The 113,811-nt window shown below is 61.6% G+C and carries 103 protein-coding genes, 1 other RNA gene and 1 pseudogene (2 of these 105 running past the window's edge); 40 read left to right on the top strand and 65 right to left on the bottom strand.

The genetic code is table 11. The features are described 5' to 3' along the window. The 8 genes from fdx to trmJ all read right to left on the bottom strand — a co-directional run. Positions 1-310, bottom strand: partial view of an ISC system 2Fe-2S type ferredoxin gene (gene fdx / locus AC1IN8_RS14680; RefSeq protein ID WP_005324284.1) — the 5' portion only. 29 nt of this gene lie to the left of the window's left edge; only the first 310 of its 339 coding nucleotides appear in the window; it begins with the start codon at positions 308-310; the stop codon falls past the left edge of the window. A 1-nt stretch (position 311) separates the two neighbouring features. Next, on the bottom strand, positions 312-2,168 hold the full coding sequence (hscA, locus tag AC1IN8_RS14675; RefSeq protein ID WP_139434250.1) for a Fe-S protein assembly chaperone HscA: 1,857 nt from the start codon (positions 2,166-2,168) through the stop codon (positions 312-314). Positions 2,169-2,196: 28 nt separating this feature from the next. Continuing rightward, complete coding sequence (gene hscB / locus AC1IN8_RS14670; RefSeq protein WP_043131709.1) at positions 2,197-2,715, bottom strand: co-chaperone HscB; 519 nt, start codon at positions 2,713-2,715, stop codon at positions 2,197-2,199. Positions 2,716-2,801: 86 nt separating this feature from the next. Then, positions 2,802-3,125 carry an iron-sulfur cluster assembly protein IscA gene (gene iscA, locus AC1IN8_RS14665; protein WP_005324290.1) on the bottom strand — a complete coding sequence of 108 codons (324 nt, stop codon included), beginning with the start codon at positions 3,123-3,125 and terminating at the stop codon, positions 2,802-2,804. Positions 3,126-3,140: 15 nt separating this feature from the next. Beyond that, positions 3,141-3,524, bottom strand: coding sequence for a Fe-S cluster assembly scaffold IscU (gene iscU, locus AC1IN8_RS14660; protein ID WP_005299770.1), 384 nt, complete (start codon positions 3,522-3,524; stop codon positions 3,141-3,143). A gap of 54 nt (positions 3,525-3,578) precedes the next feature. Continuing rightward, positions 3,579-4,793, bottom strand: a complete 1,215-nt coding sequence (locus AC1IN8_RS14655) for an IscS subfamily cysteine desulfurase (protein WP_479759376.1) — start codon at positions 4,791-4,793, stop codon at positions 3,579-3,581. A 52-nt stretch (positions 4,794-4,845) separates the two neighbouring features. Continuing rightward, the gene (gene iscR / locus AC1IN8_RS14650; protein WP_025327241.1) at positions 4,846-5,349 is read right to left on the bottom strand and encodes a Fe-S cluster assembly transcriptional regulator IscR; all 504 of its coding nucleotides are present in this window, start codon (positions 5,347-5,349) and stop codon (positions 4,846-4,848) included. Between the two features lie 93 nt (positions 5,350-5,442). After that, positions 5,443-6,177: a tRNA (cytosine(32)/uridine(32)-2'-O)-methyltransferase TrmJ gene (trmJ, locus tag AC1IN8_RS14645; RefSeq protein WP_479759374.1), complete on the bottom strand. Its 735-nt coding sequence runs from the start codon at positions 6,175-6,177 to the stop codon at positions 5,443-5,445. Positions 6,178-6,361: 184 nt separating this feature from the next. Between trmJ and AC1IN8_RS14640 the strand changes: the two genes are divergently transcribed. Further along, complete coding sequence (locus tag AC1IN8_RS14640; protein ID WP_202045948.1) at positions 6,362-6,778, top strand: hypothetical protein; 417 nt, start codon at positions 6,362-6,364, stop codon at positions 6,776-6,778. Here AC1IN8_RS14640 and ubiT read toward each other — a convergent pair. After that, positions 6,743-7,258 carry a ubiquinone anaerobic biosynthesis accessory factor UbiT gene (gene ubiT / locus AC1IN8_RS14635; RefSeq protein ID WP_479759373.1) on the bottom strand — a complete coding sequence of 172 codons (516 nt, stop codon included), beginning with the start codon at positions 7,256-7,258 and terminating at the stop codon, positions 6,743-6,745. The two genes, AC1IN8_RS14640 and ubiT, sit on opposite strands and share 36 nt — an antisense overlap. A 190-nt stretch (positions 7,259-7,448) precedes the next feature. Between ubiT and ubiU the strand changes: the two genes are divergently transcribed. Together ubiU and AC1IN8_RS14625 are read left to right on the top strand one after the other, a co-directional pair. After that, complete coding sequence (gene ubiU, locus AC1IN8_RS14630; RefSeq protein WP_139434245.1) at positions 7,449-8,444, top strand: ubiquinone anaerobic biosynthesis protein UbiU; 996 nt, start codon at positions 7,449-7,451, stop codon at positions 8,442-8,444. Between the two features lie 12 nt (positions 8,445-8,456). Then, entirely contained in the window at positions 8,457-9,329 is an 873-nt protein-coding gene (locus AC1IN8_RS14625; RefSeq protein ID WP_479759371.1) for a U32 family peptidase, read from the top strand. Between the two features lie 73 nt (positions 9,330-9,402). On the opposite strand, the gene nlpI is transcribed toward AC1IN8_RS14625, so the two are convergent. The 7 genes from nlpI to queA form a co-directional block, all read right to left on the bottom strand. Then, entirely contained in the window at positions 9,403-10,335 is a 933-nt protein-coding gene (nlpI, locus tag AC1IN8_RS14620) for a lipoprotein NlpI (RefSeq protein WP_307764782.1), read from the bottom strand. Positions 10,336-10,425: 90 nt separating this feature from the next. Beyond that, a complete protein-coding gene (locus AC1IN8_RS14615) occupies positions 10,426-10,794 on the bottom strand; it encodes a rhodanese-like domain-containing protein (protein ID WP_479759369.1) in 369 nt (122 codons plus the stop codon). A gap of 92 nt (positions 10,795-10,886) precedes the next feature. Beyond that, positions 10,887-11,834 carry a protein translocase subunit SecF gene (secF, locus tag AC1IN8_RS14610; protein WP_479759367.1) on the bottom strand — a complete coding sequence of 316 codons (948 nt, stop codon included), beginning with the start codon at positions 11,832-11,834 and terminating at the stop codon, positions 10,887-10,889. A gap of 9 nt (positions 11,835-11,843) precedes the next feature. Next, positions 11,844-13,697 carry a protein translocase subunit SecD gene (secD, locus tag AC1IN8_RS14605; protein WP_025327250.1) on the bottom strand — a complete coding sequence of 618 codons (1,854 nt, stop codon included), beginning with the start codon at positions 13,695-13,697 and terminating at the stop codon, positions 11,844-11,846. Positions 13,698-13,715: 18 nt separating this feature from the next. Further along, complete coding sequence (yajC, locus tag AC1IN8_RS14600) at positions 13,716-14,051, bottom strand: preprotein translocase subunit YajC (protein WP_041205953.1); 336 nt, start codon at positions 14,049-14,051, stop codon at positions 13,716-13,718. 50 nt (positions 14,052-14,101) lie between these two features. Then, positions 14,102-15,238 carry a tRNA guanosine(34) transglycosylase Tgt gene (gene tgt / locus AC1IN8_RS14595; protein ID WP_025327252.1) on the bottom strand — a complete coding sequence of 379 codons (1,137 nt, stop codon included), beginning with the start codon at positions 15,236-15,238 and terminating at the stop codon, positions 14,102-14,104. Positions 15,239-15,355: 117 nt separating this feature from the next. Then, positions 15,356-16,423, bottom strand: coding sequence for a tRNA preQ1(34) S-adenosylmethionine ribosyltransferase-isomerase QueA (gene queA / locus AC1IN8_RS14590; RefSeq protein WP_479759365.1), 1,068 nt, complete (start codon positions 16,421-16,423; stop codon positions 15,356-15,358). Positions 16,424-16,697: 274 nt separating this feature from the next. Here queA and AC1IN8_RS14585 point away from each other — a divergent pair, with 274 nt between their 5' ends. From AC1IN8_RS14585 to ahpF, 3 genes are all read left to right on the top strand, one after another. Next, positions 16,698-17,144 (top strand): CBS domain-containing protein, encoded by a 447-nt coding sequence (locus tag AC1IN8_RS14585; RefSeq protein ID WP_025327254.1) that lies wholly within the window; start codon positions 16,698-16,700, stop codon positions 17,142-17,144. 644 nt (positions 17,145-17,788) lie between these two features. Beyond that, positions 17,789-18,355, top strand: coding sequence for an alkyl hydroperoxide reductase subunit C (gene ahpC / locus AC1IN8_RS14580; protein WP_025327255.1), 567 nt, complete (start codon positions 17,789-17,791; stop codon positions 18,353-18,355). 141 nt (positions 18,356-18,496) lie between these two features. Continuing rightward, positions 18,497-20,083, top strand: a complete 1,587-nt coding sequence (gene ahpF, locus AC1IN8_RS14575; protein WP_025327256.1) for an alkyl hydroperoxide reductase subunit F — start codon at positions 18,497-18,499, stop codon at positions 20,081-20,083. Between the two features lie 75 nt (positions 20,084-20,158). Here ahpF and AC1IN8_RS14570 read toward each other — a convergent pair whose 3' ends face one another. Beyond that, entirely contained in the window at positions 20,159-21,460 is a 1,302-nt protein-coding gene (locus AC1IN8_RS14570; RefSeq protein WP_479759363.1) for an MFS transporter, read from the bottom strand. Between the two features lie 116 nt (positions 21,461-21,576). Between AC1IN8_RS14570 and AC1IN8_RS14565 the strand changes: the two genes are divergently transcribed. After that, positions 21,577-21,822, top strand: coding sequence for a hypothetical protein (locus tag AC1IN8_RS14565; RefSeq protein ID WP_025327258.1), 246 nt, complete (start codon positions 21,577-21,579; stop codon positions 21,820-21,822). Between the two features lie 128 nt (positions 21,823-21,950). On the opposite strand, the gene AC1IN8_RS14560 is transcribed toward AC1IN8_RS14565, so the two are convergent. After that, entirely contained in the window at positions 21,951-22,700 is a 750-nt protein-coding gene (locus tag AC1IN8_RS14560; RefSeq protein WP_479759362.1) for a class I SAM-dependent methyltransferase, read from the bottom strand. A gap of 207 nt (positions 22,701-22,907) precedes the next feature. Here AC1IN8_RS14560 and AC1IN8_RS14555 point away from each other — a divergent pair, with 207 nt between their 5' ends. After that, entirely contained in the window at positions 22,908-23,393 is a 486-nt protein-coding gene (locus tag AC1IN8_RS14555; RefSeq protein ID WP_479759360.1) for a VOC family protein, read from the top strand. Between the two features lie 125 nt (positions 23,394-23,518). Here the strand turns inward: AC1IN8_RS14555 and AC1IN8_RS14550 are convergent, their stop codons facing one another. Further along, positions 23,519-23,971 (bottom strand): Lrp/AsnC family transcriptional regulator, encoded by a 453-nt coding sequence (locus AC1IN8_RS14550; protein ID WP_025327261.1) that lies wholly within the window; start codon positions 23,969-23,971, stop codon positions 23,519-23,521. Between the two features lie 318 nt (positions 23,972-24,289). Between AC1IN8_RS14550 and AC1IN8_RS14545 the strand changes: the two genes are divergently transcribed. Together AC1IN8_RS14545 and panB are read left to right on the top strand one after the other, a co-directional pair. Beyond that, complete coding sequence (locus AC1IN8_RS14545; protein ID WP_479759358.1) at positions 24,290-24,907, top strand: LysE family translocator; 618 nt, start codon at positions 24,290-24,292, stop codon at positions 24,905-24,907. Further along, complete coding sequence (gene panB, locus AC1IN8_RS14540; protein ID WP_479759357.1) at positions 24,908-25,774, top strand: 3-methyl-2-oxobutanoate hydroxymethyltransferase; 867 nt, start codon at positions 24,908-24,910, stop codon at positions 25,772-25,774. A 125-nt stretch (positions 25,775-25,899) separates the two neighbouring features. Here the strand turns inward: panB and gcvP are convergent, their stop codons facing one another. The 6 genes from gcvP to AC1IN8_RS14510 all read right to left on the bottom strand — a co-directional run bounded on the left by gcvP (position 25,900) and on the right by AC1IN8_RS14510 (position 34,270). Continuing rightward, positions 25,900-28,776, bottom strand: a complete 2,877-nt coding sequence (gene gcvP, locus AC1IN8_RS14535; protein WP_479759355.1) for an aminomethyl-transferring glycine dehydrogenase — start codon at positions 28,774-28,776, stop codon at positions 25,900-25,902. A gap of 219 nt (positions 28,777-28,995) precedes the next feature. Continuing rightward, positions 28,996-29,385, bottom strand: coding sequence for a glycine cleavage system protein GcvH (gcvH, locus tag AC1IN8_RS14530; protein ID WP_005329287.1), 390 nt, complete (start codon positions 29,383-29,385; stop codon positions 28,996-28,998). A 78-nt stretch (positions 29,386-29,463) separates the two neighbouring features. After that, positions 29,464-30,561: a glycine cleavage system aminomethyltransferase GcvT gene (gene gcvT / locus AC1IN8_RS14525; RefSeq protein WP_479759353.1), complete on the bottom strand. Its 1,098-nt coding sequence runs from the start codon at positions 30,559-30,561 to the stop codon at positions 29,464-29,466. A gap of 387 nt (positions 30,562-30,948) precedes the next feature. Further along, positions 30,949-32,169, bottom strand: a complete 1,221-nt coding sequence (locus tag AC1IN8_RS14520; protein WP_479759351.1) for an FAD-dependent 2-octaprenylphenol hydroxylase — start codon at positions 32,167-32,169, stop codon at positions 30,949-30,951. Between the two features lie 99 nt (positions 32,170-32,268). Then, on the bottom strand, positions 32,269-33,492 hold the full coding sequence (ubiH, locus tag AC1IN8_RS14515; protein ID WP_479759349.1) for a 2-octaprenyl-6-methoxyphenyl hydroxylase: 1,224 nt from the start codon (positions 33,490-33,492) through the stop codon (positions 32,269-32,271). Between the two features lie 208 nt (positions 33,493-33,700). Continuing rightward, on the bottom strand, positions 33,701-34,270 hold the full coding sequence (locus tag AC1IN8_RS14510) for a UPF0149 family protein (RefSeq protein WP_139434232.1): 570 nt from the start codon (positions 34,268-34,270) through the stop codon (positions 33,701-33,703). Between the two features lie 173 nt (positions 34,271-34,443). Here AC1IN8_RS14510 and zapA point away from each other — a divergent pair, with 173 nt between their 5' ends. From zapA to AC1IN8_RS14470, 8 genes are all read left to right on the top strand, one after another. Continuing rightward, entirely contained in the window at positions 34,444-34,776 is a 333-nt protein-coding gene (gene zapA / locus AC1IN8_RS14505; protein WP_139434231.1) for a cell division protein ZapA, read from the top strand. A 16-nt stretch (positions 34,777-34,792) separates the two neighbouring features. Continuing rightward, positions 34,793-34,975: non-coding RNA, 6S RNA (ssrS, locus tag AC1IN8_RS14500), on the top strand. A gap of 203 nt (positions 34,976-35,178) precedes the next feature. Beyond that, positions 35,179-36,195, top strand: a complete 1,017-nt coding sequence (locus AC1IN8_RS14495; protein ID WP_479759347.1) for a LacI family DNA-binding transcriptional regulator — start codon at positions 35,179-35,181, stop codon at positions 36,193-36,195. 48 nt (positions 36,196-36,243) lie between these two features. Next, positions 36,244-37,731, top strand: a complete 1,488-nt coding sequence (locus tag AC1IN8_RS14490; protein WP_319912457.1) for a sugar ABC transporter ATP-binding protein — start codon at positions 36,244-36,246, stop codon at positions 37,729-37,731. Continuing rightward, complete coding sequence (locus AC1IN8_RS14485) at positions 37,712-38,704, top strand: ABC transporter permease (protein ID WP_319912458.1); 993 nt, start codon at positions 37,712-37,714, stop codon at positions 38,702-38,704. Before AC1IN8_RS14490 ends, AC1IN8_RS14485 begins: the two co-directional genes overlap by 20 nt. Positions 38,705-38,819: 115 nt before the next feature. Further along, positions 38,820-39,773: a substrate-binding domain-containing protein gene (locus tag AC1IN8_RS14480; RefSeq protein WP_429159986.1), complete on the top strand. Its 954-nt coding sequence runs from the start codon at positions 38,820-38,822 to the stop codon at positions 39,771-39,773. 81 nt (positions 39,774-39,854) lie between these two features. Beyond that, complete coding sequence (locus AC1IN8_RS14475; protein ID WP_479759344.1) at positions 39,855-40,952, top strand: sugar phosphate isomerase/epimerase family protein; 1,098 nt, start codon at positions 39,855-39,857, stop codon at positions 40,950-40,952. Then, entirely contained in the window at positions 40,949-42,094 is a 1,146-nt protein-coding gene (locus tag AC1IN8_RS14470) for a Gfo/Idh/MocA family protein (protein WP_479759342.1), read from the top strand. Before AC1IN8_RS14475 ends, AC1IN8_RS14470 begins: the two co-directional genes overlap by 4 nt. Positions 42,095-42,206: 112 nt before the next feature. Here AC1IN8_RS14470 and emrD read toward each other — a convergent pair whose 3' ends face one another. From emrD to AC1IN8_RS14435, 7 genes are all read right to left on the bottom strand, one after another. Further along, positions 42,207-43,406, bottom strand: a complete 1,200-nt coding sequence (gene emrD, locus AC1IN8_RS14465) for a multidrug efflux MFS transporter EmrD (protein ID WP_042649958.1) — start codon at positions 43,404-43,406, stop codon at positions 42,207-42,209. A gap of 288 nt (positions 43,407-43,694) precedes the next feature. Continuing rightward, positions 43,695-45,125, bottom strand: a complete 1,431-nt coding sequence (locus AC1IN8_RS14460; protein ID WP_479759340.1) for an ABC transporter ATP-binding protein — start codon at positions 45,123-45,125, stop codon at positions 43,695-43,697. Then, the gene (locus AC1IN8_RS14455; RefSeq protein WP_479759338.1) at positions 45,122-45,928 is read right to left on the bottom strand and encodes an ABC transporter permease; all 807 of its coding nucleotides are present in this window, start codon (positions 45,926-45,928) and stop codon (positions 45,122-45,124) included. The genes AC1IN8_RS14460 and AC1IN8_RS14455 overlap by 4 nt, the downstream gene beginning before the upstream one ends. A gap of 2 nt (positions 45,929-45,930) precedes the next feature. Continuing rightward, positions 45,931-46,893 (bottom strand): ABC transporter permease, encoded by a 963-nt coding sequence (locus AC1IN8_RS14450; RefSeq protein ID WP_479759336.1) that lies wholly within the window; start codon positions 46,891-46,893, stop codon positions 45,931-45,933. Then, complete coding sequence (locus tag AC1IN8_RS14445; RefSeq protein WP_479759334.1) at positions 46,890-48,416, bottom strand: ABC transporter substrate-binding protein; 1,527 nt, start codon at positions 48,414-48,416, stop codon at positions 46,890-46,892. The genes AC1IN8_RS14450 and AC1IN8_RS14445 overlap by 4 nt, the downstream gene beginning before the upstream one ends. A 200-nt stretch (positions 48,417-48,616) precedes the next feature. After that, positions 48,617-49,279: a glutathione S-transferase family protein gene (locus AC1IN8_RS14440; RefSeq protein ID WP_139439479.1), complete on the bottom strand. Its 663-nt coding sequence runs from the start codon at positions 49,277-49,279 to the stop codon at positions 48,617-48,619. 31 nt (positions 49,280-49,310) lie between these two features. Continuing rightward, complete coding sequence (locus AC1IN8_RS14435) at positions 49,311-49,607, bottom strand: glutathione binding-like protein (protein WP_479759332.1); 297 nt, start codon at positions 49,605-49,607, stop codon at positions 49,311-49,313. 94 nt (positions 49,608-49,701) lie between these two features. On the opposite strand from AC1IN8_RS14435, the gene AC1IN8_RS14430 reads away from it, so the two are divergent. Continuing rightward, the gene (locus AC1IN8_RS14430) at positions 49,702-51,510 is read left to right on the top strand and encodes a recombinase family protein (protein ID WP_479759331.1); all 1,809 of its coding nucleotides are present in this window, start codon (positions 49,702-49,704) and stop codon (positions 51,508-51,510) included. Between the two features lie 156 nt (positions 51,511-51,666). Here AC1IN8_RS14430 and AC1IN8_RS14425 read toward each other — a convergent pair whose 3' ends face one another. Next, a complete protein-coding gene (locus tag AC1IN8_RS14425; protein WP_479759329.1) occupies positions 51,667-52,728 on the bottom strand; it encodes a hypothetical protein in 1,062 nt (353 codons plus the stop codon). Positions 52,729-52,784: 56 nt separating this feature from the next. Beyond that, on the bottom strand, positions 52,785-53,030 hold the full coding sequence (locus tag AC1IN8_RS14420) for a hypothetical protein (RefSeq protein WP_479759327.1): 246 nt from the start codon (positions 53,028-53,030) through the stop codon (positions 52,785-52,787). A 277-nt stretch (positions 53,031-53,307) separates the two neighbouring features. Between AC1IN8_RS14420 and AC1IN8_RS14415 the strand changes: the two are divergent. The 3 genes and pseudogenes from AC1IN8_RS14415 to AC1IN8_RS14405 all read left to right on the top strand — a co-directional run. Next, positions 53,308-53,580 (top strand): annotated as a pseudogene (locus AC1IN8_RS14415) (type VI secretion system PAAR protein); the annotation flags it as partial. A 263-nt stretch (positions 53,581-53,843) separates the two neighbouring features. Further along, positions 53,844-54,470: a hypothetical protein gene (locus AC1IN8_RS14410; RefSeq protein WP_202970013.1), complete on the top strand. Its 627-nt coding sequence runs from the start codon at positions 53,844-53,846 to the stop codon at positions 54,468-54,470. Next, positions 54,467-54,835: a hypothetical protein gene (locus AC1IN8_RS14405; protein ID WP_479759325.1), complete on the top strand. Its 369-nt coding sequence runs from the start codon at positions 54,467-54,469 to the stop codon at positions 54,833-54,835. Before AC1IN8_RS14410 ends, AC1IN8_RS14405 begins: the two co-directional genes overlap by 4 nt. A 104-nt stretch (positions 54,836-54,939) precedes the next feature. Here the strand turns inward: AC1IN8_RS14405 and AC1IN8_RS14400 are convergent, their stop codons facing one another. Next, complete coding sequence (locus AC1IN8_RS14400) at positions 54,940-55,569, bottom strand: XRE family transcriptional regulator (RefSeq protein WP_479759323.1); 630 nt, start codon at positions 55,567-55,569, stop codon at positions 54,940-54,942. 107 nt (positions 55,570-55,676) lie between these two features. Here AC1IN8_RS14400 and AC1IN8_RS14395 point away from each other — a divergent pair, with 107 nt between their 5' ends. The 3 genes from AC1IN8_RS14395 to AC1IN8_RS14385 are packed head-to-tail and all read left to right on the top strand — an operon-like array spanning position 55,677 to position 57,119. Continuing rightward, the gene (locus tag AC1IN8_RS14395) at positions 55,677-55,949 is read left to right on the top strand and encodes a helix-turn-helix domain-containing protein (protein ID WP_081304861.1); all 273 of its coding nucleotides are present in this window, start codon (positions 55,677-55,679) and stop codon (positions 55,947-55,949) included. Between the two features lie 41 nt (positions 55,950-55,990). Next, entirely contained in the window at positions 55,991-56,788 is a 798-nt protein-coding gene (locus AC1IN8_RS14390) for a hypothetical protein (RefSeq protein ID WP_202970014.1), read from the top strand. 13 nt (positions 56,789-56,801) lie between these two features. Beyond that, positions 56,802-57,119 (top strand): hypothetical protein, encoded by a 318-nt coding sequence (locus AC1IN8_RS14385; protein ID WP_330543771.1) that lies wholly within the window; start codon positions 56,802-56,804, stop codon positions 57,117-57,119. A gap of 61 nt (positions 57,120-57,180) precedes the next feature. Here the strand turns inward: AC1IN8_RS14385 and AC1IN8_RS14380 are convergent, their stop codons facing one another. Then, on the bottom strand, positions 57,181-57,747 hold the full coding sequence (locus AC1IN8_RS14380) for a recombinase family protein (protein WP_479759321.1): 567 nt from the start codon (positions 57,745-57,747) through the stop codon (positions 57,181-57,183). Positions 57,748-58,056: 309 nt separating this feature from the next. On the opposite strand from AC1IN8_RS14380, the gene AC1IN8_RS14375 reads away from it, so the two are divergent. Then, complete coding sequence (locus AC1IN8_RS14375; protein ID WP_201899462.1) at positions 58,057-58,713, top strand: DUF6988 family protein; 657 nt, start codon at positions 58,057-58,059, stop codon at positions 58,711-58,713. A 494-nt stretch (positions 58,714-59,207) separates the two neighbouring features. Beyond that, positions 59,208-60,752 (top strand): hypothetical protein, encoded by a 1,545-nt coding sequence (locus tag AC1IN8_RS14370; RefSeq protein WP_479759319.1) that lies wholly within the window; start codon positions 59,208-59,210, stop codon positions 60,750-60,752. Positions 60,753-61,447: 695 nt separating this feature from the next. Here AC1IN8_RS14370 and AC1IN8_RS14365 read toward each other — a convergent pair. After that, positions 61,448-61,903: a hypothetical protein gene (locus AC1IN8_RS14365; RefSeq protein WP_139439478.1), complete on the bottom strand. Its 456-nt coding sequence runs from the start codon at positions 61,901-61,903 to the stop codon at positions 61,448-61,450. 200 nt (positions 61,904-62,103) lie between these two features. Between AC1IN8_RS14365 and suhB the strand changes: the two genes are divergently transcribed. Continuing rightward, on the top strand, positions 62,104-62,907 hold the full coding sequence (gene suhB / locus AC1IN8_RS14360; RefSeq protein WP_139439477.1) for an inositol-1-monophosphatase: 804 nt from the start codon (positions 62,104-62,106) through the stop codon (positions 62,905-62,907). 158 nt (positions 62,908-63,065) lie between these two features. Here suhB and AC1IN8_RS14355 read toward each other — a convergent pair whose 3' ends face one another. Next, entirely contained in the window at positions 63,066-63,941 is an 876-nt protein-coding gene (locus AC1IN8_RS14355; RefSeq protein ID WP_193558756.1) for a flagellar protein MotY, read from the bottom strand. A gap of 67 nt (positions 63,942-64,008) precedes the next feature. After that, positions 64,009-65,982, bottom strand: coding sequence for a methyl-accepting chemotaxis protein (locus AC1IN8_RS14350; protein WP_479759317.1), 1,974 nt, complete (start codon positions 65,980-65,982; stop codon positions 64,009-64,011). Between the two features lie 146 nt (positions 65,983-66,128). On the opposite strand from AC1IN8_RS14350, the gene rnt reads away from it, so the two are divergent. After that, entirely contained in the window at positions 66,129-66,806 is a 678-nt protein-coding gene (gene rnt, locus AC1IN8_RS14345; protein ID WP_162519318.1) for a ribonuclease T, read from the top strand. 251 nt (positions 66,807-67,057) lie between these two features. After that, complete coding sequence (locus tag AC1IN8_RS14340) at positions 67,058-68,380, top strand: Na+/H+ antiporter family protein (protein ID WP_139439473.1); 1,323 nt, start codon at positions 67,058-67,060, stop codon at positions 68,378-68,380. Positions 68,381-68,445: 65 nt separating this feature from the next. Here the strand turns inward: AC1IN8_RS14340 and AC1IN8_RS14335 are convergent, their stop codons facing one another. The 6 genes from AC1IN8_RS14335 to ydiJ form a co-directional block, all read right to left on the bottom strand. Beyond that, a complete protein-coding gene (locus AC1IN8_RS14335; protein WP_479759316.1) occupies positions 68,446-69,651 on the bottom strand; it encodes an MFS transporter in 1,206 nt (401 codons plus the stop codon). Positions 69,652-69,755: 104 nt separating this feature from the next. Further along, positions 69,756-70,673, bottom strand: coding sequence for a LysR family transcriptional regulator (locus AC1IN8_RS14330; RefSeq protein ID WP_479759315.1), 918 nt, complete (start codon positions 70,671-70,673; stop codon positions 69,756-69,758). A gap of 239 nt (positions 70,674-70,912) precedes the next feature. Next, positions 70,913-72,793 carry a DEAD/DEAH box helicase gene (locus tag AC1IN8_RS14325; RefSeq protein WP_479759314.1) on the bottom strand — a complete coding sequence of 627 codons (1,881 nt, stop codon included), beginning with the start codon at positions 72,791-72,793 and terminating at the stop codon, positions 70,913-70,915. A gap of 180 nt (positions 72,794-72,973) precedes the next feature. Further along, on the bottom strand, positions 72,974-73,435 hold the full coding sequence (locus AC1IN8_RS14320; RefSeq protein ID WP_202045984.1) for a hotdog fold thioesterase: 462 nt from the start codon (positions 73,433-73,435) through the stop codon (positions 72,974-72,976). A 108-nt stretch (positions 73,436-73,543) separates the two neighbouring features. Next, entirely contained in the window at positions 73,544-74,032 is a 489-nt protein-coding gene (locus AC1IN8_RS14315; protein WP_479759313.1) for a hypothetical protein, read from the bottom strand. Then, positions 74,032-77,094, bottom strand: coding sequence for a D-2-hydroxyglutarate dehydrogenase YdiJ (ydiJ, locus tag AC1IN8_RS14310; RefSeq protein ID WP_479759312.1), 3,063 nt, complete (start codon positions 77,092-77,094; stop codon positions 74,032-74,034). Before ydiJ ends, AC1IN8_RS14315 begins: the two co-directional genes overlap by 1 nt. Before the next feature lie 169 nt (positions 77,095-77,263). Here ydiJ and AC1IN8_RS14305 point away from each other — a divergent pair, with 169 nt between their 5' ends. From AC1IN8_RS14305 to AC1IN8_RS14290, 4 genes are all read left to right on the top strand, one after another. Continuing rightward, positions 77,264-78,190, top strand: coding sequence for a cation diffusion facilitator family transporter (locus AC1IN8_RS14305; RefSeq protein ID WP_202045987.1), 927 nt, complete (start codon positions 77,264-77,266; stop codon positions 78,188-78,190). Positions 78,191-78,582: 392 nt separating this feature from the next. After that, positions 78,583-79,107, top strand: a complete 525-nt coding sequence (locus tag AC1IN8_RS14300) for a hypothetical protein (protein WP_319912472.1) — start codon at positions 78,583-78,585, stop codon at positions 79,105-79,107. A gap of 636 nt (positions 79,108-79,743) precedes the next feature. Beyond that, entirely contained in the window at positions 79,744-81,294 is a 1,551-nt protein-coding gene (locus AC1IN8_RS14295; RefSeq protein ID WP_479759311.1) for a TerC family protein, read from the top strand. A 155-nt stretch (positions 81,295-81,449) separates the two neighbouring features. After that, a complete protein-coding gene (locus AC1IN8_RS14290) occupies positions 81,450-82,571 on the top strand; it encodes an alkene reductase (protein ID WP_479759309.1) in 1,122 nt (373 codons plus the stop codon). Positions 82,572-82,644: 73 nt separating this feature from the next. On the opposite strand, the gene AC1IN8_RS14285 is transcribed toward AC1IN8_RS14290, so the two are convergent. Beyond that, positions 82,645-83,664 (bottom strand): adenosine deaminase, encoded by a 1,020-nt coding sequence (locus tag AC1IN8_RS14285; RefSeq protein WP_479759307.1) that lies wholly within the window; start codon positions 83,662-83,664, stop codon positions 82,645-82,647. A gap of 201 nt (positions 83,665-83,865) precedes the next feature. On the opposite strand from AC1IN8_RS14285, the gene AC1IN8_RS14280 reads away from it, so the two are divergent. The 4 genes from AC1IN8_RS14280 (at position 83,866) to AC1IN8_RS14265 (ending at position 87,638) form a co-directional block, all read left to right on the top strand. Further along, positions 83,866-84,615, top strand: coding sequence for an HAD-IIA family hydrolase (locus AC1IN8_RS14280; RefSeq protein ID WP_005302324.1), 750 nt, complete (start codon positions 83,866-83,868; stop codon positions 84,613-84,615). A gap of 115 nt (positions 84,616-84,730) precedes the next feature. Then, entirely contained in the window at positions 84,731-85,099 is a 369-nt protein-coding gene (locus AC1IN8_RS14275) for a cupin domain-containing protein (protein WP_205641951.1), read from the top strand. A 193-nt stretch (positions 85,100-85,292) separates the two neighbouring features. Further along, entirely contained in the window at positions 85,293-86,957 is a 1,665-nt protein-coding gene (gene asnB, locus AC1IN8_RS14270) for an asparagine synthase B (RefSeq protein ID WP_427232340.1), read from the top strand. A 180-nt stretch (positions 86,958-87,137) separates the two neighbouring features. Next, positions 87,138-87,638, top strand: a complete 501-nt coding sequence (locus AC1IN8_RS14265) for a thioredoxin family protein (RefSeq protein ID WP_479759305.1) — start codon at positions 87,138-87,140, stop codon at positions 87,636-87,638. A 78-nt stretch (positions 87,639-87,716) separates the two neighbouring features. Here AC1IN8_RS14265 and maiA read toward each other — a convergent pair whose 3' ends face one another. The 6 genes from maiA to AC1IN8_RS14235 form a co-directional block, all read right to left on the bottom strand. Then, positions 87,717-88,355, bottom strand: coding sequence for a maleylacetoacetate isomerase (gene maiA, locus AC1IN8_RS14260; protein ID WP_202045994.1), 639 nt, complete (start codon positions 88,353-88,355; stop codon positions 87,717-87,719). 73 nt (positions 88,356-88,428) lie between these two features. Next, positions 88,429-89,427: a fumarylacetoacetate hydrolase family protein gene (locus AC1IN8_RS14255; RefSeq protein WP_479759303.1), complete on the bottom strand. Its 999-nt coding sequence runs from the start codon at positions 89,425-89,427 to the stop codon at positions 88,429-88,431. A 10-nt stretch (positions 89,428-89,437) separates the two neighbouring features. Then, positions 89,438-90,589 carry a homogentisate 1,2-dioxygenase gene (locus AC1IN8_RS14250; RefSeq protein WP_202045996.1) on the bottom strand — a complete coding sequence of 384 codons (1,152 nt, stop codon included), beginning with the start codon at positions 90,587-90,589 and terminating at the stop codon, positions 89,438-89,440. 50 nt (positions 90,590-90,639) lie between these two features. After that, positions 90,640-91,773: a 4-hydroxyphenylpyruvate dioxygenase gene (hppD, locus tag AC1IN8_RS14245; protein WP_406569421.1), complete on the bottom strand. Its 1,134-nt coding sequence runs from the start codon at positions 91,771-91,773 to the stop codon at positions 90,640-90,642. Positions 91,774-92,009: 236 nt separating this feature from the next. Beyond that, positions 92,010-92,660: a haloacid dehalogenase-like hydrolase gene (locus AC1IN8_RS14240; protein WP_479759300.1), complete on the bottom strand. Its 651-nt coding sequence runs from the start codon at positions 92,658-92,660 to the stop codon at positions 92,010-92,012. Then, positions 92,657-93,301 (bottom strand): TIGR01621 family pseudouridine synthase, encoded by a 645-nt coding sequence (locus AC1IN8_RS14235; protein WP_479759299.1) that lies wholly within the window; start codon positions 93,299-93,301, stop codon positions 92,657-92,659. The genes AC1IN8_RS14240 and AC1IN8_RS14235 overlap by 4 nt, the downstream gene beginning before the upstream one ends. An 87-nt stretch (positions 93,302-93,388) precedes the next feature. Here AC1IN8_RS14235 and AC1IN8_RS14230 point away from each other — a divergent pair, with 87 nt between their 5' ends. Continuing rightward, complete coding sequence (locus AC1IN8_RS14230; protein WP_429107620.1) at positions 93,389-94,981, top strand: ABC transporter substrate-binding protein; 1,593 nt, start codon at positions 93,389-93,391, stop codon at positions 94,979-94,981. Positions 94,982-95,071: 90 nt separating this feature from the next. Here the strand turns inward: AC1IN8_RS14230 and AC1IN8_RS14225 are convergent, their stop codons facing one another. The 3 genes from AC1IN8_RS14225 to AC1IN8_RS14215 all read right to left on the bottom strand — a co-directional run bounded on the left by AC1IN8_RS14225 (position 95,072) and on the right by AC1IN8_RS14215 (position 99,050). Continuing rightward, entirely contained in the window at positions 95,072-96,625 is a 1,554-nt protein-coding gene (locus AC1IN8_RS14225; RefSeq protein ID WP_202046001.1) for a methyl-accepting chemotaxis protein, read from the bottom strand. A gap of 121 nt (positions 96,626-96,746) precedes the next feature. Next, positions 96,747-98,405: a fatty acid--CoA ligase gene (locus tag AC1IN8_RS14220; RefSeq protein ID WP_479759296.1), complete on the bottom strand. Its 1,659-nt coding sequence runs from the start codon at positions 98,403-98,405 to the stop codon at positions 96,747-96,749. 60 nt (positions 98,406-98,465) lie between these two features. Continuing rightward, positions 98,466-99,050: an RBBP9/YdeN family alpha/beta hydrolase gene (locus AC1IN8_RS14215; protein WP_479759295.1), complete on the bottom strand. Its 585-nt coding sequence runs from the start codon at positions 99,048-99,050 to the stop codon at positions 98,466-98,468. A 316-nt stretch (positions 99,051-99,366) separates the two neighbouring features. Between AC1IN8_RS14215 and AC1IN8_RS14210 the strand changes: the two genes are divergently transcribed. Continuing rightward, positions 99,367-100,419, top strand: a complete 1,053-nt coding sequence (locus AC1IN8_RS14210; protein ID WP_479759293.1) for an AraC family transcriptional regulator — start codon at positions 99,367-99,369, stop codon at positions 100,417-100,419. Positions 100,420-100,495: 76 nt separating this feature from the next. Here AC1IN8_RS14210 and AC1IN8_RS14205 read toward each other — a convergent pair whose 3' ends face one another. The 10 genes from AC1IN8_RS14205 to AC1IN8_RS14160 form a co-directional block, all read right to left on the bottom strand. Continuing rightward, positions 100,496-103,006, bottom strand: coding sequence for an efflux RND transporter permease subunit (locus tag AC1IN8_RS14205; protein WP_479759291.1), 2,511 nt, complete (start codon positions 103,004-103,006; stop codon positions 100,496-100,498). A gap of 60 nt (positions 103,007-103,066) precedes the next feature. Beyond that, positions 103,067-104,182, bottom strand: a complete 1,116-nt coding sequence (locus AC1IN8_RS14200) for a WD40/YVTN/BNR-like repeat-containing protein (RefSeq protein ID WP_479759290.1) — start codon at positions 104,180-104,182, stop codon at positions 103,067-103,069. Between the two features lie 86 nt (positions 104,183-104,268). Next, on the bottom strand, positions 104,269-105,627 hold the full coding sequence (locus AC1IN8_RS14195; RefSeq protein ID WP_479759289.1) for a DUF1329 domain-containing protein: 1,359 nt from the start codon (positions 105,625-105,627) through the stop codon (positions 104,269-104,271). A 28-nt stretch (positions 105,628-105,655) separates the two neighbouring features. Next, positions 105,656-107,581: a DUF1302 domain-containing protein gene (locus tag AC1IN8_RS14190; RefSeq protein ID WP_479759287.1), complete on the bottom strand. Its 1,926-nt coding sequence runs from the start codon at positions 107,579-107,581 to the stop codon at positions 105,656-105,658. A gap of 452 nt (positions 107,582-108,033) precedes the next feature. Further along, positions 108,034-108,663 carry a CoA transferase subunit B gene (locus AC1IN8_RS14185; RefSeq protein WP_479759285.1) on the bottom strand — a complete coding sequence of 210 codons (630 nt, stop codon included), beginning with the start codon at positions 108,661-108,663 and terminating at the stop codon, positions 108,034-108,036. A 1-nt stretch (position 108,664) separates the two neighbouring features. After that, positions 108,665-109,366, bottom strand: coding sequence for a CoA transferase subunit A (locus tag AC1IN8_RS14180; RefSeq protein WP_479759284.1), 702 nt, complete (start codon positions 109,364-109,366; stop codon positions 108,665-108,667). An 88-nt stretch (positions 109,367-109,454) separates the two neighbouring features. Next, on the bottom strand, positions 109,455-110,486 hold the full coding sequence (locus AC1IN8_RS14175) for a YeiH family protein (protein ID WP_479759282.1): 1,032 nt from the start codon (positions 110,484-110,486) through the stop codon (positions 109,455-109,457). Next, a complete protein-coding gene (locus AC1IN8_RS14170; protein WP_479759280.1) occupies positions 110,474-111,457 on the bottom strand; it encodes a DsbA family protein in 984 nt (327 codons plus the stop codon). Before AC1IN8_RS14170 ends, AC1IN8_RS14175 begins: the two co-directional genes overlap by 13 nt. Further along, positions 111,454-112,779: an MFS transporter gene (locus tag AC1IN8_RS14165; RefSeq protein ID WP_479759278.1), complete on the bottom strand. Its 1,326-nt coding sequence runs from the start codon at positions 112,777-112,779 to the stop codon at positions 111,454-111,456. The genes AC1IN8_RS14170 and AC1IN8_RS14165 overlap by 4 nt, the downstream gene beginning before the upstream one ends. A 190-nt stretch (positions 112,780-112,969) precedes the next feature. Next, positions 112,970-113,811, bottom strand: the 3' portion of a protein-coding gene (locus AC1IN8_RS14160; RefSeq protein ID WP_319916039.1) for a beta-keto acid cleavage family enzyme. 211 nt of this gene lie beyond the right edge of the window; 842 of the gene's 1,053 nt are visible here — the last part of the coding sequence; its start codon lies off the right edge, out of view; the stop codon is at positions 112,970-112,972.

Raw genomic sequence — 113,811 nt, 5'->3', positions numbered from 1 at the left:
TGTACTTGGGCAGCTCCACCACCAGATCCTCGTCCGCCAGACGGGCCTGGCAACTCAGGCGGGATTCCGGCTCCAGTCCCCATGCCTTGTCCAGCATGTCGTCTTCCAGCTCATCGCTCGGCTCGAGGGAGTCAAACCCCTCACGCACCACGCAGTGGCAGGTGGTACAGGCACAGGACTTCTCGCAGGCATGCTCGATCTCGATGCCGTTGCGCAGGGCGATGTCCAGTATGGTCTCACCGGTCGCGCCCTCGAGGGCAGCGCCGTCCGGACAGAGTTCGGGGTGAGGCAGAATGATCAGTTTGGGCATATTACACCTTGTTGACGTTTTGGCCGGTCAGCACCTTGCGAATGGACGCATCCATGCGACGGGCCGCAAACTCGCCACTGACGGCATCCGCCGCCTCGATGGCATCTTTGATTTGATTGGTTGTGCCGGTGGCACGCATGGCCAGCAGATGAGTGATCGCGGTGTCGATCTCGGCACGCTCGGCGGCACTCAGCAGCGCCTCGCCATCGGCGGCCAGCGCCGCATTGAGGCTCTCCACCACCCGATCGGCTTCGACCTGCTGCTCCGCCAGCATGCGGGCATCCATGTCCTGCTGGGCATTGGCGATGGAGGCGCTCAGCATGCTGAGGATGTCCTCTTCCGCCAAGCCATAGGAGGGCTTGACCTGGATCTCCGCCTGCACGCCGGAGGATTTCTCCATGGCGCTGACCGACAGCAGCCCGTCCGCATCCACCTGGAAGGTGACGCGAATGTGGGCGGCGCCGGCCGCCATGGGCGGAATGCCGGTCAGGGTGAAGCGGGCCAGGGAGCGGCAATCCGCCACCAGCTCGCGTTCTCCCTGCACCACGTGGATAGCCATGGCAGTCTGGCCATCCTTGAAGGTGGTGAACTCCTGGGCACGGGCCACCGGTATGGTGGTGTTGCGCGGGATCACCTTCTCGGCAAGCCCCCCCATGGTCTCAAGACCGAGAGAGAGCGGGATCACGTCCAGCAGCAGCATCTCGGCATCGGGCTTGTTGCCCACCAGGATGTCGGCCTGGATGGCGGCGCCGATGGCCACCACCTTGTCCGGATCTATGCTGGTCAAGGGCGTACGCTGGAAGAACTCCCCCACCAGCTCGCGCACCAGCGGCACCCGGGTGGAGCCCCCCACCATCACCACTTCCAGCACCTCCACCTGCTCGAGCCCTGCATCGCGCAAGGCGCGGCGGCAGGCCAGCAGGGTGCGCTTGACCAGCGGCAGGATGAGCTCGTCGAACTGGCTACGGCTCACCTCCCCCTGCCAGCCGGCAAAGGTGCAGGCAACGCGGTCGGCATCCGTCAGGCCGTGCTTGACCGCCGCCGCCACGTCCAGCAGCTCGCGCTGGGTGCGGGCATCGAGCTGGCCGCTCAGGCCGGCTTGCGCCTTGATCCAGTCCGCCAGCAGGTGATCGAAGTCATCGCCTCCCAGGGCCGAGTCGCCGCCGGTGGCCATCACCTCGAACACCCCGCGATGCAGACGCAGGATGGAGATGTCGAAGGTGCCGCCACCGAGGTCATAGACGGCAATCACCCCTTCCTGACCGGAGTCGAGGCCGTAGGCGATGGCGGCGGCGGTGGGCTCGTTGAGCAGGCGCAGCACGTGCAGGCCGGCCAGACGGGCCGCATCCTTGGTGCCCTGGCGCTGGGCGTCGTCGAAATAGGCGGGCACTGTGATGACCACGCCGTCGAGGTCGCCCCCCAGGGAGGCGGCGCCGCGCTCGGCCAGTTTTTTCAGGATCTCCGCCGAGACCTGCACCGGATTGACCAGCCCCTGGCGGGTCTGGATCTGGGGCATGCCGTTGTCGGCGGCCACGAACTCGTAAGGCTGCTGACGGGTATCCATGTCGGCCAGCGCCTTGCCCATCATCCGTTTGACCGAGACGATGGTGTTGTGGGGATCGAGGGCGGCTTCGCGCTTGGCGTCAAAGCCCACCCTGATGGCCGCGTCCTGGCCAGCTTGATAGTGCACCACAGAGGGCAGCAGATCGCGCCCCTGCTCGTCACACAGGGTGTCGGCCTGGCCGCTGCGTACGGCGGCAACCAGGGAGTTGGTGGTGCCGAGATCGATGCCTACGGCACGTTTGTGCTGATGAGGTGCGGCGCTCTGGCCGGGCTCGGCGATTTGCAGTAATGCCATGGGTAATCACAATTCCAGCGTTAGAGGGTCAAGACTCGAACAACGAGTCTTCGAATCGTTCCAGCTCCTCGAGGAGCTTGTCGACAAACTTGAGTTTGCGCACGCAGTCGGCCGCCGCCAGATCTTCACCCGCGGTGAGGGCATCGGTCAGCCGTTGCATCAGAGACTGGTGATCATGCCTGATCTCGCGACGAAAATCTTCGATGGCCCCCTCAGGATCCGCTTCTCCTTTCAACTCGGCCAGGCGCTCGCGCCACTCCAGCTGTTGCATCAGGAAAGAGGTGTCTTGCAGGGTCTGTTGCTCGCCTCGAATGTCGGTGCCGCGCAGGGAGAGCAGGTATTCGGCTCGGCGCAGGGGGGACTTGAGGGTGGTGAAGGCATCGTTGATCTGGGCGGCACGCTGCACCGCGGCCAACTGCTCCCGCTCGGGGGCGGTGGCAAAACGATCGGGGTGAAACCGGGTTTGCAACTGGCGGTAGGTGTCTGCCAGCTGGCGGGTATCGAGCTCGAAGCCCTCTGCCAGCCCGAACAGCTCGAAATGATTCATTCTGTGTCCTCAGACTCGAAGGCTAGTGCCTTGCTCACCATCCATCTTGAACGGCAAAGCCGGCAGCAGGCTGCCGGCTTCATCGATTAGACGCTGAAGCTCTCGCCACAACCGCACTCGCCCTTGGCGTTCGGGTTGTTGAACTGGAAGCCCTCGTTGAGGCCCTCCTTGACGAAGTCCAGCTCGGTGCCATCCAGATGGATCAGGCTCTTGGCATCGACGATGATCTTGACACCGTTCTGCTCGAACACCTGATCCTCAGCGGCCAGCTCATCCACAAACTCGAGCACATAGGCAAGGCCAGAACAGCCGGTGGTCTTAACGCCGAGGCGCAGGCCTATGCCCTTGCCCCGGTTGGTTATGAAAGAGGAAACCCGTGCCGCTGCGGCATCTGTCATGGTAATGGCCATACTGCTCTCCGGACCTTAGAGACCTTTCTTCTGCTTGTAATCGGCGATGGCGGCCTTGATGGCATCCTCCGCCAGAATGGAGCAGTGGATCTTCACCGGTGGCAGGGCCAGCTCTTCGGCGATGTCGGTGTTCTTGATGCCAGCGGCTTCGTCCAGGGTCTTGCCCTTGACCCACTCGGTCACCAGGGAGCTGGAGGCGATGGCGGAGCCACAGCCGTAGGTCTTGAACTTGGCGTCTTCGATGATGCCGTCGTCGCTGATCTTCAGTTGCAGCTTCATCACGTCGCCACAGGCCGGGGCGCCGACCATGCCGGTCGCGATGCTGGGGTCGTTCTTGTCAAAACCACCGACGTTGCGGGGATTCTCGTAGTGGTCGATTACTTTTTCACTGTAAGCCATATCTAACTCCTGCTAATTCCGTTGTTCACCAAACACTTGCCACGCTGGCAAGGATCAGTGATGTGCCCATTCGACCGTGTTCAGATCGACGCCGTCCTTGAACATCTCCCACAGGGGGGACATCTCGCGCAGACGACCGATGGAGTCGCAGATGAGCTTGATTGCGTAGTCGATCTCTTCCTCTGTGGTGAAGCGACCGATGCTGAAGCGGATGGAGCTGTGTGCCAACTCGTCGTTCAGGCCCAGGGCGCGCAGCACGTAGGAAGGCTCCAGGCTGGCCGAGGTACAGGCCGAACCGGAAGAGACAGCCAGATCCTTCAGCGCCATGATGAGGGATTCCCCTTCCACATAGGCGAAGCTGACGTTCAGGTTACCCGGGACACGCTGGTCCAGATCGCCGTTGATATAGACTTCTTCGATGTTCTTGATGCCGTCCCACAGACGCTGACGCAGGGCCATGATGTGCTGGCTCTCGCTCGCCATCTCTTCCTTGGCGATGCGGAAGGCCTCGCCCATGCCGACGATCTGGTGAGTCGCCAGGGTGCCGGAACGCATGCCGCGCTCATGACCACCACCGTGCATCTGGGCTTCCAGGCGCACCCGCGGCTTGCGGCGCACGTAGAGGGCACCTATGCCTTTCGGGCCGTATACCTTGTGGGCAGACATGGAGAGCAGATCCACTTTCAGCGCTTCCACGTCGACCGGGATCTTGCCCACGCTCTGGACCGCGTCCACGTGCAGCAGGACCTTGCGGGAGCGGCACAGCTCGCCGATGGCGTTGATGTCTTGCACCACGCCGATCTCGTTGTTGACGTGCATGATGCTGACCAGGATGGTGTCATCGCGCAGGGCGCCTTCGATCTGCGCCAGGGTGAACAGGCCGCTGGGCATCGGCTCGAGGTAGGTTACCTCGTAGCCTTCACGCTCCAGCTGACGGCAGGTATCGAGCACCGCCTTGTGTTCAGTCTTGGAGGTGATGATGTGCTTGCCCTTGCCAGCATAGAAGTGGGCTATGCCCTTGATGGCCAGGTTGTTGGATTCGGTCGCGCCGGAGGTGAAGACGATCTCGCGAGGATCTGCACCAATCAGCTCTGCCACTTGATTACGGGCCAGGTCCACCGCCTCTTCGGCCTGCCAGCCGAAACGGTGAGAGCGGGAGGCAGGATTGCCAAACAGGCCGTCCATGGTGAGGCACTGCATCATTTTTTCTGCGACACGCGGGTCCACCGGACAGGTTGCCGAATAATCAAGGTAAATAGGCAGTTTCATGTTTTTCTCCGTTACGACGGGGTCACACAGCGACTCGTCGTGGAAAGCACGTTTATAGTTGGACTTTCAAGCTCACATCACCGCGTTCTGCCCGGTCAACCAGGGACAACACGGTCTTCATTTGTTCATCTTGCTTGCCGGCGATGCGGCGCACATCGGCCTGACCGACCAGCTCCGCCAGGGTGATGTCCCCCAGGAAACTGGAAATGCGCTCGCTCAAGTCACGCCACAGGGAGTGGGTCAGACACTGGGTACCGCCGTGGCAGCCACCCTTGCCGAGACACTTGGTCGCATCGACCGACTCATCGACCGCGGTGATCACCTGACCTACCGAGATCTCGCCAGGGGCCAGACCGAGGCGATAACCGCCACCCGGGCCGCGCACGCTGCTCACCAATCCATGCTTGCGCAGACGGGCAAACAGTTGTTCCAGATAGGACAAGGAGATGCCCTGGCGCTCTGAAATATCAGCCAGGGGAACGGGCCCCTGCTCTGCATGCAACGCCACGTCTAGCATGGCTGTCACAGCGTAACGTCCTTTTGAGGTCAGTCTCATATGCCTTACCGTCTTGCGAACAAATCAATATGGGCACATGGTCACATACCCGACTAAAACAGTCAAGTATATGCTTGAGTAAATCAGTCGGGATTAATCCTGTGGCCGGGCTTTCTGCACCGAGGTGAGAATGCCCCGCAGTATATTCAATTCAATCGCTTCTGGCCGGGCACGATTGAACAGACGACGCAGCTTGCTCATCACATGACCGGGGTGATCATCGGCAATGAAACCTGTCTTCTGCAGGGTCTGCTCCAGGTGCAGATAGAAGCCTTCCAGCTGCTGCGCGCTGGGATAATCGGCCCGCTCCGCCTCTGCGCCCGCCGTGTCACACCCCTGTGTCTCCAGCCAGTGCATGCGCACCTCGTAGCAGAGGGTCTGCACCGCCATGGCCAGATTGAGGGAGCTGTAGTCGGGATTGGCCGGGATGGCCACGTGGTAGTGGCACTTCTGCAGCTCGTCGTTGGTGAGGCCGGTGCGTTCACGGCCAAACACCAGGGCGACCGGGTGCGTCACCCCTTCCGTCACCAGCTTCTCGCCCGCTTCACGGGGATCCAGCATGGGCCAGCTCAGGGTGCGGGATCGGGCACTGGTGCCGATGACCAGGCCGCAATCGGCGATGGCGTCGTCCAGCGTCGGGACTATGCGGGCATTGGCCAGCACATCGCCGGCCCCCGCCGCCAGGGCGATGGCATCGTCATCTGGCAAGGCTTGCGGATCGACCAACACCAGCTGCGTCAGCCCCATGGTCTTCATGGCTCTCGCCGCAGACCCCATGTTGCCGGTGTGCGAGGTGTTTACCAACACGATACGAATCTGATCCAACATGCCCAGTCAATCTTCAGTCAAAAATGGCGCGCAATTGTAACATAACCAATCGCTATTTTGGCACCGCTTCTGACCCCGCATTTCAGAACAAAAGTGATGGTTCGTATAACCAACCGGCCTGAAGGCGGGAAAAGGGAGGGCTAACCTTAGAGGGTCGAGCTGCATTATCCGGAGTCACCCTCTCATGCTTCCCCCCTGGATCTATGAACAACTGCCGCTGCTTTACCTGCTGCTCTCCGCCTTGCTGTGGTCCTTTGCCCACTCCCCGCTGCTCTGGCTCGCGGCGACCCTGCTGTTTACCGTGGGTGCTCTCCTCTGGATGATGCGCTCCAACTACAGGCGCACCGATCTGGTCATCTATCCCGCCAAGCGCTGGCTGCAACCGGAGTGGTACTACGAGGCCCTGCCCTTCCTGTGGCTGGCGCTCGGGCTGGTGCTGCTGCGCCTGCCTGACACCACGGCCCTGCTCGCCCTGCTCCCCTGTCTCTGGGCTGGTCGCTGCCTGTGGGCCCGGCGGCGTCACCGCCATCATGCCCGGGGACTGGCCCTGCAGCTGAGACGCGGCTCAGGCCATAGACGCGGGCAGCGGATCCTGCGCTGATCGCACCCGCGCTATCAGGGTAGCCAGATCCATCAGGGGATATTTCATCAGCCCGGGCAGCCCATCGAGATCCAGGCTGTCCATCAGGTTCTTCACCTCGAGGCCCAGCTCGGTATCCCCTTCTATCTTCAGCCTGCGCTGGAAGAAGAGGGAGTCCGGATCCTCCTTGCGACCGGCAATCAGGATGAGATCCTGGCTGCTGCCGCTGAAGCAGACATCGGCTCGCTCGCAGTCACGGGCCACCACCAGTTTTCCCTCTCGCTCGCTGACGAACCAGCAGAGTTCGAGATCCGATACCTCTACTTTGAGCCACTTGCCCGCCAGGAAGGCGAAATCCCCATCCTGGATGGCTTCCTTGAACGCCTGCGCCAGCAAGGCCTCCATCAGGTTTTGCTGCAGGGTGAAGGGCACCAGCTTGAGGGGATGACGCAAGAGACGAGGGGCCTGTTCGATCAGGCGGCGTTGCAGTTGTTGAAACACGATAAACTCCCAGTTTTTTGCCCATTCAAACACAGTGCAATTTTCAGGATCCTGTTGAAAATCAAACTTGTGCCCACTTACCTCAAGAAGGGTAAAGCCACCTAAAGCTGCCTCAGGTCAAAAAGCGGGGGTCCAAGCCTGCATACAATCGGGCCACTTTTTGCATTTTTGCCCTCTCGGAGCGTACCCGATGGAATTACTCTGCCCGGCAGGCAGCCTGCCGGCACTGAAGACAGCCGTGGATAACGGGGCCGATGCCGTCTACATCGGCTTCAAGGATGACACCAATGCCCGCCACTTCGCCGGGCTCAACTTCACGGACAGCAAGCTGGAAAGAGCGGTGGACTATGTGCACCGGCACGGCCGCAAGCTGCACATCGCCATCAACACCTTCGCCCACCCGGGCTCGGATGCCAGATGGAAGCAGGCGGTGGACAGAGGGGTGGCGCTCGGTGCCGATGCCCTCATCATCGCCGATCTCGCCGTGCTGGATTACGCCAGCCGCCACCATCCCGACATGGAGCTCCATGTCTCGGTACAGGCCAGCGCCACCAACGCTGCCGCCATCCGCTTCTACCAGCAGCACTTCAACGTCGGCCGGGTGGTGCTGCCACGGGTGCTCTCCATGCACCAGGTCAGGCAGCTGGCCCGCGAGACCGATGTCGGCCTCGAGGTGTTCGCCTTCGGCAGCCTCTGCATCATGGCGGAGGGGCGCTGCTATCTATCCTCCTACATGACGGGCGAGAGCCCCAATACCGTGGGCGCCTGCTCCCCCGCCAAGTTCGTGCGCTGGGAGGAGACCCCCCGTGGTCTCGAATCCCGTCTCAACGAGGTGCTGATCGATCGCTACGGCCCGGGGGAAAACGCCGGCTACCCGACCCTGTGCAAGGGGCGTTTCGAGGTGGATGGCCAGACCTATCACGCCCTGGAGGAGCCTACCAGCCTCAACACCCTCGGCTTGTTGCCAGAGCTGTTCCAGACCGGGATCCAGTCGGTCAAGATCGAGGGCCGCCAGCGCAGCCCCGCCTATGTCGAGCAGGTGACCCGGGTCTGGCGCGCCGCCATCGACGCCTATCAGGCCAACCCCGACGCCTACAGCGTCAAGAGCGAGTGGGATGCCCAGCTTGCCCGCGTCTCCGAGGGAAGCCAGACCACCCTCGGCGCCTATCATCGCCAGTGGCAATAAAAGGAGCACATCATGCAATTCTCTCTCGGGCCCCTGCTCTTCTACTGGCCCAAGGCCGATACCCAGGCCTTCTATGAGGCGGCGGCGCAGAGCCAGGCCGACATCATCTATCTGGGCGAGACGGTGTGCAGCAAGCGCCGCGAACTGAAAGGGGATGACTGGATAGCCCTGGCCCGCCAGGTGGCGAGCTCGGGCAAGCAGGCCGTGCTCTCCACCCTGGCGCTGATCTCGGCGCCGTCTGAGCTCAAGGAGGTCAAGCGGCTGGTCGACAACGGCGATCTCATGGTCGAGGCCAACGATCTCGGTGCCGTTCAGCTCGCCTGGGAGGCGGGGCTGCCCTTCGTGTGCGGCCCGGCCATCAATGCCTACAATGCCGAGGTGCTGCGCATGCTGCTCAAGCAGGGGATGCGGCGCTGGGTGATGCCGGTGGAACTCTCCCGCGACTGGCTGGTACAGCTCAGCCAGGATCTGGGGCCGGCCCGCCAGCAGTTCGAGGTGGAGGTGTTCGCTTACGGCCACCTGCCGCTCGCCTATTCGGCGCGCTGTTTTACCGCCCGCTCCCTCGACAAGCCCAAGGACAACTGCGAGCTCGCCTGCATCCACTACCCCACAGGGCGCCTGGCCAGCAGCCGCGAGGGGCAGAAGGTGTTCAATCTCAACGGTATCCAGACCCAGTCCGGCTACTGCTACAACCTCGGCAACGAGCTCGAAGGCATGGCGGGACTGGTGGATGTGGTGCGCCTCTCCCCCGAAGGGATGGAGACACTCGACATGCTGGCCCGTTTCAAGGCCAACCAGCAGGGTCAGGCACCCCTCCCCCTGCAGCAGGAGCGGGACTGCAACGGTTACTGGCGGCAGATCCCCGGCATGAGCCTGGTGGAATAGCGGTACAACCTGTGTCACAGACAGCAAAAAGGCCTCATCAAGAGGCCTTTTTCACTGGGGGCGGATGCCCTTCTCACGCTTTGCTGTTTTTGCCCTGGGCACCCGGCGGCAAGGGTTTGCGCGCCATCAGCTCCAGCTCGAGCAGGGCATAGCGATGCTCGATGAAGTCATAGACGTTGTTGGCCAGCGCCAGCTTGAAGTAGCTGATGGCTTCCTTGCGGTTGCCCTTGGCCAGCTCGAACTTGCCAAGGTAGAAGTAGGTTTCGCACAGGCGCTCGGCGAGCTCCCGGTTGTCCTTCACCCCTTTCACCACGTTGCCCATCAGCTGGGTGGCGTTGATCTCGCCGGTATAGAGGCGGACCAGATCCCAGTTCCAGGCGTCGTCGTCATACTTGTTCAGCCGCTCGCGCATCCGGCTCATGGCCGCCGGCCCGTTGAGCTTCTGCTCGGCCAGATAGAGCCAGATCACCCGGTAGGGATCTTCCGGCTGCGCCTCGTAGAAACGCTTCATGTCGGCGGTGGCCAGCTCGGGCCTGTTGCCGTAATAGAGCGCTATGCCACGGTTGAGGTAGGCGTAATCGTAATCCGGGGCGAGTTCGAGTGCCGAATCGAATGCCTCATAGGCCTCGTCATAGTTCTGTTGCTGAACCAGATAGACACCGATGAAGTTGTAAGCCTCGGCAAAGTCGGGCTTCTCCCGCAGGGCGCGGTTGAAGTCGAGCCGAGCGAGGGAACGAAGGCCAACCCGGTCAAACACCACGGCACGCTCATAGAAGAGTTCGGCGCGCTGTTCGGTCGTCAATTCCATTTCACTGAGCATCTGCCCGAGTCGCGCCAAGGCCAACTCGCTCTGGTAGGAGACCTGCAAGGGGGTCGCCAATACCAATGAAGCGGGTTGCGGCTTGGGAACTTGAGGCGCTGTAACCTGACTGCTACTGCTGCATCCCCACATGGGGAGCAACAACAGGATACCGGTGAGGTATCCAATCCCTATCCTGACGTTCAATGAACACTCCGACGCTTACGCTTGACCCCGCATATGGTAAAGGTCAACCGGCCTTTTGTCATGTGGCGCAACCCCTATCCCTCAAATAAATCAGGATTCGACAGGGTATCCGGCATCACGCCAACCACGAAAGCCTCCATCGACGCTGACCACCCGGGAATACCCCATCTTCCGCAGGTTGTCCGCCGCCAGGATGGAGCGAAATCCCCCACCACAATAGAGGTAGAGCTCGGTGTCGGGATCGGGAAAACGGGTCTCGATGTCCCGCTCCATCACACCGCGGCCCAGGTGTTCGGCCCCCGGCAGGTGCCCGGTCGCCCACTCGTTATCTTCCCGCACATCGATCAGGTGAAAAACACGGCCTTCTTCCTGCCAGCGCCTGATCTGGTGCACGTCGGTTTCCCGTATCTGCGGGCGAATGGCCTCTACCAGAGCCAGAAAACGGGGATTGTGTTGCATGGCTTGCTCCTTGCATTTGAGGATGGGGGCTGGGGAGCATAATGACTCAGCCGCGCCCCAAGAGAAAGGGCGCCTTGTGGCGCCCTTGTCTGTTACGGCAGGATCTCTTGCTGATCCGCCCCTTCTTTTTCCACCTGGGTCGGCAGCATGTGCTCCCGCTTGACCCCGAAGAACATGGCAGAGGCACTCGCCACATAGATGGAGGAGTAGGTCCCGAAGGCCACCCCTATCACCATGGCGATGGCAAAACCGTGGATCAGCGGGCCACCCTTGAGCAGCAGCGCCACCACCACCACGAAGGTCAACCCCGAGGTGATGATGGTCCGGCTCAGGGTCTCGGTCATGGAGAGATCCATGATCTCGGCGGTATCCCCCCGACGCACCTTGCGGAAATTCTCCCGCACCCGGTCGAACACCACTATGGTGTCGTTCAGGGAGTAGCCCACCAGGGTCATCAGCGCCGCCAGCACGGTCAGGTCGAACTCGTACTGGAAGTAGGCGAAGATGCCGAGGGTGATGATGACGTCGTGGGCCAGGGAGAGGATGCCCCCCATGGCCAGACGCCACTCGAACCGCACCGCCACGTAGGCCAGGATACAGAGGATGGAGGCCAGCATGGCCAGGGCACCGTCTGTCGCCAGCTCGTCACCCACCGAAGGACCGACGAACTCGACCCGCTTGAGCACGGCGCCCTCGTCGATCAGCTTGGCGGCTGCCAGTACCTCGTTGCCCTGCTGCTCGACCTTGACCCCCTCTTGGGGAGCCATGCGCACCAGCACGTCGCGGCTGGAGCCGAAGAACTGCAGGGTCGCCCCTTCAATCTTCTGCTCGTCCAGCGCTTCGTGCATCTTGTCCAGGCTCACCGATTGCTGGAACCCCACTTCTATGGTGGTGCCCCCGGTAAAGTCCAGCCCCCAGTTCAGGCCACGATCGAACAGGCAGAACAGGGCGAGCATCGTCAGCAAGGCAGAGAACACCATTCCCGACCTGGCGAAACGCATGAAGGGGATGGGCTTTTCAAAATGTAGGATCTGAAACATGTCTCTTCCTTAGATCGGCAGCTTGTCGATGCGCCGTCCGCCCCAGGCCAGGTTGATGATGGCGCGGGATACAGTAATGGCCGTAAACATGGAGGCGGTCAGACCTATGCCCAGGGTCAGGGCGAAGCCCTTGATGGCGCCGGTGCCGATGCCAAACAGGATCACACAGGTGATGAGCGAGGTAACGTTCGAGTCGGCGATGGTCGAGAAGGCGCGGTCAAAGCCCATGTGGATGGCCTGCTGCACCCCGCGGCCGTTGCGGATCTCTTCACGAATACGCTCGTAGATCAGCACGTTCGCATCCACCGCCATGCCCAGCGTCAGCACGATACCGGCGATACCCGGCAGGGTCATGGTGGCCCCCGGTATCATCGACATGATGCCGACGATCAGCACCAGGTTCATGGAGAGGGCCAGATTGGCCACCCAACCGAACGCACGGTAGTAGATCCCCATGAACAGCACTATCACCAGCATGGCCCAGCCGATGGCTTCCATCCCGCTGTCGATGTTCTGCTGACCCAGGCTCGGGCCTATGGTGCGCTCTTCGACGATCTGGATGGGGGCTATCAGGGCACCGGCACGCAGCAGCAGCGCCAGGTTGTGGGCTTCGTTGGCGTTGTCGATGCCGGTGATGCGGAACTGGCTGCCAAGGCGCGACTGGATGGTGGCGACGTTGATCACCTCCTCCTGCTTGCGGAACTTGCGCTTGCCGTCCGGACCGGGTTGACCCACCGGCTTGTACTCGATGAAGACGGTGGCCATGCCCTTACCGACGTTGTCCTTGGTAAAGTTGGCCATCTTGTTGCCACCCTGGCCATCGAGCTTGATGTTGACCTGGGGACGGCTGTATTCATCGAAACCGGACTGGGCACCCACTATGTGGTCACCTGTCAGGATCACGCGCTTTTGCAGCACCACGGGACGACCGTTGCGATCGTTGTAGACCTTGGAGCTCGGCGGCACCCGGCCTGCAGCAGCGGCCTGGATGTCGGCGGCCTCATCGACCATGTGGAACTCCAGGGTCGCGGTGGCCCCCAGGATCTCCTTGGCACGGGCGGTGTCCTGGATACCGGGCAGCTCCACCACGATGCGCTCGGCACCCTGCTGTTGTACCAGCGGCTCGGCCACACCCAGCTCGTTCACCCGGTTGCGGATGATGGTGATGTTCTGCTCGAGGGCGTACTTCTTCACTTCCTTGATCTTGGCTTCACTCAAGCCGGCCAGCAGGATGAAGTCATCCCCTTTCTGCTCGGTGGTGAAGGTGAGATCCGGATTCTGCCGACGCAGGAAAGAGGCCGCCTTGGCCTGATCGGCCTCCTCGCGGAACACCACCTGCACCTGATCACCCACCCGGCGTACGCCGGAGTAACGGATCTTCTGGGTGCGCAGCTCGGAGCGGAAATCCTGCACCATCTGCTCTTGCTGCTTGGTCAGCGCCTCGGCCATGTCCACTTCCATCAGGAAGTGCACACCACCGCGCAGGTCCAGACCCAGCTTGAGGGGAGCAGCGCCGATGGCTTCGAGCCAGGCAGGGGTGGAAGGTGCCAGGTTGAGGGCAGTGATGAAGTTGTCGCCCAGCTTGTTGGCGACGATGTCACGTGCCTTGAGCTGGTCTTCGGTATTGGTAAACCGGATCAGAATGAAACCGTGTTCGAACGCAGCATGTTTGACCGGGATCTGAGCCGCTTCGAGCGTCTCCTTCACCTGATCGAGCGTCTCTAGTTTGACTTCGGCACCACGGCTGGCAGATACCTGCAAGGCCGGGTCTTCGCCGTAAAGATTGGGGGCTGCATATAGAAAACCGATGGCGATCACGACGATCACCATCAGGTATTTCCACAGCGGATAGCGATTTAACACGCTGTGCTCCTCGGGAGATTAAAGGGACTGGATAGAACCCTTGGGCAGAACGGCAGAGACGAAATCACGCTTGATGGTGACCTGGGTCTGATCGTTCAGGGCCAGCACTATGTAGTCGCTATCGGCGGAGACCTTGGCGATCTTGCCGACCAGGCCACCTGAGGTGAGCACTTCGTCACCCTTGGCCAGGGAGCTCATCAGATCGCGATGAGTCTTGGCGCGCTTGGCCTGGGGACGGTAGATCATGAAATAGAAGATGAGGCCAAACACGGCCAGCATGATGATCATTTCCATGCCACCACCCTGTGCACCCGGAGCTGCGCCTTCTGCATACGCCTTGGAGATAATGCTCATTTAACAACCTCTTATTGATGTAGATTTGAAAACTAACTTATATGTCGTTGTTATTTCACGTCATTTTCAGTTAACGGAGGCACGGGCTTCCCTTGCCGACGGTAAAACTCAGTTACAAAGTCGTCTAATTTACCCTGCTCGATCGCGTCCCGCAAACCCTGCATCACACGCTGGTAATAACGCAGGTTATGAATGGTATTCAGACGGGCACCGAGGATCTCGTTGCACTTGTCCAGATGGTACAGATAGCTGCGGGTGTAGTTCTTGCAGGTGTAGCAGTCGCAGTCCGCATCCAGGGTGCTGGTGTCCTCGCGATACTTGGCGTTGCGGATCTTGACCACCCCGTCCGTGGTGAACAGATGACCGTTGCGGGCGTTGCGGGTCGGCATCACGCAATCGAACATGTCGATGCCGCGGCGCACCCCTTCCACCAGATCTTCGGGCTTGCCCACCCCCATCAGGTAGCGCGGCTTGTCGGCCGGGATCTTCGGGCAGACGTGATCCAGGATGCGATGCATGTCTTCCTTGGGCTCACCCACCGCCAGACCGCCGACCGCATAGCCGTCGAAGCCTATTTCCAGCAGACCGTCCAGGGAGACATCCCGCAGCGGCTCGTAGACGGAGCCCTGGATGATGCCGAACAGGGCGTTCTTGTTGCCAAGGGCATCGAACTTGTCGCGGGAGCGCTTGGCCCAGCGCAGGGACATCTCCATGGACTTGCGCGCCTCTTCGTAGGTCGCCGGATAGGGCGTGCACTCGTCGAAGATCATCACGATGTCGGAGCCCAGATCGTACTGGATCTCCATGGATTTCTCGGGGTCGAGGAAGATCTTCTCGCCGTTGATGGGATGACGGAAGTGCACCCCCTCCTCGGTGATCTTGCGAATGTGACCCAGGCTGAACACCTGGAAACCACCGGAGTCGGTGAGGATGGGGCCCTGCCAGTTCATGAAGTCATGCAGATCCCCGTGGGCGCGCATCACCGCCTGACCCGGCCGCAGCCAGAGGTGGAAGGTGTTGCCAAGCAGGATCTGGGCACCGGTCTCGCGCACCTCTTCCGGGGTCATCCCCTTGACGGTGCCGTAGGTGCCGACCGGCATGAAGGCCGGGGTCTGGACCACACCGCGCTCGAATACCAGCTGACCGCGACGGGCGCGACCATCTGTGGTTTTCAGTTCAAATTTCATTGCTACCTCTATTCAGTCAGAGAAACAGTCTGACAGCGGAGGGCCCCATGGGCCCGATACAAGAAACCGGCCAGGATCCTGACAAGGCCTCCCTGAACGGCTTCTGAAGGCTAAGGCTTATGCCTCGACCTGGCGACGGGTGACAAACATGGCGTCCCCGTAGCTGAAGAAACGGTACTGCTCTTCCACTGCCGCCTGATAGGCCGCCATCACGTTGTCGTACCCCGCGAAGGCGCTGACCAGCATGATCAGGGTGGATTCGGGCAGGTGGAAGTTGGTGACCATGGCATCGACCAGCTGGAACTGGTAACCCGGGAAGATGAAGATGTCGGTGTCGCTGAAAAACGGCGCCAACGGCTTGCCCTGGGCCAGGGTCACCTTGGCCGCGCTCTCGAGGGATCGCACCGAGGTGGTCCCCACCGCAATCACCCGTCCACCGCGGGCGCGGGTCGCGGCGATGGCGTCCACCACCTCCTGGGGCACTTCGGCGTATTCGGAGTGCATGTGGTGGTCTTCAATCTTCTCCACCCGCACCGGCTGGAAGGTGCCCGCCCCCACGTGCAGGGTCACGAAAGCCGTTTCCACGCCCTTGGCACGAATTTTCTCGAGCAGCGGCTCGTCGAAGTGCAACCCGGCGGTCGGCGCCGCCACGGCGCCCGGCTTCTGGTTGTAGACGGTCTGGTAACGCTCCTTGTCGGCATCCTCGTCGGGACGGTCGATATAGGGGGGCAGCGGCATGTGGCCGATGGCCTCCAGGATCTCAAGCACGGGGCGGGGGTCCAGGAAGTGGATCTCGAACAGGGCATCGTGGCGGGCGCGCATCTCGGCCTCCACCTTCTCCCCATCGGGGCCGCCATCCAGGATGAGGCGAGTGCCGGGCTTGGGAGACTTGGAGGAGCGGACATGGGCCAGCACGCTGTGCTCGTCCAGAATGCGCTCCACCAGCACTTCCAGCTTGCCGCCGCTGGCCTTCTGGCCAAACATGCGCGCCGGAATGACTCGGGTGTTGTTGAACACCAGCAGGTCGCCCGGGTTGAGCTGGTCCAGCACATCCACAAATTGACCGTGGCGCAGGGCGCCGCTTTGACCATCGAGCTGCAACAGGCGGCTGGCGGTGCGCTCTGCCATCGGATAGCGGGCAATCAGCTCGTCTGGCAGATCAAAATGAAAATCGGATACTTGCATCTTTCACCTCGGGGGAATCGGCGGCTAGTCTAGTTATCCCCCTCTGCCAAGGCAACCCAAAAGACCAAAAACCCAAGGCCGGCAAGGGATAGCGCTCTTTTTGCGAGCCTTGGGGGCCCTTGGCGTGCCGACACGGGCGCTTGGACGCCAATTTGTACCCCGCCGAGCCAACAACCCTGGGTTAATGATTCTTTAATGATCTGTATTGACCCTGATCAGGTTCCACGGCCAGGAGCTGAGCTAGGGTGAGATCAGAGACACAAGGAGGCCCACCATGATGACCCTGACTGAAATCATGACCGAACACCCCTTCACCCTGGGGCCGCAGAACAGCGTCAAGCAGGCGATGGAGCTGATGCAGCAGGAGCAGATCCGCCACATCCCCATCGTCGACGAGCACCTGCATCTGCTGGGGCTGGTCACCCTCTCCGACATCCTGGCAACCCGCGACTCCAAGCTGCTACTGATCAATCCGGAGCGGGAGGCGGAATTCACCGACAGCGTCCAGCTCGACGAGATCATGACCCGCCAGGTGGCGAGCGTGGATCCCCACGCCGGCATCAAGGAGGCGGCCCTCTACCTGCAGCGCCACAAATATGGCTGCCTGCCGGTGGTGCGGGGACGCAAGCTGGTGGGCATAGTCACGGAATCGGACTTCATCACTGTCGCCATCAATCTGCTGGAGCTGATGGAGGAGCAGGAGCCACCCGCTGATTTCTGATCACTAAAAACTGTAATAAAATTACAATAAAAGCGTTTTCAGCCTGATTAATCGGCTAAATAGCTGAAACACTTTCAGTTTGACTGAAAAATTACACCATAAACTTGCTTTGTGATCTTCATCACACTATGATGCCGTCCATGCAATGGTTGCCGAAGAGGAGATGAGGATTGTGCACCCGATGTCTTCTCTTCATATGTCTGCAAGTTTGCACACCCCGTAGTTAGTCTTTGCTGTAAAGCATTTTTATATCGCCATTCCTTGTTTGATGACCCGGCCCTGTCTGTGCGACGGCGCCGGGATTTTTTTTGCCCGTCTCTCACCCCCTCCCCCTCTGCCCCGACGCGCCTTCAGTACGCCTCTCATCACCTCCGGCATAAAACAAGTTGCCATCCGGGACTTGAAAATGTGACATGGAGGACAGAAATTGAACTTCGACAATGAGTTATCTCTGAAGGCCTGAGATATTCATATTAGGTACAGTTGCGATGGGCTATCTAATAAGTAGATTTAAGTGATTCAAAATTGTGGCTTTGACCGATTAGAGAAAAGCCCTATGATGCCTCCATCGAAAGTTAAGCGCCTCGCCTGGCCAAGCACTTCACGACCAGACGGGCATATGTACATCACCAAGGAGCAAATACATGTCTACCTATATCAACACCGAAATCAAGCCGTTCAACGCTACCGCCTACCACAATGGCAAATTCGTTCAGGTGTCTGACGCTGACCTGAAAGGCAAGTGGTCCGTGGTCTTCTTCTACCCGGCTGACTTCACCTTCGTTTGCCCGACCGAGCTGGGCGATCTAGCTGACAACTACGCTTCCTTCAAGAAGCTGGGCGTCGAGATCTACGCCGTCTCCACCGACACCCACTTCACTCACAAGGCCTGGCACGACACTTCTGACACCATCAAGAAGATCCAGTACCCGATGATCGGCGACCCGACCGGCACCATCACCCGCAACTTCGGCGTGATGATCGAAGAAGCTGGCCTGGCTGACCGCGGTACCTTCGTCATCGACCCGAACGGTGTCATCCAGATCGTTGAAATCAACGCCGGCGGTATCGGCCGTGACGCTCTGGAGCTGCTGCGCAAGGTCAAGGCTGCCCAGTACGTTGCCGCTCACCCGGGTGAAGTGTGCCCGGCCAAATGGCAAGAAGGCGATGCCACCCTGGCCCCGTCCCTGGATCTGGTAGGCAAAATCTAAGCCTCCTGCTCTCCAAGACCGGCCCACTCAAGGGCCGGTCTGCTTTCTGGCCCAGCGCTTTCTGCATTCACTGTTTTTTGCATCCAGTGCTTTCTGTATTCATTAATAGTGCCGACCGCCATAACAAGAAGGAATTCGACCATGTTAGATACCAACCTCAAACAACAACTCAACGGTTACTTGCAGTACATCGTCAATCCCATCGAGATCAGCGTGTCCGGCAATGACAGCGACAAATCCGCAGAGCTCCTGGCATTGGCCAACGAGATAGCAGAGATGTCCCCCAAGATTTCCATGACCGATGGCACAGCTGCCCGCAAGCCTTCCATGAGCGTGGCGCCACAAGGCCAGGCACCGCGCGTGCATTTTGCCGGCATCCCCATGGGTCATGAATTTACCTCCCTGGTGCTCGCCCTGCTGCAAAGCGGCGGCCACCCCTCCAAGGCCGATCCGGCCGTGCTGGAGCAGGTGAAAAACCTCAAGGGCGAGTTCCACTTCGAGACCTATATCTCCCTCTCCTGCCACAACTGCCCTGACGTGGTACAGGCCCTGAACCTGATGGCCACCCTGAACCCCGGCATCACCCACACCATGATCGACGGTGCCCTGTTCCAGGACGAGGTGAACGAGCGTCAGATCATGGCGGTCCCGAACGTCTACCTGAACGGCCAGCCGTTCAGCCAGGGCCGTACCTCGCTCGAAGAGATCGTCGCCAAACTCGATACCGGCGCGGCAGAGCGCAAGGCGCAAGAGCTGAGCGAAAAGGCACCCTACGACGTGCTGGTAGTGGGCGGTGGCCCGGCTGGCGCCGCAGCCGCCATCTATGCCGCCCGCAAGGGGATCCGCACCGCCATCGTCGCCGAACGCTTCGGCGGTCAGGTGATGGATACCGTCGGCATCGAGAACTTCATCTCCGTGCCCTACACCGAGGGCCCCAAGCTGGCCGCGAGCCTGGAGCAGCACGTCAAGCAGTACGGCGTGGAGGTGATCACCGAGCAGCGTGCCGCCGCCATCAGCAAGGATGGCTATGTGAACGTGGATCTCGCCTCCGGTGCCACCTTGAAGAGCCGCGCCGTGATCCTGGCGACCGGCGCCCGCTGGCGCGATCTGAACGTGCCGGGGGAGCTCGAATACCGCACCAAGGGCGTGGCCTACTGCCCCCACTGCGACGGCCCCTTCTTCAAGGGCAAGCGGGTGGCGGTGATTGGTGGCGGTAACTCCGGCATCGAAGCGGCCATCGATCTCGCCGGTATCGTCGAGCACGTCACCGTGGTGGAGTTCGCCGATACCCTGCGCGCCGACGAGGTGCTGCAGAAGAAGGCTCGCTCCATGGGCAACATCGACATCATCATGAGCGCCCGCACCACGGAAGTCATCGGTGACGGCAGCAAGGTGGTGGGCATGGACTACGAGGATCGCACCACAGGTGAGATCAAGCACCTGGCGGTGGCTGGCATCTTCGTGCAGATAGGTCTGGTCCCGAACACCGAGTTCCTCAAGGGGAGCGAAGTCGCCCTGACCCGCTTCGGCGAAATAGAGATCGACACCAAGGGCGCTACCTCCCTGCCCGGCGTCTACGCCGCAGGGGATGCCACTACGGTGCCGTTCAAGCAGATCATCATCTCCATGGGCGCCGGTGCCACCGCAGCCCTGGGGGCCTTCGATTACCTCATCCGCAATGCGGCGCCGGAAGCCGCTGCGGCCAAGAGCGAGGCCGTGACCGCCTGACGGGCTCATCGCCCGACAAAAAGCCGACTCCCTGAAGTCGGCTTTTTTTATGCGCGTCTTCGGGCTGGCTTGCCCTCAGCGAACCTGCGGCTCCTCCGTTCCCTCCACGTCCTCTACTTCGGGCGCGGCATAGCTCGCGGGCACCGCCTCCCCTTCCAGATCCGTTCTCGGCTCCAACTCCGCCGTCATGGGGGTATTGGGCGGCACCGGCATGAACACCTGGTGCTCGGCCAGGGGAATGGGCGCCCGCTGCCGCCGGCGCCAGCCCAGATATCCCGCCAGCAGGGCACCACACAGGGCGAAATAGACGAACAACCCCTCTGGCCCGAACTGCAACATGACGAAGGGCGCCAGCAGCGGCCCTATCATGGCACCCAGGCTGTAGGCGAGCAGCAGCCCCTGGTTGGCCCCCAGCACCTGATCCGGGCGCAACTCGTCGCAGGCGTGGCTGAGGCTCAAGGGGTAGATGGAGAACGCCATGCCCCCCAGCAGGAACACCAGGACACCCGAGATCGGCTCGCGCCACGTCCCGGGCAGCAGCACCATCAGCAGGGCGAGCAGGGTCAGCGCCCCGCACAGCAGCAGGATCACCAGCCGCCTGTCATAGCGGTCGGACATTCGCCCTATGGGGTATTGCAGGCACATGCCCCCCAGGATCACCAGCGCCATCATGTCCGCCACCCGGGAGAGCGAGGCGCCGCTGTCGGTAAAGTAGAGCGGCAACAGGCCGTAGATGGCCCCGAGGATGAGGCCCGAGGTGAAGCTGCTGCCCATGCCCGCCGGGGTGAGCCGGACAAGCTCCAGCACCCCCACCGGCTGGGGCGCCACCATGGCAGGGGTGGCCACCCGGGAGAGCGCCAGCGGCACCACGGAGAGGGTGGCGGCCATGGCGCACAGGGCGAAGGGGGTCAATACCATGGGATCCACCCACTTGAGCAGCAACTGGCCCAGGGCGAGGGAACCGTAGAGCAGGATCATGTAGAGGGACATCAACCGGCCCCGGTTCGCCGGGGTGCTTGAGACCAGCATCCAGGACTCCAGCACCACGAACAGGCCGCCGGTGGCAAAGCCCCCCAGCAGCCGCAGCGCCGCCCAGGTGACGGGCTCCACCACCATGCCGTGCAGCAGGAACAGGAAACAGAGCAGGGAGGCATAGGCCGCATAGGCCCGGATATGACCCACCCGTATGATGAGACGGGCATTGATGAAGGCCCCCAGCACCAGGCCGCCGAAGTAGGCGGCCGACACCAGGCCGATGGCCTGCACCGACACCTGTTCGGCCGAGAGACGCACCGTCAGCAGGGTATTGAACATGCCGTGACCCAGAATGAAGATCACCAGACTGGTCAGGGGTGACAGCAACCTTGTGAGTGTCATGACGCCTCCTCGTGACGAAAAGATCATGGTAGCGCCTGTTTCTTGCCCGGTTCAACCCAATAGTCCCGGCCCTCCCGGGCTATTCTTAACGGGATCCCATCAAGGAGGTCGTCAAGATGAGACTCATGCTGTTGTTGGCAGCCCTGCTCTTCGCCGGGAGCGCCATCGCCTTCCACTGCCCCATGGACATGAAGAAGATTGATGATGCCCTGGCCACGAACCCCGCCCTCAGTGCCGAGAAACTGGCCGAGGTGAAGCAGCTCAGGGCCGAAGGAGAGACTCTGCATAACGCGGGCAAGCATCAGGAATCCGTCGATACCCTGGCCAAGGCCATGGCCATCCTCGGCATAGATCAAGGCTGACACTGCCCATGCCCCGCGTGACGGTCTGCTTCGCACCGCCCGGATGCGACAGACCGCCCAGATGAAACAAGGCCCTCGCCATCACTGGCGGGGGCCTTTTCACTGCGGGTTTTTAGCGCTTGCCGGGGCTAAACCCGGCCACTGTAGACCAGGGTGAAATAGTTGAAGGCTATCTTGCCGTGAACGGCATGACGTGCAAACTCGCGGCGGATGAGGGCCGTCATCTGCTCATGGGCCGGGGTGCCGACGGCGGGGGCATAGGAGGAGGAGTTGAGCCGCCCCAGCACGCCGTCCAGATCGAACAGCTGGCGGTTTTCAAAGCGATCGAGCCGGTACTCCCCCTCGAAGAAGGCACTAAAGTCGTGCTCGCCGAGGTTGCGATGATTGACCTCCTCGTAATCCCCCGAATAGGCGTGCAACCCCTCCTCATAGGCCTTGAGAAACGGGGTATCGGTCAGCCTGTCATTCCAGATGAGGGCGACCCGGCCACCTGGTCTGAGCAGGCGCTGGCACTCCTGCCGAAAGGCGGCGCGATCGAACCAGTGAAACGCCTGGGCGACCGTCACCAGATCCACCGAGCCCGTCGGCAGGCCGGTGGCCTCCGCACTGCCGTGGGACCAGCCGATATTGCCCACCTCCGCCAGCAGCCGCCTGGCGGCGGCGCGCATCTCGTCATTGGGCTCCACCGCCCAGACCCGCGCCACCCGGGGCGCGAGCAGGGCGGTCAGGATGCCGGTGCCCGCCCCTATGTCGGCCACCTGGGCCTTGGGCCCCATGGCAAGCTCCCGGGCCAGAAAGTCCAGCATGGCCGCCGGATAACCGGGGCGGTACTTCACATAAGCCTCGACCCGGGTCGAGAATCGCTGGGTACTGTCCATCGCGCACACCTCTCCTGTCATTGGCGGGGCATCCGGTCGCCCAGCCTGTCGCTCTGCCCGCCAAACCGGGCGGCCCGGATCCCTATGCCACTACACTTGACGACATCATGCAACTCCCCGGCTGGCAACAGAGGGCGCCAGGTAGCAACCACTGGGGCAAGAGAAAGGGAGGGGCACAGGATGACAACAACCGACAGGAGCCACGAGATGATGACAGCCGAAAAGAACAGGGTCTGCCTCTGGTATGACGGGGATGCCGAGGAGGCGGCACGGTTTTACGCAAGCCTCTTCCCCGACTCCGCCGTCGACGCCGTGCACCGGGCCCCTGCCGACTACCCCGCCGGCAAGAAAGGGGACGTGCTGACGGTCGAGTTCAGGGTGATGGGGATCCCCTGCCTCGGGCTCAACGGCGGCCCCGGGGTCAGCCACAGCTGGGCCTTCTCGTTCCAGGTGGCCACCCAGACCCAGGCCGAGACGGATCGCTACTGGGACGCCATCATCGACCATGGCGGCCAGGCGAGCGAGTGCGGCTGGTGCCAGGACAAGTGGGGCATCTCCTGGCAGATCACCCCCCTGGCCCTCACCGAGGCGATCACGGATCCCGACCCCGAGGCTGCGAGACGCGCCTTCGAGGCCATGATGCAGATGGGCAAGATTGATATCGCCGCCATAGAGGCGGCGCGCCGGGGCTGAGCGCCCATTCGGCACCACCGCCTGCCAACGAACAGACCCCGCCAACAGGCGGGGTCTGTTGTCCATGGGAGTCTTGGCGAGAGCGCAGCCCCGGGTGACCCCTCTTCCCTTACTTGGCCATCAGTTCAAAGGGGCAGCGACCGCTCCTGCACCACGCTCTTCATGACGAGGGTCGAGGTTAGTCGCTGGACGCTCGGCAGCGCCGAGAGCTGCTCATCATACAAGCGCTGGAAGGCGGGAAGATCCCGGGTGATGACGTTCAGCAGGTAATCGGGATCGCCGAAGAGACGCTGTGCCTGAATGACCTGGGGGATCGCCACCAGGGCTTGTTCGAAAGTGGCGACAGCCTGGCGATCCCCCTCCCTCAGGGTGACAAAGACGATGGCGGAGAAGTTAAGGCCGAGGTTGCCGGGATCGAGCTGTGCGCGATAGCCCCTGATCACCCCCGCCTCCTCGAGGGCACGCACCCGCCGGTGACAAGGGGAGACGCTGAGCCCGATCCGTTCGGCCAGCTCGGTGACGGAAAGACGCCCGTCAGACTGCAGCTCGGCAAGGATCCTGCGATCAATTCTGTCCATTTGGAAAATTTTCCCATTTATAGAGCGGTATTGGCAAATATCAGACAGCACATTCTAATCATCGGGGGATATTCTTTTCAATCTTGGAAGAGGATTGGCAGTTTCAACCTCAGATTCATACCCACACAGGAGAGAGAAGATGAATCGCGAACCCCTTGACGGTGGCTTCGTTGTGCTGGCCATGAGGGAGTCCCCTGCCCTGCGCCGGCAGGCCAAACACCACGGACGAATCCGCCCATCCACTGACCCGGCCAGGGCCATCAGAAGTTGGCCGCTTGCACGCACGGCGACGCCCCCCTTGCAGGAGGCCTCCTCATCATGACACTCGCTCTCTTTGGCGCCTTCTGGGCGGTCTCCATCCTGTTCGTCATCACTCCGGGGGTGGACTGGGCCTATGCGATCTCGGCAGGCATGCGGGGACGAGTGGTGATCCCCGCCGTGACCGGGCTGCTGCTCGGCCACCTGACGGCCATCCTGATCGTGGCCGCCGGGGTCGGTGCCCTGGTGGCCAGCAACCCGCTGGCACTCAGCCTGCTCACCCTCCTGGGGGCGGCCTACCTGCTCTGGCTCGGCATCAACCTGTTACTGCACCCCGCCATGCCGGCGGCGGACAAGGATCGGAGCCCGGGGGCCTGGCACCACTGGACCCTCAAGGGCATCTGCGTGAGCGGCCTCAATCCCAAGGTCTTCCTGCTGTTCCTGGCGCTGCTGCCCCAGTTCACCGATCCCGCCGCCCCCTGGCCGGTGCCGGGACAGATAGTCGCGCTCGGACTGGTCCATGTCGCCAGCTGCGCCATCGTCTACCTGCTGGTGGGGTACGGCGCCCAGGCCATACTCAGCACCCGCCCCCTGGCGGCGCGCAGAGTGAGCCAGCTCTCCGGCGCGGCCATGATCGCCATTGCCATGCTCCTGTTCGTCGATCAGGTCATCCCCTGAATGTCATTCCAACCCCGCGAGAACCCCAACATGAGTGAACACGCCTCCCCATACGGTCAAGACACCCAGGCCGTCTCCCACATCCGGATCCCTCACCTCCAGCAGATGAAGGCGCTGGGACAGAAGTGGGCCATGCTGACCGCGTACGACATGTATACCGCCGCCATTTTTGAAGAGGCGGGGATCCCGGTGCTGCTGGTGGGAGACTCCGCCTCCAACAACGTCTATGGCAACGAGACCTCGCTCCCGGTCACGGTGGACGAGCTGATCCCGCTGGTTCGGGCCGTGACCCACACCACCCGCCGTCCGCTGGTGATAGCGGATCTCCCCTTTGGCTCCTATCAGGGCTCGGCCGAGCAGTGTTTTCATACTGCGGTTCGCTTCATGAAGGAAGCCGGGGCCCACGCCGTGAAGCTCGAGGGTGGCAAGCAGATGCTGCCCCAGGTGGAAAAACTGGTGAGCGCGGGTATCCCGGTGATGGCCCACATCGGCTTCACTCCGCAGGCGGAGCATCAACTCGGTGGCTACCGCGTGCAGGGACGCGGCGAGGATGGCCAGCAGCTTGTCGACACCGCCCTCGCCTTCGAAGCCGCTGGCGCCTTCGCCCTGCTCATCGAGATGGTTCCAGCCGAGCTGGCCGAGAGGATCACGACGGCGGTCGCCATCCCCACAGTAGGCATAGGCGCCGGAGTCCACTGCGATGCCCAGGTGCTGGTCTGGCAAGACATGGCCGGCTTGCGAACCGGGCACCTGCCACGCTTCGTCAAGCAGTACGCCGACATGCGCACCCTGCTGCACCAGGCGGCGCGCGACTACGCCGCCGATGTCGAGGCGGGCGCCTTCCCCGGCCCAGAGCACAGCTTCTGAGGCCAGGGACGAGCGCCACAAGCACGCCCGGGAGAGGGGTGAGAACCACGGATTGAAGATAAAAAAAAGACCACCCCTGGGGGTGGTCTTTTGTTGCCTGGGCTCGAATGCCCCCTTCATGACGATTACTTGGCGTAATCCTCGGTCGGGACGCAGGAGCAGAACAGGTTGCGATCGCCGTAGACGTCGTCGATGCGGTTCACCGAGGGCCACAGCTTGCTGGCGCGCACGGCCTCGGACGGGAAGACCGCCTCGGCGCGGGTGTAACCGCGGCTCCACTGCTCGTCCATGACGTCATCCTGGGTGTGCGGCGCATGGACCAGGGGGTTGTCGGTCAGGCTCCAGTGGCCGTCCTGCACCCGGGCTATCTCGGCGCGGATGGCGGTCATGGCTTCCACGAAGCGATCCAGCTCGCGCTTGGATTCGGATTCGGTCGGCTCGACCATCAGGGTACCCGCCACCGGGAAGCTCATGGTCGGCGCGTGGAAGCCGTAGTCCATCAGGCGCTTGGCCACGTCCATCTCGCTGATGCCGGAAGCCTCCTTGAGCGGGCGGATGTCCAGGATGCACTCGTGGGCCACCCGGCCGTTGCGCCCGGTGTAGAGCACGGGGAAGGACTCTCCGAGCTTCTTGGCCAGGTAGTTGGCGTTGAGGATGGCGACCTGAGTGGATTTCTTGAGCCCCTCGTCACCCAGCATGGCGATGTACATCCAGCTGATGGGCAGAATGCTGGCCGAGCCGAACGGGGCGGCAGACACGGCGCCGTTGTCACGGCTCTCTTTATCTGTCTTGACCACGGCGTGGCCGGCCACGAAGGGGGCCAGGTGCTGCTTCACGCCGATGGGGCCCATGCCCGGGCCGCCACCGCCGTGGGGGATGGCGAAGGTCTTGTGCAGGTTGAGGTGGGAGACGTCAGCCCCGATGAAGCCTGGCGCCGTCAGCCCGACCTGGGCGTTCATGTTGGCGCCGTCCAGATAGACCTGACCACCATACTGGTGAACGATGTCGCACACCTCCTTGATGGTCTCCTCGTACACCCCGTGGGTGGAGGGGTAGGTCACCATCAGGCAGGAGAGCTGGTCCCCCACCTCGGCAGCCTTGGCGCGCAGGTCGTCCAGATCCACGTTGCCGGCCTTGTCGCAGGCGGTGACGATGACCTTGAGGCCCGCCATCTGGGCAGAAGCCGGGTTGGTGCCGTGAGCGGAGGCCGGGATCAGGCAGACATCACGATGCCCCTCGCCACGGGACTCGTGGTACTTCTTGATGGCCAAGAGGCCAGCGTATTCCCCCTGAGCGCCGGAGTTCGGCTGCATGCAGACGGCGTCGTAACCTGTCACCTTCACCAGCCAGTCTTCGAGGTCTGCCAGCAGCAGCTGGTAGCCCTGGGTCTGGTTGAGCGGCGCGAAGGGGTGCAGCTTGCCGAACTCGGGCCAGGTCACCGGGATCATCTCGGCGGTGGCGTTGAGCTTCATGGTGCAGGAGCCCAGGGAGATCATGGCGTAGTTGAGCGCCAGATCTTTCGCTTCGAGACGGTGGATGTAGCGCAGCATCTCGGTCTCGGAGTGGTACTTGTTGAACACCTCGTGGGTCAGCACGGCGTCGGTGCGCAGCAGATCCTGCGGGATGGCCTGATGGCCCTGGGCGGCCTTGTCGAGGGCCTCCACATCCAGGCCGTGGCCTTGGCCGAGGAACAGATCAAACAGCTCGGCCACGTCGCCACGGGTGGTGGTCTCGGAGAGGGACACACCGACCGCGCCGTCCAGATCCGCGCGCAGGTTGATTCCCAGCCCTTCGGCACGGGCGATCAGCTCTGATTTGCCTGCGGTCAGGACTGTGAGGGTGTCGAACCAGCTGTCGTGCTTGAGGGCCAGGCCCTTGGCCTTGAGGCCGAGCGCCAGGATGCTGGTCAGGCGATGAACGCGGGAGGCGATGGTCTTGAGCCCCACCGGGCCGTGGTAGACGGCATAGAAGCTCGCCATGTTGGCCAGCAGCACCTGGGCGGTACAGATGTTGGAGTTCGCCTTCTCGCGGCGGATATGCTGCTCGCGGGTCTGCATCGCCATGCGCAGGGCATTCTTGCCACGGGCATCTTTGGAAACGCCTATGATGCGGCCCGGCATGGAGCGCTTGTAGGCATCGCGGGTGGCGAAGAAGGCCGCGTGGGGGCCACCGTAACCCATGGGCACGCCGAAGCGCTGGGCAGAGCCGAACACCACGTCGGCCCCCAGTTCACCCGGGGATTTGAGCAGCAGCAGGGAGAGCATGTCGGTCCCGACGCAGGCCAGCCCCTTCTGGGCCTGGACGGCGGCGATCAGGGAACGCAGATCGGTCACCTGGCCTGTGGTGCCCGGGTACTGGAACATGGCACCAAACACCTCTTCGCTGACCGCGTCAGAGGCGGGGCCCACGGCCACGTCGAAACCGAAGTGCACCGCGCGCTCCTTGACCACGTCGATCACCTGGGGGTGTACGTCGTCGGCCACGAAGAAGAGGTTGGACTTGGACTTGGCCATGCGCTTGGCCAGCGCCATGGCTTCGGCGGCGGCGGTGGCTTCATCGAGCAGGGAGGCACTCGCCAGATCCATGCCGGTCAAGTCCAGGGTGAGCTGCTGGAAGTTCAGCAGCGCCTCGAGACGGCCCTGGGCCAGCTCCGGCTGATAGGGGGTGTAGGCGGTGTACCAGCCCGGGTTTTCCAGGACGTTGCGCAAGATGACGTGGGGCACGTGGGTGTCGTGATAGCCCATGCCGATGTAGCTCTTGGCGATCTGGTTCTTGGCGGCATAGCCCTTGAGCTTGGCCAGGGCCTCCACTTCGGTCATGGGGGCGCCGATGCCGAGCGGGCCCGGGCGACGGATGGCGGCAGGGACAGTCTGCTCAATCAGATCGTCCAGGCTCTCGGCCCCCACGGTGGCGAGCAGGGCCCGCACTTCTTCCTCACCCGGGCCGATGTGACGGCGGATGAAATCGGTTTTTTGCTCGAGTTCAAACAGTGACTGGGTCATTTCCCTATTCCTGGTATTAAGTCCTGATAACCAAGACCTGATGTTCCTGATAGCCGGCGGAAACCGGCTCCACTCATGTTCTGTGTCCGCCGCAGGCAGACGGGGAATGCGGCAAGGGCATCCCGAAGGCGCAAAGGCTGCGCCCTTCCTGCAACCTCCATGGCCGCAGGATGGCAGTCATACAAGAGGGCCCTGCTGTGTTGGCAGGGCCCGGGGGCATTACTCTTCGTCCACCACGTTCTGGTAGCCTTCGGCATCCAGCAGGTTGGCGAGCTCGCCCGCGTCGTCCAGCTTGATGCGGAACAGCCAGCCGGCGCCGTAGGGGTCGGAATTGACCAGCTCGGGGCTGCCTTCCAGCTCTTCGTTGATGGCCAGGATCTCGCCGCTCACCGGGCTGTAGATGTCGGAGGCGGCCTTGACAGACTCGGCCACGGCGCAATCTTCGCCGGCACTCACCTGCTTGCCCACTTCCGGCAGATCGACGAACACCATGTCTCCCAGCAGATCCTGGGCGTGCTCGGTGATACCGACCACGGCTTCGCCGTTGGCTTCAACACGAACCCACTCGTGGGAGGTGGCATATTTCAGTTCGCTCGGGATATGGCTCATTTGTGCTTCCTTTATGCTCTTGGATCGCTTCAACAAAAATGGGTCGGCGAAGGGACACCCCTTCGCCGCAATCAATCATTACACCAGGGGCTGGCCGTTGCGCACGAAGGCCGGCTTGGTGACCTTCACGGTGACCAGCTTCTTGCGGATCTCGACCTGGGCTTCAGGGCCGATGTCGCGAGGCACCCGCGCCAGGGCGATGCTGTAACCCAGGGTGGGAGAGAAGGAGCCCGAGGTGATTACCCCTTCGCGCTGCTCACCGCTCGCGCTGGTGAAGGTGACCGGCATGCCGGCACGCAGCACCCCTTTCTCTTCCATCACCAGACCCACCAGCTTGTGCTGGGTGCCGGCGGCCTTCTGGGCCTCCAGGGCGGCGCGGCCGATGAACTGGCGATCGCTCGGTTCCCAGGCCAGAGTCCAGGCCATGTTGGCGGCGAGCGGACTGATGCTCTCGTCCATGTCCTGGCCGTAGAGATTCATGCCGGCTTCGAGACGCAGGGTGTCACGGGCACCCAGGCCGCAAGGGGCCACGCCGTTGTCCAGCAGGGCCTGCCACAGATCGCACGCCTTCTCTTGGGGCACCACTATCTCGTAACCGTCTTCACCTGTGTAGCCGGTGGTGGCGATGAAGAGATCCCCGGCCTGCACGCCGAAGAAGGGTTTCATGCCCTCGACCGCCGCATTCTGCTCAGGGGTGAACACCTTGGCCGCCTTGGCCTTGGCGTGGGGGCCCTGCACCGCGATCATGGCAAGCTCGGGGCGCTCGGTCACGCTCACGGCAAAGTCGATGGCATGGTGGCGGATCCAGGCCAGATCCTTCTCGCGGGTGGCGGAGTTCACCACCAGGCGGTAGAAGGTATCGGTCAGGAAATAGGTGATGAGGTCATCGATGACGCCGCCTTCCGGGTTGAGCATGCCGCTGTAGAGGGCCTTGCCGGGGACGGTGAGCTTGGCCACGTCGTTGGCCAGCAGGTGTTGCAGGAAGGCTTTGACCCGCTCGCCGGTCAGGTCGACTATGGTCATGTGGGAGACATCGAACATGCCCGCATCGCTGCGCACCGCGTGGTGCTCTTCCAGCTGGGAGCCGTAATTGATGGGCATTTCCCAACCGTGGAAGTCCACCATCTTGGCGCCAGCTTCCAGGTGTTTGGGATGCAGTACAGTAGTCTGGATCATCGCTGTGTTTCCTTAAGCGTTCGCGACAACGCTCGCAATCCGCTCCGGCTCCCCAGCACAGCGGGAGGGCGGACCACAAGGTCTGTGCTCGTTCCCACCCGTGGGGCAGGAGTGATTCCTTGAACGGTGCGGATTATATGACAAGAGCGCCCGGGTGCCGCTCAAAAAAAACTAATACCGCACCGACAAACTGACACCAGACACTAAGACAAAAACAGTGATAAAAACAGTACAAACCCGGCATGCGCGAGATTTAATGTTGATTTTTACCGTTACGTCACAATTTACAGAAAAACGTTTCGCTTCCCGCCAACATTAAAGGCTGACACCCCGGAGGGGCATTCAGCCTTGTCAGATTAGTTTTATTGTCAAAACCCGGGAGTAAGATTAGATTTTTTCACCCTTGGCCAGGGCAGGCAACTCACCCTCTAACCCCATGGCGGCCCGGATCACGCTGTGCTTGAGCGGCGCCAGGCCATCGACGGCCCGCAATCCCACCCCGCGCACCAGCTTCTTGAGGGGGTGGCTGCCACCAAATAGCCGCTTGAGCCCTTCCATCGCCGCCAGCATGCGGGCAGCCTCGCTCTTGCGCCAACGCTCATAGCCGCGCAGGTTGGCCAGCAGGCCGATATCCGCCCCCGCGCTCTGGCTCTTGAGGAGCTGTTCGGCCAGGGCCGCCGCATCCAGCAGGCCGAGGTTCACCCCCTGCCCCGCCAGCGGATGTATGGTGTGGGCGGCATCCCCCACCAGCACCAGCCGCTCGCGGGCAAAGTCCCGGGCGTAGCGGGCGGTGAGCGGGATGGCGCTGCGGGGCCCCTCCACCTTGCACAGCCCGAGCCGCCCATCGAAGGCGGTGGTGAGCTGGCGACTGAACCCTTCGTCATCCAGGGCGCACAGCGCCTCGGCCCGCGCACCGGGCACAGACCAGACGATGGAGCAGAGGTTGGGTTGCCACAGGGGCAGGAAGGCGAGCGGGCCTTCGGGGGTAAAGATCTGGCGCGCCACCGCCTCGTGGGGCTCGGCGCTTCGCACCGTCGCCACCAGGGCGTGGTGACCGTAGTCCCAGCTGGTGAGCGGGATGTCCGCCTGACGGCGCACCCAGGAGTGGGCACCGTCGGCGGCCACCACCACGCGAGCCGAGAGGGCGCGGCCATCTTCCAGCAGCAACAGGGCCCCCGCCTCGCTCACTTGCAGGCTCTGGGCCCGGGCCGGGGTGAGCAGGCTGATGTTGCTCGCCCCCGCAATGGCATCGAGCAGCGCCAGCTGGATGACCCGGTTCTCGACGATGTGGCCGAGTGCCGGTTGGCGCAGGCTGGCGGCATCAAAGCCGATATGGCCGAAGCTGTCCTGCTCCCACACCGCCATGCTGTCGTAGGCTTGCAGGCGGCGCGCCACTATGCCGTCCCAGGCGCCGACCCCCTGCAGGATGCGCTGACTGGCGAGACTCAGGGCGCTGACCCTGTTGTCCGGTGCTTCCCCGAGTTGGGGGTCGGGCAACTGCCCCTCGACGATGGCGACCTTGAGCGCGCTGCTCTTGAGGGCGGCGGCGAGCCCAAGGCCCACCATGCCGCCCCCCACAATCACCACATCCACATTTTGCATCTGCATCATCTCTATCCTTTCGTGGCTGATCGCCAGGATCAGCAGGGGGACGCCCGCTGGCATCCCCGCATCAAGTTGTCCGCTGCGGCCTCTTCTGGGCACACCTCATTTCCGGCACAGATCGGCGACAAACCCCAGGGTACGGGAGGCGAGCGGCGCCTGCAGCCAGGGCAGTCGTTCCATCAGGGAGAGTGCCAGATTGCGGCCCGCCACCAGGGGGGCATGGCCGTTGGAGAAGAGCTGGGCCAGGGAGGAGGTGAGCCAGATGGTCTGCTCCTGATCCCCCTTGCGCCGCTGCCAGTAAGCGCTCAGCACCTCGAAACTGCCGATGTCCTCCCCGGCCGCGAGCGCCTGGGCCACCGCCTGGGTGAGCAGGTCCAGGTCGCGCATGCCGAGGTTGAAGCCCTGGCCGGCGATGGGGTGCAGCAGGTGGGCGGCATTGCCCACCAGCACGGTGCGCTGGGCCAGGGGATAGTCGGCCACCGTCAGTACCAGGGGGTAGAGGTGGCGCGCCCCTGTGCGCACGAAGCGCCCGAGCCGCCAGCCAAAGGCCTGCTGCAGGCGGGTCAGGAAGGCGGCATCATCCAGCGCCATCAGGGCCTGCGCCTCGTCCCGCGGGACGCTCCACACCAGGGAGGAGAGCCCCTCCTGCATGGGCAGCAGCGCCAGCGGCCCCCCTTCGGTGAAGCGCTCGAAGGCCCGACCGGCGGGATCCTCGGCGGTCTTGACCGTGGCGATGATGGCGCTCTGCTCATAGTCATGGCGACTGACCGGCAGCTTGAAGTGCTGGCGCACGAAGGAGTTGCCCCCATCGGCCGCCACCAGCAGCCGGGTCTGATAACGTTCGCCGCTGGCGAGGGTCAGGGTCACCCCCTCCTCCTGCGGCGCTATGGTGGAGAGCTGGGCCGGACAGCACAGCCTGATGTTCGCGGTGGCATCCATCCCCTGCTGCAGCGCTATGCCGGCGGCGGAGAGTTCGATCACCTGGCCGAGGGCGGGCAGACCAAACTGCGCCGCCGTGAGCCGGGTCTGGCCGCAGTGGCCCCGATCCGAGACATGGATATGGGTGATGGGGGCGCAGTGAGGAGCAAAACGGGACCAGAGCCCGTGACGGGCCAGCGCCTCGCAGGTGCCCGCAGAGAGCGCGATGGCGCGGGCATCGAAGCCGGGATGGGCATTGAGTTCGGGGGCGCTCGCCTCCAGCAGCAGGATCTGCAGGGGGGTACCGCTCGGCCCCTTCAAGGCGGCGAGGGAGAGGGCCAGCACGGCGCCGCTCATACCACCGCCGACGATAGCCACGTCGACTTGAACCGGATCAGAATGAGACATGAGAAGAGGGCATAGGCTAAAAACGTGGGCCAATGCTATCACAAAGGCGGGAGGCGGGATGCGAGGCCACGGGCAAAAAACCGATTTGGCACCGTCAGTTGGCCCGCAAGAGAGCGCCTGGTACTCCCCTGCCCCGCCCGGAGCCGTCAGGTAAAAAGAGCGCCATCAGGCGCTCTTTTCTATGTCCGAGTGGGGACTCTTGCGGGATTCAGTGCAGGGTCGGCGGGGTGCTCGGGGTATCCGGGCGCTTGCCAAACTCCTCGAACGCCATCATGACCCCGAGGCGCACGTGTTCGTAGAGCACCAGGAAGGAGGCTTCGTTCTCGTCATCCTCCTGATCGAACTCCGCAGAGACCTGGGTGATGCTGGCGATATCCTGGATCATCTCCTGCAGCTCCTCGGAGGCCTTGGAGAGCTCCTGCTGCACCACGCCGAAACCGGCCAGGAAGGCCTGGGACCAGTCCACCAGGGCATCGATGCGCTCGTCCAGCGGCGCCTCGTCGCTTGGCAGCAGCAGCTCGACCCCTTTTTGCGCCATCAGGCTCTCGATGACACCCTGATAGAGATCTGTCATCACTTGGCGCACCGGCGCCGGCAGGCCGAAACCATCGTTGATCAGATCGTTGAAAGGGGGCAGCCAGCTCTTGTCATCCAGTACCACGCCACCGCACACCAGGCCGCAGATCACGCCATGGGCCTCGACAGCCGTCGCCATCAGCTCGTGCTGCTCCATCAGGTCGGCCACGGCCGCGTATTTCAGGGGGTTCGTTTTGCTCATCGAAGATCCGCTCAAAGTTCAGGCAAATATGCAAAAATTATGGCCGAGATCCTAGCATTCTCCCCCTCCCAGAGCCAGCAAGGCCTTGAAACTTCTGCATCTGCCCTATATAGTCCCGCCCAGTTGTCCACGTGGATAAAGGCGGGAATCAGCCCCGCCGTATTGAGGAAGGCATGAGCATAGAGGCCGTAGAAATCGTCATTTTGGGACGTCCCTACAAGGTATCCTGTCCCTTGGGACAACAGGATGCCCTGCGCCAGGCCGCCGACCAGCTGAGTGACAAGCTTATCGAGCTGCGTCAACGCTCCAAGGTCTCCAGCAATGAACAGCTTGCCATCATGGCGGCGCTCAATTTCTGTCATGAGCTCTGCCTTGAAAAAGAGAAGAACCACCAATACTCTGAGACCATGGACAAGCGGATCAAGATGCTGCAGCGCACCATAGAAGCGGCCTTGATCGAGCACGGACAATATGGTGATTCCAGCGATGAGGGCCTTAAGCCCTAACCGCGACCCGTTTTAAAATTCCCTGGGGTGTGCGTCAGCCGGTTCAAGTCCCCGAGCCGATAATCATACCCAACAGGAGTTCTATCTTCTGACTATTGCGCATGCTCGGCCCGACCGAGAAGCCTGCGGCCAGTTTAGAACTCCGCCTTGAACTCACGGTTCAAGGGCCCAAACCGGCAACGGCATCTCCGGGGTACCTAATGCAAGAGCCCGTCATTGATATGACGGGCTTTTTTTATTCGCACTCCCTGCCCTGTCCCCACCCCAGCAAAACCACCATTAAAAATACCTACCATATCAATGCAATAGCTATTTGTTATTTTTTTGTTATTTCAACCTTGCGAACTGTCCCGGCGTCACCTAAAAATGTAATCGATTACATTTCAACCACAGGAACCTGGAATGAGCCGCGCCCCCGCCCCTGTCAATCCCGTCTCCATGGCCGCCGTCGCGGCGCGGGCCGGGGTGTCGGTCGCCACCGTCTCCAGGGTGCTGAACCATCAGGAGGGGGTCACCGACAAGACCCAGGCCAAGGTCAACCGCGCCGTCCACGAGCTCGGCTATCGCGTCAATCAGCTGGCCAACAGCCTGCGCACCGCCAGAAGCTGGCTGCTGCTCATCATGGTGCCCGACCTCGGCAACCCCTTCTATATCGAGATAGTGCGCGGCATCGACAGGGTGGCCCGCCAGCACGGTTACTTTGTGCTGCTGTGCGACACAGGCGCGGATCCGGGCCGGGAGCGCTCGGCCTTCGAGCTGCTGCGCACCCACAGAGCCGACGGCGCCATCTGCCTGGATCCCGACTCCATCCAGCAAGGACTGAGCCAGGAGATCAACGCGCTGCCCTGGGTCGCCTGCTGCGAGTTTGACCCCGCCATGCCGGTTCCCTACGTGGGCATAGATAACCAGGGGGCGGCGGCGGAGGCGATCCGCTATCTGCTGAGTCGGGGCCATCGCCAGATCGCGCTCATAGGCGCGGATCCCGCCTACCTCTACGCACGCCAGCGCGAGGCCGGGGTCCGCCAGGCCCTGGCAGAAGCCGGTCTAACCCTGGTGGATGAGTGGAATATCCGGGTCACCAGCCTCGGCTTCCTGGCCGGGGCCGAGGCGGCGCAGCAGTTGCTCGACTGCCCGCAGCGCCCCACCGCCATCTTCGCCGTCGCCGATGCGCTGGCCATCGGCCTGATGCACCGCTTGCAGGAGGCGGGGCTGCGCATCCCGGACGACATCGCCATCATGGGCTTCGATGACATACCCATGGCCGCCCAGCTCAATCCACAGCTCACCACCATGGCGCAGCCCATGGAGGAGCTCGGCGCCGAGGCCGCCCAACTGCTGCTGCAGCGCCTGAACGCCCCCGACACCCCGCTGATCGGGCGCCTGCTCCCCCATCGGCTCGTCAGCAGAGCCAGCGCCTGATGCAAGCACCCGTCGGCAGAGTGCGCGAGATAGACAAAGGAGAAGGCGATGAGTCTTGGTGTCGAATTTAGCGGCGTCTGCAAGGACTTCGGCCCCATCCGGGTGCTGCACGGGGTCGACTTCAGCCTGGCGCCGGGGCGGGTCTACGGCCTGCTGGGGGAGAATGGCGCGGGCAAGTCCACCCTGATGAAGATCCTCGCCGGGTACGAGCCCATCAGCGCCGGGGTGATCCGCATCGATGGCGAGGCGCGCAGCTGGCACTCCTCCCGCGAGGCGGAGCAGGCGGGCATAGTGCTCATTCATCAAGAACTCAACCTGGCCGAGCACCTGACCCTGACCCAGAACCTCTTCCTCGGCCATGAGCTGACCAGGGGCGGCCTGCTGGACGAGCGCACCATGGCGACCCGGGCGCAGCACTATCTGGAGCAGGTCGGGCTGCAACGCGCCCCTTCCACCAAGGTACGGCAGCTTATCGTGGCGGAGAAGCAGCTGGTGGAGATCGCCAAGGCGCTGTCACGGCAGGCCCGCCTGCTGATCATGGATGAGCCGACCGCCACCCTGACCCCGGGGGAGACGGCGCGGCTGTTCGCCCTCATCGCCAGGCTCAGGGCCCAGGGCACCACCATCATCTACATCTCCCACAAGCTGGACGAGGTCAAGCAGATCTCCGACGAGGTGGTGGTCATGCGCGATGGTCGCTTCGTCAGCCGGGGGGAGACGGCGGCCTTCACTCGCCAGCAGATGGCCAACCTCATGGTGGGACGCGAGATGTCGGACATGTTCCCCCCCAGGCTGCCACCGCCGGAGGGCGCAGAGATAGCCCTCGCGGTGAGCGGACTCTGCGTCCCCGGCTGGGTGGCCGACCTCGATTTCGAGGTGCGCAGCGGCGAGATCTATGGCTTCGCCGGACTGGTGGGAGCCGGTCGCACCGAGGCCTTCGAGGCCATCCTCGGCTTGCGCGAGCGCAAGGGGGGTCGCATCCAGCTGGCAGGCAAGGCCGTGCGCATCGACAGTCCGCTCGCCGCCATGCGCCAGGGGCTCACCTATCTGCCGGAGGATCGCAAGGGCAAGGGGCTGCACATCGACCTCGGGCTGGCCGAGAACCTCACCCTGATGACGCTGGCGCGCTACGCCCACCCCTGGCTGGACAAGGGGGCCGAGCAGGCGGCCCTCACCCGGGCCATCAATGACTTCGGCATCAAGGCCGGCCCCCACTCGGCCCGGGCGCGCATGATGTCGGGGGGCAATCAGCAAAAGCTGGCCCTCGCCAAGTTCCTGCACCCGGACCCCAGGGTCATCGTCCTCGACGAGCCCACCCGGGGGGTGGATGTGGGCGCCAAGCGCGACATCTATTTCCTAATCCAGCGACTGGCCGCCGAGGGGCGCGCCGTCATCGTGATCTCGAGCGAGCTGGTCGAGCTGATCGGCCTGTGCCACAGAGTCGCCGTGCTGCGGGCCGGTCGCCTCCAGGCGGTGCTGCCCGCCCACCATCTGACCGAAGAGGAGTTGATCGCCTATGCAACCGGTACCCACTGACAGCCGCAAAGAGCGGTTGCTCTCCCTGCTATCGGGGAGTGGCCCGCTGCTCGGGCTGATCCTGCTGTGCCTGCTCGGCGCCCTGCTCAACCCCGACTTCGCCACCCTGGACAACCTGCTCAACGTGCTGACCCGCACCGCCTTCATCGGCATCATAGCGGTGGGCATGACCTTCGTTATCATGTCCGGCGGCATCGACCTCTCGGTGGGCGCCATGGCCGCCCTGATCGCCGGGGCCATGATCCTCATCATGAACCGGCTCGGCGCCGGGGTGCTGGCGGATGCCCCCCTGTTGGTGGTCGTGCTCGGCATCGGGCTGGCCCTGGTGCTCGGCCTGCTGTTTGGCGCCGGTCACGGCCTGCTGATCACCCGGGGCAGGATTGAACCCTTCATCGTCACCCTGGGCACCCTCGGCATCTTTCGGGCCGTGCTGACCTATCTGGCCGACGGCGGCGCCCTGACCCTGGACGATGCCCTCGGCGATAGCTACAGCCCCGTCTATTACGGCAGCCTGCTGGGGGTGCCCATCCCGGTCTGGGTCCTGCTGCTGGTGGCACTGGCGGGAGGACTGCTGCTCAACCGCACCGCCTTCGGCCGCCATGTGCAGGCCATCGGCTCCAACGAGCAGGTGGCGCGCTACGCCGCCATCCGGGTCGATCGGGTCAAGCTGCTCACCTATGCGCTGCTCGGGCTCTGCGTCGGCATCGCCACCCTGCTCTATGTGCCGCGTCTGGGCTCGGCCACGCCCACCACAGGGCTCTTGTGGGAGCTGGAGGCCATCGCCGCCGTGGTGGTGGGGGGCACCTCCCTCAGGGGAGGAGAGGGGCGCATCTTCGGCACCCTGGTGGGCGCCATCCTGCTGTCGGTCATCAGCAATATCCTCAATCTGACCAGCATCATCAGTGTTTACCTCAATGCCGCCGTGCAGGGCATAGTGATCATCATGGTTGCCTTCATGCAACACAGGCGTTGAGGCTGTTGTGGACAGGAAGACGAAAGCGAAGAAACGGCAGTGACACCAGTGGCGGGGCCTCCCCTCGCCAGAGACAAGGAACGGGCACAAGCCCAACAGTCAAGAGGCTATCAAGATGAACAAGATGCTACACGCCCTGGGCGCCTGCGCCCTGATGATCGCAGCCGGCAGCGCCTCGGCAGCCGAGAAGATGACCCTGGGGGTATCCATCCCGACCGCGACCCACAGCTTCACCGCCGGCATCGTCTGGTGGGCCAACAAGGCCAAGGAGGATCTGGAGAAGGCCCATCCCGATCTCAAGGTGATCGTCAAGACCGCCGCCAATGCCCCGGAGCAGGCCAACCAGCTGCAGGATCTGCTGACGGTCAACAAGATAGACACGCTGGTCATCTTCCCGTTCGAGTCAGCCTCCCTGACCAAGCCGGTGGCCCAGGTCAAGCAGAAGGGGGTCTATGTCACCGTGGTCGACCGGGGGCTGACGGACACCAGCGCCCAGGATGCCTATGTGGCCGGGGATAACACCGCCTTCGGCAAGCTGCCGGCGGAGTTCATCGCCAAGACCTTGAATGGCAAGGGGAATGTCGTCGCCCTGCGCGGCATTCCCACCACCCTGGACAACGAGCGCTTCGACGCCTTCAGCGGCGTGATGAAGCAGCACGGGGAGATCAAGATCCTCGACGCCAAATATGGCAACTGGAACCGGGATGACGCCTTCAAGGTGATGCAGGACTTTCTGACCCGCTTCAAGCATATCGACGCCGTCTGGGCCGCCGATGACGACATGGCGGTGGGGGTGCTCAAGGCCATCGATCAGGCCAAGCGTACCGACATCAAGCTGGTGTTTGGCGGCGCCGGGGCCAAGGGGGCGATCAAGACCCTGATGGAGGGCAGCGATCCCCGCATCCAGGCCAACGTCTCCTACTCCCCCAAGTTCATGTACGACGCCATCATGCTCACCGCAGAGGCCCGCCTCAAGGGTGAACGCCTGCCGGCCAACACCATCATCCCCTCTGTGCTGATCACCCCGCAGACGGCCAAGGAGTTCTACTTCCCCGACTCCCCGTTCTAAGCAATGGCTGGCGATCGGCCCCGCCGATCGCCAGCCCGTCATCCGTGCAACCTTTCACCGTGCTTTGATGCAGGAGTGCCCATGAAGACCATCAAGGGACCGGCCATCTTCCTCGCCCAGTTCATGGGGGACAAGCCGCCATTCGATACCCTCACCGGCCTGGCGGACTGGGCCGCCGGCCTCGGCTTTCGCGGCCTGCAGCTGCCGACGGATCCGCGCCTGTTCGATCTGACCCTGGCAGCGACCAGCCAGGACTATTGCGACGAGACAAGCGGCCTGCTGGCCGAACGGGGGCTGGTCATCACAGAGCTCTCCACCCATCTGCAGGGTCAGCTGCTGGCGGTCCATCCCGCCTATGACGCCCTGTTCGACGGCTTCGCCCCCCCGGCGCTGCGCGGCAAGCCTGCCGCCCGCACCCAGTGGGCCGGCGAGCAGCTCAGGGCGGCCGCCCTCGCCTCTCGAAGGCTTGGCCTCAGCGCCCACGTCACCTTCTCAGGCGCCCTCGCCTGGCCCTATCTCTACCCCTGGCCCCAGCGGCCCGCCGGGCTCATCGAGGAGGCTTTCGCCGAGCTCGCCCGCCGCTGGCTCCCCCTGCTCGATGCCTTTGACGAGGCCGGGGTGGACGTCTGCTACGAGCTGCACCCGGGAGAAGATCTGTTCGATGGCGCCACGCTGGAGCGCTTCCTCGAGGCGACCGGCGACCACCCCCGCGTCAACGTGCTCTACGACCCCAGCCACATGCTGTTGCAGCAGCTCGATTACCTCGCCTTCCTCGACCTCTATCACGAGCGGGTGCGCGCCTTCCACGTGAAGGATGCGGAATTCAGGCCCTCGGGGCGCCAGGGGGTCTATGGGGGTTACGCCCCCTGGCTCGGGCGGGCGGGGCGCTTTCGCTCCCTGGGAGATGGCCAGATAGACTTTGGCGCCATCTTCAGCAAGCTCGCCCAGTACGACTACCCCGGCTGGGCCGTGCTGGAGTGGGAGTGCGCCCTCAAGCACCCGGAGGATGGCGCCGCCGAGGGGGCCGACTTCATCCGCCGCCACCTGATCCGGGTCGCCGAGCGCCCCTTCGATGACTTCGCGGGCAGCGGCCTGGCGCGGGAGACGGTCAGAAGCCTGCTAGGCCTTGGCGACAGCGTAAGCGGTCATCCGGGCGGCAAGATGGGAGAGAAAAAATGAAGAGACGACTGCGTCTGGGCATGGTCGGCGGCGGCCAGGGGGCCTTCATCGGCGCCGTGCATCGACTGGCGGCCCGCATGGACGATCACTATGAGCTGCTTGCCGCCGCCCTCTCCGCCGACCCCGCCAACGCCCGCTCAAGCGCCCTCGCCCTCGGGCTGGATCCGGCCCGCGCCTACCAGGATTACGCCAGGATGGCCCAGGCGGAGGCGGCCAGATCCGACGGCATAGAGGTGGTGGCCATCACCACCCCCAACCACCTGCACGCCCCGGTGGCGCGCGCCTTTCTCGAAGCCGGCATCCACGTTATCTGCGACAAGCCGCTGGCACTGACCCTGGCCGAGGGGGAAGAACTCGCCCGCCTCGCCCGCCAGCGGCGGCGGCTGTTTGCCCTGACCCACACCTATTCGGGCTACCCCATGGTGCGCCACGCCCGCGAGCTGGTCGCCGCCGGCGAGCTGGGCAAGCTGCGCTATGTGCAGGTGGAATACCTGCAGGATTGGCTCGCCAACCCCATTCCCCCGGGTCAGAACAAGCAGGCGGACTGGCGGGCCGACCCGACCCGCGCCGGACGGGCCGGTTGCCTCGGCGACATCGGCACCCATGCCTACCAGCTGGCGGCCTTCATCACCGGGCAGTTGCCAAATGAGCTCGCCGCCCTGCTGCACAGCTTCGTGCCGGGGCGGCGGGTGGACGATCATCTGCAGGTCTGGCTGCGCTACCCCCAGGGGATGCGCGGATCGCTCAACGCCAGCCAGGTCGCCAGCGGCGAGGAGAACCGGCTGCAGATCCGCCTCTATGGCGACAAGGCCGGCCTGATCTTCCGCCAGGAGGCACCGAATGAACTCTGGCTGACCCCCATTGGCGGGGCCAGCCAGCGGCTGACCCGGGGCCGGGTGGCAAGCCCGGCGGCGACCCATGCCAGCCGGGTACCCGCCGGTCATCCCGAGGGTTATCTGGAGGCCTTCGCCCAGCTCTACACGGACGCGGCCTTGCAGATCCACGCCCTGGCGGCCGGGGAGGCGCCGCCCCCCGAGAGCCTGGCGCTCACCACGGTGGAGGACGGGGTGGCGGGCATGCGCTTCATCGAGACCAGTCTGGCCAGCCACGCCGCCGACGGACGCTGGCTGCCGCTCTACTGACCCGCCATGTCGCAAGGCGGGGCCCGCCGCAAACCGGCGGGCGGCCCTCCCCAGGCACCGGACAACAAAAAGCCCGCCGACGAGGGCGGGCTCTTCACCTGAGTGGGCTGCCTCAGACGGCCATCTGCTCGTGGGGGGAGCCATGGTGGCGCAGCCAGAGGAAGCTCAGGGCCACGATCAGCACCATCACCACCATGATGGCCCCCAGGGTCACCTGCCCTTCCATCGGGAAGCTGGCGGCCAGCAGGGTGACCACACCGGCCCCCAGGTTCTGCATGCCCCCCAGGATGGCCCCGGCGGTGCCCGCCTGACCCGGGAAGGGCTCGATGGCGCAGGAGGTGGCGGTCGGGTAGAGGATGCCGCTGCCGATGAAGTAGACAGCCGCGCCCCCGACCAAAGAGGCCGCACTCACCACCCCGAACAGCCCGGGCACCAGAATGATGAGGGCCCCCAGCCCCAGGAAGGCGATGCCAAGGCGCATCAGCTTGCCCTGGCTCAGGCGAAAGCTCAGACGGGCCGAGAGCCAGGCGCCGAACAGGTAGCCGGGCAGCGGCAGCACGAACAGCACGCTCACCGTGCGGGCGCTCAGTTTGAGCACGTCGCCGAGCAGCACCCCGGCAGCCGCTTCGAATACCGCGAGTCCCGCGAAGGTCGCCATCAGGCAGAGCAGGTTGCCCTGAAAGCGCGGGTTGCCGAGCACGTGACGGTAGGCGGCGCCGACCCGCAGCGGTTGCTGACGGGCGCTCGCCGGCAGGGTCTCGCCAAACCAGGCCAGCAGGGCCAGGGTGGTCAGGGCGCCGAAGCCGAACAGGAACCAGTAGCCGGCGCGCCAGTTGAACAGCTCGGTCAGCCAGCCCCCCAGCACGGGTGCCAGCAGGGGGGAGAAGATCACCCCCATGCTCACCAGGCTGTTGGCGCGGTTGAGCTCGGCGCCGCTGTAGCGATCCCGCATCACGGTGCGGCTCATGGCGCCACCGGCCCCCGTGCCCAACCCCTGGATGAAGCTGCCGGCCAGCAGGGCGGCAAAGTGCGGGATCAGCTGAATGGTCAGGGTGCCCACCAGGAACACCATCATGCCGATGAGCAGCACGGGGCGACGGCCGATGCGATCAGACAGCGGACCGTAGACGAACTGGGAGAGGCCGTACGGGATCAGGTAGCAGGCCATCACCGCCTGCAACTGGCCGGAGGCCACATGAAAGTCCCCCGCCATCATGGGAATGGAGGGCACATAGAGGGTCTGGGTCATCTGGCCCACGGCGACCATCAGAATGGTCAGGAAAAACAGCGGATAAAAACTGTGCCGATACATATCTCAGTCCCGAAAAATCATCGAAAAGCTGCCCGCCTCTGGCAGAGAACCGCAGAGGGGATCCAATAAACAGGGTCAATCAAAGGTGAAACGCAAGGCGGAGGACCCGCACCGGCCAGGAGCAGGACGCTCTTTGGCTTGCGGTGATCTTAGTGATTCATGTCACAAAAAACGAACGAATCTTTATAATCTGCTTTCCCAAGTTTTTCTAATGTGACGGGGCCTGCGGCCCCGTCGAACTGACATCGAACGGGAGCGGGGCGCCTGTGCCCAGGCGCCCCGCTCCCCTTAGCCCACCCGCCCCAACCCGGCGGGCGCCAGCCCGTGCTCGGCTGTGCCCGCCGCCCCCAGTCGCAGGCAGCGCCCGGCCACCTTGCCCGCCAGCGCCTCGTCATGGGTCACCAGCAGCAGGGCGCAGCCTATCTCCGCCAGCTCCCCCAGCAGGCAGGTGACGGTCTGCTGCTGGCTCAGGGGATCGAGCCGGGAACTGGGCTCGTCGGCAAACAGCAGCACGGGGCGCAGCAGCAGGGCCCGGATCAGGGACAGCCGTTGCAGCTCCCCCCCGGAGACCTGGCTCGGCAGCCGGCTCAGCAGGCTCTCATCGAGGCCGAGCCTCGCCAGATAGTCGGTGAGGGGCTGGCGGGGCAGCCGGTGCAGGCGCAGCAGATCGTCAAACTGGGTAGCGAGACGCACCCGGCTGGCGAAGGCCTGCACCGGATCCTGATAGAGCTTCTGCCAGCGGTGGGGGGCTATGCCCCCCTGGCGCAGCACCCGCCCTCGCAGCGGGCGCTGCAACCCCAGCAGCACATTGCCGAGGGTGCTCTTGCCCGCACCGCTCGGCGCCATGATGGCGAGCCGCTCCCCCCGGGCCAGTGGCAGGTCGAGCCCCTCGAACAGGGTCTGATCCCCGTAGCCCATGGCGAGTCCCTCCCCCCTGAGCAGCCAGACGCCGGTCGGGGGATGCACGGCCTCGGGCCAGGCCGAGGGCTCCGCCGCCAGCAGGGCGCGGGTGTAGGCATGGGAAGGCGCCTGCAGCACCTGCTCGGCGGGCCCCTGCTCCACCATCTCACCCCCCTTGACCACCAGCACCCAGCCCCCCAGCGCCCGGGCCAGGGAGAGATCATGGGTGATGGTCAGCAGGTGGCGCCCCTCGGTCAGATAGCCCTGCAGCAATGTCTGCAACCTGGCACTGGCCCGGCGGTCGAGCCCCTTGGTGGGCTCGTCGGCGATGAGCAGGCGCGCCTGCCCCAGGGTGGCGGCGGCAAAGGCGGCGCGTTGGGCCATGCCCCCGGAGAGCTGGTGCGGGAAGTGGCGCTCCCGCCCGGCAAGCCCGAGCCGCTCGAGGGCGTCCCGCGCCCGCGAGCGCGCCTCCTTGCCGCCCGCCAGCCAGCCCTCCTCCACCTGGGGCAGCAGCCCCATGGTGGGATCCAGCGCCAGCACCGGCTCCTGGGGCAGCATGGCCAGCTCCCGCCCCCAGAGGGCGCGCAGGGCGCAGGGGTCCGCCAGACTGTGGCACAGGCCGCCCATCGCCATCTCACCCCGGCCGCGCAGGGGGGCAGGCAGGGTCCCCATCAGGGCATGAGCCAGCAGGGATTTGCCCGAGCCGCTCTCCCCTATCAGGGTCAAGGCGCTGCCGGGGTAGAGGGTGAGATCCAGCGCCTGCAGCAGGGTCTGTCGACCGTCATCCACCTGCAGGCCCTTGATATGAATGGTCGTCATGGGGTGACTCCTTGCGGGGATCCAGGATGAAGAGTGCCCTTCTGATTGAGCAGCACCAGGGCCAGCAGCATCACTCCCATCACCAGTATGGGGGCCAGCAGCAGGCGGGGCGCCTCCTGATAGTGGGGCAGCGCCTCCGTCATCATCAGGCCGAGCTCAGGGGTGGGTGGCTGGATGCCCACCCCGACGAAGCCCAGGGTCGAGAGGGTCAGGATGGCCCCCGCGAGGCCAAAGGCCATCATGGTCAGCAGCTGGGGGGCCAGCTCGGGCCAGAGGTGGCGCCGCAGGATGTGGGCGTTGCCAAAGCCCAGCAGCCGGGACGCCTCCACCTGGGGCGAGGCAAGCAGCGCCCGGCTGCGGGCCCGCACCACCCGGTAGTACTCCACCCACTGGGCCATGGCCAACCCGAGATAGAGGATGGCGAAGCCCCCCTGGGCCATGGCGGAGAAGAGCAGCACCAGCAGCAGGCTCGGCAGGGCCAGCACGCCGTCGGCCAGGCTGCGCAGCAGGCCGTCGACCCAGCCGCCGCGCCAGGCTGAGAGCCAGCCCAGCAGCGACCCCAGCAGGGCCGCCATCAGGACGCACAGCATCCCCAGCAGCAGGGAGAGCCGGGTCGCCGCCGCAAGCCGCGCCATCAGGCTGCGGCCCGTCTGATCCCGCCCGAGCGGCTCCTGCCAGGAGGGATCGGCCAGGAACTGCACCAGATCCTGGGCGGCGGGATCGGGCCAGAGCACTGGGCCCAGCAGGGCGAACAGCACCACCAGCAGGAGCAGGCTTGCTCCCGCCTTGATAGAGAAAGACATGATCAGGACTCCTTGGGACCGCGGGGATCGATGGCGAGGCAGAGCAGATCCGTCAGGGTATTGAGCAGCACGAAGAGCGCCGCCAGCACCAGCACGGTTCCCTGCACCATGGGGATGTCGCGCCAGAAGATGGCATGCACCAGGGCATGGCCGATGCCGGGCCAGGCAAACAGGCTCTCGACCACCACGACCCCTTCGACAAGAAGCACCAGCTGCACCCCTGTGTAGGCGATGACGCTGACCCCGGTGTTGCGCAGGCCGTGACGCCTGAAGACCCGGGCGGGCGAGAGCCCCTTGGTGAGGGCGAAGCGGTAATAACCGGACTGCACCACGGTGAGCACGCTCTCGCGCACCACCCGGGAGAGCACACCCGAAAGCCCCAGCCCCAGGGTGAGGGCGGGCAACAGCAGGTTGCTCCCCTCCCCGTGACCGGCGGCGCTGACCCAGCCCAGCTCCACCGAGAGCAGCACCATGAGCACCAGGCCGAGCAGGAAGGGAGGCAGCGCGCGCATCAGCACGCTCCAGCCCAGGGTCAGGCGATCGCACCATCCCCCCGGACGCAGGGCGCTCAGGCTGCCGAGCGGCAGTGCCAGCAACAGGGCCAGGGCCACGGCGGCCACCGCCAGGGACAGGGTGGCCCCCAGATGGTGGCCCACCTCGCTGGCCACAGGTGCGCCCGTCACCAGAGAGCTGCCAAGATCCCCCTGCAGCAGGGCCCCCAGCCAGTCACCGAAGCGGGAGAGGGCCGAGCCGGCCAGCCCCAGCTCGCTTCGCACCGCGTTGGCGGCCTCGGCGGTGACATAGTCATAGCCGTAGCGGCCCGCGGCGATACGAAAGGCGATGTCCCCGGGCAGGGATTGCACCATCAGAAAGCAGAGCCCGGCCACCAGCAGCGCCACCATCAGCGCCTGTACCAGCCGCTGGCCCAGTATTCCCATGACGGCAGAGAAGGGCGCCGCTGTCATTGTGCACTCCATGTGAGTTTGTCCAGACGGTAGCTGCGCTCCTGGGGATCCAGCTCAAAGCCCTTCAGCTCACGGCTGACCGCCGCGCTCTGGCGATACCAGGCGATGGGCAGGAGGGGCAACTCCTGCTGCAGGGTGGTGGCGATGTCACGGCGCAGTGCCGCGGCCTCCCCTGCGGGCAGGGTCTCCTTGCCAAGGCGGGCCAGTGTTTGCTCCATGGTCGGGGATTGCCAGTTCATCACCCCCCAGTCGGCACCGGCGGGGGCCAGATCCCCCAGCAGGGTGACCAGGGGATCCGGCACCAGGGCATAGTTGCGGGCATAGAGGCCGAGCTGGAGCGAGCCATCCTGATGACCGGCCGGGATCTCGCTCGAGTTGCCCACCGCCACCTTGAGGTCCACCCCCACCGCCTTCCACTGCGCCTGCAGTGCCGTGGCCAGCAGGGGCAATTCCGGGCGATCCGGGAAGGTGCGCAGGGTCAGGGCGAAACGCTCCTCCCCCTTGTGCAGCACGCCATCCGCCCCCAACAGCCAGCCTGCCGCCGCCAAAGCTGCCTGAGCCGCCTTGACGTCATAGGCGAGCGGGGTCAGCCCGGGTTGATGCCACTCCCCCAGGGTGGGAGGGAAGAGCTGGGTCGCCGCCATCTCGGGATCCCGCAGCAGGGCCGCCGCCATGCCACGGCGATCGATGGCGAGGCTGAGGGCGCGGCGCACCGCCGAATCCTTCAGAAGAGGATCGGCCCCATTGAGCTTGAGCTGTATGGTGCGCGGCAGGGTAACGGAGACGATGGAAACCCGGGGCGCCTGCTGCAAGCGGCGGATGCTGACCGGATCCAGCCCCCAGGCGATGTCGGCCTGACCGCTCTCGGCCATCAGGGTGCGGCTCTCGGCGCGGCCCACCGTCAGGTAGCTCACCTGCGAGATCGCAGGCTGGGGGCCCTGCCAGCCGTCGAAGCGCTCGGTCTCGACTCGCTGGGGCTGCTGCAACCGGGTGATGCGATAGGGGCCTGAGCCGATGACCTGGGTCACCTCCCCCTTGGCATCATAGGCCCCCTTCGCCAGGATCTGGGTGCTGGGGTGAGCCAGCACGGCGGCCAGGGGGGCGAAGGGGCCGGTGAGGGTGACCAGCAGGGCCGCCTCATGGGCCTCGATGGACGCGATCGGGGCGCTGGTCATGACACCGGGCTTGCGCCATGCCTGCTGCAGGGCAAAGGCGACCTGCTCGGCGCTCACCTCGCTGCCATCGTGAAAGCGGGCCCCGGGGCGCAGGGTGAATCGCCATTGCAGGCCATCCTCGAAGTGAGACCACTGGCTCGCGAGCCCGGGCTGTAGATTGCCCTGGCTGTCGACCTCGACCAGGGTCTCCGCCACCTGCATCCGGGTAAAGAAAACCCCGTTGCTGGCAGGGTCGACACTGTGGATCTCCCAGGGCCCCACCATGGCCAGCGGCTTGCCGTGAGCAACATTCATTCCGGCCATCAACACCAGGGCGCACCATCCCCAACGGGCGTGTATTTTTGTCATCCTTTCCATCCAAACGATAATGATTACCAACCAAAAACTGGCGTTATAACATAACAATTAATCAGAATGAATGACTTTTCATTTTTGATAGATGGCTTATTTGCAGCGGGAAAGGGGGAGCAGATGAGCGGCCCAGCAGGCGGACAATGGGGCGGCAATCATAAAAAGCGATGGCCCGTCATCGGGCCATCGTCATCATCCTAGCGGGTCACCATCTGCTGTGCCCGCTTGACCTGATCCTCGGGGCTCTCGTTGCGGGGCGGAATGGTGATGCCCTTCTGGCAGGCAGGTTTGGCCTCCATGCGCGCCATCCAGGCCTGCAGATGGGGCAGGCCCTCGATGGAGATGCCACTCCAGTCATGGATCCGCACCCAGGGCCAGGTGGCGATGTCGGCGATGCTGTACTCGTCGGCCAGGTACTCATGGTGCGCCAGGTGACCGTCGAGCACCTCGAACAGACGGCGCCCCTCCTTCTGGTAGCGCTCTATGGCCGCCGGGATCTTCTCGGGGAAGTAGCGGTAGAAGACGTTGGCCTGCCCCATCATGGGGCCGACGCCACCCATCTGGAACATCAGCCACTGGATGGCCTGGGAGCGGCGCTTGGGATCTTGCGGCAGCAGCTTGCCGGTTTTTTCCGCCAGATAGATAAGGATGGCGCCGGACTCGAACACGGCGAAGTCACCGTTATCCCGATCGACGATGGCCGGAATGCGGCCATTGGGGTTGATGGCCAGAAACTCGGGCTTCTTCTGCTCCATGGTCGAGAAATCCAGCGGGATCACCCTGTAAGGCAATCCCAGCTCCTCGAGGGCGATCGACACCTTGAACCCATTGGGCGTGGCGGCAGTGTACAACTCTATCATCTTGGACTCCTTGGTCGTTCAAACGTAATGATCAGGCCTGGGCGCTGGGACGGGCACTCACCCGCTCATGCCAGGCCTGCAAGTGATGCTGGTGCGGGGCGATGCGAAGAGCGACGACCTTGCCGAAGTCGATGGTGCACAGGGCCAGGATGTCGGCGATGGTGAAGCGATCTCCTGCCACATAGGGCACTTCGGCAAGCCGGGCATCGAGCCTGGCAAACCAGGCCAGGGCCTGCTGCTTGCACTCCTCCCCCACTGTGCCCTTCTCCGCCAGAAACATCCTGACCCGGCGGGCGTTGGGGGCACAGTTCAACTCATAGACCGTCATCTCGCCTCCGTTGTCGGAAACACTGCGGGCCGCTTCCCATTCCCATGAAGAGCAAAAGCCAGGCGGCGCAATATCGGTCTGTTGGAACTATGATATGATTTACGCCAAATATTCAATGAGTAATTTGACAATGAAATCATACCTTTACAGTCGAATATCCACCTTACAACAGGTCACAGGGTTTGGCATAGCACGCCAGATACAGACTGTAACCGATTTTCTAGAGAATGCAGTCATAGACCCTCGGTTAGGCTACCAGCTCGATCCGAATGACTATGAGATCCTTGAATCTGACATAGGGAAGTCTGCATTCAAAGGGGACAACTGGGGGCCAAACAGTAACCTTGGCAGATTCTACGAAGATGTGATCAACAAACGTATAACCCGTGGGGCTCTAATCGTTGAGAACATCGACCGCCTCACTCGCCTTTCTAACTACCAAGCATCCCAAAAGCTCACAACTCTGATCACACATGGGATAGATATCATTGAAGTGGAATCAGCAACTTGCTTTTCGGAGAGGATCCCCGAGTCCAGCACAGTCCTAAACATGAGTATTTCGCGGGCTCATAATGAATCTAAAAGAAAATCAATAATGGGGCAAAAAACTTGGGCTAACCGAATAAACAAACTAAAAAATGAAGGAAGAGCCAGTTCAAAAATCTGTCCACGATGGTTATCTATAGAAGATAACAAGTATGTTGTAGATACAGAGCAAGCAGGGATCTTACTTTCAATTCATCAGATGTTTCTTGATGGACATGGTAATACGGCTATTGTTCGCAGGTTGAACGATGAAGGAAAACTTAATAATGGGCTTCTTTGGAATACTTTAACTCTTCAAAAGGTTCTTAAAGACGAGCGGCTAACTGGTCGGGTGGTTATTGGAAAACAACGAATTATTCATGATAAAAACCTATCTGAAAAAGATAAGAAAAAAACTATAAATGATAGCCTTATTTTCATTGATGATGCATTTCCAACTGTTGTGCCAATGGAACTTTTCAATAGAGTTCAGTCTAAAATAAACAGTTCAAAACATGGAAGAAAAAATTCTAAAACAACAACAAAAATGCGTAATCTATTCAATGGAATCAGTATATGTGGCATGTGTGGAAATAAAATGATCGTTTGTTTAAATGGGCATGGAAAACCATTCTATACATGTCTCGGTCGTCGTTCAGAAAAGACATGTTCTAACACTGGCGTAAACTATACACAATTTGAAAAATTAATATTAAAGAACATAAAAGAGTTGAATTGGCATACTATATATAATGGTAATGAAGACAACAATCCCGATGCTATAAATGAATGTCGTCAAAAAATCATTGAGGTTGAATACAATATAAAGTCATTTAATGATGAACTTCTAGGACTCGATGATGATGAGTATAATCTAGAACTGAGAATAATCAGAAACATAAAAAAGAACAAAGAAACGTTGAAAGAACTCGTTAATGAGTTGAACAGTCTAATGAGTTATGAGATATCTCATGTTGAATTTGAACCTAATCTTGACCTTGTTCATGATCAAAACAACGTTAAACTAAGGCAAGATACTAATGTGGCATTAAGAAAAGTAATTAAACAAGTAGATGTTATACGAGATGGAAATATAGTGCTGTGCTTTATAAAATATTATACTGATAGTATTAAACATCTTTTCATATATGACATAAAGAAATGCAACATCATAAGTAAAACCTATCTTACTAACGACCTTGTTTTTCATTTTGATGCGGGTAGTGTAGATGTACTAACAGGAAAAATTAACATTACCGGAAATGAGTTAAAAGAAGAGGATAAGATAGCTTTAGACATATGGCTTGAAATGTTTGATTTAGCCGTTAACAACTACACCAATGTATCGGAAATGGCCACCCAGGGACAAGGCTCCTGATGGAGCCCCATTTGTTTTTACTGAACTGTGGTCAGTGAGATAGACTGTCAATAGACAGATGCTCGCCCCAATGAACGGAAAGGATTAGGACAAACATGAAGATGATATTCATCTCCTTATTATAGGATAAGTTTAATTATGTAGATGGAATAATCACTATTCATAATTTAGCTCACCAAAGAGTCCAATCATTAAGTCGTCTTCGAGAATCTCAAAGGGTAACTCGACATAATCATTTGGATGCCTTAATAGTGCCTTACCATCATTAGGTGCATTTTTTGTATGACCTTTAACATACTCACCATTTTCTTTTATGTATGGAAAAATAACTATTCTGCCATGATTCTTAGAAAGAATCTTACCTTCTTTCCATAATGTGTTACCTGCGGAGCTAGAGCCAGAATCACCAACAACCTTTACTTCCCATCCAACATCTCCATTCTCTTCATACCAGAACACAAAATCCCCGGCCAGCAAAACTTTTTGTCCACGAGCTTTAGCATCGGCCAATAGCAACTTAACGCTCGCAAGCTGGAGAAGCTTATTAGCCCTAGGTAATAGCATCGTTCGGATCTTAGCTTTAGTTTTCCCCCAGTGCTCTGCACCAGATAAACCAAACCCACCTGCTATGCGTTCACGATAGCACTGTTGAATAGCCTTTTTAGTTTTTACATATCGCTGACTCCAATCATTATGATCTTTAAGATGAAGAATGACTCCATATGGAGGTGCATAAAGAATCTTTATGTACGGCGTCTCATTTAATATCTTAACCGCTGCATCTTTGAACTCTTGTGACAAATCGGGAAAAATAAAATCATCAACAGTTCTTTTAGGCACATCCTTATGTAATCTAATCGCCTCTTGAAGCATTAAAATCTCTTCATTCAGAAGACGTTCCTTAGAGGTAACTGCTTTATCAACTTTGAGAAGTAAGGATCTTTTATCATCATCACTTAAAGGTAATCGGTCAATCTCATGAATATAGTTTTTGTTATTCTCGGTTGCTGTGGAACTTGCTAGCTTCAGATCGTCATATACATCTAAACGAATAGTACCATTTTCCTCCTGCTTGTATTTTTTATACCAATGCAATGTTAGGTCATCTTTTAACTTCAAGGCCGACATGAAGAATTTTTTATAACTGGACTCAATTATCATACTTGGCCATTCAGCTAAGGTTACAAATCTAGCACCTGGCATTTGTTCCAATTTCATCTGTGATATCCCATGAGCAAACCAAGATAAAGGGGCTCTAGAGAGCCCCCTTTCAATCAACGATCTTTGTCACTTTGAGCAACAATCGAGCCCGCAAAGGTCTTAGTCAACTCACTGTACTTGTCACTTTGTAGTGCTGCCCCCGCTTTCGATTCCATCTCTGGGCTAGGTTGCTTGCCAGTACGAGCCTGAGCAAGCACAGAGCCAGCAAAGGATTTCTGGATGTCAGATGCGTGAGGATCGTTCAAAACCTGAGCCGCTTGGCTGGCTACAGAGGATGAGGTCTGCTTCTTGTTTGTCATAATCAATCAACCTTGTGTTGGGTTTGCAATGAACACTATATGTAGTGCTAGTCGTGAGACCAACTACAATATATTGTGCAAACTAGACCATTTCAAGTCTTCTGTTTAAAATTTCAACAGGGATTAATATTGCCCCGATTGAGCCCTATGCAGATCGATTGCCTATGCAAGCGTCGCAGACTGCCGCTTCCAGAAAACGTCTTTATGGTCTCGATTGGTGCATTAATGATAAAATCTCCTTTGTGTCCGTTTTGTCATTGATAACAAGGAGAAGGGTTTGAGTAAGAATGCCGCGAAAGTAGGAGACATTGGCACAGACCATGACGGGTTCCATCCCACGGCCATTACAGCTGGCTCACCTGATGTGTTCATTGATGGCATCCCCGCTGCTCGTGTAGGCGATCCACTCGCCCCTCATGACAAGCCAAACAACCCGCCACATCCACGCACAATCGCCTCTGGCTCTTCTACTGTATTCGTGAACGGTAAGCCTCTAGCTATCACTGGTGGGGCAGTTGATTGTGGTGGAGTGATCATTGGTTCGGGAACAGTGATAGTGGGAGACATGACTCCAGCAGGGCAATCAAGCCTCATTCCCCGAATAATTTCCTGGTTTGATACCAGCATTCGTCTACTTAGCTCGACAGGTGATCCTCTAGTAAATTTCAAGTTCACCTATACCGACGAGGTAGGAAAAACACACCGAGCCATGACTGGACCTGATGGGATAGCGACTGGTCTTGCCAAATCACAGAAGCCTCAACAGATCATAGTAAAAGGCAGCAATAACAATTGGCTCGCTAAGGGGAAATGATGAATACCGTTCTAACCACACCGCTTGAAAATCTGTTTATTACAGATATTCGCTTGGATACTGATAGAGATTTTCTCATCCCTTTGATTTTTACGTCATATCGAATAGCCGTTCGTGGGGATTTTGGAATTTATTATCTTGGACATGCAGGGGTTCTACTTGTAAATGGTACAACAGGACAGACGCGGTACTATGAATATGGCCGTTATGCAGACCCTAAGGCAGTGAAGCCTGGCATTGTACGAGGTGGAGTGAAGCAACCTGTTTCGCTCGACAGCGGGATGATAACTGAGAGTAGTTTCAAATCGATACTGAATGAAATATCAAAGAGCCATGGTCAGTCAGGCAATATTGCAGGGGTAGTAATGCGGGGCTACTTCTATGAGAAGGCAATTGATTGGATTAACCAGAAGCGACGTGAAAATCATAGCCCTAATAAGAAAGCATATGATTTATTAAATCACAATTGCATGACTTTTGTGATTGACCTTGCAGAACACCTAGGACTTGACACCTATTGGCGTCCACCAATTGTTGTACCAACGTTGTACGCAGAGCAGTTCCAGCTCCAACATACCGATTTGGACTACGACTTTAAGAATGATATTTTAGAGGTGTCAGAATGAGTACACTATTAACCATATTTAAGAGACTATATCACACATTTGCTTTTTTATGTGTTCTCGGTGCAGCTCTAATATTCATATTTTCCGTTGATATTCCCGTATATGATGATGAGCCATTTACAGATGGGAATGGTATTACTTGGGTAAAGAACAAGGGAATAATAAATGGCTACCAAGTCATAGAGTCGGAGCCAAGTACATACAACTTGAAGGTTTTTGAACTAGATAAGGACAAGAAACCTGTTGTTGTGGCTAATAATGATTTTAAAATTGAATTGCCATTAGCATCACCATTACAAGCTAGCGACCTCTCACTTTATGATGGTCAGAAGGTTATGTTGCAAGTACAATTAAAATTAAGATGATTGCTTACCATCATGAAAAAGCCCCCAACTAAGGGGGCTTTCTGAACTTCATTGGGAGGTTGTGTTATCCCTTCCCAATTCAACAATGCCATGACTTCAATCACTTAGTCAAATGGATTGAGCACCAGCACTCCAATCCCCACAACGTCGAAACTACATAGAGACTCATCAGTAACAACTATTTCGTTGTATCTCTTATTATCACTGGTCAAGCTATACCCTTCAGAAACTATCTGCACTCTCTTGTATAAGTAGCTCCCAGCCTTACGCAAAACAACTACTTTGCTATCCCTGAGCTCTTTCTGGCCCTGATCTATGACTAGAACACTTCCCACGCCAAACGTAGGCTCCATCACATCACTATCCACTTGCAGAGCAGCAAGACGACTAGCGTTCTCCTGGAGAGCCGGGAATGCTTCAGAATCCAAAAAAAGGAATTTTTCTTTATCAATAAAAGGAATATTTAGCACTCTGCCATTTTCTGCTTCCTGAGCAACAGCCAGAGCAGCCCCTCTAAATTCTTCACCAGTTGCCAGCCATTCCACCGAGACATTCCCAGCCTTAGCGAGCAGCACAAGGTTCTCTAGAGTAGGACTAGAAACGCCCTGCAAGTAGTTATGGACAGTGCTGTAGCCAATCCCAGCCCTCTTAGCGAAGTCTCGGCCTGAGCCTGCCGGGACGATGGATTTTAGCCTCTCGCTGAACTGCAAAACGCTCTCTTTCTTCTCAGTCATAGCGTCACCTATCACCACAACAAAAGGAACAGGAGATCCTTATTATGGTTTGACATGTTCCATATAATGATCAAACATATACTTAATGTAAGTAACGAGTGATCATTATGAGTATTCATAATCCTGAAGAATCGCAGAAAAAGGAGCGGAGTGCCAGTACAAAGAACTGGCACAGAGCAGACATACTGGCAGCGATTAAGAAGAAGGGAGGAACACTAGCACAGCTTTCAAGAGATAACGGATTACATGAGAGAACTCTCTATAACGCACTTGAACGGCACTGGCCTAAAGGTGAGCAGATCATTGCTGACTATATAGGCGTTGCTACCCATACCATTTGGCCGGAAAGATATGTATCATCGAACGTTAGTAACGAATGAATCTCATCTGATTTTTTAACCGTAATGGAACTACAGATATCATGAAAAAAAGAATGCAAGCGTTAGTATATAGTCTATGGGGATTAATAACTCTAATCTTTGGGCTAGGTACTTATAAAGAAATATATGAGCCCGGAATGGGTTTCTGGTCAAGCACGCTTACTATTATATCTGCCACATTTATGACATTAGTCGCTTTGTTAGCTTTGTCCTGGGCACTACTTTCCATGGAACGAATTAGGAATAGACTGTTACCACCGTTAAAATACAAATACGTAAATAATTATACTGTACCTTGTTTATTAATTCTTTTGGTAAGTATCTCGAATACACTGGGATCTTCTGCAAGTGCAATGCAAGGTAAAGAATTGGGATTTCTATCTGAAGCAGAGTTTTCAGATGCCAAGAGGAATAAAATTTTTGATAAAAGTGAATACTCAACATATTTGGTAGAGAAAAGAGAAAAAGACAGGGCGAATGAAGAAAAGAGAGAAGCAGACAAAGCTGCTGAAGAGGCCTTGTTAGCAAAAAAAGAAAAGGAAGATAAAGCCAATTGTCTTGAGGATGCATACTGTTATGCAACAAAATATGGTAAAGGGGGCAATTATTCCTGCTCGAATGCTGTCGAAAAGTCAGCTAAATACCAATTTGAATGGACGGATGGTGTACTTGAACAGAAATTTTCTTCATACGACTGGTATGATAAAGAAAATAAGTTAGTAACCCTCTATGGGAATAAAGCTAAGGCTCAAAATGCTTTCGGTGCATTTAAGAACGTTATATATTCTTGCACGTTCAATGCTGATACTGGTGAAATAATTAATATTCTGATTCAATAGCAAGGGGATACCGATGAAAGTAACATTAATGCTTTTACTATTTTTCAGCACAACAGCCCTGGCAGCATATAGAACATACGATCCTTACAAGGATAGGAAGTACATAAATGATGCAATCACAGGGAAATGTAGTTCTGAACATCAAAGATATGACGATCTTGATTTTGAGTTAAAGTCTAGCCTAAGTGACATGAGTAACGCTGAGGCAGATAAAACCTTTGCCGATCTTAAGGTTGCTACACGTAATCGCTGGGAATGCATAGAAAAGGAATTGAATAAGAAAAACATAACTTTAGATCTCGAGAAATTATATAAAGAAAATGATCTTTAAAGTATAGGAAAGCAGTCAATAAGAAGGAGGATCTAAATCCTTCTTCTTCCTTCTCGATAATCTATACCTGTTCTGTACTCATCATTTCCTTTTTGACACGAAATACTGTCGCCCTGCCACAATCACACAGCTTCGCGATCTCATCCGGCGTGTTCTTTCCAGCCAAGAGCATTTCAGTGATCTTGCTGTGTAGTTCCTTGTTCTTCTGCTTGCCCTTGTACCGACCAGCCTCTTTAGCAATCGCTATGCCTTCATTACGTCTTGATGCGATCATGCCTCTCTCAAACTCAGCGACTGCACCCATCATGGTCAGGATCAAACGACTTTGCGGGGAGTTGTCAAAGCTCATACCGTTAGCCAGGAAGCGAACCACGATACCCCGCTCAACAAGGCCATCTATCATTTCGAGTAAGTCGCGGGTGTTACGTGCAAGACGGTCAATGGAATGAGCTACAAGGGTATCGCCTTCGCGGAGGTGTGAAAGCAGGTTAAGCAGCTCTGGTCTTTCACTGGTGGACTTCCCTGATTCCTTCTCAGAAATGATCTTATCGCAAACAGGTTCCAGTACCGCCAACTGGCGTTCAAGGCTCTGATCTTTTGTCGAGACTCTAGCATACCCAAAAATCATCTACTCACCCCCACTCTGCCATAAAGTATCATTTAAGTTATGATAACGATACAGTATCATATAGGTGATTTCAATATCTAAATGATACTAAACGAGACTCGGCAGATCGGTATCACTAGGGAGTACTCAAAAGAGATTTTCCTCTAGTGTCTTTTTCAACCGGGATCACACTCTATCAAATCAGTAATTGCCGTTTACTCAGAATGGTTGAGTTTGATGGGTTATCACGAAACGCTTTTCTGCTGTTGAGAGTTGGGATAGCCTTAAATTTGTGAATGCCATGTTAAAGACTGTTTTAGGTAGGCCCATATGCTTTTTAATCAGTTGCTTGCACGTTCTGCGGTATTGGAGGAGCGACTAGCTGACTTCTTCTCGTTACCGCTGGTAAATGATTCCAGTCGTCTACAGGCTGCTAGGGCACTTGCTAGCCTTAGCTTTGAACATGCTCAAAGCTTGAAGTATCTAGTGGCAGCAGGCCTACATACATCAGCCGCAGCCCTACTTCGCGTGCAGTATGAGTCGCTGGTTCGTTCTCTTTGGGTGCTTTATGTTGCAACAGACAGCCAAGCTGAATTGATGCTCGCTGAACTCACGCAGGATACTGCTAAGCAAGCCAACAAAATTCCGATGCTCAGCCAAATGCTAGAAGCAATCGAAGAGAAGGCACCACATGCACCAGTGGCTCATCTCAAGGAGTTCAAACATTACTCGTGGCGGCCTCTGAGCTCTTTTGTGCACGGTGGCATCCATGCAGTGAATCGTCATGGCAGAGGCTTCCCACCTGAGCTGGTTCTGATGCAAATCCGACACTCGAATGGGCTGCTGGGGATTGCAGGTAATCTGCTTTTGATCCTGGCTGGCGTACCAGCAGAGGCCGGTAAAATGGCTGGCATATATACTGAGTTTCAAGACTGCTTTCCCCCGGCCGATTCACCTTACCCGCGAACCACTGAGCCATCTTACTAATTCACATCTGAGGCTCGTGGGTAATCACAAAAAGATAAATTATATCTTGACATTTTCCACTTGTACCACATTAAATATTATTCCAGTAGCTCAGATGTTTTTTAACCAGTGCAGATAAAAACAGGCTGATTTCTGTTCTAAGTATGAGATTCCTTGGACTTTTCAATTCAACAGCCGTGGGGCTGGGGTCTGATACTTTTGAGGAGTGAAGGCCAGTCAGCCTAGGTCAACACAACAAGCAGGGCTCAGAGGGAATGCATCCTATTCCCTACCCCGCAAAACCCTTGTCTTCCTTCTATCAAGGCCATCGCAGCAACGCGACTATCTGCGATTTTTGAAATCCTCCCCCCTACCTGTGTTACAAATTAATGGCACCCATGCTACGCCATATCAAACCCTAGAGCCTCCAGCCCTACAGTTTCTCTGTATGCATATGCATGAGTGAAAAATCACCAGTAAACAATGATTTACTGGGATGTATAAAAAGGTATCTCATGAAAATAAAAACAATAAAACACTCCATTCTAATGAATTTCAATCTACTGTTCCCACGCCTTCATAAGTTCAAATTTGTCACTTATGGGTGTGGGGCTGGTAAAACTACCGCCTTGATTCAAGAAGTGAACAGCTCAAAACCCAATCAATTCTTCATTCTCGTTTTCGGCACTAACAAGATGCAAGAGTATGTGGCGTCAAAGATCGATGGAGCCCACACCTTAGTCAGCGATAAGGACTCGCAGAACTACTGCCATGACATTCTACAAGCAGTTCTGGACTACCTACGAGCTCCCCAGATCAGCCACAAAGCACTGATCATTAGCGATAAAATCTTCTTTAAACTAGATCCTAAGCTACTGAAAAAATTCAAAATATATCTGGATGACGTTGTAACTTTCAGTTCTCATATAACCCTCAACGACGCCACACCAGCAGCAAAGCGACTAGTCCAAGATGAGTTGTTGAGACTGATCCCCTATGACATGTCCACCAGTAAGAAAGCTAAGAGGGGACAATCCAGCGAGCAGTACTGTATAGGCACAAAGCGTGATTTTTCGGGGGACATAACCACTACTGTGAGTAAAACTCTCGACATTATTCAGGATAATGACCAGTTTTTCATGGATTCGAGCTGGTTCTATGACAGCTCAAAGTCCCAATTGAACATCACTGCTTGGCGAGATTTGCAGAAGTACATAGATGCTGACCTAGATATGACCTTCATTGGAGCGAACTTCACTAACTCCATGATCTACAAGGCACACAAGCACTTATTCAGACAAATCACACTACCCTATGTACAAGAAAGAACTGTCCCTTTGGATGATCGCCTAGAAATCTTCTACTTTCTGGAGCACACACGAGCATCAACGACCTGGAAGAATGATAGCAATGAGTGCTTAACCAAAATTTATGACTACTTACGCACCAATTTAGGTGCTGATTACTACTACACCCACAACAACTCTGACGACAAACGCAAGAACGTTCGCGGGGAAGCATACGAGCTGCCAGGACAAAAAATCAGTGTAGAAGCTCGTGGCCTGAATGACTTTAGAAAATATGAAGCCTGTGTCTGGCTTGCGACTCTCAAACCGAGTCCCGCCGAAGCTGCACACATTGAACATTTATTCGGCATTACCTATAGCGAGTTCATTAGCTCTAGGGAACACGAGGCTATGCATCAATTCGTACTGAGGGGGTGTAGCAGGGAGTACAGTTCAACCCAAACTCAACGAGTCTATGTTCTCGACCGCGATCAAGCAGAAGCACTAGGGACAAACATCAAGCACATTGATCTACAGCTTCAATCAGATAACCCCATCAAGAAGCCTGTCGGTGCACCAGTGAAGCAGTTCAAGCTGGCCGCCGCAGCTTCTGAACGCTGTAGAAGGAAACTCCAAAAGAACCCAAGTTTGGAGGCGTTCAGGGAGTGGATGTTCAAAGGAGCCAATGCTAGCTGTACTGACTGGGAACGAGAGATCTTCATGGAGAGATACGAGAAGCACCAGTCTACAGCCGGACTGAGGAAGGCTGCGTAATGGATACCAGGAAAGAGTGGGATTTAATACCTTATATATTATAGGGACTTATTCCCACCTTTTCAGTTCTGATCAATTAAAAGGCGATGAAGAACGCCGCCACCGCTTGCGGTAAGGAGTTCTTCCCATGTAGTCATGAGTAACGAGTGCAGCGAGTACGATTGACTACTGCCGACTTTCTATAGCAGTACATTTTTAATACAAAAATTCTCCAGATACCTACTTATACATATGTACACCAGTAGTCACTCGCGGACTCGTGACTACGTGGTAAAAGCCGTACAGCAAGCAGTTACGGCTTTTCATTTCTATTACTTAAATAAAATCGATTTCTTTTTGTATAAATATAAGTACTACTGAACGCGACGAATGGGCGACCCGGCCCATCGGAGGCCCTGGACCCCATATAGCGATTTATCTTAGGAAGGCACAATGAAAAGAGATGATGTCATATCAAAAATGTGGATCTAACAGTATATGGGAAGCCATATGATCCAAAAGGGTTCAATAAGAACTTTGCAGACAAGCATAAACCCATCCATATTCCCAATCAGAGTCAATTTTCTCCAGTTCGGGGCAAAATGTGGCCATAGTTTCTTGAAACATCTTACCCCACCACCATGGCGTAAGATGTTTCCTTGTTTCTTATGACAAATATTGCGCCGCTTGAACAGCCCGAATAGAGGGGGGTTCGGTTAGCTGCACAGCACCACGGGTTGACGCTGGCGCAGCAGGATGAGGCGGGAGAGGAGCGGGAAATAGGACTCTAACTTGCTCTGCAATACCAGGCTGCAGGCGGGATCCGCGAGTTCAGTTTCATCCAGCACTATGCCATTGGAGACGAAGTAAAAGCGCGGGTCCCTGACATCCGGCCCCTGGGGAGGGCTGTCATATTGTCGGTGAACCAGCAAGGGCAGCACGGGCAATCCCAGGGCAGCGCCGCTGGCGGGCCAGACCGGCTCCGGCCATGCCGCATCATCCTCTTCCAGCAGCAAGATGGCCGCCTCCTCCTTCGACGGTTGCCAACTATCCGGTTGTGCCACCCTCACCTCGGTGAAGTAATCCCCCTCTCCACTGGCGGCACGCAGTGCGGCCAGCACACCCAATGTCGTCGCTGCCGACGGTTTTTGACTGACTAATGACAGATTCATGGCTCATGTCCCTATGCTCACCACAGCCTGTTAGCCGGCTGTCGCGATAAGACTAGCCGATAACAGGCCTTTATTGGAGCCGTCAGATCTGCCAGCCCCCACCATGACCGAATGCGGGTACCATGGTTGCTATTCCAGAATATCTTGGTAAGATACCGCGTCCTTTTATCCCCCGTTCTTTAACATCCAGTGGTGAACCTATGCATCCGATGCTGAATATCGCCGTGCGCGCTGCGCGCAACGCCGGTCAAGTTGTAGTAAAAGCCTTCTCCCAGCCCGAGAACATCGAGGCTATCCAAAAAGGCAGCCACGACTTCGTGACCAACGTTGACCGTGAAGCCGAAGCGGCCATCATTCACACCATCAAGAAGTCTTACCCGGAACACAGCATCGTGGCTGAAGAGTCTGGTGAGATTGCCGGTACCAATCCGGATTACCAATGGATCATCGACCCACTGGATGGCACGACCAACCTGGTCAAGGGCATTCCGCACTTTGCCGTCTCCATCGCCCTGCGCGTCAAGGGCAAGACCGAACAAGCCGTCGTTTACGATCCCATTCGTGACGAGCTGTTTACCAGCACCCGTGGCAACGGCGCCCAGCTGAACGGCTACCGTATCCGTGTCGGCAAGGCCAAAGAGATGGCTGGCACCGTACTGGCCACCGGTTTCCCGTTCAAGCAGAAGCACCACATCGAGCCGTACCTGAAGATGTTCCAGAGCATGTTCATCGAATGTGCCGATATACGCCGTGCCGGCTGCCCCGCGCTGGATCTGGCCTATGTGGCCGCCGGTCGCATCGACGGTTTCTGGGAAATCGGCCTGAAGCCCTGGGAAACTGCCGCCGGTGAGCTGCTGGCCAAGGAAGCCGGTGCCATCGTCACCGACTTCGTGGGTGGTCACAACTACGAGAACTCCGGCAACATGGTGGTTGCCAACCCGCGCGTCCTGAAAGAGATGCTCGGCAAGATCCGCGAAAACCTGCCGGACTCTTTGGCTAAATAAGCTGGCCAAGTCAGTCGCGAACCCTTGAAAAAAATGCCAGTCGGCCCAGCCGACTGGCATTTTTTTATCTCAGTGATCGGGAAAATCAGCCGCTGCAGCGTGGAACCGGCCCCTGCCAAGTTCCAGATGAGCAGGCTAGCGACGCACAGTTATTCACTTTAGATGGTGCCGTTGCGCCCCATGTTGATCACGACCCGCCGGTTCTTGGCTCGGCCCGCGTCCGTCTCGTTGGAGGCCACGTGCTGTTTCTCGCCGTGCCCCTCCACCGAGATCTTGCCCTCCTCGATGCCGAGATCCACAAACACCTGCTTGATGGCATCTGCCCGCTTCTCGGAGAGCTTCTGATTGGGCCAGCGACCGCCGTAGCTGTCGCTGTAGGCGTCGATCACCACCACATCTATGCTCTTGTCCGCCTTCACGTAGTCGCCGATCAGCGCCAGTCGCCGCCTGGAGGCAGGCGACAGCTGATCGCTGTTCTTGTCATAGGAGAGCACGCTGAAGGCGATGTCGTTGAAGCTGTAGGGCAAGAGGCCGCTCAGGCAATCCATGAAGGCCTGGTACTTGACCCTGAAGTTGACCGAGGAGAGCGACACCCGCACCGGCCTGTCCTGGCGATACCAGTCTCTGTACTGGAAGGTGGGCATGCGCCCCCCCTCCAGCTCGTCCAGCATGGTCCAGGCGGTTTGCCCCGCCACCAGGCCGTCGAACTGCTGATAGAACTGCAGCTGGCTTATCTGGCGTCCGGAGACACCGGGGCGCCAGCTGGGGGGCATGATCCCGAGGCTCACGGTCTGGGTCCTGGCTTGCGGCCGCTGCCCCTTCAGCTCGAAGTCCAGGTTGATCTTGCGACCGGCCCGGCTGACGAAGGCACCCGTGCCCCAGCGGGGTATGGGGTGTTCGAGACGGCACTCCACCTGAGTATCCGAGGTCAACCGCCAGACGGATTGATCCAGACCGGCACCGAACTCGGTCACTCCCGCCTGCAACTGCATACTCACGGATATGCTGATCAACCCTAACACCCAAGCATTCAACGGCTTGCCCTCCACACGATCTCGGATTAACTATCGGCAGCGGCAAGCCAAGCTTTAGGGCAAAACCTCAATGGGGAGCGGGGCGCTCCATCAGTTTGAAGCTGGCGATGCGGGCCGTCAGATCCTGGGCCAGCTGATCCAGCTCGACACTGTTTTGTTGCAGGGTTTCCGAGTGCAGGCGGTGGGCTTCATAGACCTCCCGAATGGTCAGCACGTTGTGCTGGATATCGTCGGTCACATAACGTTGCTCCTCGGTGGCGGTCGCCACCTGGGCGGTCATGTCGTTCACCTTGCGCACCTCCTTGACGATATCGGTCAGCTCGCTGCCGGCCCGTTTGGCTTCGGTCACGCTCAGCCCTGCCTGCTCGGTGCCCAGGTGCATGGCCGTCACCGCCTGACTGGCGCCCTGGCGCAGACGGGCCAGCATACCCGCAATGTCATCCGCCGCCTGCTGGGTGCGCGAGGCCAGCGCCCTCACCTCCTCCGCCACCACGGCAAAACCGCGACCGGACTCGCCGGCGCGGGCCGCCTCGATGGCGGCGTTGAGGGCCAGCAGATTGGTTCTGTCCGAGATCTGCTTGATGAGGCTGAGCGCCTCGCCGACCGACTCCGTCTCCCGATGCAGGTTGTCCACCAGCTGCTGGGTATCGACCAGGGTGCCCGCCACCAGCTGGATGGCGTCTATGGTCTGATCTACCTCCCTGTCCCCCTGATGGGCACGTCCGATGGCCTGCTGGGTCGCCTGCGAAGTCTGGGTGGCGTTGCGGGCAATCTCCGCCACCGTCGAGGCCATCTCGGTCGCGGCGGTGGCGACCAGATCCACCTGGCCAACCCCCTTGGCCACACCGGCGTTGACCTGTGTTATCACCTCTGCCGAGGCGGCGGCGCTGCGCGCCAGCACGTCGCAGGAGCGGCGCACCGCCAGCAACAAGCCTTCCAGATGTTCGAGGAAGCGGTTCAGATCTTGTGCCAATGCTCCCAGTTCATCACCGGATCGCCAGTTGACCCGCACCGTCAGGTCGTTCTCCTGCACCAGCCGTTTGAAGGTCTGATGCAGCGCCATGAAGCCCAGATGCAGGTCGCGCACCACCCGCCAGCAGACGGCACTGGTCAGGGCCACGCACAAGAGTACGCCGAGGGCAGCCCACCAGAAGTCGCTGGCACTCCTGGCCCGCATCTGCTCAACCCGATCGTACAGCTGTTGATAGAGGCGATCCTCGCTCTCCTTGAGCAGGCTTATCTTGTCGGTACTCAAGGCAAACCAGGCTTCGGCATCCACCCCAAAGCCGCCGCTTGCCGCCTTCTCCAGCGCCAGTTTTTCGATGTCGGCCACCTTGGCCACCACGGGAGAGGCCAGGCTGTCGGCCAGCAGCTGACGTTGCGAGGGGCTGGCTAACGCCTGGAAACGCTCGAGATAGGTATTCTGGGCGGCGAGGAGGGAGATGTACTGCTGCAACAGCGCCGGGGTGAAGCTGCCTCGCGCGAACACATTGCTCAGGGTCGCCCGCTCCAGCCCCATGCGTTCCTTGCTCTGCAAGAAGGCGGCGTAGGCACTGGTCTGCAGCGCTATGGTGGCATCCTGACTGCGAATGCTGACCTGATCCACCACCGCCAGCAACTGGGTGATGAGACGGGTATAAAAGCCGACCTGCTCCGCCACCTCGACCCCCAGGGCACCAACCCGCTCACGCATGGCGGTGAGCCCGGTCAACGCCTGCTGCACCTCTGTCAATGCCAGCAAGGCAGGATCCTGATGAAAACGCACCAGCAGGGTGTCGACCACCTTGCGCTGAGCAGGCAGGGCATCACGGAACTTGTTGCCGCCAGAACCGAGGAAGCCAGCCGACATGCCACGCTCCCTTTGCAGCTCATGGGCGAGCTGCGCCGCCTCCCGCACCACCCCGAGCGCAGCCTCTGCCTGACTCATCTCCTGCTCGGCCCGATAACGCTCATAGACGTATCGACCGGAAAAAAACAGCAGGGCCAACAGTGGCAGACAGACCACCAGCAACATCTTGTGCGCCAATCCCAGCTTCTTCATCGCCTCACCCCTCCATGGTTGAAGTGGCCAATTATAAGCGCAACTGCTTTTAATAGAACCAGTTGGCCTGCGCATGGCGGCCCAGGAGGGACAAGGGCCGGCTTTTTTGCCATAATGCCGCCTCCTTTCACGCCGACCGAGATACCATGACCGACGCCGTTCACACCCTCAAGGGCCGTTTTCGTGGCTTTTACCCCGTCGTCATCGATGTTGAAACCGCCGGATTCAATGCCAAGACCGATGCCCTGCTGGAGATCGCCGCCTATACCCTCAAGATGGATGAGCAGGGCTGGCTCATGCCCGATCAGATCTTCCATTTTCATGTGGCGCCATTCGAAGGGGCCAATCTGGAGAAGGCCGCCCTGGAGTTCACCGGCATAGACCCCTTCAATCCACTGCGCGGCGCCGTGGACGAGAAGGAAGCGCTCACCGAGATCTTCAAGGGGGTGCGCAAGGGCATGAAGGAGAGCGACTGCGGCCGGGCCATCATAGTGGCCCACAACGCCACCTTCGATCACGGCTTCGTGATGGCCGCCGCCGAGCGAGCCGGTCTCAAGCGCAATCCGTTCCACCCCTTCGCCACCTTCGACACCGCGGCCCTCTCGGGCCTGGCCCTGGGGCAGACGGTGCTGGCCAAGGCCTGCCAGAGTGCGAACATCCCCTTTGACAACAAAGAGGCCCACTCCGCCCTCTATGACACCGAGCGCACCACAGAGCTGTTCTGTCATATCGTCAACCGCTGGAAGAGCCTGGGGGGTTGGCCCCTGGCCAATCCGGAGGAGGTGCCCGCCGATGACAACCCCGGCAGTGCCATTGGGGAATGAGAAAGAGGCTGCCTTGGCAGCCTCTTTCCATGAGGTCGGAGCCACCGCCAGGCAGCTGGTTTGACCAGAACGGCACAAACAGGGTCATCCAGCACCGTTTTCAGCACGCCATCCCGACAGAACTGATTCAGCTCGGCTGGAATACCGTGAAGAGGCCATTTTGCCGTTTTTTTTCTCGACATTTGTCACGTTTTTCGCAAACTAGCTGACTTTCCCCCGACAGACAGCAACACAATCTATAAGGAAATCAAATGAATCCTGTTGTTATCGCGGTGGCGCTGATGCTGGTGCTCAGCCTGCTGCGGATCAATGTGGTGGTCTCTCTCGCCATCGGCGCCATCGTCGGCGGCCTGCTCGGCGGCCTCTCCCTCGAACAGACCCTCAGCACCTTCACCGGCGGACTGGGTGGCGGCGCCGAAATCGCCCTCTCCTACGCCATGCTGGGTGCCTTCGCGGTGGCCATCTCCCGCTCCGGGATCACCGACCTGCTGGCCCGCAAGGTGATCAGCCAGCTCGGCAAGGATGCCAGTTCGTCCCGCATCCTCTGGGTCAAGAGCCTGCTGCTCACCTCGGTACTGGGGGTCTCCATCTCCTCCCAGAACCTGATCCCGGTCCACATCGCCTTCATTCCCATCCTGATCCCGCCGCTGTTGCACGTCATGGCCCAGATGCAGATCGATCGCCGCCAGGTGGCCTGCGTCATCACCTTCGGCCTGACCGCGACCTACATGCTGCTGCCGGTGGGCTTTGGTGGCATCTTCCTCAACAACATCCTGGCCAAGAACCTGATCGACAACGGGGTGGCGGTCGAGTTCAGCCAGCTGCCGCTGGCGATGGCCATTCCGGTACTCGGCATGTTCGTCGGGCTGCTGGTGGCTGTCTTCTTCAGCTATCGCAAGCCGCGCCAGTATGATCTGGAGAAGATCCTGGCCGCCGAGCCGGAAACCGTCGAGCTGAACCTCAGCCACATCTGGGTCGCCCTGCTGGCCATCGCCGTGGCCCTGGGCCTGCAACTGATGACCAACAGCATTGTGCTGGGGGCCCTCGCCGGTTTCATCATCTTCACCTGCGGTGGCGTCATCAAGTTTCGCGAGAGCCAGGACGCCTTCACCCAGGGCGTGCGCATGATGTCCCTCATCGGCTTCATCATGATCTCCGCCGCCGGCTTCGCCGCCGTGATGAAGGAGACCCACGGGGTGGAGAGCCTGGTGCAGTCCGTCTCCGGCATGATGGCGGGTCACAAAGGGCTGGCCGCCTTCCTGATGCTGCTGGTGGGCCTGCTCATCACCATGGGGATAGGCTCCTCCTTCTCCACCGTGCCCATCATCGCCACCATCTATGTGCCCCTGTGCATCCACCTCGGCTTCTCCCCCATGGCGACCATCGCCCTGGTGGGGACTGCGGGTGCGCTGGGGGATGCGGGCTCCCCCGCCTCCGACTCGACCCTGGGCCCCACCTCTGGCCTCAACGCCGATGGCCAGCACGACCACATCTGGGACAGCGTGGTGCCCACCTTCATCCACTACAACATCCCGCTCATTATCTTCGGCTGGATAGCCGCCATGGTGCTCTGACAAGGCGCCACGCAGGCAGACGAAAGGCGACCCCAGGGTCGCCTTTGTTGTCTCTGACACTCGTCTCAGGAGGCCGGTTGCAGACTCCGCTTCCCGGCGAGGGCGGCCAAGCAGGCCGTCAGCGCCAGCGCGAGGCCCGCCCAGCCCACATCGACCCAGCCCCCCTGCTGCCAGGCCAGCATGGCCAGGCTTGAGCCGAGCGTTCCTCCCAGAAACATGCCCGTCATGAAGAGGGTATTGATCCGTCCCCTCGCCTCGGCTCTCAGGCCATAGATGAGTTGCTGATGGGCGACGAGCGCACTCTGTACCCCCAGATCCAGCAAGATGACCCCGAGCGCCAGCCCGACCAGAGAGAGCCATGTCTCGAACAGGATCCAGGCCAGCACCACCAGCAGGGCACTCACCAGCACCACGGATCTCGCCCCCCGCTTGTCGGCCATCCGTCCCGCCAACGGGGCAGCCGCCACACCCGCCACACCGATCACCCCGAACAGACCGGCGACCTCGGCACCGAGCCCATAGGCGGGATCGGCGAGGTAGAAGGCCAGCACAGTCCAGAAGGCACTGAAGGAGGCAAACAGCAAGGCCTGGGTCAAGGTGGCGCGGCGCAAGGCGGGCTCTTCGCGCCACAAGCCGATGAGAGAGGCCAGCAGGCGAGGATAGCTCAGGGTGGAGCGGGGCAATCCCAGCGGGATCATCCTGGCCATCAGCAGCCCCCCCAGCAGGGCCAGTGGCACCCCGCACCAGAACATGACCCGCCAGCTGCCATAGGCGGTGACCAGGCCTGCCAGCGTACGGCTGAGCAGGATGCCGCCGAGCAAGCCGCTCATCACGCTGCCGACCACGGCCCCTCGCCTGGCGGGATTGGCCAGGGTGGCCGCCACCGGCACTATCTGCTGGGCCGCCGTGGCGCCTATCCCGAGCAGGACGGAGGCCAGCATCAACATGGTCGCCCCCGTGGCCATGGCCGCCATCGTGGAGGCCAGCGCAATCAGCACGAACTGCCCCAGAATGAGCCAGCGGCGCTCGACCACATCCCCGAGCGGCACCAGCAACAACAGGCCGGCCGCATAACCGAGCTGAGTCAGCATGGCGATCAGGGGGATGGCGGATTGGCCGGGAAAATCCTGTGCCATCACCGCCAGCATGGGCTGGTTGTAATAGATGTTGGCGACCGCCAGACCACAGGAGAGGGCCATGGAAAAGACAAGGGCGGGGCCCGGGGTGCGGCTCGCCATGGCGGCCCGGTCGGTGGAGTCTGATGAACTCATGATGTCATCCTCATAGATGAATGAACCCCGTGCAGCCACGGGCTGGATGAGCACAGACTACCCATGGACACGGGGCGGCACTAGCAGGCGCCCCGCCATAACACCTATTCCACCCCGGCATGCTCCGGCCCCTGCTTCACACCGGGCAGCCCGGCCACGAAGGTCAGGAAGGCGCGCGCCTTGGCGCTGAGTTCACGACCTGCCGGCAGCAGGGTCCAGAGCTCCAGCGTCGGCAATTGCCACTCTGGCAGCGCCACCACCACCTCCCCCCGGGCAAGCTCGGGGGAGAACATCCACTCGGAGGCGATGCCGAGCCCGAGCCCCGCCAGCACGGCGGCCCGCATCCCCTCCGCGGCCGAGACCGTCAACCGTCCCCGCCCTCGCACCGCAATCCGTTCGTCTCCCCAGCAAAACAGCCACTGCTGCCCCATGCCGGGCTTGGGGCTGTAGAGCACCAGATCGTGATCCTGCAACCCCTGGGGGGAGGCGGGCATGCCCCTGGCCGCGAAGTAGGCCGGAGTGCCCAGCACCCGCATCTCGCAGCGGGAGAGACGGCGGGCCACCAGCGCCGAATCCGCCTGCTCCCCGAGCCGCAAGGCGACATCGATGCCGGCCGAGATGAGATCGACGTTGCCATCGTCCAGCAGGATCTCGAGATCCAGCCCAGGGTGATCCCCGAGAAAATCCGACAGGTGCGGGATGATGTGCAACCGGGCGAAGGTGACGGGGGCGCTCACCCGCAGGCGACCGCTCAGGCCGGCCCGACACTGCTGCACCATGGCGTCAGCCTCGTTGACCTGCGCCAATATCTCCCTGGCGCGCCGATAATAGGCCTCCCCCGCCTCGGTGGGGGCCAGGCCACGGGTCGAGCGCAGCAGCAGGCGGCTGCCAAGACGCTCCTCCAGCTGGGCAATCAGCTTGGAGACTGTGGGTTGACCCAGTCCCAGCCGACGCCCCACCGCCGAGAAGGAGCCGGTCTCCACCGCCAGCACGAAGACCTCCATCACCCCCAATCTATCCATCCGTCTCTCCCCTGCCCGTCACTGCCGGCGGCGTCTCACCTTGCGCCGTCGGCATCCAGTGGCACAAGGTAGCATCCCGCCCCCTCGGCCGCACCCCTGCCCTGTCCGACATGGCCCAGGGCTGGCCTCTTGCCATCCTGTCCGGTGTCTGGCGGGATCCGTTTGCCCGCACTCTTGTCCAAACGAGGCGCACAAAAAAGGCCGCTCATGGAGCGGCCTTTCATCAATCAGATCTGGACTCAGCTGTCGCGGCGCTTGTTGCCACCGAACTTGCGATCCTTGTTGAAGCCACCTTCACGGCGCTCCCCGCTCTTGTTGAACGGACGGTCACCGCTGGGGCGGCGATCCTTGTTGAAGGGACGATCGCTGCGGGGCGGACGGGGGGCAGTGTTGCTGCCGACCGGCACCTCGGTGTAGCGGGTGATCTGCAGCGGACGCTGGCAGACACGGGCCTTCTTGATCACTTCCAGCACGTCGGCTGTCATGCCTTTCGGCAGATCGACGGTGGAGAAGTCATCGGCGATGTCGATGTTGCCGATGAAACGGCTCTCGATGTTCGCTTCGTTGGCGATGGCGCCCACGATCTGGCCCGGCTTGACGCCGTGATGGGCACCCACGTCTACGCGGTAACGCTCCATCTCCACGTCAGGATTGTCTTTCAGCGGGCGCGGCTCCAGGGACGGCATGCGACGGGCAGGACGATCGCCACGGTCACCGAAATCACGGGGAGCGCGATCACCGAAGTCACGGCGCTCGAACTCACGGCCAGCACGATCGCTTGCCGGTTCAGGGATGGAGTCATCCAGCAGCAGCGGTTGGTCACCCTGTACCAGCTTGGCCAGGGCGGCAGCCAGCTCCAGCGGATCGGCAGAATCTTCTTCGATCAGCTCGTTTACCAGGTTCACGTAGATCTCAAGCTCTTCGCCCATCATGGTTTCCCGGATGCGCTCCTTGAACTTGGTCATGCGGTGCTGGTTGATGTCCTCGGTGCTCGGCATCTTCATCGGCTCGATGGCCTGACGAGTGGCGTGCTCGATGGCGCGCAGCATGCGGCGCTCGCGGGGAGCCACGAACAGGATGGCCTCGCCCTTGCGACCGGCACGGCCGGTACGGCCGATACGGTGAACGTAGGATTCGGTATCGTACGGAATGTCGTAGTTCACCACGTGGGTGATGCGCTCGACGTCCAGACCACGGGCGACCACGTCGGTGGCGATCAGGATGTCCAGCTGGCCTTGACGCAGCTTGTCGACGGTACGCTCACGCAGCTTCTGCGGGATGTCACCGTGCAGGGCTTCACAGGCGTGACCACGGGCGGCCAGTTTGCTGGCCAGCTCTTCGGCGGCGTTCTTGGTGCGCACGAAGACCAGTACGGCTTCGTACGGTTCGACTTCCAGCAGACGGGTCATGGCGTCCAGCTTATGCAGACCGGTTACCTGCCAGTAGCGCTGGCGGATGGTCGGTGCAGTGGACGTCTTGGTGATAATCTTGATCTCTTTGGGCTGCTTCAGGTGCTTCTGGGCAACACGACGGATCTGGTCCGGCATGGTGGCAGAGAACAGGGCAACCTGACGGGTGGCCGGGCACTGCTCCATGATCCAGTCCACGTCGTCGATGAAGCCCATACGCAGCATTTCATCGGCTTCGTCCAGTACCAGGGCTTTCAGGCCGGAGAGGTCCAGGTTCTTGCGACGGATCAGATCCATCACGCGACCAGGGGTACCGACGACCACCTGGGCACCACGGCGCAGGGCGCGGGTCTGGGTTTCGTAAGAGGAGCCACCGTAGATGGGCAGGACATGGAAGTCAGGCATGTGCTTGGCGTAACGTTGGCACGCCTCGGCAACTTGCAGCGCCAGCTCACGGGTCGGTGCCAGCACCAAAATCTGAGTGTTACGGTTACCAGCTTCCAGACGAGACAACAGAGGCAAGGCAAAAGCAGCGGTCTTCCCTGTACCGGTTTGCGCCTGCCCCAGCAGATCGTGTCCCGCCATCAGGTGGGGAATTGCTGCGGCCTGGATCGGTGACGGGCGCTCATAGCCCACGTCCTGCAGCGCTTTCAATACAGGCGCGGCCAGTCCAAGCTCACTAAAAAGGGGCAGTTGTTCGGTATCAGACATAGATTCTTCCAGATTAAGGCAGGCGGCTAACACCGCGGAATAGCAAAAAGGCGGCGATTATAGCGCCACTTTGTTCTGCTGTCTTGAAAAATGTGATAAGCCTCTCAAGACGTTGGCAATTATAGAGGGATCTCGCGACTATGGCTTGCTTATTTTGCACCCATGGTGCGTTATTGCAGATCACTCCTCGCCGGAGTCCTTGTCCCGCTTGTGTTTGAGCACCGCCATGGTCAGTCTGCTGGTGCACAATAAACGCTCACGTTCGTCCCGAATTTCAATCTGCCACACCTGGGTCGTGGCCCCCAGATGCAGTGGCGAGCACCGCCCCGTCACCACCCCTTCCCGTTTGGCGCGCAGGTGGTTGGCATTGACCTCCAGTCCCACGCAGTAGCTCTCCGCCCCCACCGCCATGTTGGCCGCCAGCGACCCCAGCGTCTCCGCCAGCACCACGGAGGCGCCGCCGTGCAGCATGCCGAGCGGCTGATGGGTGCGGTGATCCACCGGCATGCTGGCCTCGAGCCAGTCGGGCCCAAAGGCGGTATAGAGGATGCCAAGGTGGGCCATCAGGGTGTTGCGGGAGCTGGCGTTGAGCCCTTCAAGGCTCATGGGCTTGCGCCAGATGGGGGCGTTCTCTTGACTCATGGCGAGCAGACTCCTTATGTGATCAATGAGTTGGGCACGATCAGTGCCGGCAAAAAAGACGAAGAAAAAAGATGCCCCGAATCGGGGCATCTTGACAAGTACCTTGCGTCACCAGGGGTAGGTCACCCCGGGCCATTCGGCCCAGGGCAGCTCACGCCCCGGCAGGCGCGGGTGATGCCAGTGCCACACCTTGCCCAGCCAGGCGCGCAGCTCGGCCTCCAGCACGGCGTCATCGAGAGGGGCCTCAGCCACCTTCCAGAAGAAGAGCTCCACCTCCACCTCAGGCAGCACCGAGGGGTAGAGATAGGCCCCGCCCCAGAATTCGGGCTCCCGCGCCGGGCTCCAGAGGCCATAGGCGAAGGAACGCTTGGCGAGAAACTCCGAGCGCTGCCACTCCAGATCGGCCTCGTGCTGGCTCAGGCTGAACTGGGTCGAGGGCCAGACGTCATCGGGGCGAAACAGCTGATGGAGCTGCTCCCGCTCGCGCAGCATGGCGACGAACTCCACCACGGCCTGGCTCGGGCTGGCAGGCAGCAGCAGAAAGCTCGGGTGCCGATAGGCTTGCGGCACCCGAAACCGCTTGGGGAAGCGCAGCATCAGAGCAGTTCCAGCAGCGCCTGCAGCGGATGCTTGAGTTTCTCCCCCTCCATCCGCTTGACCTGGCTGCGGCACGAATAGCCGGTGGCCAGGCAGCGATCCTTGGGCAGGCGTGAGAGGGGCTCAGCCCAGCTTAAGGAGTAGATCCCCTTGGAGTTGTCCACCTGCTTGGCGTCGTGGCCATAGGTGCCGGCCATGCCGCAGCAACCGACCGACACCGGCTGCAACTTGGCGCCGAAGCGGCCAAACAGGGTACCCCAGTCGCCGTGGGTCGAGGGCTTTGCGGTCTTCTCGGTGCAGTGGGCAAACAGATACCAGGGCTCGGCCTCTCCCGGCTCTTTCGCTGCGGCCCTGACTTGCGGGGCCGGAAGAGAGAGCAGCCACTCCTGGGGCAGCAGCACCTGGAAGTCGCCGCGGGCGGGGCCGAGCGCCTTCACGTACTCGTCGCGATAGCAGAGCACCAGGGAGGGATCCACTCCCACCATGGGGATGCCCAGCGCCGCCATCTTGTTGAGGAACTGGGCGCCGCTCGCGGCGGTGCGGGCGAAGGCGCGCAGGAAGCCCTTCACGTGCTGGGGCTTGCCGTTGGGCTTGAAGGGCAGCAGGTAAGGCTGATAGCCCAGCTTGCTGGCGAGCCTCACCAGGTCGCGCACCACGGGGGCGTCGTAATAGCTGGTGAAGGGATCCTGCACGATGAGCACCACTTTTTGGCGCTGCTCGGGGCTCATGGCCTCGAGGCCCGGCAGATCGAAGTAGCGGGCCTTGTGATCGCGCAGCTCCTCGGCCAGGGTGGGCACGCTCAGAAGCGGCACATCCACCATGCCGATGCTCTTCTCGGTCGCCTTCTGGGCCCACTCTTTCTCCAGGAAGAAGTTGACCAGCTTGGGGGCCTTGGCAAGCAGGGGCGCGTAAGCTTCGACGGTGCCGACGAAGTAATCCTTGGGGCCGCGCAGATAGCGGCTGTGGTAGAGCTGCATGAAGCGGGCACGGAAGCTCGGCACGTCCACCTTGATGGGGCACTGGCTGGTGCAGGCCTTGCAGGCCAGGCACCCCTCCATCGCCTCCATCACCTCGTGGGAGAAGTCGTACTGGCCGCGAGCGCGGGCCAGGGTGTTGCGAAACTTGTCGACGATGGCCTTGAAGCGCAGACCGCCGCTTTGCAGCGCAACTTCTTCGGCCAGGGGATCGAAGCCCTGCTCCGCCAGCTGGCGCAGCCATTCGCGCATCAGCCCGGCCCGCCCCTTGGGAGAGTGGCGGCGATCGCGGCTTATCTTGACCGAGGGACACATGGGGGAGTCGGTCTCGAAGGTGAAGCAGAGGCCGTTGCCGTTGCAATCCATGGCGCGGGTGTAGCTTTCGCGCACCGCAATGGGGATCTGGCGGTCAAACTTGCCGCGCTTGGGCCCGTCCACCGACACCAGTTCGGCACCGCTGCCATAAGGGATGCAGATCTTGCCCGGGTTGATGCGGTTGGCCGGATCGAAGGCCCCCTTGACCCGCTGCAGCTCTTCCCACAGCTCGCCGAAGAAGGCGGGGCTGTATTCGGAGCGAAAGCCCTTGCCGTGCTCCCCCCACATCAAGCCGCCATATTTGGCGGTGAGGGCCACCACCTGATCCGAGATGCGCCGCAGCAGCACCTCCTGCTCGGGGTCGCATAAATCCAGCGCCGGGCGCACGTGCAGCACCCCGGCATCCACATGGCCAAACATGCCGTAGTCGAGGCCGTGGCCATCCAGCAGGGCACGAAACTCCATGATAAAGTCCGCGAGTGACTCAGGCGGCACGGCGGTGTCTTCGGTAAAGGCCACCGGCTTCTTGCGCCCCTCGGCGTTGCCAAGCAGCCCCACCGACTTCTTGCGCATGCCGTAGATGGTCTCGATGCTCGGCAGGTGGTCGCACACCTGATAGCCGATGATGCCCGCCTCCCCCTTGACCAGCAGGCCGTCGATACGCCGGCACAGCTCGGCCACCTTGGCCTGGTGCTCGGCTTCGTCGGTGTCCGCAAACTCGACGATGTTGAGCCCCTGCAGATCCTTGCCGGGCACATCCTGGATGAGATCCTTCACCGAGTGCCAGATGATGTCGGCGCGGGCCAGCCCCAGCACCCGGGAGTCCACCGTCTCCACCGACAGGGCATGGGCCTGCACCATAAAGGGGGCATTGCGCAGGGCGGAGGGGAAGCTGTCGTACTTGACGTTGACCAGGGTGCGGTAGCGCGGAATGGGGGTGATGTTGAGGCGAGCCTCGGTGATGAAGCCCAGCGACCCTTCCGAGCCGCACAGCACCCGGCTCACGTCCAGGGTGTCGCTCTCCGGCTGATAAAGGTGCTTGAGATCGTAACCGGTCAAAAAGCGGTTGAGCTTGGGGAAGGTGGCCTCTATGTCGGCACGTCTCTCCTTGCCGATGCGATAGAGGGTGCGGTAGATCTCCCCCTCGCGGCTCTCGAGGGCCAGCTTGTCTGCCAGCCGCTGGCCGTTCACCGGCTCGGTCGCCATGATGTCGCCGTTCTCCAGCACGGCCTTGAGCCCGAGCACGTGATCCGAGGTCTTGCCGTACACCAGGGACCCCTGCCCCGAGGCATCGGTGTTGACCATGCCCCCCAGGGTGGCGCGGTTGGAGGTGGAGAGATCCGGCGAGAAGAAGTAGCCGTGGGGTTTGAGGTAGGCGTTGAGCTGATCCTTCACCACCCCGGCCTGGGCACGCACCCAGCCCTCTTCCAGATTAATTTCCAGGATCTGGTTCATATGACGCGAGAGATCGACGATAATGCCGCCGCCCAGGGACTGGCCATTGGTGCCGGTGCCGCCGCCGCGAGGGAAGAAACTCAAGGTGGTGTACTCCGGCCCCTGAGCCAACTTGAGCATTACCGCTATATCGTCCGCGCTGCGCGGATAGAGAACCGCCTGAGGTACTACCTGATAGACGCTGTTATCCGTCGCCATCGCCAACCGGCTTGCATAAGACTTTTCGATATCACCACGAAATGCTGATCGCGCCAGCAACTCAAGAAACTGCAGGGTTGTAGGTGACAAACTGTCCTGGTAATCGAGTCTCGGGATCATGAATCCTTGTTCCCATCCTTTGCTTGATGCCGGCATTCCGGCGACAACGACCGTTCGGGGCGGCCTCTTTGCGGGCGCCCGAACCAGTCCGCTCACATGTGAGCGGGCAGTATATCAGCTAGAAAACCGCTTGCGCGTTCAATCTTCACCATTTGAAAGGAGGACTTTTATGGCTCATTACAGCCATGTTATCAGTACGCTGGTTCGCACCGAGAAACAGGCCCTGACCCTGTCACTGTTCGGCTGCATCAGCTTCGCCATCTTCGGGATCGGCTACGGCCTCTTCGTCGGTTCCAACGCCATCATGCTCGATGGCATCTTCACCCTGTTCAGCATGGGCATGACGGGCCTCGGACTCATCACCGCCTATCTCGTTACCCGCCCCTCGGATGCGCGCTTCCAGTATGGCTACGCCCACTTCGAGCCCATCACCAACGTCATCAACGGCACCATCATACTGCTGCTCTGCCTCGGCGCCCTCCATAGCGGCATCACCTCCCTGCTCGAAGGGGGACGGGAGATAGACCTTGGTCACGCCCTCATCTACGCCGCCGTCTGCACCTTCTTCTGCGCCATCATCTATCGGATCGAGGCAGGCGTCGCCGAGCGGATCGACTCCGAACTGGTGCGGGTCGACTCCAAGGAGTGGCTGGTCGACACCCTGCTCAGCGCCACCCTGCTCATCGGCTTCGTGGTCGCCATCGGCCTCGACGCCCTCGGCTACGGCCAGTACAACCGCTACATAGACCCGGTGCTGGTCACCCTGCTCGCCCTGTGCGCCACCCTGATCCCCATCAAGGTGCTCGGCCGCAACCTGCGAGAAGTATTGAAAATCGCCCCCAAGGGGGATGTCTCCCAACTGGTGGCCAGCGAAATCGAGGCCCTGCGCCTGCGCCATGGCATCGAGTGCTACAGCCATCTGGCCAAGAGCGGCCGCCGCTTCGATCTGGAATTGAACATACTGGTGGCCCCGGATCAGGAGTGGCCCATAGAACGCCAGGATGCCCTGCGCCAGGAGCTCTGGTCCCGCCTCGGCGATACCCTGGGGGATGCCTGGCTCTCGGTCTGCTTCACCCGCGAGAAACGCTGGCTCTGATCCGGCGCTTGCCATCCTGATGCAACGCGGGGCCCCGTCGCCCCGCGTGACAAGGGCCCCAGGCAAGGCCCCGGTAACCCGCCTGCCACCTCACACTGCGTCACTCTTGCTGTCACTCTCGCCGCCCCTCTCCTGCCCGTAATTTCTCTGCTTTTTTTAATCTTTAAACCATTGACAGGGAAAACCGTTTGCCGAGTCCCTTGAATCAATAACCATTTTCAACAGCACAAAAAGTTACGAAAATTTCGTTGCTAAAATTAAGTCGGCCAGCTATTTGTTTTCGCCAAGGACAAACGGCCGAGTGCGCGCCGAAATACAGTGATGTTGTTATCCACCGGACAATAAAAACAAATACACTTATTCCACTTTGTTAAACAGTTAAGGTAAGTCCCATGAAAAAGGTGTTGATCACAGTATTTGCATTGACCATGGCGGGCACGGCCAGTGCTGCCCTTCCCCAGCTTAATTACGAGTGCCCGGGTCAGATCCAGATGCACAGCGATGAGGGTGGCCCCGTCTATATCAATGGCAAGGAGGCCAAGCTCAAGAAGTTCAGCGATGACTTCTATGAGGCCAAGGGCGCGGGGGTCACCCTCTCCATCAGCAACACCGGGGGCCAGTACGATGTCTCCTACAACAGCAAGCAAGGCTCGGGCGTCTGCCACCCGGCAGCCACGTCAGCAGCGCCTGCGGCCTCGGCAAGCCCTGCCAGCCCTGCCAGCCCTGCGGAGAAAGCCTGTCTGAAGGCGGTCTCAGAGAAGACGAACGTGCCCCAGGCCCAGCTTCAGGTGACTGACGTCATGGACTCCGAAGCCGGGGTCGGCGTCACCATCAAGGTGCCGGGTGCCGATGCCCCCTGGTCCTGTCTCAGTGACAAGAAGGGCCATGTTCAGGGTGCCGCCTACACGGGCCAGTGACAGGTTCCATTGCGTTCGACATCAGATCCCCATGACATGAGGGGATTGACCGGCAGGGAGGCAATGCCTCCCTGTCTTCATGTTCAACTCTTTATATTGATGTGCCAACTTCCCTGTCTTCATCTTCGATGTTTTAATTGAGGCGTCAGCCTCCCTTCAAATAACCCCCTGTCATCGATACCATAAACAGCCGCAGGGCAGACCGCGTTTTTATATAACCAAATGAGCTGACATTTATTAAAACAAGCACCAAATGATAGGCATCTGAAATAGGTTGTTACACATTGTCCAGTCGCGGTTATATACAGCCCCTGCGTCTTATGCCTTTTTTCATTCATATGACGAGCGGCTTTCCATGGACCGCTCCAGCAGCGCAGGCACCCCGTGCATGGTAGTCGCTCATCTCTATGTGTGCCCGGCGCTTGCCAAATCGGTGATAGCCGTTATCATCAGGGCTCACTTTTGACCCGAGGTTTTATTGCCCATCATGGACAATCCCCGAAGTAGCCCTTCGTTTTTCCCCATCAAAACCTATCTGTACCTGCTCAACCAACGCCTCTGAAAACAGCCTTGCCCTGTCACGGCCCCTTGCCGTGAGCGACATCCACTGCGTCTGTTTTTATTGAGGTCATCCTAATGGAATTCTTGCTGGACCCGTCTATCTGGGTCGGTCTGTTCACCCTGATCATCCTCGAGATAGTGCTCGGGATCGACAACCTGGTCTTCATCGCTATCCTGGTGAAGAAGCTACCCCCCGCCCAGCGGGACAAGGCCCGGCTCATCGGCCTCTCACTGGCCCTGATCATGCGCCTCGCCTTGCTGAGCGTGATGTCCTGGCTGGTGACGCTCACGACCCCCATACTGCACATCTGGGATCACCCCTTCTCGGGGCGGGATCTCATCTTGATGGGTGGCGGCCTCTTCCTGCTGTTCAAGGCCACCTCAGAGCTGCATGAGCGGCTGGAAGCCAAGCCGGAGGAGCAGGGCCCGGCCGGTGTCTATGCCGGATTCGGGGTGGTGATCGCCCAGATCCTGGTGCTGGATGCCGTCTTCTCCCTGGACTCCATCATCACTGCGGTCGGCATGGTGGAACACCTCGGCGTCATGATGGCGGCCGTGACCATCGCCATGGTGGTGATGGTGATCGCCTCCAAGCCCCTGACCCGCTTCGTCAACGCCCATCCCACAGTGGTGGTGCTCTGTCTGAGCTTCCTGCTGATGATAGGCTTCAGCCTGGTGGCGGAGGGCTTCGGCTTCCACATTCCCAAGGGCTATCTCTATGCGGCCATCGGCTTCTCTGTGCTCATCGAGTTCTTCAACCAGCTCGCCCAGCGCAGTGCCCAGCGCCACGCATCCAGGCAGCCCCTGCGCGAGCGCACCACCGCCGCCATCTTCAAACTGATGGGGGGCAGCCGGGCCAACCAGCACCCGCAGCAGGATGAGGAAGAGGAGCTGGAGGCCCCCCGCCCCATCAGCTTCGGAGAAGAAGAGCGCTACATGGTGACCGGGGTGCTGTCGCTGGCCGAGCGCTCCATCCGCACCATCATGACCCCCCGTGCCGAGATGGAGTGGATCGACGTCAATGACTCCCCGGACGAGATCCGGACCCTGCTGCAACGGGCCCCCCACAGCCTGTTCCCGGTCTGCGACGGGGAGCTGGACGAGATCATCGGGGTGGTGAAGGCGCGGGATCTGCTGTTTGCCCTCAACGAGGGGCAGTCCCTGGCCGAGCTCGCCAGGCAGAATGACCCCATCATAGTGCCCCAGACCATCAACGTGATCCGGCTGCTGGCGGAGCTGCGCCAGGCCAGGGGCAGCCTCATTCTGGTGGCGGACGAGTTCGGCATCATCCAGGGGCTGGTCACCAACCACGATCTGCTGGAGGCCATCGTCGGCGAGCTGCCGGACGAGGATGAGACCCCGGACATCGTCCAGGAGGGGGAGAGCTGGCTCATCAACGGCAGTACCAACATCCACCAGATAGAGCAGACCCTGGGCCATGACGGCCTGGTGAGCGAGAGCGATGAGTACGTGACGCTGGCGGGCATGCTGCTCTCCCACTTCGGCAGCCTGCCCACCAGCGGCCAGCAACTGCGTCTGGGGCAGCTCTGCTTCGAGGTGCTGGCGGTGAGCGAGCGCCGGATAGAGCGGGTGCGGGTCACCCCGATAGGCGCCAGCGCCGCCTGATCTGCCGCGACACTGAAAGAGGGCCAACAGGCCCTCTTTTTCATGGTTTCAGGCCCATTGCTGTGCCAATGGCAATTCTCTTCTGCAATTACCCCTCTTTTTCACAATGACAATCCCCTCTAGAGTCTCCTCCATCTCAACACGAGGAATTCACCATGCACCACGATCCCCTGTTCTGCCCCCTTCGCCTCGGCCAGTTGCACCTCTCCAACCGCATCGTCATGCCGCCCATGACCCGCTCCCGCGCCAGCCAGCCCGGTGACGTGGCCAACGCCATGATGGCCACCTACTACGCCCAGCGCGCGGGCGCCGGTCTCATCATCGGCGAGGGCACCCAGATAGATCCCCTGGGCAAGGGCTATGCCTGGACCCCGGGCATCCACAGCGCCGAGCAGGTGGCCGGCTGGAAGGGGGTGACCGACGCCGTGCACGCCAGGGGGGGCATCATGTTTGCCCAGCTCTGGCACGTGGGCCGGGTCACCCACCCGGACAACATAGGCGGCGCCCAGCCCATCTCCTCGTCCGCCATCAAGGCCGAAGGGGTGAAGGTCTTTGTCGACAACAGCAGCGACGCCCCGGGCTTTGTGGAGACGGTCACTCCCCGCGCCATGACCCAGGCCGACATCGACGCCGTGGTGGGTCAGTTCCGCCAGGCCGCCCGCAATGCCATGGAGGCCGGCTTTGACGGCATCGAGCTGCACGCCGCCAACGGCTACCTCATCAACCAGTTCCTCGACTCCGAGTCCAACGCCCGCACCGACAACTACGGCGGATCCCTGGAGAACCGGCTGCGCTTCCTCAAAGAGGTAACACAAGCGGTCAGTGACGAGATCGGGGCCGATCGGGTTGGGGTGCGCCTTGCGCCACTCACCACCCTCAACGGCACAGTGGATGCGAACCCGCAGGAGACCTACCTGGCTGCCGCGAAGCTGCTGGGGGAAATAGGCATCGTCTATCTGCATATCGCCGAGGCGGACTGGGACGATGCCCCCCTGATGGCGGAGGGCTTCAAGCAGGGGCTGCGGGATGCCTTCCCCAACACCCTCATCTATGCGGGAAAATATGACGGCGAGCGGGCCAGAGCCGCGCTGCAGGCAGGCTGGGCCGACCTGATTGGCTTCGGTCGCCCCTTCGTGGCCAACCCCGACTTGCCGAACCGGCTGCGTCACGGCTATCCCTTTGCCCCCCATGATCCCGCCACCCTGTTTGGCGGCGGCGAGCAGGGGCTCATCGACTACCCCGTCTATCAGGCCGAGACAGCGTCGCAGCCTGCCTGAGACTGGCAACCAGCCTAGCCATGCCACGCGCCCGCCCTTATCGGCGGGCGCGTTGTTGTTGAACGTCCGGCCCCTAGTAGAGCGCCACCCCGTGGCAGGCACCATAGCCCCGGATCTCCTGGGTCAGCCTCACCTTGTCGGCCAGGCTCAGCCAGCTCGCCTCCACCCCATTGAGGGAGAGGCGGCAGAGCTGCTCCCGCGTGGCGCCGAGCCCGTCGGCCAGGGCCCTGAAATTGGCCCCCAGATAGCCGCCAAAATAGGCGGGATCGTCGGAGTTGATGGTGACGCAGAGCCCCTGCTCCAGCAGGGTCAGCACGTTGTGATCCGCCATGGTGCCGAACACCCTGAGCCGCACGTTGGAAAGAGGGCAGACGGTGAGCGGCAGCCGGGTATCGGCCAGGAAGCGCACCAGCTCGGGATCCTCGGCGCAGCGCACCCCGTGATCGATACGGCGCACCGCCAGCTCCCGAATCGCCTGCCAGATATAGTCGGCCGGTCCCTCCTCCCCCGCATGGGCCACCACAGGCAACCCCAGCGCCCTCGCCCGGGCGAAGACGCGGGCAAACTTGCCGGGCGGATTGCCGAGCTCGCCAGAGTCGAGGCCGACCCCGTGCAGCCGCGCCAGATAAGGCTCGGCCTCGCGCAGGGTGGCGAAAGCATCCTCTTCGCTCAGGTGGCGCAAGAAGCTCATGATAAGCCGCCAGCTGATGCCAAGCTGCCGCTCCCCGCGCTGCAATGCCCGCTCGATGCCGCCGAGCACCGTCTCGAAGGGCACGCCCCGGGCACTGTGGGTCTGGGGATCGAAGAAGATCTCCACGTGCACCACCCGATCCGCCGCGCAGCGCTCAAGATAAGCCCAGGTGAGGTCGAAGAAGTCCTGCTCGGTGACCAGCACGCTGGCCCCCAGGTAGTAGAGATCGAGAAAGGATTGCAGGCAGTCGAACGCATAGGCGGCCCGCAGGCTCTCGACGTCGGGCCAGGGCAGGGTCACCCCGTTGCGCTGGCCAAGGGCAAGCATCAACTCGGGCTCCAGAGTGCCCTCGATATGCAGGTGCAGCTCCAGCTTGGGCAAGCCGGCAATAAAGTTCTCCATGATGACGGCTCCATCGTCAGCGCCTGATGGTTAAGGCAAGTCCAGGCGCCGACGGCGCCCTCCTTCTGCGGTCATTGTGCACCCATCTGGCGCGCCGGGGGAGACTTGTCATCAAAGCGCCTTATAATGGCGGCACAAAAAAGCCATAAGTGATTGAAGACATTCGAGGTTGGCAACCACCTCCCCCTACAAGGAGTTTCCATGAAAAAAAGCGTCATCTGTGATATCGACGGCGTCATCCTGCACAACAACGATCTGGTGCCCGGCGCCGACCGTTTCGTTCATCGCCTGCTGGAGCAGGGCAGCAAGCTCTTGTTCCTCACCAACTACCCGGCCCAGACCCAGAAAGATCTGCAAAACCGCTTCCGCTCCGCCGGGATCGAGGTGCCGGAGGAGTGCTTCTATACCTCCGCCATGGGCACCGCCGACTTTCTCAAGCGCCAGGATGGCAAGAAGGCCTATGTGATAGGCGAAGGGGCCCTGACCCACGAGCTCTACAAGGCCGGCTTCACCATCACCGACATCGACCCCGACTTCGTGGTGGTGGGGGAGACCCGCAACTACAACTGGACCATGATGCAGCTGGGGGCCAAGTTCGTGGATCAGGGGGCCCGCTTCATCGCCACCAACCCCGACACCCACGGCCCCATGATGCACCCGGCCTGCGGCGCCCTCTGCGCCCCCATCGAGCGGATGACCGGCAAGAAGCCGTTCTACGTCGGCAAGCCGAGCGCCTGGATCATTCGCGCGGCCCTGAACCGGATGGAGGCCCACTCCGACGACACCATCATCATCGGCGACAACCTGCGCACCGACATACTGGCGGGCTTCCAGGCAGGCCTCGAGACGGTGCTGGTGCTCTCCGGGGTGAGCAAGGTGGCGGACATCGACCGCATGCCGTTCAGACCGAATCACATCTTCGACTCCGTGGTGGACATCGATATCGTCTGATCCCCTTCCTTGGCCCCCCTTGGCAAGGTGGCGCACATCGTTTAACGTAAGCGCAACATTGTTAAACAAACTAAACGGGAGCAGGACGCTCCCCTCGCCACCCCAAGGACGCACCATGAAGAGCCTGAACGACTGGATCCTGCTGGACCAGCACCCCGTCTCCCCCACCCCGCTGATGCCCGCCCCCGAACGGATCCGGGCCGGCAACCCGAGCCAGACCCTCTGGAACCACTATTCGGACCCCAGCCAGCAGTTTCACGTGGGCTTCTGGGCCTGCGAGCCGGGGCGCTGGGCCGTGCACTACACAGAGCACGAATACTGCCAGTTGCTGGAAGGCGAGGCGCGGATCCACGACGGCCAGGGGGGCGAACTGCACCTCAAGCCGGGGGATCAGTTCGTCATCCCGGCGGGCTTCGTCGGCGAGTGGGAGACCCTGGTGGCCTGCCGCAAGCTCTATGTGATCTTCGAACCCGCCGCGACCTGACGCGCACGTCAAGCAAGCCCCTCGTTGTCGACACCATACTCACCCGCCGACTTGACGTTGGCGGCATGATTTTGTGCGGTTTTCCCGCTTGCAAAAGGTTTTTGCGCTAGGCATTGTGATTGGCGAGGAATGTAAATGGAATTTCGAGCCCGAACGTGGGGGGCTCATATAAAAATCAAGAGGATTACCGCCAATGTGTTCTATTTTCGGCATTCTGGACATCAAGACCGACTCCGCCACCTTGCGCAAATCGGCCCTGGAGATGTCCAAGCGACTGCGTCACCGCGGGCCTGACTGGTCCGGCGTCTACAGCTCCGACAAGGCCATCCTGGTGCACGAGCGCCTGGCCATCGTCGATCCGGGCAATGGCGCCCAGCCGCTCTACAACCCCGAGCGCACTCACGTATTGGCCGTCAACGGCGAGATCTACAACCACAAGGAACTCGAGAAGCACCTCAAGGTCGACTTCAAGTTCCAGACCCACTCCGACTGCGAGGTGCTGCTCGCCCTCTACAAGGAGAAGGGCCCCGCCTTCCTGGACGATCTCAACGGCATCTTCGCCTTCATCCTCTATGACGCCGAGCAGGATGCCTACCTGATTGGCCGCGACCACATGGGGATCATCCCCCTCTATACCGGCCGCGACGAGCACGGCAACTTCTATGTCGCCTCCGAGATGAAGGCCCTGGTGCCGGTGTGCAAGAGCGTCGAGACCTTCCCGCCCGGACATTACCTCTGGAGCAAGGATGGCGAGCTCAAGCAGTGGTACAAGCGCGACTGGATGGAATATCAGGCGGTCGAGCACAACGTCAGCGACAAGGCCGAGCTGAAAGCCGCCCTGGAAGCGGCGGTCAAACGCCAGCTGATGTGTGACGTGCCCTACGGCGTGCTGCTCTCCGGCGGTCTGGACTCCTCCGTCATCTCCGCCATCACCAAGCTCTATGCCGCTCGCCGGGTAGAGGACGATGGCAAGAGCGAAGCCTGGTGGCCCCAGCTGCACTCCTTCGCCGTCGGCCTGGAAGGCTCGCCTGACCTTGCCGCCGCCCGCAAGGTGGCCGATCACCTCGGCACCATACACCACCAGATCCACTTCACCGTGCAGGAAGGGCTGGATGCCCTGCGGGACGTCATCTATCACCTCGAGACCTATGACGTCACCACCATACGTGCCTCCACCCCCATGTACCTGATGGCCCGCTACATCAAGGCGATGGGCATCAAGATGGTGCTCTCCGGCGAAGGCTCCGACGAGCTGTTTGGCGGCTACCTCTACTTCCACAAGGCCCCCAACGCCCGCGAGTTCCACGAGGAGAACGTGCGCAAGCTGGCCTCCCTGCATCTGTATGACTGCCTGCGGGCCAACAAATCCATGGCCGCCTGGGGCGTGGAGGGCCGCGTGCCCTTCCTCGACAAGGAGTTCATGGACGTGGCGATGCGCCTGCAGCCCGCCGACAAGATGTGCGGCAACGGCAAGATCGAGAAGCACATACTGCGGGAAGCCTTCGAGGAGCTGCTGCCCCACGAGGTGGCATGGCGTCAGAAGGAGCAGTTCTCCGACGGCGTGGGCTACTCCTGGATTGACAGCCTCAAAGCCATGGTCGAGACCGAAGTGACGGATCAGATGTTCGAGGCGGCCGCATTCCGCTTCCCCATCAACACCCCGCTCACCAAGGAGGCCTACTTCTACCGCGCCATCTTCGACGAGCACTTCCCGCTGGAGTCCGCCGCCCGCACCGTGCCCTACGGCAAGTCGGTCGCCTGCTCTACCCCGACCGCATTGGAGTGGGATGCCAAGTTCAAGGAGATGGCCGACCCCTCAGGCCGCGCCGTGATGGACGTCCACCAGCAGAGCTACTGATCCGCAAGCGGACAGAGCCCGACCAAACAACAAGGCCCCTCTCGAGGGGCTTTGTTGTTTTCTGCCATTCCATTCCCGCTTTTTTGCCTTCCCCTTCTCTGCTTGCCGCTTGGCGAAGGGGCTCGCTCGTGTCACATTGTTCCGGCTTGGAAGCAACAACGACAATACAAGGAAGAGACGATGAAACGACTGTTACTGCCCCTGGTGCTGGGCACCCTGCTGTTCAACGGCGCCGCCCGCGCAGGCGACCACCTCTGGGCCAGGGGCTTGCCCGATTACAGCCAGGGTTATGACGAGACACGGGATCCCGCCAAGGATCTGCTGGCCGCCACCGCCAGGGCGCAACAAGAGGGCAAGCAGGTCCTGCTGCTGGTGGGGGGCGAGTGGTGCAGCTGGTGCCAGGAGATGAACCGCTTCCTGGATCGGGAGCCCGAGCTTGCACACCAGTTCAACCGGACCTTCGTGGTGGTCAAGGTGAACGTCAGCGAGCAGAACAAGAACGCCCCCTTCCTCAAGGCCTATCCAGAATATCTGGGGGTGCCCCACTTCTACGTCCTGGATGCCAAAGGCAAGCTGCTCGAATCCTTCAATACCGGATTGCTGGAGAAGGGGAAAAGTTACGATGAGGCCAGGTTTGGCAAGTTTATCGGCTACTTTGAGCGCCAGGCTGCCCGCAGCTGACAAGCCCAGGCCATGATGCAAACACCCCGCACTGTCGTCTGACGGTGCGGGGTGTTTGTTGTTTATCACGGGGAAGAGTCAGGCCTGCGCATCCGGCTGATTGGCGGGAGCCGCCTTGATAAAGGCCTGCAACTGCTCGCAGTTGGCGACGATGCGCGCGATGGTGGGGTAGTCGTCCAGCGTCATGTTGAAGCGACGGGCATTATAGACCTGGGGCACCAGCATGCAGTCCGCCAGGGTCACCTCGTTGCCCACGCAATAGACGCCGGCGGTGGTCATCAACAGCTGCTCCAGGGCGGTGAAGGTCTCGTCAATCCAGTGGCGATACCAGGCATCGCGCGCCGTCTTGCCCTGCCCCAGCTCCTGCTCCAGGTAGTTCAGCACCCTCAGGTTGTTGAGGGGGTGAGTGTCGCAGGCGATCATGTTGACTATCTGGCGCACCCTGGCCCGCTCCTCGGGAGCGGAGGGCATCAGGGGGTAGGCCGGATAGGTCTCGTCGAGGTACTCCATGATGGCCACCGACTGACCCAGCTGCACATCCCCGTCGATGAGAAAAGGCACCAGCCCCTGGGGATTGACCCGGCGATAGGCCTTCTCTTTCTGCTCACCCTGTCTCAGATTGACCGGGTGCTGCTCATAACCAAGTCCCTTGAGTTGCAGCACCAGACGTACGCGAAAGCTGGCCGATGAACGCCAATATCCAAACAACTGCAGCATATTATGTCCCTATGGTGGCAGGTGTGCGCCACCTGCCGTGTCGCCTGGCCGACCTTGGCCGGCCCAGGCCTTGCTAGCTCGTCTGACTGGCGCCCCCTTGCGTGACCCGTTGCAAAATGGTGCCAAACAGACTCATCCCGTTGCGATCCTGCATCGCGATGGACACTGTATCACCAAAGCGAAGAAAGGGTGTAGTGGCTTGACCTGACTCGATAATTTCCAGCATCCGCCGCTCGGCGAGGCAGGAGGATCCCCGGCTTCTGTCGTAGTTGGAGACGGTGCCCGAGCCTATGATGCAGCCAGCGCCAAGGGGTCTGGTCCTGGCCGCGTGGGCGATCAGCTCGAAGAAGTTGAAGGTCATGTCCAGCCCCGCATCCGGCTCCCCGAACAGGGCGCCGTTGAGCTGGGTCACCAGGGGCAGATGCACCTTGCCCTGCCGCCAGTCGCCGCCGAGCTCGTCCGGGGTGATGGCCACCGGCGAGAAGCTGCTGGAGGGTTTGGACTGGAAGAAGCCAAAGCCCTTGGCGAGCTCCCCGGGAATGAGGTTGCGCAGGCTCACATCGTTGACCAGCATCAACAGCTTGACGTGCTCCTCGGCCTTCTGCGCGCTGGTGCCCATGGGCACGTCGTCGGTGATGACGGCCACCTCGGATTCAAAGTCGATGCCCCACTCCTCCGACCACATGACGATGGGGCCGCGGGGGGCGAGGAAGCTGTCGGAGCCCCCCTGGTACATCAGGGGATCGTGCCAGAAGCTCGAAGGCATCTCGGCGCCGCGCGCCTTGCGCACCAGCTCCACGTGGTTGACGTAGGCGCTGCCGTCGGCCCACTGGTAGGCGCGGGGCAGCGGGGAGAGACAGGCGGTCTCATCGAAGGGGAAGGCATCGGGGCAGGCGCCGTCGTTGAGGGCCTGATAGACGGCGGTCAGCCGGGGGGCGAGATCGCTCCACTCGTCCAGCGCCCCTTGCAGGGTGGGGGCTATGTCGGCCACGGCCACCGCCCGGGTCAGATCCCGGCTGACCACCACCAGGGCGCCATCGCGCTTGCCATTGTTCAAGGTTGCCAATTTCATATCGAATTCCTTATTTGCCGGGGGTGCCGTCTGGCCGCTGCCAGCTGGAGACATAGTGGGGATTCTCTATCCCCTCGCAGATCTGGCCGACTCCCAGGGCATCCCGGGTGTCGAGCATCACGGCCACCTCGTCGGTGAAGGTCTTGGCGTGGGCCTGCCCCGCCGCAAAGGCCTTGGGATGGGGACCGTGGGTGAAGCCGGCGGGGTGGAAGGTGACCATGCCCCGCTCTATGTTGTCCCGGCTGAAGAAGTCCCCGGCGTGGTAGAAGAGCACCTCGTCAAAATCGTCGTTGCTGTGATAGAAGGGCACCCGCAAGGCCCCGGGATCGCTCTCTATGGGGCGCGGCACGAAGGTGCAGATGACGAAGCGGCTCGCCACGAAGGTGGAGTGGGCCGAGGGCGGCAGATGGTAGCGGTGGCTCATCAGGGGGCGGATGTCCCGCCAGTTGAGGCGCACCACGCACAAGTCCCCGTGCCAGCCCTGGGCATCCAGGGGGTTGAAGGGCCAGGTGATGACAGAGACCTGATCGTGGCGCTTGACCTGCAGCGACCAGGGATCCTCGTCCTGCTGGGCCAGGAAGCGCTCGTTGATGGCGGGTACGTCAAGGGCCGCCGGATCGAAGATGGCGTGGTTGCCCACCAGCCCCTTGTCCGGCAGCTGATAGCTGTCCTCGGTCGCCTCTATCATCAGGATGAAGAGCGGCGCCGTCGGCTCGATGCGCCACATGGTGCCGCGGGGGATCACCAGGTAGTCCCCGTCCCGCAGGGTGAGATGGCCGTAGTCGCAGAAGAACTCCCCGCTCCCCTCGTGGATGAACAAGAGCTCGTCGCCGTCGGCGTTGCGCACCAGAAACGGCATTGTCTCGGTCAGGCGCCACATCCGGTAGCGGCAGTGGGGGTTGCTGAGCAGATCTGGCATCACCCAGGGGGAGAGGGAGCTCACCTCCTCCTGCAGCTCATTCAAGTCGAACGCCCGCGGCCGCAGCGGCCCCTCCCAGTGGCTCCAGTCGGTGGGGGCATGCTTGTGGTGCATGTGGGTGGCGGGGCCGAAGAAGCCGGAGCGCCCGAGCTCGCGCTCGTAGATGGCCTGCTCGGGCAGATCGGCGTGGGCCTGGCGGGAGTGGGTCCCCTCCCGGTGGGGGAAACTTATCCAGTTACGCATGGCTGTGTGCCTCCCATGACATAGATACCGGCCGGCGATCGCCCATATGGTTACGCATCGCTCGGCTCTCCCTTTCTCTCGCCCTGCTCGGCCCCGCTCAGCACCCCACGACGGATCTGATCCAGTTCAATGGATTCGAACAGTGCCTGGAAGTTGCCCTCGCCGAACCCCTCGTTGCCCTTGCGCTGGATGATCTCGAAGAACACCGGGCCTATGACGGTGTCGGTGAAGATCTGCAGCAGGATCCCATCTTTCGTCGGCGAGCCGTCGATCAGGATACGCAGTGCCTTGAGCGCCTCCAGATCCTCCTGATGCCCCTCCACCCGGCTGTTCACCTTCTCGTAGTAGGTGTCCGGGGTCGGCATAAAGCCGGTGCCGCGGCCACGCAGGGTGCGGATGGTCTGGTAGATGTCGCGGGAGGCGAGGGCGATGTGCTGTATCCCCTCCCCCTTGTACTGGCGCAGGTACTCCTCTATCTGGGACTTGTCGTCTGAGGACTCGTTGATGGGGATGCGAATTTTGCCGCAGGGGGCCGTCATGGCGCGGGAATGCAGGCCGGTCAGCTTGCCTTCGATGTCGAAGTAGCGAATTTCCCGGAAGTTGCCGATCCGCTCGTAGAAGTTGGACCAGACGTCCATGTTGCCGCGATGGACGTTGTGGGTCAGGTGATCGATCTCGTAGAGCCCCGCATCCACCTCGGCCATGCGCGCCTGCCAGTCGGGGTAGAAGACGAAGTCCACATCGTAGATGGAGCCCTGCTCGCCGTAGCGGTCGACGAAGGAGAGGGTGCTCTCGCCGATGCCGTAGATGGCGGGGATGTTGAGCTCCATGGGCCCTATCTTGCCGACGAAGGGCTTGGCCCCCTTGGCGATGGCGTACTGCTGGGCACGGCCCGCATCCGCCACCCGAAATGCCATGCCGCAGACGCTGGGCCCATGCAGGCTGGCGAACTGCTCCGCCTGGGAGTGAGGCTCGGCGTTGACCACGAAATTGATGTCCCCCTGGCGGTAGAGCCAGCACTGCTTGTGCTTGTGTCTGGCCACCTCGGCAAAGCCCAGGGAGACGAACAGCGCCTTGAGGGCGGCAATGCCCTTGAGATCCGGGGCCGTGTACTCGACGAATTCGAACCCATCGGTGCCGAGGGGATTGATGGTGCGAGAAGGGGAAGAAGAGGTCGTCATGATGCGCTCCTTGCGATGGACTGATAACGAAACGGGTCACGCCGGGAAGGCTCGACAGGCAGCCCGGACGGCGTTGTTAACAACTTGTTTCATTAGAGGCAGGGGCAAAGCAGAAGAGAAGAGGCGGGTTTCAGATAGTTTGGCGAGGGTCAGCGCCAAAGGATGTAAATAGATTGTGACATTGCAGTCTGGGCCTTGCGGACAGCCCCACGGCGCACCGCCGGGCTGTCAGCTTTGCCTTACAGGCGCCAGTTTTTCACCTCGAGATGGGGCAGGCTGACCCTGGCCTGTTGCAGCCGGCGGACGTCGGGGTTGATGAGCCAGGCCTGCTGCCCCAGCGCCAGCAGCGGCAAGTCGTGCAGGCTGTCACTCAAGGCCAGCGTCACCCTGAGGGCGCGGATCTCGGGCAGGATCTTGTGCCGGCCATGGCAATAAAAACGCGGCACCAGGCCGCCAAGGCGATAGCCCATCCGCGAGCCTGTGATGCGATGGGGAAGCCTTGGCAGCTGTCGATGGAGCTGGGCACGGACCAGGGCCCGGGGGCTGGCGGAGATGACCCAGCAGCGCGTCCTTTCGGCCATCAGCAGGGAGCGGGCCTCCCGAAACAACCCGGGTCGGGTGTGGCAATAGGCCCGCACCAGCTGGCGCCAGCCAGACGGCGAGAGCCCCAGGGTGATGGCCCACCAGATAAGCGAGATCCCCTGACGGCGCAGGCTGGGCACCAGATACACCAGGCCACCCAGTGCGATCACCGGCAGCAGCAGCAGTGGCCAGCGGCGCCGGCGCAGGATGAAGCGCAGCAGGCCGGCGTGACTGTCCCCGGGCGCCAGGGTGTCGTCAAAGTCGGCCAGTATCCAGCCCGAGCCGGGCGCCGTGCGGGAGCTGGTCATTCGCCCAATCCCGCGATGGCGGTGTGCAGCTCGGGCAGGAGGAACAGCGCCCCCTCATCCGGCGGGCAGACGAGGTCGAACTCCTCCCCCGCCAGGGTAAACTGCAGGCGCCAGGCGTGCAGATAGCCGCGATCGGCGGCCGTGCCACCGTAGCGCTCGTCCCCGAGGATGGGGGCCCCCACGCTTTTCAAGGCAACCCGGATCTGGTGGGTCTTGCCGGTCCGGGGCTTGATGCGATAGAGCCGCAGCCCCTCCCGCACCGAGACAGAATCGAACCAGCTGATGGCCGGGTTCTCCTGGGTGCGGGCCAGCATCCAGCTGCCGCCACGCCCTTTCTCCATGTCCCCCTTGATCCACCCCTGCTTCTTCTTCGGCTTGCGATCGGAGAGGGCCAGATACTGCTTGCCCACCTCCCGGGCGGCAAAGGCCATGCTGAGTGCGCGGTTCGCCTCCGGGGTGCGGGCCAGCAGCACCAGTCCCGAGGTCATCTTGTCGAGGCGATGGACCGGATAGAGTTCGAGGCCGGTATCCATCTTGACCCGATTGACGAGCCCGGGTTCACCCCCCTCGTCGTGCATGCCAAGGCCGGGGCCCTTGTTGATCACCATGAAATCTTTGTGCTGCAACTGTATCCGGTACATCTATAACCCTTTAGAATGTGATTTGTTAACAAGTTGAATGCGGGCCTGCTGGCCACCCCATGGATCCTCAGCACAAGAATCGCACGGATGAAGAGATACTTGTTTTGGCTGCTACTGCTTGGCGCCAGTTACGCTTCCCCTGTCATGGCAAGTGACCGTCCCCATGAGCCTCCGGATCGGGTCGTCTTGCAGTTGCGCTGGCTGCATCAACCCCAGTTCGTGGGCTATCACATGGCCAAGGCGAAGGGGTACTATGCCGATGCCGGACTGGATGTCGAGATAAGGCCAGGCGGCAAGGGGATAAGCCCGGTCCAGGAAGTGCTCAGCGGGCGCGCCGACTTTGGCGTCGGCAACACAGAGGTGCTCACCAGCTACGCCAATGGCGAACCCCTGCTGGCCCTCGCCAGCGTCTATCAGCACTCCCCCTCCATCTTCCTGGCCCGTCGCGACAGCGGCATTCTCACCGTTGCGGACATGCGTGGCAAACGGATCATGATGTTCCCCGGCCATCAGGATGCCGAACTGCTCGCCACCCTCTACTATCAGGGGCTGCACGAACGCCAGCTCATCCCTGTTCCCACCTCGGTCAACATAGACGATCTGATCGCGGGCAAGATCGACATCTTCAACGCCTATCTCAGCAACGAGCCCTTCTATCTGGAGGAGCGCGGCATCTCGGTCTCCGTCATCAATCCGCGCAACTACGGCATCGATTTTTACAGCGACATCCTGTTCACCACCCAGAACGAGGAGCGCGTCAACCCGGAGCGGGTGGCAAAGTTCCGGGCCGCCAGCCTCAAGGGGTGGCGCTACGCCCTCGCCCACCCGGCGGAGGCCATCGACCTGCTGCGCAAGGAGTATGGCGTCAACCGCAGTCAGGCCCACATGGAGTACGAGCTGCAGATGAGCAAGGAGATGATACAGCCGCTCTATGTGGAGATCGGGTATATGAATCCGGATCGCTTCGCCCACATCATGCAGCAGTTGGTCGAGATAGGCCTGGTTCCGAGGGCGGTGCCGCTGACCCGCCTGCTCTATCAGGCCCCCTCCGCGCAGTGGATCTTCTGGCGCCCCTGGTTCTTGCTGAGCCTGGGGGTCGGCGCCCTCATCCTGCTGCTCTCCCTCTATCTGCTTGTCAGCAACAAGCGGCTCAATCGGGAGGTGACCCTGCGCAAGTTGCGCGAGCAGGAGATACTGCAGCTGGCCCGTCTCGATCCCCTCACCGGCCTGCCCAATCGCCTGAGCCTGATGGAGCAGCTGAAGGAGCAAGTTCAACTCGAGGATCCCGGCTGCCTGCTGTTTTGCGATCTCGATGACTTCAAGCGCATCAATGACAACTTCGGCCACAGCCAGGGGGATGCCATCCTCTGCCAGCTGGCCAACCGGCTCCATGACGCCATCGGCCACCAGTGCTATTTTGCCCGGCTGGCGGGGGATGAATTCATCCTGCTGCTGCCCGGCTACAGCAGCGCCCAGGCGCAGGATGTGGCCGAGGTGATCCGGCACGCCATGCAGGCCCCCTTCGTGGTCAATGGCCAGGCCATGCAGGTGGGGATCAGCATAGGGGTCAGCCACTACCAGCGGGGCTGGAGCCCGGAGCAGTGGCTGATCCAGGCGGACAGGGCCATGTATTGCGACAAGAGCGGCGGCTTCATTGCGCTGGCTGAGCAGACGAGCTGACGGCGGCCTAACCCACTTCGCCGCAGCGCCCATGCAAGAAGGCCACCCTAAGGTGGCCTTTTGTCATCCTGTGTTTGCTCGAGGCAGCCGTCAGCCGAAGGTCTGCCCCAGGGACTTGAGCTGGCGCGCCTTGGTGAGCAGGATGTCGCTCGAGGCATCCATGTCGTGCATCTTGTTGCTGTTGGCGTGGGAGTGCTGGGAGATGACGTTGACGTTTCGGCTGATGTCCTCCACCACCGCCTGCTGCTCCTCCGCCGCCGCCGAGATCTGGGTCGACAGATCCACCACCCGCTCTATCTCGGCCAGCACCTGGTGCAGGCTCTGTGAACCCTGCCGGGTCAGGGTCACGCAGGACTGGGTCTGCTCCAGGTTCTGCTGCATCATCCCCTTCCAGCCATTCAGGGTGCGCTGGATCTGCCCTATGCTGCCCTGGATCTGCTCGGTCGCCTTGTGGGTCCGGGTTGAGAGGGTGCGCACCTCGTCCGCCACCACGGCGAAGCCGCGCCCCTGCTCTCCCGCCCGGGCCGCCTCTATGGCGGCGTTGAGGGCCAGCAGATTGGTCTGATCCGCGATTCCCTGGATCTCGCTCATCAGGATCCCGATGCGGTCCGACTCCTCCGCCAGCGCCACCGCCGCCGTGAAGGCGTGCTCGGCCTGGGTGGCCAGCTCGGTGACCCTGTGCTGGGTATCCTCCAGCTGCTGGTCGGTATGCTGGCAATGCACCTTGGCCTGGGCAATCTGGTTGTCCGTCTCCTGGATGTTGCGGGCTATCTCGTGTGCCGTCGCCGCCATCTCTGTGATGGCGGTCGCCACCTGCTGGGTCTGGATGTCCTGCTCGGCGATGTCGGCGCTCGCCTCGCTGGAGGCGGTCTTGAGATGGACCGCCAGATCCTGCAGGGAGAGGGTGGCGTCGTCCACCCGCCCGAGCACGGTGCGGATCCTGGCCTGCAGCAGCTTGATGTGGAAGTCGGCGATGGCACTGGGTTCATCCCCCGAGTAGATGAGCCGGGTCAGGCTGTCATACTCCTCGGCCAGCTGGCTCAGGTAACGGGGGGTGGTGATGAGGGTATGGCGATAGAGGAGACCGAGCCACAAGAGCGGCAGCAGCATGAACAGGGCCCCCAGGGGCCCCGTCAGATAGGCGCCCGCCGCCAGCATCAGCAGCAGCCCGGCGATGGCCACCCCGTGGCGCACGGGGCGCAGAGGCAGGCCCCCCTTTCGCTCCCCCCGCTCCACCGCCTTCAGCCTGGCGTAGGTGCGGGCGGCGACGGCCTTCATCCCAGGCTCGGCGCGGCTGCGCACCGACTGGTAGCCGCTTATCCGTCCCTGCTCGAAGATGGGGGTGACATAGGCATCCACCCAGTAGTAGCGACCATCCTTGCAGCGGTTCTTCACCATGCCGCGCCAGGGCTTGCCCTGCTTCAGCTTGCCCCAGAGATCGGCGAAGGCCGCCTTGGGCATGTCAGGATGGCGCACCATGTTGTGGTGCTGGCCTATCATCTCTGCCCTGCTGTATCCCGCCACCCGGCAGAAGTGGTCATTGGCATAAGTAATGACCCCCTGAAGATCCGTGGTGGAGACCAACTGTTCACTGGACGGAAAATCCACCTCTTCATCAACGAGATGAATCTGGGTTCTGTTCATGGCGCACGCCTCTTGTTTGATAACTCAGTTAGCGTAGTCAAGCCATGGCAGCCAGGCCAACGCGGCCCCTCAGGCAGTGGGGATGACTGAGAGACCCTCCTCTGGATCCATGATGGCGCCCTCAGTTTTCCGCCGCCGGACGGCATTCACGTTCCCGGATCAGCTTCTTGTTCACCTTGCCGACACTGGTCCTGGGGATCTCCTGCACTATGTGGATCTGGCGCGGAATGGCCCAGCGATTGATGCGACCGCTGTCGACGAACCCCTGCAGGTGGGCCTTGATGGCCTGTGCATCCAGATGCGACCCCTCCTTGCCGACCACCAGGGCCAGAGGCCGCTCCCCCCACTGCTCGTCCGGCACCCCGATCACGGCCACCGCATGAACGGCGGCGTGGGCGCTGATGAGGCTCTCCAGCGCCAGCGAGCTTATCCACTCGCCCCCTGTCTTGATCACATCCTTGATGCGATCCCTGATCTCCACAGTGCCGTCCGGGGTGATGGAGGCCATGTCCCCCGTGTGCAGCCAGCCCCCCTCCCAGAGCTCGGCCCCCTTGCCCGGCTCTTTCAGGTAGCCCTGGGCCAGCCAGGGAGCACGCACCACTATCTCCCCCATGGTCTGGCCATCGTGGGCCAGCGCCCGGCCCTGCTCGTCGATGATGCGCAAGTCCACCAGGCCGATGGGCTTGCCGGTGCGGATCCGCAGCGGCAGTTGCTGGGCCATGGGCAGCGCCAGCTCCTCGGGAGCGAGATGCACCACGCACAACAGCGGGCAGGTCTCCGACATGCCGTAACCGGCGTGCACCAGTATCCCCTGTCGGTGAGCCTGGGTCGCCAGCCCGAGCGGCAGCGCACTTCCCCCCAGCAGCATCTTCCAGCCCGCAAGGGAGGTCTTTGCTGCCTCCTCGCAGTCGAGGATCATCTGCAAGATGGTCGGCACGCAGTGGGAGAAGCTCACCCCCTCGTCGCGGTAGAGCCGCACCAGCTTGTCCGGCTCGTAGCGCCCCGGATAGACCTGCTTCACCCCCAGCATGGTCGCCACATAGGGGACGCCCCAGGCATGGACGTGGAACATGGGGGTGATGGGCATGTAGACATCGTCTGAGCAGAGCAGCGACTGGCCCGCATGGGCCGCCAGGGTGCCCAGTTCGTTGAGGGTATGCAGCACCAGCTGGCGGTGGCTGAAATAGACCCCCTTGGGATCCCCAGTGGTGCCCGTGGTGTAGAACAGGGTCGCCACCGAATGCTCGTCAAAGTCGGGGAAATCGAACTGACTCTGCGCCCCGGCCAAGAGCGTCTCGTACTCCCCGAGCAGCGGCAGTGCGGTGGACGGCAGCTCCCCATCGGTCAGCCGGATATAACCGCGCACCGTGGGCAGCCTCTCCTGGATGCTCTCCATCATGGGCAGGAAGTCGTCATGAACCAGCACCAGATGATCCTCGGCGTGGTGCATGGTGAAGGCGATCTGCTCCGGCGAGAGGCGCACGTTCACCGTGTGCAGCACGGCGCCTATCATGGGCACGGCGAAGAAGCATTCGAGGGAGCGGTGGCTGTCCCAGTCCAGCAGGGCGACCGTGTCCCCCGGCCCTATGCCCGAGGCCGTCAGCAGGTTGGCGAGGCGGTGGATGCGCTGGTTGAGGGTGCGATAGTCATAGCGCAGTCGATCTGCATAGACTATCTCCCGGTCCGGGTGCTGACGCACCCCGGATAACAGCAGGCTCTTGATCAGCAAGGGATAAGCATGGGCTCCCTGGGCTGGCGGTATGATCCTTGTCTTCACCATACGGACTCCTTCCGATTCGTGTCTGGGCGCAGGGGAGCCTGTCTCCCCTCGCCATCTGGGTTAGCGGGCGTCGAGACGCCGCAGCAAGGCCTCGGCATGGGGCCAGGGGCCAAATCCGCTCGCCGGGTTGAGGTGTCCCACGGCCCCGGCATCCACCAGCTCGCTCCCCCAGTCCTGGGCCAGGGCACGCACCGCCGCCGGGCTCGCCAGAGGATCGTTTTGGCTCATCACCACCAGGCTCGGGAACGGCATCTTCATGCGGGGCAGCGGGTGCCAGCCTCCGGCCTGCATGGCTTGCGGGCTCGGGTAATGGGATGGCCAGCTGGCGTCCAGATCCGGCGGCGTCACCAGCAGGGCGCCCCAGATGGGGTGACGATGCAGGGCTTCGCCCTGCTGCGCCACCCAGTGAGCCAGCATCAGCACCCCGGCGCTGTGGGCCACCAGGATCACCGGGCCCTGGATGCGCGCCAGCGCCTGCGCTATGGCCTCGACCCTGGCCTGGCAGCTCAGCTTGTCCGAGGTCAACGGCGGCACTGTCACCACCTTCTCAAGCCGCTCGGCGAGCAGGGTCTGCCAGTGATCCGCCACGTGGTCACGCAGGCCGGGCACCATCAGTACTGTGGCCTCGGGCTGAAATGTCTTCATCTCTCTTCCCCTGTTCAGGCGCTCCGGCGACGGCCGGACGACATCAGGACCACAGTAAGGTGCCAGCCCCCCGACTGCTTTACCTTGGATGCCATGGAGTTGTCTTTATATGACAGGAGCCTGATGGTGTAAGCGCCACCGGGCTGCATAGAACCGGGCTCGAAAGGCCATGAATTGGGCTGGCACGCAGGGTCATCAGATGGCACCTGCGACTAATAGATCAGTTAATAAGCACTTTCCAGCTTGTAAGCGAAATGATAAAAAACAGTTAACAACAAGCAACCAGCAGATGAGCTGTCGCCATGGGAATTGCATCATGACCCTCCTTGCCAGAGCCGCCACCCTCACCAACTATCTCGATGTCGCCCGCCAGCTGGGCCTCAATACCCCCAACCTGCTGTCGCAGGCCGGCCTCAGCGCCTCCATTCTGGATGTGCCCAATCAGCGCATCCCCGTCTCCACCATCGTCACCCTGCTCGAGCTGTCCGCCCGCACCGGGAACTGCCAGAGCCTGGGTCTGCGCATGGCGGAGCATCGCCAGCTGTCGGACTTTGGCGAGGTCAGCCTGCTGCTGAGCTATCAGCCCAACCTGCGCGAGGCCTTGCAGGTCATAGTGCAGTACATACACCTGTTCAATAATGCCCTGGCCATCTTCATCGAGGAGGCGGGCAAGGCGGTGATCATTCGCGAGGAGATCATCACCGACGCCCCCATGCCGTCGCGCCAGGCCACCGAGCTCGCGGTCGGCGTCATGTATCGCTTCTGTGCGGCCCAGGTCGGGGTCGGCGCCAACTGGCATCCCATCAGCGTCAACTTCACCCATGATGCACCGGCGGATCTCTCCATCCACAAGCGGCTGTTCGGCTGCAAGCTGGAGTTTGGCAGCGAGTTCAACGGCATCGTCTGCCAGGCCGCCGATCTGGACATTCCGAACCCCCTGGCCAACCAGGCCATGGCCCGTCATGCCCGCCAGTACCTCGACACCCTGCTGGTGGAGACCCAGCAATCCCTGATGACGGACGTGCGCAAGGCCATCTACCTGCTGCTGCCCATGGGGCGCGCCACCATAGAGCAGATAGCCCGCACCCTGGGGATGAACGTGCGCACCCTGCAGCGCCATCTGGAGGAGAGCGGCGCCACCTTCAGCGAGCTGGTCAACGACGTTCGCCGGGATCTGGTGATGCGCTACCTGCAAAACTCCGGCTATTCGCTGGGCCACATCGCCGACATGCTGGGCTACTCCATGCCAAGCTCCTTCACCCGCTGGTTCAGCGCCCAGTTCGGCATGCCGCCGGCCACCTGGCGCTCCCGCCACAAGGGAGTGCCCAAGGTGGCCCAGCCCGCCCCCGCCGGCCTCGCCTACGGCTGAGGGCCGGCGCCATTCGCCAGACGAGAGAAGGGAGGCATAGTGCCTCCCTTCTCTTTTTCCTGTGTCACGGCTATTGCTAGCTGACGTCGGCCCCCACCGGGGTCCGGCAGGGCTTGGTCCCCTCCCTGGCATCCCCCTCCTGCCACACCGGGGCAGGCACCGCCTTGGTCCCGGACAGCAGGAAGCAGGAGAGCGCCGGCACCCCTATCAGGGCCCCCAGCATGTTCCACAGGAACATGAAGGTGAGCAGTATGCCCATGTCGGCCTGGAACTTGATGGGGGACCAGACCCAGGCCACCACGCCGGCGGCCAGGGTGATGCCCACCAGCCCCACCACCCGGCCGGTGAAGGCCACGGCCTGGCGATAGGCGTCCACCAGCGACATGCCCTGGCGCTGATGGTGCAGCTGCACGCTCAGCAGGTAGAGGGCGTAGTCCACCCCTATGCCGACCCCGAGCGCAATCACCGGCAGGGTCGCCACCTTGACGCCTATGCCCATGGCTACCATCAGCGCCTCGCACAGCACAGAGGTGAGCATCAGGGGCACCAGCGCCACCAGGGTCGCCCGCCAGCTGCGGAAGGTGATGAGGCAGAACAGGGTCACCGCCAGGTAGACGTAGAGCAGCATGGTGCGGTTGGCCTCGTGCACCACCAGGTTGGTGGCCGCCTCTATGCCGGCACTGCCCGCCGCCAGCAGGAACTGGCGATCCGCCGTGCCGTTCTCCCGGGCAAACCGCTCGGCGATGGCCACCACGCCGCTCAGGGTCTCGGCCTTGTGATCCTTCAAGTAGGCGATCACCGGCATCAGGGAGCAGTCGGTGTTGAACAGCTCCGGGCTGTTGACCGAGGCCTGCTGGGCGGCATAGTTCAGCACGTTCTGGTTGCGCTGGATGCTGGCGAGCTTGGGGTTGCCCTCATAGGTGCCGGCGGTGATCTGGCGCACCGCATTGACCAGAGAGCTGGTGGCCTGCACGCCGGGATGCTGTTGCAGCTCCCACCCCAGGCGATCCGCCAGGATCAGGGTCCGGTAGTCGAGGCATCCCTCCGGCGCCGTCTTGATCATCACCGCAAAGAGATCGCTCGAGAGGGCGTAGTGGCCGGTGATGTAGGCGTTGTCCCTGTTGTAGCGCGAATCGGCACGCAGCTCGGGGGCGCCGCTGTCCAGATCGCCAATCTTGAGGTGCAGGCTCACCAGGTAGCCGCCTATGCCCATCCCCAGGCCGAGGATCACCACCACTGTGGCCCACTTGCGCTCGGTGCAGCAGTCCAGCAGTGCCCAGAGTCTGCCGAAGCCCTGGTTGGCGGCGGCATGGGTGTCTATCCTGAGCGCCCGCTCGGCCGCCTTGCGGCCCACCCCCACATAGGAGAGGGCCACCGGCATCAGCAGCAAAGAGGTAAAGATGAGCACCGCCACCCCTATGCTGGCGGTGATGGCGAGATCCTGGATGACGGGGATGTCGATCAGCATCAGCACGGCGAAGCCCACCGCATCGGCCAGCAGCGCCGTGACCCCGGCGAGGAAGAGGCGGCGGAAGGTATAGCGCGCCGCTATCTGGCGGTGCGTGCCACGGGCGATGTCCTGCATGATGCCGTTCATCTTCTGGGCCGCGTGGGAGACACCGATGGCGAAGATGAGGAAGGGCACCAGCACTGAGTAGGGGTCGATGGCGTACCCCAGCCAGGCGATGATGCCGAGCTGCCACACCACGGCGATCAGGGAGCAGCCCACCACCAGCAGGGTGCTGCGCACGCAGCGGGTGTAGAGGAAGATGATGACCAGGGAGGTCGCCACTGCCAGGGCGAAGAAGAGGATCACCTGGATGAGGCCGTCGATGAGATCCCCGACCAGCTTGGCAAAGCCGATCACCCGGATCCTGTACTGGCCGATCCCCTCCTCCCCCGCCTGGTGGGGCTTGCCGTCAAATTCAATCTGGCTGCGCAACTGCTCGATGCGCCGGGAGAAGTCATGATAATCGAGGGGCTTGCCGGTGACAGAGGCCTTGTCCAGCAGGGGCACTATCAGCATGCTGGACTTGAAGTCGCTCGCCACCAGGCTGCCGACGATGCCGGCTCTGTTGATGTTCTGGCGCAGCTGCTCGATGTCAGAGGCCGAGCCCTGATAGGCATCCGGCATCACGGGCCCGCCCTGGAAGCCCTCCTCGGTCACCTCGGTCCAGCGCACCGCCGGGCTCCAGAGGGACTTCATCCAGGCCCTGTCCACCCCTTCGGTCAGGAACAGCTGGTCATTGACCCGCTTGAGGACGCTTAAGTAGTCGGGGTCGAAGATGTCCCCCCGGGTATTCTCCACCACCACCCGCACCGAGTTGCCGAGGCCGCGCAGGGAGTCCCGGTTCTCCAGGAAGTTTTTGATGTAGGGCTGGCTCTGGGGGATCATCTTCTCGAAGCTGGGCGCCAGCGCCAGGCGGGTCGCGCCCATGTAGCCAAGCACCAGGGTCGCCAGCGTCATCACCAGCATGAAGAGCGCTCTGTGGTTGAACACCAGCCGCTCCAGCAGGTTGCCTGAGTGCCTGTCGAACGCGCTCAGCTCGCGGATCACCGGCATCGAATCTTGCTTCACATGGCCCATGTCTGGATCCTCGTTATCGTTATTGGGCCGTCATCCGGTGACGGCCTGCGTTGAGACAGCTTATTTGACCGCCGCCAGGGTGCGCACCCCGCGGCTGCCCACCAGCACCAGGGCGCCATCGGCGGTCAGGGCGGCGCCCGCCACCGGCGATGGCTCGGCCAGGGGGGCCAGGGTCAATGGCTCGTTGCCCCGTTGCCGCAGCATATGGCCGGCCTGGGTGAACAGGCGGAACTGGCCATCGGCCCCCTGCATCGCGGCGCTGATGCTGATGGGCAGCGGGCTCACGAGCCGGGTCCAGTTTTCGCCCCCATCCGTGCTGCGATAGGCATGGCCCCGCAGGCCATAGACGATCACCTCATCCGAGCGGCCGATCAGGCCGAAGAAGCTGCCGTCATAGGGGCTGGGCAGTGAGACGAAGCGCTGCCTCTGCGCTTCCCATTTGCGCAGCAGCCCCTGCTCGCCCACCAGATAGAGGGCGTCACCGGCGGCGGCGATGGCATTGAGGTGGAGCCCGTCCGGGTTGTCGGTGCGATCCTGCATGGGCGTCCAGTGCAGGCCGCCATCCTGGGTGCGCAGTATCAGGTTGAAGACCCCGACCACGTAGCCGACTTTGTCGTCCTCAAACCAGACGTCGAGCAGCGGTTTGTCGGCCCCCTCCTCCACCAGCCGCTGCCCCTCCGCCACCCATTGCGGCCAGGACTCGTTGCCTGGCTCGGCACGGGCCAGGGCCGAGTAATGGCGCAGGACCAGCTTCCCTATCTGGCGACCATCCAGCTGTTTCTGCCAGCTGGCACCGCCATCCTGGCTGTGCAGCACCACCCCGTCCCCCCCCACGGCCCAGCCCTGCTCGGGAGTGGGGAAGGTGACGGCATTCAGATCCGAGCTCACCGGCACCCTGGCCTGCTGCCAGCGCCGCCCCTCGTCGTCCGAGTAGAGGATGTGACCCCGCTGCCCCACCGCCACCAGCCGCGACCCGGCTCGGGCCAGATCCAGCAGGGGGCTGTATCGGGCCAGGGCGCTCGCCCTGGCCGGCAGATCCAGCACGTCCCTGTATTCGGCCCCCTGCGCGGCCTGCATCTCCCCGCGCTGCCCTGCCATCGTCTCCGCCCCCTGCGCGAGTCCCGGCAGCAGCAGGGCGCAGCACAGCCAGGGCGCCAACTTGTTGAATGAACCCATACGTCCTTGTCTCCAGATGCGCCGGGCACCCCGGCGCGAAAAGCGGGAGCCGGGCTCGCCTGCGGCGAACCTGGCTCCCGTCAGGATCAGCGGATCCCCACCCCGGCCAGGGACTCCGGCGACCACTTCGCCTTGGACAGCGAATCGCCGTACTTGATGCCGCCATGGGGGCCCACCACGCCGTTGATGTTGTAGCTGCCCGCCACCAGGTCATAGATCATGAAGGGGGTGGCGTCCGGGGTCTCCTTGTCGTAGCTCTGGCTCAGGAAGGCAAAGGAGCCGCGATAGAGCTGACCACGGGCGTCGTACTGATCGGAGGCCAGCGCCACCCAGCTGTCTTCGTCCAGGTAAAAGCGGCGCTTGGCGTAGATGTGCCGCTCACCGGCCTTGAGGTTGCCCTCCACCACCCAGACCCTGTGCTTCTCCCAGCGCACGTGATCCGGTGACAGGAAGTTGGGGGTGGTCAGCGCCCTGGCATCGGGCTGATAGGTCAGCCGATAGGTGTTGTAGGGGACTATCATTTCCTGCTTGCCCACCAGCTTCCAGTCGAAGCGGTCCAGCGCCCCGTTGAAGACGAAGACGTCGTCATAGGTGCCCGCCCCCGAGGTGCCCGGGTTCGGGGTGTCGTAGGCCAGGTTCGGTGCCAGCTTGACCCGGCGCTGGCCAGGCAGGTACTGCCAGGCCTTGCGCGGCTGCTCCAGGGGGTTGGCGGCGTCGCGCAGCATGATGGCCTCGCCGGCACGGCGGGCCGGGCCGGTGTAATGGAGCTTCATCTGGTAGTAGGTGTCCCTGGCCGAGACCGGCTTGTTCATGTCCTCGTAGATGGCGTAGTTGATGAAGGCCTGTCCCGTGGTGGAGAGGGCCGCCACCCCGGCGGCGTCCACGTTCCAGGAGTCGTACTTGGTGGCGATGTTCACCCCCTGGTAGCGCAGCAGAAAGTTCCACATCGCCTCGGCTCCGCTCTTGGGGATAGGGAAGGGAATGCCCGGCAGCACCTTGTCCACCGCCATGCCCCCCGCCAGGGTGATGGCGTTCAGCGCGTTCTGCCTGGTGTTGTCCAGCACCGCCTTGGGCAGCGCCACGCTGCGGTGAGTCGGGTAGAGGTCCACCCTGAAGTCCGGGAAGCGCTTGAGCAGCTCCGCCGTGGTGGCGGTCAGCGCCCCCTGGTATTGGGCCGCGTTCTTGCCGGTGATGACCAGGAGCGGCTGCTCGCCCGCATAGGGATCCGGGCGAATGCTGTCACCGGCCTTGAAGCCGGCCGGCGGGGTTGTCAGGCCCCCGCTGTAGGCGGGGATACTGCCATCGGCGTTGGCGGCCGCCTCGGCGCCCACCTGGGTCAGGCTGGTGCCGAGCTGTGCGGCTTCGCTGCTGGAGACGGCGGCCAGTGCCTGGCCCGCGAGGGCCAGGGTGAGGGAGGCGGCCAGCATGGTCTTGTTGAATGTCATATCTCGTTCTCCGACTCGGTCGATTGACTCAGTAAGTGGTCTTCAGGGTCAGGTAGATGGCGCCTCTGTCTTCCGTGGTGGCACCGCCACCGGAGAAGGAGGCGTAACCACCGGCATAACAGGTGTTGCGCTGGGCCCCATCGAGGGCATTGGGGGTGGCACCGTCCTCGGCACCGTCATTGCACTCGGCAGACTTGCCAAAGGAGTCCACGTATTTCAGATCGACGAAGTACTGGTTGTAGAGGGTGGCGCCGAGCCCCACCGCGTAGCTGCCGGTGTCTTTCGCCCCGCCCGCCTGGACCGGAGAGATGCCCGCCAGCCCCCAGTTCACCGAGAGCGGCATGGTCATGTCGACCCCCGGCAAGACCTGATACCAGGTCGGGGTGAAGTTGACCGCCAGCCCCCAGTTGTCCCGGGTGGGCTTGTCGATGCCCTGATAGCTCTCCTCCCCCTTGTAGAGCGCCTTGTTGTGGTCATCCAGGCTCAGCAGGTTGCTGTAGTAGATCTCCCCGAGCAGGGCGGCGCCGTCGAATAGCGCCGTGTCGGCGAAGGTCATCAGGCCGTTGAGGGTCCAGTGCAGGGTATCGCCGGTGGCGCTGTAGCCATCGGAGCCATCGGTGATCACCCCGGTGTCCGGATGACGGGGGCCGAGCACGGGGGCCGGGATCCCGAAGCCGTTGGCCAGTCCCCCGGGCCCGGTGGCACTGAGCAGGGCCGGGATGCTGGAGAGGGGCATGTGCTGGCGATAGTTGAGATCGCTGCCGACGCTGACCCCGGCCACGTCCTTGGAGAGGCTGAGGCCAAAGATGTCGATCTCGTCGCCATAGGCCAGGGCGTAGCTGGTGTTGGCGATGGACTGGCGCAGGTTCGGTACGGCCCCGGCCGGCAGGGGCGCCGCCCCGCGAATGGTCATGCCACGGGCATCGAGCACCGCCTGGGGCAGGATGTCGGCGGTGCGGCGGTAGAAGGCCCCCAGGGTCGCATCCAGTGCCTCGGGGGACCACTTGGCCATGATGCCCCAGTCGCCGTGCTTGCCCGGCTCGATGTCGGCGCCCCGGCGAATGTTGCTGAGGGTGCCGCTCGGTCCGGCCAGGCCCGGCCCGCCTGTGTGGCCCAGCAGGAACGACTGGGCACCGAAGCCCACCAGATCCGAGCTGCCGTAATAGGTGCCGGCCTCCGGCAGGCGGGCGGCGTTCCAGTCCAGGAAGTACTGGGCGGCGAAGGTCCACTCCGGGTTCAGGGTGAAGGAGGCGGAGATCTGGTTGCGGGGCACGAACAGCTCTTTCGCTTCCGTCCCAGGGGAGGCCGCGAGCTTCGCGAGATCCAGGCCCGACTGGCCATAGCTGAGGGCGTGCACCGGGCTCAGCAGGGTTTCTCCCCAGAAGATGTTGTGCTGCCCTATCTTGACCCCGAGCAGGGACTCGTCGCCCAGCTCCATGTTGTGGAACACGAAGGCGTCGAGCAGCTCGCCGGAGGGGCCATGGTAGTAGCGATCCGCATAGTCGCTCAGGTGACGGTTGCCCGCCACCGGGGGCAGCCCGACGATGCCGGAGCTGGCGCTGTTGCCGTTGATGAAGGGGTTCTCGTCGGCGCCGACGTCGCGGTAGGCGTAGTCATACCAGCTGGCGGCGCTGATGCGAAAGCCGGTGTTGCCCTTGTTCACCACGTCCAGCTCGGTCAGCAGATCCAGGCGGGTGGTGACGGTGTCCCCGGCATCCTTGAAGTTGTAGTCCCCGTCGTTGTTGTTCGGGGTGGCGAGCATCCGCTCGTCGGCACTCTCGGTGCGCATGCCGTAGTTGAACTTGCCGGTGTTGTCGAAGCGAACGGACCACTCTTCGCTCCCGGTATCGACCTCGACCGCCTGAACGGTGGGCATGAGGGCGGCCGCGATGGCCGCCGCCAGCAGGCGCAGGCGCAGGGCCCCGCCACCATGACTCGTGTGCATGTAATCCATTACAGTCTCTCCGAGTGTCGTCATCTGATGTCGTTGTTGTTATCTGTTCAGTCGCCGTTTCCGTTGGCTTTGATGCAAGGGAGATGACCTGGCTGATGGCGCACCGCCTTGTTTGGCGTTCGAGGATGCAGCTCTGTTTTTGCATCGGCCCCGGGGTGTCGCTCGCTCTGATGAGCCCGCTCTTTCTCTCTTGTGTGCCGACTGTAAGGCCTCCCTCCCGGGCCACGCTTGCCATTGAACGTCAGCCACTTTTCATTTGATGACAGCGCAGGAGGAGGATGGCAAAGGGCGCCAAAAGCGGTGTCAGACAGCCCCGGATCCGGGCCTGTTCACCTGTCTGGCGGGATGGGCAGCATGCGTGGGGGACGCTTGTCGGCGAAGGGGAAGCAGGGTGTCAGACATAAAAACGGCGGGGAGAGGCCCAGGCCCCCTCCCCGCCGACAGCCAGACGATCAGCTCGCGATGGCGCAGCCGGTGGCGGCCTGCAGCGCCTCGAACTCGATGCCGGGGGCCAGCTCCACCAGGCGAAGGCCGGTGGGGGTCACATCCAGCACGGCGAGATCGCTGATGATGCGATCCACCACGCCGACCCCGGTCAGCGGCAGGGAGCACCACTCCAGTATCTTGTGCTCCCCGTTCTTGGCGCAGTGCTCCATCAGCACCACCACCCGCTTGACCCCGGCCACCAGATCCATGGCGCCCCCCATGCCCTTGACCATCTTGCCCGGGATCATCCAGTTTGCGAGATCCCCGCGCTCGGAGACCTGCATGGCCCCGAGCAGGGCCAGGTTGATGTGGCCGCCGCGGATCATGGCAAAACTCTCGGCGCTGTCGAAGAAGCTGCTGCCGGGCAATGTGGTGATGGTCTGCTTGCCGGCGTTGATGAGATCGGGCTCGAGCTCGGCCTCGCTCGGGAAGGGGCCTATGCCGAGCAGGCCGTTCTCGCTCTGCAGCCACACCTCCATGCCGTCCGGGATGTAATTGGCCACCAGGGTCGGCAGGCCGATCCCCAGGTTGACGTAGAAGCCGTCCTCCAGCTCCCTTGCGGCGCGCTGCGCCATCTCTTCACGGGTCCAGGCCATCTCAGTGTTTCTCCATGACAGTGCGCACTTCGATGCGTTTCTCGGGATGGGGGTTCAGCACCAGCCGCTGCACATAGATGCCGGGCAGGTGAATGTCGTCGGGGGCCAGCTCCCCCACCTCGACTATCTCCTCCACCTCGGCCACGCAGACCCGTCCCGCCTTGGCACAGAGCGGGTTGAAGTTGCGCGCCGTCTTGTTGAACATCAGGTTGCCCGCCTTGTCGGCCCTGGCCCCCTTGATGAGGGCCAGGTCCGCCGTCAGGGCGTGCTCCATCACATACCACTCGCCGTCGAACTGGCGGGTCTCCTTGCCCTCGGCGATGAGCGTCCCGTAGCCGGTGCGGGTGAAGAAGGCCGGGATGCCGGCGCCGCCGGCTCTGAGCTTCTCCGCGAGCGTCCCCTGGGGGGTGAACTCAAGCTCAAGTTCCCCCGCGAGGTACTGGCGCTCGAACTCCTTGTTGCCCCCCACGTAGGAGGAGATCATCTTCTTTATCTGGCGGCTGTGGAGCAGCGGCCCCAGGCCGAACTCATCCACCCCGCAGTTGTTGCTGATGATGGTGAAGCCGCCCTTGCCGCTCTCCTTCAGCGCCTCGATCAGCTGCTCGGGGATGCCGCACAGGCCGAAGCCCCCCGAGGCGATGGTGATGTCGTCCTGCACCAGACCGCTCAGGGCGGCCTGGGCGCTGGGATAAACCTTGTTCATAAAGACCTCTCTGCTCTCTGGCTAGTCCGTTGGCCACGGGGGCGCGTTCGTTGTATGGCTGTTTGTTGACTCGGCATGGATGGCCTCCCTAAGGCTTGATGCCCCAATGCATCAGGGTCAGCACCAGGGCGACCAGGAAGGCGGTCTCCCCCACCATCAGCAGGATGGGCCTGATGCCGACCGCAGCCAGCTCTTTGAGCTGGGTCTTCATGCCGATGGCGGCGATGGCGATGACCAGGCACCAGCGTGACAGGCCGTTGACCCCCTCCTGCAACGGCACGGGCACCCAGCCTGTGCTGTTGATGCAGGCCAGCACCAGGAAGCCGACGGCAAACAGGGGCAGCAGGGGCGGACGCTTGCCCAAGGGGCCATCCGCCCCCTGCCTGCGGGTGATCATGGCGGCCACGACGATCACCGGCAGCAGCATGGCGACCCGCATCAGCTTGACCACGGTGGCCAAGTCCCCGGTCTCGGTGGACATGCTGTAGCCGGCCCCCACCACCTGGGCGACGTCGTGAATGGTGGCGCCGAGGAAGACCCCCGCCTCCACCGGCGTCAGCTCGAAGAAGCGGGCGATCATGGGGTAGAGGATCATCGCCAGGGTCGAGAGCACCGAGACCCCGATCACGGTGAACAGGGTGGCCCGCTCCTTCTGGGGGTGATTGGGCAGGGAGGCGGCCAGGGCCAGGGCGGCAGAGGCGCCGCAGATGGCGGTCGCCCCGCCGGTCAGCATGCCGAACAGGCGCTGGAACCCCATCGCCCTGGCCGCCACCACGGAGAGGCTGATGGTGACCACCACCAGGGTGACCACCAGCAGCACCGGCATCCAGCCCAGCTCGGCGATCTGGCCCAGGGTGATGCGCATGCCGAGCAGGGCGACCCCGATCCGCAGCACGCTGCGCGCGGTGAATTCGATGCCCGCCTTGCAGCTCCCCTCGGCGCTGAGGAAGTTCAGCCCCATGCCGAGCAGCAGGGCGAACAGCAGCACGGGGGCGCCGTAGTGCTCGGAGAGGAAGGTGGCGGCGGCCGCCACCGTGATGCTGACCGCCATGCCGGGGGCCAGTTCGCGCACCCGTGAGAAGCGGGCGCTGGCGGTCTTGGTGGGGTTCAGCGCGTGCATGAGACGGCTTCCTCTTGTGGGATGACGATATGGAGCTGATCACCCGCCTGCTCGACCGGGTAGCGGCCGACCTTGAGCTGGGTGGAGTTGAGCAGATAGCCGGTGTTCAGGTTGAACCGCAGGCCGTGGGCCAGGCACTGGATCACCTCCCCCTCCAGCCGACCGCCGCACAATGAGGCCCCCTGGTGGGGACAGCCGTCGTCGATGGCGTGGAAGCGGCCATCGACGTTGAACAGCACCAGGCTCTTGCCCTGGGCTTCGATGAGGATCCGCTTGCCCGGTTCAGGCACCCGCTCGGCCGGCACCAAGATCCGCGCCGCCGGCGCCCCGGTTGCCGCATCCAGGGCCTGGCGCAGGCTGGCCAGCAGCTGCGCCACCGGCTGGGCCCCGCTGAGAGTCAGCCCCTCCCCCAACACGAAGCTGGGCACCCCCTGCTGGGCCGCCCCGGGCCGATCGCAGTGGAAGGGGGTGCCATCCCCCTGCAGGCTGCTCACCAGATCGGCGGGCCCAAAGCCCGCCGCCTCGGCCAGCCCCAGCAAGGTAGCGCCATCCCCCAGATCCCCGCCGTGCAGGAAGTGGCAGGCGAACAGCCGCTCCAGCAACTCGTCCAGCTGCGCCGGCGAGCCCAGCTGGCAGGCCCGTTGCCACAGGCGGTGGGCATCGGCCGTGTTCGGCATGCGGGGGATCTTGCCAAAGTCCAGCGCAACGCCGACGCCGGCCGCCGCCTGTCGCACCTGGGCCTGACGCAGGCCCATGGCCTGTTCGCTGCCAAGACGTCGCAGGTAGAAGTCGTGAAAATCCTCCCCCTGCACCGGCAGCGCGGGCAGCAGTTGCACCCCGCGCCAGTGCACATCGACCCGCACCTCGGGCCGCTCTGCCCGCAGCTGGGTCAGGGCCTGCGCCAGCTGGCGTTTGCCGATGAGGCACCAGGGGCAGATGAAATCCATATAGACCTCGATGCTGAGCCTCATGCCCTCACCTCCGTGCCCTGGGGGCCCGTGATGACCCGGCGACCGGCATCCCCTTCGAGCCGGGCCACGTCCTTGTGGTAGTGGCGCTTGCCGTAGAAGAAGACGGCGGCCGCCGCGATGCTGATGAGGGGCACCAGCTGGAAGGCGTTGTCCAGGCCGATGTGGTCGGAGACCTTGCCGGTGATGAAGGGGCCCGGGGCCAGCCCGAGCAGGTTGTTGGCAAGGGTCAGGGTGGCGAACGCCGTGCCGTGCACGCTGGCGTGGGTGAGGTTGGCCACCATGGCACCGGCGGGGCCCGAGGTGCCGGTGGCGATGAACATCCCCAGCCCGATCAGCAGCAGCTGAGGCAACCCGGCCGGCAGGGCAAACGCCAGGGAGAGCAGCAGACAGCTCCCGAGGCAGTAGGCGATGGCGAGGCTTATCTTGCGATCCGGCCGGTTGCGGCAGAGCCGATCGCTCAGCATGCCGCAGAGGATCATGCCGGCCCCGCTGCACAGCACTATGATGGCGGCCATGAGCCCCGCCTTGTCCGTGTCCAGTCCGTAGTAGCGGTTGAAATAGCTCGGCATCCAGACGATGACGGTGCCGCCGACGAACAGCTGCAGGCCGCTGCCCACATAGGCCGAGATCACCGAGCGGCTGGAGTAGAGGCTGCGCAGGGGATTGCGGCCCGCCTCTGTGTTTCCCCGTGCCGCCCGGCCGGTCTGGGAGATCCGCGCCTCCTTGACGATGAGGGGATAGATGGCCGCCAGCACCAGGCCGAACAGGGCCATGCCGGCGAAGGCCCAGCGCCAGCCGAGGAAATGCGCCAGCACGCCCCCGGTGGCCATGCCGAGCACTGAGCCGAACATGCCGCCGGAGATGAAGGCGCCGGAGAGGGTGGCCCGCATCTCCCGCGGGAACACCGAGACCACCACGGCGATGCCGACGCTGCCGTAGGCGGCCTCCCCCACCCCCACCAGGAAGCGGGCGATGAACATCTGCTCGTAGTTCTGGGCCAGGGCGCAGCCCAGGGTCGCCAGGCTCCAGAGCGCGGCCATCATGGCCAGGCTCTTGACCCGGCCGAAACGGTCGGCGAGCAGGGAGAGGGGAAAGGTCAGCAGGCCGACCATCAGCGCCACTATGCCGCTGAGCAGGCCAAGCTGGGTGTCGGAGAGCGCCCACTCCCCCTTGAGCATGGGGAAGACGGCGTTGAGCACCTGACGCGACATGTAATCGGAGATGAGCAGACCGAAGGTCAGCGCAAACACTATCCAGGCATAACGACGGGGCACGGCAACCTTGCCGGCCTCTGGGTCGTCATCGATATGATACGTAGCCATACAATCCCTCGCGCTACTGCAAATTGGGTTCGGTTTTTCGGTCAACGGACCGGCGGCAGAGGCCACCGGCCAGAGAATATTGACTCATCACTCAGTTACCCTGCGTGCTGCATAGTGCAAGGCGCAAGGCCGTTTGGCAAACAGAGTCGGGGGGTCGCCGCCCCGCCCGCGTTGCGGCGACCCATCTGGCTCAGGACCGCTGTGGCACCCCTTTCTGGCCCTGGGTCCGGTTCGGCGCCATGCCGTTGGCCAGCAGCGTCTCCTCCACGCTGTCGTACTGCACGCCGATGCGGTAGATGGCGCGCGCCTCCTTGCCGCTCGCCACCTCGCGGCCCAGCTCGTGGGCGACCCGCACGCACTGGCGGATCTGCTCCACCGAGCTCATGCGCTGGCCGTGCTGGCCTATGATGGTGTCCTCTATGCCGCAGCGGGGGTGCAACCCCATGGCCATGGCCATCATGTTGAAGGGCAGCACGTTTTTGAGCAGCGACTCGGCGGTGACGCAGGCTCCGTCCGGCGCACGGTGGACGAAGTTCATGAAGTTGAACGGGTTGGGGCCATCAAAACCGCCGCCGATGCCGATCCAGGTGAGGTTGAGCGGGCCCATGTAGATGCCCTTGCGCACCAGCCGCTCCAGGGTCTCCAGGGCGTGCATGCCGGTCAGCTGGAAGTGGGGCTGGATGCCGCTCGCCATCAGGCGCTTCAAGTGCTCGGCCACCCAGGCCGGGCCGGCCGGCACCGTCATCTCGCTGTAGGCCGCCTGGTAGGCGGGGTTCGCCAGGGAGGTGCCTGCCAGGTACTCCGGGTAGAGCAGCTCCATGATGTTCATCTGGGTGGTGTTGATGGCCACCGTGACCTGATCCGGTTTCGGGGTCAGCTCCGCCAGCATGTGGCGGGTGTCGTCGGAGAGCCACTTGGCCGCCTCGCCCTCCCCTTCCGGCGCGAAGGAGATGGAGCCCCCCACCTGGATGATCATGTCCGGCACCGCCTTGCGCACCCCGGCGATCAGCTCGTTGAACTTGGACAGCCGCT

The sequence above is a fragment of the Aeromonas sp. 130281 genome, from assembly GCF_056642115.1.
This window is presented reverse-complemented; position numbering and strand designations above follow the sequence as displayed.

Bases quoted from the DNA above. Each gene is read 5' to 3' on its own strand.
- hscA (WP_139434250.1), bottom strand. From the start codon at position 2,168: ATGGCATTACTGCAAATCGCCGAGCCCGGCCAGAGCGCCGCACCTCAT.
- hscB (WP_043131709.1), bottom strand. From the start codon at position 2,715: ATGAATCATTTCGAGCTGTTCGGGCTGGCAGAGGGCTTCGAGCTCGAT.
- iscA (WP_005324290.1), bottom strand. From the start codon at position 3,125: ATGGCCATTACCATGACAGATGCCGCAGCGGCACGGGTTTCCTCTTTC.
- iscU (WP_005299770.1), bottom strand. From the start codon at position 3,524: ATGGCTTACAGTGAAAAAGTAATCGACCACTACGAGAATCCCCGCAAC.
- AC1IN8_RS14655 (WP_479759376.1), bottom strand. From the start codon at position 4,793: ATGAAACTGCCTATTTACCTTGATTATTCGGCAACCTGTCCGGTGGAC.
- iscR (WP_025327241.1), bottom strand. From the start codon at position 5,349: ATGAGACTGACCTCAAAAGGACGTTACGCTGTGACAGCCATGCTAGAC.
- trmJ (WP_479759374.1), bottom strand. From the start codon at position 6,177: ATGTTGGATCAGATTCGTATCGTGTTGGTAAACACCTCGCACACCGGC.
- AC1IN8_RS14640 (WP_202045948.1), top strand. From the start codon at position 6,362: ATGCTTCCCCCCTGGATCTATGAACAACTGCCGCTGCTTTACCTGCTG.
- ubiU (WP_139434245.1), top strand. From the start codon at position 7,449: ATGGAATTACTCTGCCCGGCAGGCAGCCTGCCGGCACTGAAGACAGCC.
- AC1IN8_RS14625 (WP_479759371.1), top strand. From the start codon at position 8,457: ATGCAATTCTCTCTCGGGCCCCTGCTCTTCTACTGGCCCAAGGCCGAT.
- AC1IN8_RS14615 (WP_479759369.1), bottom strand. From the start codon at position 10,794: ATGCAACACAATCCCCGTTTTCTGGCTCTGGTAGAGGCCATTCGCCCG.
- secF (WP_479759367.1), bottom strand. From the start codon at position 11,834: ATGTTTCAGATCCTACATTTTGAAAAGCCCATCCCCTTCATGCGTTTC.
- yajC (WP_041205953.1), bottom strand. From the start codon at position 14,051: ATGAGCATTATCTCCAAGGCGTATGCAGAAGGCGCAGCTCCGGGTGCA.
- tgt (WP_025327252.1), bottom strand. From the start codon at position 15,238: ATGAAATTTGAACTGAAAACCACAGATGGTCGCGCCCGTCGCGGTCAG.
- queA (WP_479759365.1), bottom strand. From the start codon at position 16,423: ATGCAAGTATCCGATTTTCATTTTGATCTGCCAGACGAGCTGATTGCC.
- AC1IN8_RS14585 (WP_025327254.1), top strand. From the start codon at position 16,698: ATGATGACCCTGACTGAAATCATGACCGAACACCCCTTCACCCTGGGG.
- ahpC (WP_025327255.1), top strand. From the start codon at position 17,789: ATGTCTACCTATATCAACACCGAAATCAAGCCGTTCAACGCTACCGCC.
- ahpF (WP_025327256.1), top strand. From the start codon at position 18,497: ATGTTAGATACCAACCTCAAACAACAACTCAACGGTTACTTGCAGTAC.
- AC1IN8_RS14570 (WP_479759363.1), bottom strand. From the start codon at position 21,460: ATGACACTCACAAGGTTGCTGTCACCCCTGACCAGTCTGGTGATCTTC.
- AC1IN8_RS14565 (WP_025327258.1), top strand. From the start codon at position 21,577: ATGAGACTCATGCTGTTGTTGGCAGCCCTGCTCTTCGCCGGGAGCGCC.
- AC1IN8_RS14560 (WP_479759362.1), bottom strand. From the start codon at position 22,700: ATGGACAGTACCCAGCGATTCTCGACCCGGGTCGAGGCTTATGTGAAG.
- AC1IN8_RS14555 (WP_479759360.1), top strand. From the start codon at position 22,908: ATGATGACAGCCGAAAAGAACAGGGTCTGCCTCTGGTATGACGGGGAT.
- AC1IN8_RS14550 (WP_025327261.1), bottom strand. From the start codon at position 23,971: ATGGACAGAATTGATCGCAGGATCCTTGCCGAGCTGCAGTCTGACGGG.
- AC1IN8_RS14545 (WP_479759358.1), top strand. From the start codon at position 24,290: ATGACACTCGCTCTCTTTGGCGCCTTCTGGGCGGTCTCCATCCTGTTC.
- panB (WP_479759357.1), top strand. From the start codon at position 24,908: ATGTCATTCCAACCCCGCGAGAACCCCAACATGAGTGAACACGCCTCC.
- gcvP (WP_479759355.1), bottom strand. From the start codon at position 28,776: ATGACCCAGTCACTGTTTGAACTCGAGCAAAAAACCGATTTCATCCGC.
- gcvH (WP_005329287.1), bottom strand. From the start codon at position 29,385: ATGAGCCATATCCCGAGCGAACTGAAATATGCCACCTCCCACGAGTGG.
- gcvT (WP_479759353.1), bottom strand. From the start codon at position 30,561: ATGATCCAGACTACTGTACTGCATCCCAAACACCTGGAAGCTGGCGCC.
- AC1IN8_RS14520 (WP_479759351.1), bottom strand. From the start codon at position 32,169: ATGCAGATGCAAAATGTGGATGTGGTGATTGTGGGGGGCGGCATGGTG.
- ubiH (WP_479759349.1), bottom strand. From the start codon at position 33,492: ATGTCTCATTCTGATCCGGTTCAAGTCGACGTGGCTATCGTCGGCGGT.
- AC1IN8_RS14510 (WP_139434232.1), bottom strand. From the start codon at position 34,270: ATGAGCAAAACGAACCCCCTGAAATACGCGGCCGTGGCCGACCTGATG.
- zapA (WP_139434231.1), top strand. From the start codon at position 34,444: ATGAGCATAGAGGCCGTAGAAATCGTCATTTTGGGACGTCCCTACAAG.
- AC1IN8_RS14495 (WP_479759347.1), top strand. From the start codon at position 35,179: ATGAGCCGCGCCCCCGCCCCTGTCAATCCCGTCTCCATGGCCGCCGTC.
- AC1IN8_RS14490 (WP_319912457.1), top strand. From the start codon at position 36,244: ATGAGTCTTGGTGTCGAATTTAGCGGCGTCTGCAAGGACTTCGGCCCC.
- AC1IN8_RS14485 (WP_319912458.1), top strand. From the start codon at position 37,712: ATGCAACCGGTACCCACTGACAGCCGCAAAGAGCGGTTGCTCTCCCTG.
- AC1IN8_RS14480 (WP_429159986.1), top strand. From the start codon at position 38,820: ATGAACAAGATGCTACACGCCCTGGGCGCCTGCGCCCTGATGATCGCA.
- AC1IN8_RS14475 (WP_479759344.1), top strand. From the start codon at position 39,855: ATGAAGACCATCAAGGGACCGGCCATCTTCCTCGCCCAGTTCATGGGG.
- AC1IN8_RS14470 (WP_479759342.1), top strand. From the start codon at position 40,949: ATGAAGAGACGACTGCGTCTGGGCATGGTCGGCGGCGGCCAGGGGGCC.
- emrD (WP_042649958.1), bottom strand. From the start codon at position 43,406: ATGTATCGGCACAGTTTTTATCCGCTGTTTTTCCTGACCATTCTGATG.
- AC1IN8_RS14460 (WP_479759340.1), bottom strand. From the start codon at position 45,125: ATGACGACCATTCATATCAAGGGCCTGCAGGTGGATGACGGTCGACAG.
- AC1IN8_RS14455 (WP_479759338.1), bottom strand. From the start codon at position 45,928: ATGTCTTTCTCTATCAAGGCGGGAGCAAGCCTGCTCCTGCTGGTGGTG.
- AC1IN8_RS14450 (WP_479759336.1), bottom strand. From the start codon at position 46,893: ATGACAGCGGCGCCCTTCTCTGCCGTCATGGGAATACTGGGCCAGCGG.
- AC1IN8_RS14445 (WP_479759334.1), bottom strand. From the start codon at position 48,416: ATGACAAAAATACACGCCCGTTGGGGATGGTGCGCCCTGGTGTTGATG.
- AC1IN8_RS14440 (WP_139439479.1), bottom strand. From the start codon at position 49,279: ATGATAGAGTTGTACACTGCCGCCACGCCCAATGGGTTCAAGGTGTCG.
- AC1IN8_RS14435 (WP_479759332.1), bottom strand. From the start codon at position 49,607: ATGACGGTCTATGAGTTGAACTGTGCCCCCAACGCCCGCCGGGTCAGG.
- AC1IN8_RS14430 (WP_479759331.1), top strand. From the start codon at position 49,702: ATGATTTACGCCAAATATTCAATGAGTAATTTGACAATGAAATCATAC.
- AC1IN8_RS14425 (WP_479759329.1), bottom strand. From the start codon at position 52,728: ATGAAATTGGAACAAATGCCAGGTGCTAGATTTGTAACCTTAGCTGAA.
- AC1IN8_RS14420 (WP_479759327.1), bottom strand. From the start codon at position 53,030: ATGACAAACAAGAAGCAGACCTCATCCTCTGTAGCCAGCCAAGCGGCT.
- AC1IN8_RS14410 (WP_202970013.1), top strand. From the start codon at position 53,844: ATGAATACCGTTCTAACCACACCGCTTGAAAATCTGTTTATTACAGAT.
- AC1IN8_RS14405 (WP_479759325.1), top strand. From the start codon at position 54,467: ATGAGTACACTATTAACCATATTTAAGAGACTATATCACACATTTGCT.
- AC1IN8_RS14400 (WP_479759323.1), bottom strand. From the start codon at position 55,569: ATGACTGAGAAGAAAGAGAGCGTTTTGCAGTTCAGCGAGAGGCTAAAA.
- AC1IN8_RS14395 (WP_081304861.1), top strand. From the start codon at position 55,677: ATGAGTATTCATAATCCTGAAGAATCGCAGAAAAAGGAGCGGAGTGCC.
- AC1IN8_RS14390 (WP_202970014.1), top strand. From the start codon at position 55,991: ATGAAAAAAAGAATGCAAGCGTTAGTATATAGTCTATGGGGATTAATA.
- AC1IN8_RS14385 (WP_330543771.1), top strand. From the start codon at position 56,802: ATGAAAGTAACATTAATGCTTTTACTATTTTTCAGCACAACAGCCCTG.
- AC1IN8_RS14380 (WP_479759321.1), bottom strand. From the start codon at position 57,747: ATGATTTTTGGGTATGCTAGAGTCTCGACAAAAGATCAGAGCCTTGAA.
- AC1IN8_RS14375 (WP_201899462.1), top strand. From the start codon at position 58,057: ATGCTTTTTAATCAGTTGCTTGCACGTTCTGCGGTATTGGAGGAGCGA.
- AC1IN8_RS14370 (WP_479759319.1), top strand. From the start codon at position 59,208: ATGAAAATAAAAACAATAAAACACTCCATTCTAATGAATTTCAATCTA.
- AC1IN8_RS14365 (WP_139439478.1), bottom strand. From the start codon at position 61,903: ATGAATCTGTCATTAGTCAGTCAAAAACCGTCGGCAGCGACGACATTG.
- suhB (WP_139439477.1), top strand. From the start codon at position 62,104: ATGCATCCGATGCTGAATATCGCCGTGCGCGCTGCGCGCAACGCCGGT.
- AC1IN8_RS14350 (WP_479759317.1), bottom strand. From the start codon at position 65,982: ATGAAGAAGCTGGGATTGGCGCACAAGATGTTGCTGGTGGTCTGTCTG.
- rnt (WP_162519318.1), top strand. From the start codon at position 66,129: ATGACCGACGCCGTTCACACCCTCAAGGGCCGTTTTCGTGGCTTTTAC.
- AC1IN8_RS14340 (WP_139439473.1), top strand. From the start codon at position 67,058: ATGAATCCTGTTGTTATCGCGGTGGCGCTGATGCTGGTGCTCAGCCTG.
- AC1IN8_RS14335 (WP_479759316.1), bottom strand. From the start codon at position 69,651: ATGAGTTCATCAGACTCCACCGACCGGGCCGCCATGGCGAGCCGCACC.
- AC1IN8_RS14330 (WP_479759315.1), bottom strand. From the start codon at position 70,673: ATGGATAGATTGGGGGTGATGGAGGTCTTCGTGCTGGCGGTGGAGACC.
- AC1IN8_RS14325 (WP_479759314.1), bottom strand. From the start codon at position 72,793: ATGTCTGATACCGAACAACTGCCCCTTTTTAGTGAGCTTGGACTGGCC.
- AC1IN8_RS14320 (WP_202045984.1), bottom strand. From the start codon at position 73,435: ATGAGTCAAGAGAACGCCCCCATCTGGCGCAAGCCCATGAGCCTTGAA.
- AC1IN8_RS14315 (WP_479759313.1), bottom strand. From the start codon at position 74,032: ATGCTGCGCTTCCCCAAGCGGTTTCGGGTGCCGCAAGCCTATCGGCAC.
- ydiJ (WP_479759312.1), bottom strand. From the start codon at position 77,094: ATGATCCCGAGACTCGATTACCAGGACAGTTTGTCACCTACAACCCTG.
- AC1IN8_RS14305 (WP_202045987.1), top strand. From the start codon at position 77,264: ATGGCTCATTACAGCCATGTTATCAGTACGCTGGTTCGCACCGAGAAA.
- AC1IN8_RS14300 (WP_319912472.1), top strand. From the start codon at position 78,583: ATGAAAAAGGTGTTGATCACAGTATTTGCATTGACCATGGCGGGCACG.
- AC1IN8_RS14295 (WP_479759311.1), top strand. From the start codon at position 79,744: ATGGAATTCTTGCTGGACCCGTCTATCTGGGTCGGTCTGTTCACCCTG.
- AC1IN8_RS14290 (WP_479759309.1), top strand. From the start codon at position 81,450: ATGCACCACGATCCCCTGTTCTGCCCCCTTCGCCTCGGCCAGTTGCAC.
- AC1IN8_RS14285 (WP_479759307.1), bottom strand. From the start codon at position 83,664: ATGGAGAACTTTATTGCCGGCTTGCCCAAGCTGGAGCTGCACCTGCAT.
- AC1IN8_RS14280 (WP_005302324.1), top strand. From the start codon at position 83,866: ATGAAAAAAAGCGTCATCTGTGATATCGACGGCGTCATCCTGCACAAC.
- AC1IN8_RS14275 (WP_205641951.1), top strand. From the start codon at position 84,731: ATGAAGAGCCTGAACGACTGGATCCTGCTGGACCAGCACCCCGTCTCC.
- asnB (WP_427232340.1), top strand. From the start codon at position 85,293: ATGTGTTCTATTTTCGGCATTCTGGACATCAAGACCGACTCCGCCACC.
- AC1IN8_RS14265 (WP_479759305.1), top strand. From the start codon at position 87,138: ATGAAACGACTGTTACTGCCCCTGGTGCTGGGCACCCTGCTGTTCAAC.
- maiA (WP_202045994.1), bottom strand. From the start codon at position 88,355: ATGCTGCAGTTGTTTGGATATTGGCGTTCATCGGCCAGCTTTCGCGTA.
- AC1IN8_RS14255 (WP_479759303.1), bottom strand. From the start codon at position 89,427: ATGAAATTGGCAACCTTGAACAATGGCAAGCGCGATGGCGCCCTGGTG.
- AC1IN8_RS14250 (WP_202045996.1), bottom strand. From the start codon at position 90,589: ATGCGTAACTGGATAAGTTTCCCCCACCGGGAGGGGACCCACTCCCGC.
- AC1IN8_RS14240 (WP_479759300.1), bottom strand. From the start codon at position 92,660: ATGACCAGCTCCCGCACGGCGCCCGGCTCGGGCTGGATACTGGCCGAC.
- AC1IN8_RS14235 (WP_479759299.1), bottom strand. From the start codon at position 93,301: ATGTACCGGATACAGTTGCAGCACAAAGATTTCATGGTGATCAACAAG.
- AC1IN8_RS14230 (WP_429107620.1), top strand. From the start codon at position 93,389: ATGAAGAGATACTTGTTTTGGCTGCTACTGCTTGGCGCCAGTTACGCT.
- AC1IN8_RS14225 (WP_202046001.1), bottom strand. From the start codon at position 96,625: ATGAACAGAACCCAGATTCATCTCGTTGATGAAGAGGTGGATTTTCCG.
- AC1IN8_RS14220 (WP_479759296.1), bottom strand. From the start codon at position 98,405: ATGGTGAAGACAAGGATCATACCGCCAGCCCAGGGAGCCCATGCTTAT.
- AC1IN8_RS14215 (WP_479759295.1), bottom strand. From the start codon at position 99,050: ATGAAGACATTTCAGCCCGAGGCCACAGTACTGATGGTGCCCGGCCTG.
- AC1IN8_RS14210 (WP_479759293.1), top strand. From the start codon at position 99,367: ATGACCCTCCTTGCCAGAGCCGCCACCCTCACCAACTATCTCGATGTC.
- AC1IN8_RS14205 (WP_479759291.1), bottom strand. From the start codon at position 103,006: ATGGGCCATGTGAAGCAAGATTCGATGCCGGTGATCCGCGAGCTGAGC.
- AC1IN8_RS14200 (WP_479759290.1), bottom strand. From the start codon at position 104,182: ATGGGTTCATTCAACAAGTTGGCGCCCTGGCTGTGCTGCGCCCTGCTG.
- AC1IN8_RS14195 (WP_479759289.1), bottom strand. From the start codon at position 105,627: ATGACATTCAACAAGACCATGCTGGCCGCCTCCCTCACCCTGGCCCTC.
- AC1IN8_RS14190 (WP_479759287.1), bottom strand. From the start codon at position 107,581: ATGGATTACATGCACACGAGTCATGGTGGCGGGGCCCTGCGCCTGCGC.
- AC1IN8_RS14185 (WP_479759285.1), bottom strand. From the start codon at position 108,663: ATGGCCTGGACCCGTGAAGAGATGGCGCAGCGCGCCGCAAGGGAGCTG.
- AC1IN8_RS14180 (WP_479759284.1), bottom strand. From the start codon at position 109,366: ATGAACAAGGTTTATCCCAGCGCCCAGGCCGCCCTGAGCGGTCTGGTG.
- AC1IN8_RS14175 (WP_479759282.1), bottom strand. From the start codon at position 110,486: ATGCACGCGCTGAACCCCACCAAGACCGCCAGCGCCCGCTTCTCACGG.
- AC1IN8_RS14170 (WP_479759280.1), bottom strand. From the start codon at position 111,457: ATGAGGCTCAGCATCGAGGTCTATATGGATTTCATCTGCCCCTGGTGC.
- AC1IN8_RS14165 (WP_479759278.1), bottom strand. From the start codon at position 112,779: ATGGCTACGTATCATATCGATGACGACCCAGAGGCCGGCAAGGTTGCC.